We start from the raw sequence: 88,933 nt of genomic DNA, 5'->3' as shown, positions 1-88,933 counted from the left end.
GCCTTGCCGTTCGGCGAGATGTCGCAGGAGAACATCTCGCCATCATCCTTGATGGTGAGCTGGGCCGCAAAGGACCAGACGTCATAGGCCCGGCTCGCCTCATAGAGCGAATCCTTCCAGCACAGCCCGGCTTCGGCCGTGATCAGCCGGGCGAACTCGTCCTTGCGGTCGCGCAGCAGCTCGGCCGTCTTCTGCAGGATCTGCTGGCGCTCATAGCGGGTCAGCGTCGGCTTGAAGGCGCGCGCCTTGGCGAAGGCCTCGCGGACATGCTCGGGCCGGGCCGCCGGGACGAGGCCGACGACGGAATTGTCGTAGGGATTGCGGACCTCGACCATGTCGTCGGTCGAGACGAGCTTGCCGGCGATCCGCATCGTCTCGCGCCGCACGGGCGGATTCACATTCGCGTTCATCTCAGCTCACCAGGTTGAGGGCGACGTCGAAGACGTCGAAATTGCGGAGCGTGCGCCCCTCCGGCACGGAGATCGGCCGGTTGGCGATCATCGGCACGCGCTGCTCGGTGATGCCGCCATGCGAGCGCAGCGGTTCGGTCAGCCCCGAGAGGTCGTGCCGATCCGGCGAGGTGCCGATCACCTTCGAGCGCGTCGAGACCACGACCACGTCGCCGATCCGGTCCGCCGGCAGCTCGAAACGCTCGCAGGCCTCGGCCGAGGTGACCGCGAGCGCGATGCCGTCGATGCCGGAGATGCGGGCCGCAACCTCGGTCTGGTCGGCGCCCTCGGGCAGATAGACCGTGGCGAAGGAGCCGAGCGCGCCGTGATGGACGACGTAAGGATCGGTGATCGGCAGGATCACGCGCATCGTGCCCTTGCCATACCATTCGTCCATCAGTGTTTGCAGATAGACTACGTCCGGCTCGCCATTGGGCAGATGCTTGTCGTTCATGCCGTGGTCGGCGGTGATGACGAGCGTGCAGCCGAGCGCATCGAGCCTGCCGACATAGCTGTCGAACATGGCGTAGAACGCGTCCGCCATTTCAGAGCCCGGCGCCGCCTTGTGCTGCACATAGTCGGTCGTCGAGAGATACATCAGGTCCGGCTTGAAGCTCTCCAGCAGCTTGACGCCGGCGGCGAAGACGAACTCGGAGAGATCGGCCGAATAGACTGAGGGGACCGGCATGCCGACGAAGCCGAGCACCCCGTCGATGCCGTTCTCCGCCGTGTTGGCCTTGTCGGCCTTTTCCGAGGAGAAGGCGATCGCCGTGCCGCTGGTGAAATCGAGCCCCTTGCCGAGCAGGGTCCGCAGCTTGTCCTTGGCCGTCACCATCGCGACCTTGAAGCCGGCCTTCTGGAACTCCGCCAGGATGGTCGGCGCCCGCAGGAAGCGGGCATCGTTCATCATCACCTCTTCCTTGGCCTCGCGGTCGTAGAAGAAGTTGCCGGCAATGCCATGGACCGCCGGCGGGCGGCCGGTGATGATCGAGAGATTGTTCGGGTTGGTGAAGCTCGGGATCACTGAATAGGCATGCGTGCTGGTGCCGGCCCGCATGATCCGGTCGAGGTTCGGGGTCAGACCCTTGGCGCTGGCGGCCTCGATATAGGCCGGCTCCGAGCCGTCCATGCAGATCACGACCGTTGCACGCTGCGGCCGGGCATAGGCCCGCCCGTTCGCCACGACATCCGATCCAACCTTTGAATGCATGTTCATCATCTGCTCCTTCACGCCGCCGACTTCAGGCCGACGCCCATCTCGGCAAGCACGTCCGAGACCGTGGCGACGAAGGCCTTCATGTCCTGCGCGCCCAGCGCGCCGATGCAGCCGATGCGGAAGCTGTCGGCGACGGTCAGCTTGCCCGGATAGATCACGTAGCCGGCGTCCTTCAGCGTGTCGTAGAAGCGCTGGAAGACGAAGTTCTTGTCCTGCGGCATGTGGAAGGTGACGATGATCGGCGCCTGGTGGTGGGCCGGCAGCAGCGTCCGGAAGCCGAGTTCCTGCATGCCCTCGATCAGGATGCGCGCATTGTCGGCATAGCGCTCGCCACGTCCGGCGACGCCGCCTTCCGTCCAGAATTCCTGCAGGGCGGCATGGAACGCGACGATGACATGGATCGGCGGGGTGAAGCGGTATTGCCCGGTGCGCTCGAAGGCGGCGTGCTGATCGTGGAGGTCGAGCACGAGCGTGGTGGCATTGCCCTTGGTCTCCGCCAGGGCGCTGCGGCGGGCGATGACGAAGCCGAGGCCGGGCACCCCCTGGATGCACTTGTTCGAAGAGGCGGCGACAGCGTCGAAATAGACCTCGCGGCTGTCGAGCGCCAGCGCCCCGAAGGCGCTCATCGAGTCGATCAGCAGGCGCTTGCCATGGCGCTTGACCAGCGCAGCCACCGCCTCGATCGGGTTGCGGATGCCGCTCGTCGTTTCGCAATGGACCACGAAGACATGGCTGATCGCCGCATCGGCGACGAGCATCCGGTCGACCTCGGCAAGATCGGGCGGCATGTCCTCGGCCGTCTCGTGGGTGACGACATCGCGGCCGGCGATCTCGAGGATGCGCTTGGCGCGCTGGCCATAGGCGCCGTTGATCAGGACCAGCGCCTTGCCGCCGCGCGGCACGAAGCTCGTCAGCATGGCCTCGACCGCGAAAGTGCCCGAGCCCTGCATCGGCACGGTGACGAAGCTGCCCTCGCCATGGATGACCTTCGGCAGTTCCTCCATCACGGCCTTGTTGATGCCGACGAAGGTGGCGTCCCGGGAGCCCCAGTCATGAACCATGGCTTCCTTGATCGCCTTGCTGGTCGTCAGCGGTCCGGGCGTCAGGAGGAGGGGATCACCGGTCTCGGAAACGGCGGGGCGGCGGGCTTGGGCCATGTCGATCTCGCTTGTGTCGTTGCAGCCGATGGCGAAACGGTAGGGCGAGATTTGACATAGCTCCAATACATCCTATCCATGCGATCCATAGAAAGGACCTATGGCATGGCGATCAGCTATTCCGGCCTGTCGGCGTTCCACGCAGTGGCGGAGGCCGAGAGCTTCACCGGCGCGGCCAAGGCGCGCCATGTCAGCCAGCCGACGCTCTCGGCGCAGGTCCGCTCGCTCGAGGACGCCTATGGCGTGCGCCTGTTCGATCGGGCCGGCCGAAAGACCAAGCTCACCCCGCTGGGCCAGAGCCTCTTCGCCATCACGGCCCGGCTGTTCTCGGCCCAGGACGAGGCGCAATCGCTGCTTGCCGGCAGCCGGACGCTGCAGCGTGGCCATCTGCGCATTGCCGCCGACAGCGCCACCCATGTCATGGCCGCGCTGGCACGGATGCGCGAAAGCTATCCCGGCCTGACATTCTCGCTGACGATCGGAAATTCCTCCGAAGTGGTCGACCAGATCATGGACTTCGCTGCCGATGTGGCGATCACCGCGCGGCAGAGCTCGGATCCGCGCCTCCACACGGTGAAGCTGCGCGCCGACCGGCTGGTCGCCTTCATCGCCAGCGAGCACCGCCTGGCGCAGCATGACAGCATCCCGATCGAGGCCTTCGCGGGCCAGGACATCGTCCTGAGAGAACGCGGCTCGATCACGCGCGAGACCTTCGAGGCTCGCCTGTCCGAGGCGGGAATCAAGCCGGCGAACCTGCTCGAGGTCCAGTCGCGCGAGGCGGTGCGGGAGGCCGTCGCCGCCGGCTTCGGCATCGGGGTGATCTTCGAGGCGGAGTTCCGGCCCGATCCCGCGCTGAAGCGGCTGGTCATCACCGGCGCCGATTTCGCGGTCGGCGAATATGCGGCCTGCCGGGCCGAGCGCCGGCGCATTCCGCTGGTGCGCGGCTTCTTCGAGACAGTCCAGGGCCTCGTCGAGGCGCAAGCCGCGATCGCGCGCTGAACTTTAGGCGAGCCGCATCAGCGCGAGCGCGGCGACGATGAAGCCGCAGGCGACCAGGCGCGAGGCCTGCAGCGGCTCCTTCAGCCAGACATAGGCAATCACGGCGGCAAACAGCACGGAGCTCTCGCGGACGGCCGCGACAAGCGGGATCGGTGCGACCGTCATCGCCCAGATCGCGATCCAGTAGGCGCCGAGCGACAGGATGCCTCCGGCCGTGCCCTGCAGCCAGAACGGCCGCATCGCGGTCAGCGCGTCCCGTCCACCGCGCAAGGCGATATAGGCGATCAGCGGCGTGCCATTGATCACGAACAGCGCCGCCGAATAGGCATGAGGGTCCCCGGCGGCCCGTGCGCCGAGCCCGTCGACCAGGGTGTAGCCGCTGATCATGACGGCGGTCAGCGCTGCAAATCCGAGCGCGCCGGGATCGAAGGCAGCGCCGCGCCGGCGCCCGAGGACCGAGACCAGCATGATGCCGGTGCCGAGCAGGCCGATGGCGGCGAACTGCGGCACGGCGAGGCGCTCGCCGAAGACGGCCAAGGCGATCGCCGCGGTCAGGAGCGGGGCTCCGCCGCGTGCAATCGGATAGATCTGGCTCATATCGGCGCGCCGATAGGCTCCGGACAGGCCGATATAGTAGCCGAGATGCAGGATCAGCGAGGCGAGGAGCCAGGGCCAGGCCTCAGGCTTCGGCCAGCCCGTGACCAGCAGGACGGGGAGGGCGATAAGCCCGGAGGCGAGCGAGATCATCGCCATGGCGTGGAGCGGTTCGAGCTTCACCTTCACGAAGGCGTTCCAGCCCGCATGCATCGCCGCTGCGGCGAGCACGGTGAGGAAGATCCCCAGGCTCACCGGCGCACGCTGCCTGTCGCCAGGGCATGGGCCCAGTCGTCGCGCCCGTTCTGCCGGGCGCGTGCCGCGGCTGCGTCCCAGTCATAGGCGATGGCGTGATGCTCGACCGTGATCGTGTCCGCGATCGTCACCAGCGCGAAGCGGGCATGCGGGCTTCCGCTCTCGGAGACATGGGCAGGCGGCGTCTCGTCCTCATAGGCCGGGTTCCCGACACTGCCGGGGTTGACGACGACCATCCCATTGGACAACCGCAGGACCCGCGGCAGGTGGCTGTGCCCGCAGAGCAGGAGCGGCGCCGTTGTGCCGGCCAGCCGTGCCTCGACGGCGGCGGCCGTGTCGGGAACGAGGCGGCCAGCCGCGACGGCTTCCATCAGATAGGCTTCATCGTCGCCGGGCGAGGCATGGACGCATTGCGCGCCGGCGGCGAACTGCTCCTGCGGTAGCGTCGACAGCCAGGCGCGATCGGCCGCGTCGAGCCTCTCCCAGGCGAAGCGGTCGGAGCGACCGAGCCCGTCGGGCGAGGCTGCTCCCAGGGCGCGGTCATGGTTGCCGCGGACGTGCAGCATCTCCGCCGCCCTGAGACGCGCGACCGTTTCCGCCGGCCATAATGGGCCCGAGGCGCAGTCGCCGAGATTGACGATGATATCGGGCGCGGCGCGCTGAAGCTGGTCCAGCACCGCCTCGAGAGCCAGCAGATTGCCGTGTATGTCCGCGATGACGCCGATGCGCATGGCTCACTCCGTGGCCGTCGAACCCCGGAAGGCATCGAGGGTCGCGCCGCGCGCTTTACAGCATGCGGGACGCTTTGCCAGCGAAATGTTTTCGCGCGGATGCGGGTCACGAGACCCTGTTCAGGACGGTGGCCGCATCGGCTCGGCGCGCGCGCGGGCGCTAGCTGTCGAAGCTATGAAGGTTGTTCATCCGGGCCGGTGCTGAGAGGCTGGGGTTGCGAAGCTCCAACGCCTGCGCCGGAGGTGCCCGGATGAACGTCCATCAGAATGCCCGTTTGACGCCTTGCGGTCGAGCCCTGCTGGCAGAGCGGGTCGAAGGGGGCTGGTCCGTCAAGGCGGCGGCACTGGCGGCGGGCGTCTCGGGGCGCACGGCGCATACCTGGCTTCGCCGGCATCGGCAGGGCGGTGAGCACAGATTTCACGACCGCAGTTCAGCCCCGCATCACTGTCCGCATGCAACGCCTGTGCAGCGTGTTGCCGAGATCGAGGCGCTGAGGCGTCGCCGGCTGAGCGGCCCGCAGATTGCGGCTGCGCTCGGCATGCCGCGCTCAACCGTGGGAGCGATCCTGCGCCGTCTGGGATTGAAACGATTGTCGGCGCTGGAGCCGAAACCCGAGATCCTGCGCTACGAGCGCGCCGCGCCGGGCGAGCTGATCCACCTCGACATCAAGAGCCTGGGCCGGATCGACGGCGTCGGCCACCGCATCACCGGCAACCGCACCGGCCCAGGCCGCAATCGCGGCATCGGCTGGGACCATCTCCATGTCGCGATCGACGATGCCTCGCGGCTGGCCTTCGTCGAAGTTCTGCCAAGCCTCGGCCGGGACGACGCGACGGCCTTTCTCGAACGCGCGCTCGCCTGGTTCGGCCGTCTCGGCGTCACCGTCGAACGGGTGATGACCGATAACGGCTCGGCCTATCGCTCGAAGCTCTTCGCAGCCGCGCTCGCAAAGGCCGGCGCCCGCCATGTTCGCACCCGGCCCTACACCCCGCGAACCAACGGCAAGGCCGAGCGCTTCATCCAGACCAGCCTGCGCGAATGGGCTTATGCAAGACCCTATCAGAGCTCGGCAGAGCGCCACGCTGCCATCGGACCATGGGCCGACAACTACAACCTCTCCCGCCCTCACTCAGCCCTCGGCGGAAAGCCGCCATGGACAAGACTGAACAACCTTCTTGGAAACGACAGCTAGCCCTCCAGCGCCTCGATCATCTCGACCCGCGTCGCATGCCGGCCGCCTTCGAACTGGGCGGAGAGGAACGCATCCACGATATCGAGCGCGAGCCCTTCGCCCACCACGCGCACGCCGATCGACAGCATGTTGGCATCGTTGTGCTGGCGGATCATGCGGGCCGAGAACGTGTCGGCGCAGACGCCGCAACGGATGCCCTTGACCTTGTTCGCCGCCATCATGATGCCCTGGCCGGTGCCGCACAGGATGATGCCGAACCGGCAATCGCCGGAGGCGACGAGCCGCGCCGCCGCTTCGCCCTGCCTGGGATAGGGTGTGCTCTCCGGCGTCGTCGGTCCGATATCGACCGCGACCCAGCCATGCGTCGCGATATGAGCGGCGATGGCCTGCCGGAGCGGAATGGCGGCGTGGTCGCTGGAGAGGACGATGCGGTTGCTGGCTGTCATGGAGACGGTATAGGCGGCCTCCAGCGAACGCTTCAAGGCTCTCATGGCCAAGCAGGGTGCGACGCTCAATATCCGCGACAGCAAGCAGACGACCGCGCTGATCCACGCGGAGGCCGATGCCCTCAAGGTGGTCGCCGACACCGTCGGCCTGCGCCGGAACCAGCCTCGGAAACATCGATCGCAGCCGAACGATGACGACCGCTCCGATGCCTATGGCCGAGGGGATGGCATGATGGTTGACGGTATCGAGCCCGCGATCGTCACCAGCGCGAAGCGGGCATGCGGGCTTCCGCTCTCGGAGACATAAGGGCGAGCCGGAACAACCGGCTGCGCCCTTCGTTGATCAACAGGTGCAGCTTCGGAAGCGTTGATCGCTTCCTTTCACGGCGGCTGTCCGGCGACACGCGCGCGAGGCAGATGGCTTTGCGCTCTGCCGCAATCCAGCCGCGATTGGTTCACCCGCCATTCAACCGGGCGGCGCGAACCTGTCCTCAGCTTCGGGAGGAGGAGAGCCCGATAAAAGGAGATTCGATCATGATGTCCCTCAGGAAAACCGCCATCGTTGCGCTGGCTTCCGCGAGCGTGGTCACGGCGGGCTCGGCCGTGCCGGCCTTCGCTGGGCAAGCGCACCCGGTCGTGGATGCCTCGCGGCTCGACAAGGCAGCGGCGGAATATTCGCAATATCGTTATCGCGGCTATCGCGGTGGATATCGTGGCTACCGCGGCGGCTGGTATGGCGGTGGCCGTGGCGCAGCCGTGGCCGGCGCCGTTGGCCTCGGAATTCTGGGTGCCGCAGCGATCGCCGCGAACCGCCGCGCCTACGCTGACCCCTACTATTACGACAATGGCTACTATGCCGCGCCGGTCTATGGCGGGCCGGTCTATGCCGCGCCGGTCTACGGCAGGCGCTATTATGCCCCGGCGTACGACTACCGCGACTATCGCTGAACGCTCGTTTGCCTCTCCCGCGCGCTCGTCCGGGCGCGCGGGGCGTCCCCCCAAATTTCGTTACGACAGCCGCGCTTCTCTGCCGCACATGGGGCGGGACATGACGCCACGTAGATGACTGCCTGCCGAGGCCGCTGCTGAGGGGCCGGCCTCGGCGTAGGCCAGCGTTTCGACATGGCCACGGGAAGAGCAATCAAGAACCAGAACCTTGGGCATGATGAACTGCTTGCGCGGTTGCCGGGGGCTTTTCGTCCTCTTTCAGCAGCTTATCTCTGGGCCAAGGGGGACGATGCCGGTCGGATTGATCGTGCGATGGCTCTCGTAATAGTGGCCTTTGATGTGCTGCATATTCACCGTCCCGGCAACGCCGGGCAGGTGGTAGATGTCACGGGCGTAACGCCAGAGGTTCGGGTAATCGACAATGCGGCGCAGGTTGCACTTGAAGTGTCCGACATAGACCGGATCGAACCGAATGAGCGTGGTGAACAGGCGGATATCTGCCTCGGTCAGGTCGTCTCCGAGCAGATAGCGCCGTGCCTTCAGCCGCTCCTCTAACCAGTCCAGTGTATCGAACAAGGGTCCGATCGCTTCTTCATAGGCCTCCTGGGTTGTCGCGAACCCGGCGCGATAGACACCATTGTTGACGGTGTCATAGACCCGCGCATTGATCGCATCGATCTCCTCGTGCAGGGGCGCGGGATAGTAGGCCCCGGACAATGCGCCGAGATGGTCGAACGCCGTTCCCAACATCCGAATGATCTCGGAAGACTCGTTGTTGACGATGGTGCCGGTCCGCTTGTCCCACAGGATAGGAACCGTGACCCGGCCGGTATAGTGGGGATCGGCAGCGGTGTAGACCTGATGCAGATACTGCGCGTGATTGACCGCGTCGGGAACGACCCCGGGGCCTGCCTGGAACGCCCAGCCGCTTTCGAGCATCAGCCAGTGCACGACCGAGATCGAAACAAGCTCTTCCAATCCCTTCAGGGCGCGCATGATCAGGGTCCGGTGTGCCCAAGGACACGCCAGGCTTACGTAGAGGTGATAGCGATCAGGCTCCGCGGCAAAACCACCAATGCCGCTTGGGCCAGCCGAGGCGTCAGGCGTCACCCAGTTGCGAAATGCGCTGTCCTTCCGGATAAAGCGGCCGCCGGTTGACGATGTGTCGTACCATTGGTCATGCCAGGCACCATCTATCAGCAAACCCATCTCGGAATTCCTTCAAGATTGGCGTGGCAGCAATGCCTGCGGGTTCACCCTTCATTGAAAGGTTCGCCGTTTCGCGCCGCCCATGGAAGTGAGGTGGAGACTATCCATAATCGGCTGGGTTGGCTGTTTTATCTTGGGCGCCTTCCACAGCGAATGGATCCTGCGTCCGGCCCTGACGAGGGCGGTGAATTTCGGTCGATGGCAGCCAAGCCATTCTGGCTATGGCAACAAACCCCCTGGGCAAGGAGAGGTGATCGGAGTTCATTCGCACACAGTAGACACCCGCGAGAAACATCTCTAGCATGGGAGGCAGTGCAGTAATTATTCTGCAATTTAATTGTAACTCGTAATATCTAATTTTGATTATAGATTTGATTTATAATTTATCTTGTCATTTACTTGTCGTTTTCCTGTCATTTAATTGGATTCTAAAAATTACCTTGAAGTAAGTGCCGCGATTGTCTCGTGTTGTCATTCTCTGACTCTAGAACAGAATTGCTCCAATTCTCCAAAGAGTGCCTGCCATGCGTATCCTCGAAATCGTCGACGGACAGCCTTCGGCTCCCCGCGATCAACCGCATGTTCCCCCGATGCAGGAACAGCGCCGCCACCAGGCATGAGCTCCATCCCCGGCGGCACCTTCCGCATGGGCTCGGACCGGCACTACCCCGAGGAGGCTCCAGCGCATCGCGTCACCGTCGACGGCTTCTGGATGGACCGGACCCCGGTGACCAACCGGCAGTTCAAGGAATTCGTCAGGGCAACGGGACACGTCACCTTTGCCGAAGTAGTGCCCGATCCCAAGGACTATCCCGGCACGCTGCCGCATATGCTCTATGCCGGCTCGCTGGTCTTTGCGCCGCCGACGAGGCCGGTCGACCTGCGCGACTGGAGCCAATGGTGGAACCTCACCAAGGGCGCGAACTGGCGTCGCCCCTACGGCCCCGGGAGCAATATCAACGCCCTCGACAACCATCCGGTCGTTCATGTGACGTTCGCCGATGCGCTCGCCTATGCGCGCTGGGCCGGCAAGGCCCTGCCGAGCGAGGCGGAATGGGAATTCGCAGCGCGGGGCGGGCTCGACGGCGCCGAATATGCCTGGGGGGAGGAGCTCACGCCCGGCAACCGGCATCTGGCGAACACCTGGCAGGGCAACTTCCCGCACGAGAACAGCAACCAGGACGGTTTCGAGCGCACCTCGCCGGTCACCGCCTTTCCGCCCAACGGCTATGGCCTCCACGACATGATCGGCAATGTCTGGGAATGGACTGAGGACTGGTACTCGGCGCGGCACGAGGCCGACGCGGCGAAAGCCTGCTGCATCCCGGTGAACCCGCGGGGCGGGCGGGAGGCGGCAAGCTATGATCCCGGACAACCGGAGATCAGGATTCCACGCAAGGTGATCAAGGGCGGCTCGCACCTATGCGCCCCCAACTATTGCCGCCGCTATCGCCCGGCCGCGCGCCATGCCGAGCCGGTCGACACCTCCACCAGCCATGTCGGTTTTCGATGCGTCTGGAGACCACCGTCCGATCCAAAGCAGCCTGAGGAGTGAGGTCATGCCTGATTGCCTGCAGCTTGATGAAAGAGACTGTTCCACGGCCAGGGCGCTGGAGCGGTTCGGAGCCTGGCGCGAGCGCTACAGCGCGGCGCTGTTCGGAGCGACCGCACTCACATCCTTCAGCGGGATGGCGGCGGCCCAGACGCAACCAGCTCCGGCGCCGGCGACGCAGCAGCGACCGAACATCATCATGATCGTGTCGGACGACACCGGCTATGGCGATCTTGGCCCCTATGGCGGCGGCATCGGCCGCGGCATGCCCACCCCCAACATCGACAAGCTGGCGGCGGAGGGAATGACGTTTTTCTCCTTCTACGCGCAGCCAAGCTGCACGCCCGGCCGCGCCGCCATGCAGACGGGCCGCATCCCGAACCGGAGCGGCATGACGACCGTGGCCTTCCAGGGCCAGGGCGGCGGCTTGCCGGCAGCCGAGTGGACGCTGGCCTCGGTGCTCAAGACAGGTGGCTACAAGACCTTTTTCACCGGCAAATGGCACCTGGGAGAGGCCGATTACGCACTGCCCAATGCCCAAGGCTACGACGAGATGAAATATTGCGGCCTCTATCATCTCAACGCCTACACCTACGCAGACCCGACCTGGTTCCCGGATATGTCACCCGAGCTTCGGGCGATGTTCCAGCGGGTAACGAAGGGAGCCCTGTCGGGCAATGCCGGGCAGCCGGCGCGCGAGGAGTTCAAGATCAACGGCCAATATGTCGACACGCCGGTGATCAATGGCGCCGAAGGCGTGGTCGGCATCCCGTTCTTCGACGGCTATGTCGAGAAGGCGGCGCTCGACTATCTCGACCGCAACGCGAATTCGCCCGAGCCGATCTTCATGAGCATCAACTTCATGAAGGTGCACCAGCCCAACATGCCGCATCCCGACTACATCCATAAGTCGATGTCGAAGAGTAAATATGCGGACTCCGTCGTCGAGCTCGACGCGCGGATCGGGCGGATCATGGACAAGGTGCGCAGTTCCGGCCGTGCCAACAACACGCTGGTCTTCTACACCACCGACAACGGCGCCTGGCAGGACGTCTATCCCGATGCCGGCTATACCCCGTTCCGCGGCACCAAGGGCACGGTTCGCGAAGGCGGCAACCGCGTTCCCGCCATCGCCTGGATGCCGGGCAAGATCGCACCCAACTCCAAGAACCACGAAGTGACCGGCGGTCTAGATCTGATGGCGACGTTCGCTTCGGTCGGCGGGGTGCGGTTGCCGACCCAGGATCGTGCCAACCAGCCGATCATCTTCGACAGCTACGACCTGTCGCCGGTGCTGTTCGGGACCGGCCCTTCGCCCCGCAACGAGTGGTTCTACTTCACCGAGAACGAGCTCTCTCCGGGTGCGGCACGCATCGGCAACTACAAGGCCGTCTTCAACCTGCGCGGCGACAACGGCGCCCCGACCGGCGGTCTGGCGGGTGGACAGCAATCTCGGCTGGAAGGGCGCCGAGAAATATGTCGCCACCGTCCCGCAGGTCTTCGACCTCTGGCAGGATCCCCAGGAGCGCTACGACATCTTCATGAACAACTATACCGAGCGCACCTGGACGATGGTGACGATCTCCGAGGCCATCAACAAGCTGATGAAGACCTATGTGCAGTATCCGCCCCGCAAGCTGCAGAGCGAGAGCTATACCGGGCCGATGACGCTGTCCGACTATCAGAAATTCCAGAGCGTCCGCGACATCCTGTCGAAGGAGGGTATCAGCATCCCGCTGCCGTCGGGCAACTGAACACGGCCCCAGGTCGGCTGGCCGGGCCAGACGAGGCCCGGCCGAAATCGTCGCAGCAATGCTCGATTCAGGGCTCGATTGAGCCGACCCTTTTGAATCCGCATGCCCCTCGATGACGATCGTGCCAGCGGGGACAGATACGACGAGACGAACGATCCGAGGCGTCCAATGGCTGAGAGTGTTCATCCCCTTGACGGGTCGCAACTGGCCCGGATCGAGCCCGGCGACCGCCTCGTGGTGCTAGCCCGGACGATACAAGCGGATCCCGGAGCGGAAGCCGAGCTCGAGGACCGCGTCGTCGACTGGGCGCGCTTTGGGGAAACGTGCCTCGGGCAGGCGCTGTATCGGCACCGCTCCGTGTTTCGGAACGCTTCGGAAGCGGCTGTCTGGAGCCATCTCGAACTGAGCTACTTCCAAGATATCGTTCCTGCCGACGCCATTCGCGAACTCGTGGTCAAGCAGCAACCGCCGCAGATCCAGGTGCTGCGCGCGGAGATTCTCCTGACCACCCCCGCGGCCTTCGTCCTGCCGCGAAACTGGCAGGGCTCAGCCGATCGGCCCGAGCGGCAGGTGTCGCTGGAATATATCGAGGTGGGCGCTCCCTCTCTCGGCCAATACCGTGAGATCATGCGGAACTATATCGGGCCGGCTGCTGCGAAGCTCGTCCAGGCGAACAGGATCGGGACGTTCCGGACCATGGAGACGGCGGCCGTGCTCTACCGTGATCCGGCGCTGCGGATCGACTGGAACCAGATTCATCTCTGCGAAGTGGAGGCCGACGGCTTCAACGGGTTCGGCCAGGAATTCGATGCCGCGCTCCGCGAGGTTTCGCCGGATGGCGGCTTTGCGGCCGTCTTCGCCGGCCTCGACCGCATGCGCACGATCCCTCGTTGGACCTTCAACGATCCCGTGGTCGAGGCTGACGCTGCGCTCGGACGGGTAGGCACGGCGGAACCATGAGCGGAGTCCGGCCCGGGACGTGCGCGTGCCGGCGCCGCCTCATCCCGCAAACCGCCGGCAAAGGGGGAGCCGTGGACGGTTGACCGTCAACGGCGGACGGAAACGAGGCCGGCGCGGCGGGGAAAAGGCAGGTCATCGACCGCGTCGCACCCGGAACACCTGACGAGGGCGCGTTTCGGGACGGGCTCTCAGACGTTGTCCAAACGCGCCTTGGCACCAAGGTAACCCCCGTCCTTGCCCTTGGCCCAGTCGAGGGCAGATGCTTCAGTCCACTTGCCATCGGCGAGCGGCATGTGACGCGTGACGTCAGGATGGTTCAGCAGAACCAGCCCGTCGGAGGTGGGGATGTCGGCAAAACAGTGGAGGGTGAAGGCCATAGCCTCCTCCCTATCACGATGGCCGGTCGAGGCGAGCACTGACTAGCCTGTCGAGACGGCCGTCGGGAATCCTGCAACGGCTCGAGACCGGGTCTTGAGCAGTTTGATCCGGAGCGACCGCTTCCGGGCGATGACTCGGAGTTACCTCTTGGCGCCTTGACGGGGAAGAGCCGGGCAATGGTGACCTTGAGGCTGCCCTTGTTGCCGTGGTAGGGGGGCTCGTCATGATGTTCGCCTCCACGTTCTTTCCCCTGATCTGAACGGCCTCAAGCCGTCCGGCGCCTTCGCGCCGATCAGATCAGATCAAAACGGCTTCGCTGATGCGGCAGCCGAGCGGAGAAACGTGCAATGCCCAATAATGCGCAGATTGGCCTGACATCCCGTCAGGTCCAGAGCTTCATCGACGACGGATTCGTCAAAATCGAGAACGCCTTCAGTGCCGACCTTGCAAGACAATGCCGGGATGAATTGTGGGCAGATATCGGCTTGTCGCCCAGCAAGCCGGAAGGCTGGACGCGACCGGTCATCCGGGTGAGCTCGAAATCCTCGCCTGCTTTCATCCAGGCGGCCAATACGCCGCCCCTGCACAAGGCCTTCGATCAACTCGTCGGCGCAGAGCGTTGGATCGCCCCCAGGGGGCTTGGGACCTTTCCGATCCGGTTCCCCTCGACGGAGGCGCCGGGGGACGACGGCTGGCATGTGGATGTGAGCTTTGGCCTGGACAATCCGGATTTCATGGAATGGCGAGCCAATGTAAGGAGCAGCGGACGAGCCCTGCTCATGCTCTTCCTGATATCGGATGTCGGGCCCGACGATGCTCCTACGAGAATTCGCCGGGGCTCGCATGCCATGATTGCGCGGGAGCTTCTGCCCTACGGCGAAGCGGGAGCCACACTCCGGCAGCTCTCCGCGAACGGCTACGCCTCGACTGCGGATTGTGTGGTCGAAATCGCAACCGGAACGGCGGGCACGGTCTATTTATGCCACCCGTTCCTGGTCCATGCAGCGCAACCCCATTGCGGCCAGCATCCGCGATTCATGGCGCAGCCGCCGCTGTTGCCACGGGGCGAGTTTGATCCGTCCTTGCCTCCCTCGCCAGTTCAGATCGCCATCCGTCAAGCCTGCGGGTTGACCTTCTGATCCCGGCGTCCGGGGCCATGCTGCGGCTCCGGGCGCCTAATCTGCCTTGGCAGCCTCCGGTGTTTCCCAAAGCGGACGCCCGTAGCGTCCGGCAAGCGTCGGGAGCGGATGTCACCCCGCCCGATTTCGGATGTCAGCGTCCGAGCAAGGCTCCAATATCCAATTGTGGTCGCCTGATCAGATCATCGGACCGGATATCGTATCCAGATCCGATGATCTAATCCTTTGTCTTTGCATCGGATTTCCCGGAAACCGCAATCCACTTTTCGGGCCGCTGCTCTAGCAGGCGCTCGGAATGTCGCAGCGGGGCGGAGGTTTCTGAGCGACAGGCCATTCGGCCGTTTCGCCGGAAGCCGGGAGCGGGCCGACGCGTTGCCGTCGGCCCGCAGATTCCATTGTCCACTGCTTCGGCATAACGAACTCGACGCGTCGGTTCAGGGCACGCCCTTCGGGATTATCCGCTCCGGTCTTAAGCGTATTGGGTTCGATCGGACGCGTATCGCCGAGCGCTTTGACCGAAAGCCGCGCTTTATCTGCTCCGTGTCTCACAAGCCATTGCGCGACGACCTGAGCCCGCCGAAGGGACAGTTCCTGATTATACCGAGCAGACCCTTTTGAATCCGTATGCCCCTCGATGACGATCGTGCCAGCGGGGACAGATGCGACGAGACGCGCGATATCGGTGAGTGTCGGTTCGGCAGCCGACCTGATGTCGGCCCTGTCGAAATCGAACAGGATATCGCCCGTCATCGACAGCCTGACGGTCGTCGCATCGTGTCGCACGGAAAGACCACCGTGCCGGGCGGCAAGTCCGCCGGCTTTCGCCGACAGATCAGATACCGCGCTGTTCAAGTCGGAGGGGAGTCCCTTCAGATCCAGAACCGTGGCCTTAAGATCCAGAACCGTGGCTTTGAGATCGCGTATTTCGCGATGGTGAGGTGGCTCTTGCGCAAACGAGCCACGTGTCGCTGCCAGAAACACGATGATCGCGATGCAGGAGTTGGTGATGCAGGACTTGGTAGCGCCGGCCATGGCTATCGGTCGGTGATTTTGATCGCGTCGAGCGTCTCGACACCCGGGATCGTCAGCGACACGTCCGTGACATCCTTCGGTGGAGCAGGGAACCTGCCATGCCATGAGCCGGCGATCGGAGAATCCTTGTTGGCCTTGATGACCAGGTTAGGATTTGTCAGCGGCTTGTCGTTGCTATCTGTCAGGAGCAGGTATTTCTTGTTGCCGGCAAGAACATAGAAGCTGTTTTCATAAGCATCCTTGCTGATCGAATCATAGAGTCGTTCCAGCTTGTTCGTGGCGATTGGCTTGAAGCGAAGCTTGATCGTAAGGACATCGCCGGCGCGGGTAGCTTCGACGACTTGGGCTTCGGCGGCCCCGCCATCGGTCAAGCCAGTGGCCAAGGGCGCGACAGAATTGGCCTCGGCTTGTGTTTGGGCAAATGCCGTTTGAACGAATCCAGCTGTTGCCAGGAAGGCACTAAAGGCACAGGCGGTCATGGTAATTCTTGTCACTTTTACCATGTCAATCCTCTTTACTTTCAAAATTGCAGGCAGGGCGTACGAATCGCACTACGAATCTCCATAGCCGGCTTGCGTGGAGGCAATGTGGCTGCCTCCAGGCATTTGCCCGACGATCGGATTGTTAATTTCAGAAAAATCATTGCAAATACAGTGGGTTAGTTAATCGACTTGATCCGGTTTCCTGTCCGGTGATCGAAGATTCCCATGACGCCCCCAGCTGGCGCTAAGCTTCCTTCCGAAGCAGCCGGCCGAGCCCAAAGCCTGGCTTGGGTGGGACGCTGCCGTTAAGGGGCAGAGCCGACGGTGCCGCGATGATCGAAGACGCGACATCCTCCACGCGCAAGGCGAGTTCGTCTCTTGCGCCATTCTGTCCGCGCAATCGCAACCGGTCGAGCAGCACGATCAAATGCAGCGGCAACGACCGGGCGACAGGACCGTTCACGCGGCAGGGAAGCCCGCCGTGGCCAGGATCGTGGCAAGGCTCGCCGTCATGCCCGATATGCTCGCTGTCTTTTCGACATCGATCCACTCGCCGAGGGAATGGGCCCTGCCGCCGGTGCCGCCCGAGCCGATCTTGATTGCCGGGATGCCGAGGCTCATCGGAATATTTGCGTCGGTGGAGGAGGCTTCGTGCCTGGGCGCAAAGCCATGGGCCCGAAGCGCTGCGGTCGCATATTGCACGATATCGGCGTCCACCGGCGTATTGCCTGCGGGGCGGTCGCCCAAGGCCTTGATTTCGACTGTGATCGCGCCCTCGCTGGTCGAGCGGGTCTCGTTCTCCTGGTCCACCGCCGCAGCCACGATCTCGCGGCAGCGCGCGTCCAGCCTGGCAAGCTCCTCGGCCGATTCCGAGCGCAGGTCGATATCGACCCAGGCCTCCTCGGGGATGGCGTTGACGGATGAGCCGCCGCCGACGATGGAGGCACAGAATGTGGTGCGGGGTGTCGCCGGCACCTGGATGCGGCCAAGCTCCACGATCGCCTGGGCCATGGCATACATCGGGTTGACGATGCCGAAGGCCTGGAAGCTGTGCCCGCCCGGCCCCTTGAACCTGACGGAATAGCGCTTCGAGCCGACGCCGCCGACGACGATCTTCTCCACCTGCGGACTGTCGACGGTGACGAAGGCTGCGATCTTGTCGCGATACCGGCCCTTGCTGAAGAGATGGCGGACGCCGCGCAGGTCGCCGAGCCCTTCCTCGCCGACATCGCCCACGAACAGGATATCATTGCGGGTCCGGACGCCGGCGGCGTCCATCGCGCGCACGAAGGCCAGGAGCACGGCAAGGCTGCGGGTGTCGTCGCCCACGCCCGGCGCATAGAGCTTCGTGCCCTCGCGGCGCACGGTGACATCGGTTCCCTCAGGGAAAACCGTATCGAGATGCGCGGCGACCACGATCAATCCGCCGTTGCCGGTGCCGCGCCGGAGGCCCATCACATTGCCGATCTCGTCCTGCTCGACATCCTCCAGGCCATGCGCCTGCAGCATCTCCAGATAGGCGGCGGCGCGCTTCTCCTCCTTGAAGGGGGGCGCGGGAATCTCGGTCAGCGTGATGATGTCGGCAATGGTGCGGTCATGCTCGGCCTCGAGCACCCTGACCGCCTCCTTGAAGGCCGGATGGTGGGTGATCGCGGCAATTTCAGAGGCGTGATCGCGCTGCACTGGCATTTCCTCATCATGCGGTCTTCATGACCTTCAGAACTGCGCCACGTCTGCCTTCAGCCTCGGTGCGGCGCAAGCGTTCTCCCCCGGGCGGCACGCGTGGCGCCATTGCGCCGGGCTCAAGGCGCGCACGGGCTTTTGACGGTCAGGCCGGCCGGGAAGGGCGCACGACCAACTCAGCCATCAAGCAGGCGCGCGAAAGAGCGGGCCTGCGGCAGCGCGATGGCATTGGCCTTGTCAGCCGGAGATTCGATGCCAAGACTGATCTGAATTGCTCTGACGGAGCTGTCCCATGTCACTCGTCTACAGGCCGGCCCGCGCGCAGGATTTGGCGACGGCTGATGCCCTCGTCGTTGCCAGCATCAATGATCTGACCACGCGCCATGGTTTCGGCCCGATGGCGACGTCGAGCGCTCCCAATTTTCAGCTGTTTTCACTCAAGGACGATCCCGACGGCCTATGGGTCGCGGAGGATAACGGTGAGCTTCTCGGTTTCGCCTGGAGTTGGGTATGCGGGAATGTCTGGTTTCTTGCCCAGCTATTCGTCGATCCGGGCCAGCAGGGACGTGGCATCGGCAATGAATTGATGAAGTTGACCCTGGAGCATGCCCGCAAATCGGCCGCGGCTCACAAGGTCCTGATCACCTTTACCTTCAACAGGGTCTCGCAGGGTCTCTACATCCGGCATGGCCTCTTTCCAAGGATGCCGATCTATTTTCTCAGTGCGGCGCGGGAACGGGTTATCGAGGGACTGCCGGAGCCTGCGTTGCAGAGCATCCCGATCGATGGCAACGCCGCGACCATGGAGAGACTGGCCGAGATCGATTCCCGCGCGATCGGCGTCCCGCGAGAGAAGCATCACCGCTACCTGCTCGATGACCCGGCCACCACGGGGGTCTTGCTCTGCGCCGGCAACGATTGTCTCGGCTACAGCTATGTCACGTCCAGCGGGCATATCGGACCTCTCGCCGTCAGGGAGGTCGACGACCTCGGCGATGTCTTTGCGGCGGCATTGAGGATAGCGGCCGACAGGCCCTGCGAGACCGTATCGGCGTTCCTGCCCGGCTCATGCGAAAGCGCGCTGAGCCTTGCCGTCAGTCAGGGCATGCGCATCACCTTTCCCATGCTGCTGATGGCGTCGCAGGGCTATGGAACCTGGACGCGATACCTGCCGCGCAATCCGGGCTTCATGTGATCATGAGCACCTGCTTCTGATGAAGGCGTTGGAACGGGCTGACTCAGCGGCCTTGGGGGCGTGGCACAATGCGCGTCCCGGTGCCTATGAACTATAGCGATCCGTCAAGCTGACGGCTGGACCGTTCGAAGACCGTGACCCCCGTCTGCGCGTCAACGCCTTCCAGGCTGACCTCATAGCCCCATAGCTCATGGACATGCCGCAGCGTCGCATCGCAGCCGGCGCGTTCCAGCAGGATGCCGTCATTGACCTTGTGCTGCAGGCGCAGATGCCGCTGGCCGAGCAGGTCCACATCCACGATCTGGATGTCCGCATGGCTCGCCCCGATGTCGTATTTCTGGGCCAGGGCCGTGCGTATGGACGCGTAGCCGCGCTCATTATGGATCGAAGCCACGCTGTAGAACGAGTCGTTCGCGGCGTCGGAAAGCAAGAACAGCCGCCACTTCCGGATCAGGGCCGGGCTGAGATACTGGCGAATGAAGGATTCGTCGCGGTGGTTGGCCCAGGCGTCCAGCAGGATCGTGCGCCAGTCTCCGGTTCCCGCGATCTCGGGAAACCAGTCGCGATCTTCCGCGGTCGGCTCGGTCACGACACGCTGGATGTCCTGCATCATGTCCAGCCCCAGGGCATAAGGGTTGATGCCGGAAAAGCGGGGATCGTCGAAGGCTGGCTGGAAGACGACGTTCGAGTGGTTGCGCAGGATTTCCAGCATGGCGCCCTCGCTGATCCGGCCGCGGTCGAACAGCGTATTCATGATCGTGTAATGCACGAAGGTTGCGCAGCCTTCGTTCATCACCTGCGTCTGCCGCTGGGGATAGAAATACTGCGCGATCACCCGGACGATCCTCAGGATCTCGCGCTGCCAGGGCTGGAGGATCAGGCTGTTCTTCTCCAGGAAATAGAGCAGGTTCTCCTCGGGGAGATTGAGCGCCCTTTTCCGTTCGGCGATCGAGGCCTCGCTCTCGTCGGGCTTGGCGTCGTCCACCAAGCGCGGGACCGTGCGCCATAGGTCGTTATAGGAACGCTCTTCGTATTCCAGCCGCTCGCGAAGCCCCTCGCGGTGCCTGTCGGATGAGAGCCGGGGAGGGCGGCGATAGCGGAACACGCCCTGTTCCATCAGTGCATGGGCGGCGTCGAGAATGGCCTCGACCGCCGCAACGCCATGCCTTTCCTCGCAGCGGGCGATGAAGCCCTTGGCGAAATCGAGATAGCCGAGGATCGCGCCGGCATCGGCCCATTGCTGGAACAGGTAGTTGTTCTTGAAGAAATGGTTGTGGCCAAGGGCAGCATGCGCGGTCACCAGGGCCTGCAGGGCCATGGTGTTCTCTTCCATCAGATAGACGATGCAGGGATTGGAGTTGATCACCACTTCATAGGCGAGGCCGCGACCGGCCTTGCGATAGAGCAGTTCCTGGCGGAGGAAGTGCTTGCCGAATGACCAGTGGCGATACATCAGCGGCATGCCGATGGATGAATAGGCATCGAGCATCTGCTCTGAGGAGATGATCTCCATCTGCACCGGGTAGACATCGAGCCGGAGCTCTTCCTTCGCAACCGCCTCGATGACGTCGTAGACATGCGACAAGGTCGCGAAGTTCCAGTCCGAGCCGGAGAACAGCAGATCGGATCGGGGCGTTTGCCTCGCCATCGGCGCTTCCCTCACTTGCGCAACTGCGCCGGTTGGCGGGTGAAGAGATGCCGGAAGACCGGGTAGATGTCGGCGGCCCGAGCGATGCGGCTCATGCCAAAATTCGGCCATCTCTCCTTGACCGTGAGATAGGCGCGCCAGAGCGGGGTGCCGTTGTCCGTGGAGCCGAAGATCTCGCTCTCGCGTTCGTCGATGATCTCGACATAGGCAAAATACTGGCACAGGCGCATGATCTCGCCATCCATCAGTTTGAGGCAGCGCCTGGAGTCGGTCGCGAGGTTGTCGCCGTCCGACGCCTGGGCGGCGTAGATGTTCCACTCCCGGCTGGGATAGCGCTGCGCGATGATGCGCTGCATCTCCTCCAGCGCCGTGGAAACCACGGTGCCGCCGCTCTGCATGCTGAAGAAGAAGGTGTCCTCGTCCACCTCCTGCGCCACGTGGGTATGGCGGATGAAGACGATGTCCGTGCGGTCGTAGCGCCGCTTCAGGAATAGATGCAGCAGGACGAAGAAGCGCTTGGCCAGGTCCTTCTCGCGTTCGCCCATCGAGCCTGAGACGTCCATCAGGCAGAACATCACCGCGTTCGCGTTGGGCCGAGGCTGCGCGTCGAAGCGATTGAAGCGGATATCGACCGGGTCGACGAAGGAAGTCACCCGGCGCCGGCGCTCCAGCCGGTCGAGTTCGGCGCGCAGGGCTGCGACGTCGGCGTCGGCGGCGCCTGGCTCGTCGGCCTCGATCCTGGCCAGTTCGCGCAGGATGGCCTCGACCTCCTCGCGCCTGGGCCGCTGGAGGGCGATGCGGCGGCCATGGCTGTTTCGCATGGTGCGCGCGATGTTGATGTTCGTCGGCGAGCCGCTCGCCGAGAAGCCGGCCCGCCGCGGCTTGAAGGCGACGATCTCCTTGAGATTGAGCTTGACCATGTCGGGAAGTGCGAGATCTTCGAAGAACAGATCGAGCACCTCCTCGCGCGACAGCACGAAGCGGAAATCGTCCTCGGAATCCTCCAGGCGGGGCGACGATCCCGATCCGCCGCCCCGGCCCGACTTCGGCATCCTGTCCCCCGGCGCGAAATGCCTGTTTCCGGGCAGGACATGCTGGCGCCGGCCGCTGTCCCCGGCATCGCGGAAGCGCGGCTCGCTCGTGCGCTTCGCCGGGAGCGAAACGGCGTGCGCCCCGTCTGCATCGGCGATCTTGCCGGCCCGGATCTGTTCCTGGACGCTGCGCTTCAGTTCCGCGCGGACGCGGTGCAGAAAGCGCTGGCGATTGCCCAGGCTCTTGTCCTTCGGGTTCAGGCGGCGGTCGATGAAAATCGGCATGGCACGCTCCGGCCGCGTTCAACCCGCCTTGTTCACACGCATGTACCAGTCCACCAGGCGCCGGACCTGGCGCTCGGTATAGCCACGCTCCACCATGCGCTGAACGAAGCCCTGGTGACGCTTCTCGGTCACGCTGTCCTGCTTCGAGCCGAAGCTGATGACGGGCAGCAGATCCTCGACCTGACCGAACATCCGCTTCTCGATCACCTGGCGCAGCTTCTCATAGCTGGTCCAGGACGGGTTGCGGCCATTGTTCCTGGACCGGGCGCGCAAGGTGAACTTCACGACCTCGTTGCGGAAGTCCTTGGGATTGGCGATGCCCGCCGGCTTTTCGATCTGCGACAATTCAGTGTCGAGGACCTGCCGGTTGAGCAGCTGGCCGGTATCGGGGTCCTTGTAGTCCTGATCCTCGACCCAGGCGTCGGCATAGGCGATGTAGCGGTCGAACAGGTTCTGGCCGTATTCGCCATAGGATTCCAGATAGGCTTTCTGGATCTCGTGGCCGATGAACTCGGCATAGCGCGTCGCGAGCTCCGACTTGATGAAGTCGAGATAGGCCGCTTCCGTCTCCTTGGGGAATTGCTCGCGCTTGATCGCGCCTTCCAGGATGTACATCAGGTGCACCGGGTCGGCGGCCAGTTCCCTGGTGTCGTAGTTGAAAGTCTGCGAGAGAATCTTGAAGGCAAAGCGCGTGCTGACGCCGGTCATGCCCTCGTCGACCCCGGCGGCGTCGCGATACTCCTGGATGGCCTTCGCCTTTGGCTCCACTTCCTTGAGGTTCTCGCCGTCATAGACGCGCATCTTTGTATAGAGCGGCGAGTTCTCGAACTCGGCCAGCCGCGTCGAGACCGAGAAGCGGCTGAGGATATCGAGCACTTCCGGCGTGCAGGGGCTGCCGGCCAGTTCACTCTCGCGCAGCAGTTTCTCGTAGATCTGCCGCTCTTCGGTGACGCGCAGGCAATAGGGCACCTTGACCACCAGGATGCGGTCGAGGAACGCCTCGTTGTTCTTGTTGTTCTTGAACTGGAGCCATTCGGACTCGTTGGAGTGCGCCAGAACGATGCCCTGGTAGGGAAAGGCTCCGAAGTTCTCGGTGCCGTTGTAGCTGCCTTCCTGGGTCGCGGTCAGCAGGGGATGCAGCACCTTGATCGGCGCCTTGAACATCTCGACGAATTCGAGCAGGCCCTGCGTCGTCCGGTTCAGCCCGCCGCTGTAGGAATAGGCGTCCGGGTCCGACTGGCTGAAGTTTTCGAGCTGGCGGATGTCGACCTTGCCGACGAGCGTCGAGACATCCTGATTGTTCTCGTCGCCTGGTTCGCTTTTCGCGATGCCGACCTGCCGCAAGCGCGAGGGGTTCAGTTTGACGACGCTGAACCCAGAGATATCGCCCGAGAGCTCGTCGAGCCGCTTCGCCGCCCAGGGCGAGATCAGGCCGGTCAGTCGACGCCGCGCGATCCCGTACTTGTCCTCGAAGAGATCGCCCATCCGATCGGGACGGAACAGGCCCAGAGGCGATTCGAAGACCGGGCTGATCCGGTCCCCGACCTTGAGCGTGTAGAAGGGGCGCTCCTCCATCAGCTTCTTCAGCCGCTCGGCGAGGGAGGATTTGCCGCCGCCGACGGGGCCGAGCAGATAGAGGATCTGCTTGCGCTCCTCCAGGCCCTGCGATGCGTAGCGGAAATAGCCGGCGATCCTCTCGATCGTATCCTCCATGCCGAAGAAATCGGTAAAGGACGGGTAGAGCTTGACCGTCCGGTTGGAGAATATCCGGCCGAGGCGCTCGTCCTGGCTCGTATCGAAAAGCTTTGGCGCGCCGATCGCGTCGACCATCCGCTCAGGGGCGGAGGCATACATCGATTTGTCTTCGCGGCAGGCCAGCAGGTATTCCCGCAGGCTCATCTCCTCCTGCGAAAAGCTTCGATAATCCTCTGAAAATAAACGGAATACATCGCCGTCTCTCTCGATCATGGCAACCATCCCACGTCGTCGGAGGTTGTCGACGACAGCCCCCGGACATTCAACCGATGACGGTCTCGCAAGTTCCTGCCCCATGGCACTTTGATGCCAGGCGGAGGGCCTCGAACGGCGAGCGCGCCGCGCGGCCTGGTGCGGGTCGAGACCTCGGTCCTTTCGTTCATCCGCCTGTTCTTCGGGCATCTCCCATGACGCCGAAGCCAACAGGCTCCAGTATGCGGGCGCAGTGCGTCCTGGTCAGCCCTCGCGCGCGAAATAGTGCATGAACCGGATCGCCTCCGGCGTGCCCCAGTCCGCCGCGCCGGCGAGATGGCCGGCCGTCCTGCCCCTGGCATCGACGACATAGCTCATCGGCATCCCGTAGAGCTGGAAGGGCGTCTGCATCTGCGATTTCGGACCCGAGGCGACGCGGCCGTCGCGATCGATGAAGCTCGCAAAGCCGCCCAAGCCCAGGCGGTCGATGAGCCGTTGGGCCGCGGCCGCGTCGCGGTCGATCGAGACGGGGACGACGGCGAAGCCGAGATCGCGTCTCTGCTGCAGGCGATGCAGGATCGGCAGCTCGCGAAGACAGGGCGGGCACCAGCTCGCCCAGAAGGCCACGAGACAGGGACGGCCACGATAGCTGGCGAACGACCGGGTCCGGCCATTGAAATCCGTGAGCGAGATGGCCGAGACGTCCTCGCGCGGGTCGAGTTCGATGAATTGCCCGCCGGCTTCGGTCACGAAGGGCGGCGGAGCCGCCAGCGCCCGCGGCGGCAACAGCGAGATCGCCCCGGCCGAGCCGCCCAGCAGCAAGCTGCCCAGCAGGACCTGGCGGCGATGCAGGATCGGGCTCGCGGGCCTGCTGTCCTGCCGGATGTCGTCTTGCGTCATAGCGATGCCTTGCTCTCTTGCCTGCGAAGCCCGAGAGGAAACTGAGCTTAAGCCTGGCTTAAGGCGCCCGCCCGATGCAGCCGGAACCGGCCCTCGGATCGGCCGGCCTTATCGCGCGAGAGCAGGAGCGCAATCGGATGAATGCCGTCAGCATCGGTCCCTTCGTCTTCGCGCCGGACCGCTTCGCCGCGATCCTCGCGATCGCGACCCTGCTGATGGCAGCCGCGCTCCTGTCCAGGCGGTTTGACGCGCGTTTGAACGCATGGGCGTCGTCGGCGGTCCTTGCCGCGATCGTCGCTGCCCGCCTCGGCCATGTCGTCCTGCATTGGTCGAGCTTTGCGCAGGAGCCATGGCGCATGCTGGCGATCTGGCAAGGCGGATTCTCGATCCCCGCCGGGCTGCTCGGGATGGCGCTCGTAACCGCATTCTACGGTCGATCGGTTCGCTTCGCCGCCGGTGCAGCCGGGGCGGTGCTCGTCGCCGGCCTCGTCGGACTGGTGACGCTGGAGCTGACGAAGGCGACCTATGGCCAGCAGGCGCCGGCAACCCGCATGGCCACCCTGGACGGCGCCCTCCGCTCGATCGGCGATTTCGAGGGCAAGCCGCTCGTCGTCAATCTCTGGGCGACGTGGTGCCCACCCTGCCGCCGGGAGATGCCGATGCTGGCGCGCGAAGCGGCCGAGCGGGCGGATGTCGGCTTCCTCTTCGTGAACCAGGGCGAGAGCGCCGAGAAGATCCGGAGCTATCTCTTGGCCGACCGGCTGACGCTCGATCAGGTCCTGCTCGATGCCGCCATGGCCCTCTCGCGCCATTACGCGGCGCCTGGGCTGCCGGTGACGCTGTTCCTGCGCCGCGACGGCACGCTCGCCTCGCTCCATACGGGCGAGATTTCGCGGGAGGCCCTGGCAGCCGGTATCGACGGCATCATGGCGGAGACGCGCTGAGCGATCCCCCTGGCCGCCCTCTGTCCTGATTCAGGCTGGCACCAGCACCACCTTCGCAACCCTGGGGACGCGATCGTGCCGGGCGATCACGTCTGGTTCCGCGTCCCAGCGATGAGCGGGAACGCCTCAGGCAACCGGCCGGCAAAGCGTCACCGTGCCTGGAGTCTCCGGTAGCCCGCGATCAGGGCCGCGGCGGCGGCGTCGATCTCTGCGGCAGCGCTGAAGCGGCCAAGCGAGAGCCTGACGGCGCCGAGCGTCGGGGCGGGCCCGTCCTCGTCGGCCTCGATAGTCCGTCCCGCGCGAACGAGCAGGCACCGGCTCGTGGTGATCAGGTCGGCCGGGGAGGGAGCTTGCGGGCGGCCCGCGCCGGTGGTTTCCGCGCCCAAGATCATGGCCCCGGTCTCAGGGGGCGCCTGGGTCCGGGGACAATCTGCCAGCCTTCTGGCCAAGCCGCCAACAGGGAGACTCGACCCCATCACGACCTTCAAGCATCGATATGCGAGGTCCGCAAAAGGGTGGTTTGCTGACCTATCGCGTCGTCGAATTTAACGTCATGCGCCCAAGCTGCTTGCCGCCTGATAGCAGAGCGCTGCAACCCGGCTCGGTCGCCGGAAGGCGCTAGCGGCGAACGCCGACCCTGTTGACACCCCCGTTGCGATTTCCCGGACGAGGCGCGGTGACGGCTCCGACCCCGACGGGCCGAGCGACGAGGCGCACACCGGGCCGCGCGACGCATCCGGCGGGATAACCAATATAGCTACAATAAACGACGGCATTTGCGACTTCCGTTGTCGCGGCAAGACCGGTGAAGGCGATTCCGGCCGTCGCCGTAGCGAAGATTGCAAGTTTGATCTTTGTCATTTCAGGTCCCCTGGACTTTCAAGACAGCAAGCGCTCGTGATGTTGAACCCTGCCATTATCGAAGTGGTGCGAAAATTGTACCTAGGGACATCAAATGTGCCGCCCAGTTCGGCGCGCGAAGAGGGCGGGCGTTTGGAGCATTTGCGTGGGACGGAAAGTCAAAGGCGAGACGCAGTGTCAAACTGTTAGCGTAAATTCCGGTTCTTTCGGGGGGCTTTAAATTCGTTAAACGAGAGGATCGTCTTTGACGGTTAGCGCTACTATACATTGAGACGGGGGATCGAAAACTCGGAGATCATCAGAATTTGGCTTGTGATGCCTGCGTCTATCTGGGCATTATGAGTGTTCCAGAGCTGATGGGCGGGAGATTAACTCCATGAAACGCCAAGCGACATCCAGTTGTGTTTCTGATGCCGCGGCCTCCCAACCGGTGTCGGGGCCCTGCGAAGCTGATATCCGCGCCCAACTCCACCGCATTTTAGAAAGCTGCGATTTCAAGGCGCCCGATCGGGTACGCCGGTTTCTGTCCTACGTGGTTGAACAGACGCTCGCTGGGCGGGCAGACCGCATCAAAGCCTATTCGGTCGCTGTCGAAGTCTTCGGCCGGGATACGAGCATCGACGTTCTGAACGATCCGGTCGTTCGTATCGAGGCCGGGCGGCTCAGGCGCGCCTTGGAGCTTTACTATTTCCTTGAGGGCAAGACAGACCCCGTCCTGATCGAAATTCCCAAAGGAAGTTACGTACCGAGCTTCTCCTGGCGACTGGACGATCAGACACTTGCCCAGCCTCTCTCAGCCCCAACGCCGCAGCCGAGGGCGCAAACCCGCGCATCATTCTTCGATTGGCTCAGGCGCCCCTGGCTCGTCGGCTCGGCTACCGCACTGGTGTTCGGCACTCTCTTGGCATTCATCGGGATGATAGACCAATCGCGACCGGCTGCGTCATCGACAAGCCCCCTTGGTCCTTCGCTTCTCGTCAAGGCCTTCACCAACCTCTCCCCGACCGCAGAAGCCGGTGCTTTCGCGACCGGTCTTTCCGAAGAGGTGCTTTCACAACTCGCGACCTTTCGGGAGTTGACGGTCGTTCGAAGCGAGGCTTCCAATGCGTTGGCGTCGCGGCGGTCCGTGGCCCGGCGCCATTTCGACGCCCGGCACATCCTTGAAGGCATGATCCGTGCTGGCGAGGGCAAACTCAGGATTACCAGCCGCCTCGTCGACCGAGACACATCAGCCATTATCTGGTCCGCAATTTACGAGGCCGATCTGCGTTCCGGGAAACTCATCGACCTCGAAAGTGGCGTAGCGCAAAAGATCGCCGTCGCGGTCGCTCAGGCCATTCGCGCCCCATCACGCCCGGTGTCGAACGCACGCTAAGGGCGAGACTGTGCGCGAATTGCCCGGTATACGCGCTCGGCCCAACTTCCGCTTAAGCGCGCGATCCGGCCCCTCGATGAACCCGGCCTGACTTCTGCAAACCACTCATCCGGACGCTCCCAGGCGAGGGGAGGAGTGTCCGAGCTGGGTCGCAAGTGGATTCCCCGGACGCAGGCAGACTGTGCCAAGTTTGGCGGATACTGGCAGGCGTTGCCTTCACGGGGAGGGATGCGTCAGTCGGTCCGGCTGTCACACGCCAAGGATGCCGATGGTGCCGGGATCGGAAACGGCCTCGGCCATCGCGATCGCGTCGCTCTCGATCGAGACCGCGAGGCGGCAGTAATCATCGAAGCTGAACATCGCGCAGCGTTGGTCCTGGGACCGGTGGGTGATCACCTCCCAGATGACGTCGTACTCCTCGCAGACGCCGCGAAACCGGGGGGCTTGCATTCGCGCGAAGCGATTGCGGAACGCGGGGAGCCTAAGCATGAGGCGGGCAAGCCCGCGTTCTTGAGCCGACATGGAACGCCCTCGTGAACCCACCAGAAGACATAGGTAAGGGCTGAAAGCAGGAACGATGTCGAGTATCATCGTTTCCACTAGAAATACTAACGCGGAACGCCAACAGCCTCAAATGTACTTTGGAGTGCGATCGACGATTTGTGCGTGAGATGCGGGATCGTAGTTAAGGCTGATTTGTCGGGTTCGCAGAAAGTCGCCGCCGCCGGGGCTTCCAGGGCTTCCTTCAGATCGACGATTTGCGCCGGCTGCGCCTCGCAGGTCCCTGCGGACAGAGGGCAGGAACAGGCGATGCTCCAGTATTGGCGTCGACGTGACGACCGCTCCTGCGCAGGCCGATCGGGCAGCGACCCGACGGGCGAACCTGCGCCACAACTTGCGGTATCATGGCGCCTGACGAATCAGGCTTGGCCGCCCCGGCGATCGGTGGCTTGAGCCCTCCGGGCAAGCCGGAATTGGAATGGTCGATGACAAGCGTGCCCCCTGCCATCACCCCTGTTGCCGCCGATGATCGGCATATGTTCGATCTCGCGCCGGTCTCGCTCTGGCTGGAGGATTATAGCGGCATCCAGGCGCTGTTTGCGGAATGGCGCACGCAGGGCGTCGACGATCTGCGCGCCTTCCTCGAAGCCGATATTGGGCGGGTCAAGGCCTGCTCCAGCCGCATCCGCCTGCTCAAGGTCAACCAGCAGACCCTGACTCTGTTCGGCGCCGACGACACCGCGCACCTGATGGCCAATCTCGACCAGGTCTTCCGGGCCGACATGCTGAAGAGCCATGTCGACGAGCTGGTCCAGCTCTGGGAGGGCAAGCTCGATTTCAGCAGCCGCACCGTCAATTACACGCTGTCGGGCGGCCGCCTCGACGTCCAGATCAACGGGCGCATCCTGCCGGGACATGAGGCGAGCTGGGACCGGGTGCTGGTCGCCATCGACGACATCACCGAACGCGAGCAGGCCCGGCGCGAGCTGGTGGCGAGCGAGGCCTATGCGCGCGGCCTGTTCGACCATTCGCCGGTCTCGCTCTGGGTCGAGGATTTCCGCCATGTCAAAGCCCTGCTCGACGATCTGCGCGAGCAGGGCATCGAGGATCTGCGCGTCTTCACCGAGGTGCACCCCGAATTCATCGACCGCTGCATGCACGAGATCAGGGTGCTCGACGTCAACAGGCACACGCTCGAGCTCTTCGCGGCGCGCGACAAGGCGCATCTGCTCGACAATCTCGACGAGGCTTTTCGCGGCGAGATGCGCGTCCCCTTCCGCGAGCAGCTCATCGATCTCTGGAACGGCAAGATCTTCCAGCAGCGCGAGGTGGTGAACTACAAGCTCGACGGCACCTTGCTCTACCTGCACCTGCAGTTCTCGGTGCTGCCCGGCCATGAACAGAGCTGGTCGCTGGTCCAGGTCGCGCTGACCGACATCACGGCAAGGCGCAAGGCCGAGGCCTATCTCGAATTCCTCGGCAAGCACGACGTGCTGACCAAGCTCTACAACCGCAGCTTCTATGTCGACGAGCTCAACCGTCTCGAACGCAAGCGCACGCAGCGCGTCTCGCTGATGCTGGTCGATCTCAACGGCCTGAAACGCGTCAATGACGAGTGCGGCCATGGCGCTGGCGACGATCTGCTGCGCCGCGCCGGCGAGGTGCTCGCCAAGGCGGTGGACAAGCCGCTCTTCGCGGCACGGATCGGCGGCGACGAATTCGCCGTGGTGCTGCCGGGCGCCGGCACGGGCGAGGCGGGGCTGGTTCTGGCCAATGTCCAGCAGCTGATCGAGCTCAATAACCAGTTCCATGGCGACACGGCGCTCAGCCTTTCGCTCGGCATGGCCACCTCCGAGCCGGGCGAAACCATGGAGTCCCTGGTGAAACGGGCCGACCGGCTGATGTATGAGAACAAGCGCAGCTACTACGCCAGCAACGATCACGACCGTCGCCGGCCGGACACGCCCCCCGCGCCCTGAGCTGGGGGCTCCAAGCGCCGGGCAGGGGCGATTGCGAAGGCCACAACGACCGTGAAGGGGTGGAGGCTGCCGGCATGGCAGGACTGAGCCGGGCCGAAGCTGTGAAGCGCGGGCGCCGACCCTCAGGTTTTGATGCGCGAGGACAGGCCGACGACGACCACGACCGTGATCATCAGGCAGCTCACGACGATCAGGGCCGTGGACAGGGAGACGGCCGTCATCACCGCGCTGGCCAGGATGACGCCGGTTGCGTTCGCGGTGCGAAGCAGGGCGAAGACCTCGGGCCGCTTCTTCGGAGGGGCGAGCGCGTCGAGAGCAAGCGAGTAATAGGTGCCGAGCGGGGCCAGAACCATTCCGACGAGGACCGCGCCAAGGACCGTGACCGCCAGCGAGATCTGGAGCGCGACGAGGATGGAGCCGACCGTCATGATCGTCAGCTGGATCAGGACAGCCCTGCGCGTCTGCATGCGGTTGCGAATGCTGACCCAGACACCGCCCGCCACCGAAGCCAGGCAAAGTGGCACCGTGAACAGGATCGCGAGCGTCGGTTGGTAGCCGAAATGCAGGGCGAGAGCGACAGCGCCGATCTCGATCGCCGCCACGGTCGATCCACCTGCGGCGGCGCACATCAGCCAGAGCAGGATCGCCGGGCTCACCACGGACGCATCGGGATGATGCGCGTCCTCCACTGCGGCTGCGGCGGTCGTCGGCACCAGCAGGGCTGGAATCGCCCCGAGCGCCGCGACAACCAGCACGGCGAAGACCGGCGAGACGCCGCCCAGCCCGGAGGCGGCCACGGGAGCCAGGACGAACGTCACCTCGTTGAGGGTCGCCGAGATGCCGAGCGCTCGCGGCAATTTCGCAGCCGGCGCCAGCGCGTTGAGCACCGTGCGCAGATAGCCGAAGGCAGCGCCGTTCACCGCCCCTGCCAGGGCTGAGAATGCGACGAGCCAGCCGAACGCGGCCCCGTGGTGAGCCAGCACTGCGATGGAGGCCAGCGCAAGGGTCCGGAAGACCACCAGCAGCCGCAGGAACGTCGTCGGCGGGAAGCGTCTGCCGACCCGGGTGATCGGGATCGCACCGACCACTTGCGCGAGCGTCATCGCCAGGATCATCGCTGCGCCGCCGCTCGTGTCTCCCGTCAGAGCCAGGGCGACCAGCGCGAAGGCGACCGGCCCTGCGGCCTGCGGGACAGAGAGCGTCGCCGATGAGATGAACCACCGGACAAGCAGGGCAGTGCTTGATGTCCAAGGTCTGGGTTTAGTCACGCACGGGAACCAAAAAACGGGCCGGGCCGGCCCCGGAGATTTTAATCCCGCAACAGGACTGAGGACGTTCCCTCGCCGGCCTGCGTAGCAATATTCGGCATGCTGTCAATCGAGCGGGAAGAGCCCGGCAGCCCCGCCGCGTTGATGGCCGACCCGCCGTCGGTCACCATCGCTTCGCCCACCCGCCGCCGAAATCTTCTGGATCGTCAAGAACGGGGTTCGGATGACCGGCATGCCGTCCTTCGCGGACAGCCATGGCGACGACGACCTGCGGGCCGCCGTTGCCTTCGTGCAGACGCTGCCGGGCATGACGGAGGAGCAATATGCCGCCTATGAGAAGGCGCAGTGAAGTTCCACTGGAACGTGATGATCTCAGCCCAAGCAGCCGGGATGACTCAGATATTGGCACGAACGCGGGAGTCCGCGCCGATGACAAGGTCCAAGCTGATCGCCTCGCATCGAGATGGATGATGCGCTCAGTCTCTCCGGGCAGAGGGATGTGTGGCACGGCGGGCGAGCGCTGTGCTAAGTTTGGCCCGTCGCGTGCAAGCGAGATGAGGCGCCGGCTCGTCCGGTGGGATCGCGGTCATCCCGCGGATGCCGAGCCCCACAATTCGTCACGCCGACCTGATCATGAGGCGCACTCCCACGTTTGGTCGACGGGAGGACAGACCGATGCGACACACCCTGACCGACAAGGCGTTTGCGGCGGCCCTGGTCCTGGCCGCGACATCGCCAGCCTGGGCGCAGGATCAACGCCCCGGGTTCAGCCAATCCCTCACCTGCAGCTTCAGCCACGACCAGGGGGAAACGAGGATCACGCTGAGTGGCCGCTGCTCCGGCGCGCTTGACTTCAGCCTCTCCGTCCAGATCGAGCGCCGGGACGCGTCGCGGACGCGGGGGCAGAAGAGAACCTTCCGCGAGGGCACGGGGCCGATCACCGATTTGTAGGGCACCTGTCAGGGCCGAGGGGCGTGCCGCCGCCTGATCCGCGAAGGGACTGCGCGCGGGATTTGCTGCGCGCCAACTCAGGCCTGTGACCCCGCCTACTCGCTCACCAGCTTGCGCGATTTCAGCAGCGCCAGCAGGCCCTCGTCGCGGCGCGCTTCCAGCTCGGCGATCGAGCGGCCGGCGCTCTCCTCTGCGACCCCCTCGACGATCCGGCGCTGCACCTCTTCGCTTAAAGTCGGTTGGCCGAGCGATTCCCAGCGCCTGAGCTGGCTCGGCCCGAGATGGGCAAGATAGCCCTTGATGCCGCCGGCGCCGCCGCCGAGGTGATAGGTCATGTGCGGGCCCATCAGGGCCCAGCGCAGACCCGGCCCATGGCACAGGGCGGCATCGATATCGGCGACGCTGGCGACGCCCTGCTCGACCAGATGGACCGCCTCGCGATAGAGCGCCGACGCCAGCCGGTTGGCGATATGGCCCGGCATTTCCCGGTTCAGCACCACGGGCCTGCGCCCCAGCGCGCGATAGAAGGCGCTGGCGCGGGCAATGACGGCCTCATCCGCGCCGATGATCTCGACCAGGGGCACGAGATGGGGCGGGTTGAACGGATGGGCGACGATGATGCGCTCGGGCCGGAGGCACTCGGCGACGATGGCGCTGCGCAGCAGGGCCGAGGTGCTGCTGGCGATGATCGCATCCGGCGCCGTCTGGGCGTCGATCTGGCTCAGCAACTGCCGTTTCACGGCCTCGTTCTCCGGGCCGTTCTCCTGGATGAACTGCGCGCCTTCAAGCACCGCGCCGAGCCTGGTCGAAAAGCTGAGCGCCCCCGCCCCGTCAAGCCCCAGTTCGGTGAGCTGCGCCCGCGCCCGCGCGACGTAAGTGAAGAATTTCTCCTCGGCTGCGGGCGAGGGGTCGTAAGCCGCGACAGCGACGCCATGAGCACAGGCGAGCGCCGCCCAGCTCGCGCCGATCATGCCGGCGCCGACAATGGCGATGCGCTCGATGGGGTTTGTCATGATGCTCTCGCTCCCAAGGGCTGGCGTCGATGAGCGCAGGATCTCACCGGTGCCACCGCTCCGGCCTAGCGCAGCGCGGAGCCAAATTCCATCACTCCGGCTTCAGCCCGGTCGCCTTGATCAGGTCGCTCCATTTCGTCATTTCGCTGTCGATCAGCGCGGCCGCCTCGGCAGGCGTGCCGGGCTTGGGCGTCACGCCCTGCAGCTTCATCGCTTCCAGCGCCTTGGGGCTTTTCAGCGCCTTGACGATCTCGGCGTTGAGCTTGTCGATGATCGGCTGCGGCGTGCCGGCCGGGGCGAGCACCCCGAACCAGGAGCCGATCTCGAAATCGGGCAGCCCCTGCGCGATCGCCGTCGGATAATCCGGCATGAAGGGGGAGGGCTCGCGGCCGGTGGTCGCGATCGCCTTCAGCGAGCCCGCATTCACATGCTGGAGCACGGAGGGAATGGTGTCGAACATCACCTTGACCTGGCCGCCGATCATGTCGGTCATCGCCGGGCCGCTACCGCGATAGGGCACATGGCCGAGCTTCGTCCCGGCGCGCGCATTGAACATCTCGCCGGCCAGATGCTGCGGCGAGCCGTTGCCGGAGGAGGCGTAGTTGAAGTCCTCGGGCTTGGCCTTGGCGAGCGCGATCAGCTCGGGGATGGTCTTCGCCTGCACCGAGGGGTGGACGACGAGCGCCAGGCCGACCGTGCCGGCGATGGTGACCGGCGCGAAATCCTTCTTCAGGTCGAAGCCGGGCTTGGCCTGCAGCCCCATATTGATCGAGTGGCTGGTGAGCGCGCCCATCAGCAGCAGATAGCCATCGGGCTGGGAGCGGGCGACGGCAGCCGCGCCGACGCTGCCGGCCGCGCCGGCGCGGTTCTCGACGATGACGCGCTGGCCGATCGTCTGCGAGAGTTCCTCGGCGATGACGCGGCCGATGATATCGGTCGCCCCGCCCGGCGCATAGGGCACGAGCAGCGTGACCGGCCTTTGCGGATAGGCCTGCGCGCCTGCGGGACCGGCAAGGGCAAGTGACAGACCGGCAAGCGAGAGAGCGGCGAGCGTGCCGCCGAGAAAGGCGCGTTTCAGCATCGGGCAGTGTCCTCCGGGTTGGGCTGCGGGCCGGTTCGTCCGGCCCTGCATCACGTGTCTTGAGCCGCGTTGCGGCCGGTCAGCAGAAGTCGAAATCGCAGCCTTCGTCGGCCTGGAGGACGCTTTTCAGATAGAGCCCGCGATAGCCGCGCGAGGGCTCGCTGAGGTGGGCGGGCGCCTGCCATTGCGCCCTGCGGCGGTCGAGCTCGGCCGCCTCGACCAGCAATTCGATCTGGCGGGCGGGCACGTCGAGCCTGATCAGGTCGCCATCGCGGACCAGCCCGAGCGGGCCGCCCACCGCCGATTCAGGCGTGATGTGCAGGACGATCGTGCCGAAGGCGGTGCCGCTCATGCGGGCGTCCGAAATCCTGACCATGTCCTTGACGCCGGCCTGGGCGAGCTTCTTCGGGATCGGCAGATAGCCGGCCTCCGGCATGCCGGGCGCGCCCTTGGGCCCGGCATTGCGCAGGACGAGCACGTCATCGGCGGTCACGTCGAGCGCGGGATTGTCCATGCGCGTCACCATGTCCTCGACGGAGTCGAAGACGAGGGCCCGGCCGGTGTGCTGGAGCAGGGCAGGAGAGGCGGCCGAATGCTTGATCACCGCGCCGCCCGGCGCCAAGTTGCCGCGCAGCACGGCCATGCCGCCGGTCTGCTTCAGCGGGTTTGCGGCGCTGCGGATGATCGTCTGGTTCGGCACCTCCTCGGCGGCCTCCGCGATCTCGCCGATGGTCTGGCCGCTGATCGTGATGGCGTCGAGCGCCAGATGCGCGCGCAGCTCCTTCATCAGCTTCGGCACGCCGCCGGCCCAGTGGAAATGCTCCATGTAATGATCGCCCGACGGCTTCAGATCGATCAGCACCGGCACGGCGCGGCCGATCGCGTCGAACTCCTCGAGATCGATGCTCAAGCCTGCGCGCCGCGCGATGGCCGCGAGATGGACGAGCCCGTTGGTCGAGYCGCCGATCGCCTGCAGCACCACCATGGCGTTGCGGAAGGCGGTCTCGGTCAGCAATTCGCTCGGCCGCAATCCACGTGAGCTCTCGCCCCCCTTGGCCAGCGCAACAGCCTGCTTGCCGCTGGCTTCGGCGGCGCGGATGCGGTCGGCATGGGTTGCCGGAATCGTGCCGGTGCCGGGCAGCGCGATGCCGAGCGCCTCGACGAGGCAGCCCATGGTGCTGGCCGTGCCCATGACCATGCAGGTGCCTTGCGTCGGTGCGAGCCTGCCGCTCAAGACCTCGATCTCGGCCTCGTCGATCGTGCCGGCCCGGTGCTGGCCCCAGAGCCTGCGGCAATCCGTGCAGGCGCCGAGGATCTCGCCCTTGTGGTGGCCGACCAGCATCGGGCCGGTGATGAGCTGGATCGCGGGGATATCGGCCGAGACCGCGCCCATCAGCTGCGCCGGCACGGTCTTGTCGCAGCCGCCGATCAGCACGACCGAATCCATCGGCTGGGCGCGGATCATCTCCTCGGTGTCGATCGCCATCAGGTTGCGCAGGAACATCGAGGTCGGGTTCGAGAACGACTCGTGGATCGAGACCGTCGGGAACTCCATCGGCAGGCCCCCGGCGAGCATGACGCCGCGCTTCACCGCCTCGATCAGGCGCGGCACATTGCCGTGGCAGGGGTTGAAGTCGCTGAAGGTGTTGGTGATGCCGATGATCGGCCGGTCGAGCGCATCGTCGGAAAAGCCGGCCGCCTTGATGAACGCCTTGCGCAGGAACAGCGAAAAGCCGGGATCGCCATAGCTGGCGAGATTGCGGCGCATGCCGCGCGGGGCCGGTTTGGCGGAGGCAGTGTTGTCATCGGTGCTCGTCATGACATGATGAGGCGTTGCCGTTGGCAGGATTGTCAACAATTATGTTGGAACTGGAATAAGCCGCATGTCCGTCCTCGCGCTGAAGCCTGCCACCGCCGACCGCACCCGCATGGTGGCCGATGCCCTCGAGGAGGAGATCGTGCTTGGCTGGCTCCTGCCGCGCGAGCGCCTGATCGAGGAGGACATCGCCGCTCGGCTCGAGGTGAAGCGCCATGTCGTGCGCGAGGCGCTGGCCGAGCTGGAGCGGGTCGGGCTGGTCGAGCGCGTGCCGAACAAGGGCGCAGCCGTCAGGCTGCTGGAGCCGCAAGAGGTGCGCCAGATCTATTCGGTGCGCGAGGCGCTGGAGACCTTGGCGGCTGAGCAGATTCCGCTGCCGGCGGGCTCCGAGATCGTCTCACGGCTGAAAGCCATTCAGGAGGTCCATGCGGCCGCGGTCACTGACGCCGACGCGCGCGCGGCCTTCCGCGCCAATATGGCGTTTCACGAGGCGCTCTTTGCCGCATGCGGCAATCCGCATCTCGTCGAGCTGATCCAGATGATGGCGCAGAAGGTTCATGGCGCCCGTTCGATCACGGCGGCCAGCCCCTCGCATCTGGCGCTGGCCTGCGCCGAGCATTGGGCGATGATCGCCGCGCTCGAGGCCGGCGACCGGGCGAGGCTGGTCCAGCTCTGCCGCGACCATCTCCGCCCCTCGCGCGACGCCTATATCGCCGCCGTGGAGCAGAGGCAGGGCCGCGATCAGGCGCGATAGGGGGGCTTTGGCCGGGGGGCGGGTGACAATGTCCGGAACTGCCTTTTCTGACGTTGGGTACGTCCGCTTTTCGGCCATTCAATTTGGCGAAGACGAGGCTGATCTTCAGCACTGGAGGTCACTATGATCATGAGCCGGGAGGTGTTGCGGACTCGGGCCCCGCTCGCGTCCATAGACGAGCCGCGAAAATTCGTCGATCTACGTGGGGGATCGGTTCAAGCGGACAACATCAGGGCCAGCGGTCATATCGTGCCGCGCAAGCAGGCCGGAGACATGACAATGCCCTTCGTCACACACGAGCCGGACACCGAAGTGCTCTGCAAGACCACCGGGCCCTACGCGCCCGAGAACGATCATGGGCTTGCCTTCGATGATCCGGCCCTCGGCATCGCCGAGGCTCTGCCCCTGTCCTCGCTGCCCCTCTCCGAAAGGGATCGCAAGCATCCGCGGCTCGCCGAGATGCTGCGGTTTTTCGACTGATGGGTCTGCGCATCGTCGTCACCGGTTGGACCGGCCAGGTCGTCCGCGCCATGCTGGAGCGCGTGCCGGCCGGTGTTGAAGTCGTCGCGCTCCGCCGCCCGGATCTGGATCTCGCCATCCCCAAAATGATCGCGCCAGCACTGCGCGCGGCCAGGCCCCATGTCATCGTCAATGCGGCGGCCTATACGGCGGTGGACCAGGCTGAGAGCGAGCCCGGCCTCGCCATGCGCGTCAACGGCGAGGCGGCCGGTGAAGCGGCGCGCGCGGCTGCCGCACTTGGCGTCCCCGTAATCCAGATTTCGACCGACTACGTCTTCGACGGGGCGCTCGACCGGCCCTATCGCGAGGACGATGCGACCGGGCCGATCTCAGCCTATGGTGCCAGCAAGCTGGCCGGCGAGCGGGCGGTCGCGGCCGCCTCGGACAACCACGCGATCCTGCGTACGGCCTGGATCTACAGCCCCTTCGGCAAGAATTTCGTCAAGACCATGCTGCGCCTGGCCGAAACAAGCGACGAGGTCGGCGTGGTCGCGGACCAGCATGGCTGCCCGACCAGCGCGCTCGACATCGCCGACGCCGTCCTGGCGGTGGCGCGCAATCTGGTCGCCCGCCCCCAGGACGAGACACTGCGCGGCATCTTTCACATGAGTGCTGCGGGGGAAGCGGTCTGGGCCGATGTCGCCGAGGCGATCTTCGCAGACCGGGAGCGGCTCGGCGGCAAGCCGGTCGCGGTCAAGCGCATCGCCACGACGGATTACCCGACGCCAGCGCGGAGGCCGGCCAATTCACGGCTCGACTGCGGCAAGCTCGCCGCGCGGCACGGCGTTACGCTTCCCGCATGGCGCGGCTCGCTGGCGACCTGCGTCGAGCGTCTCCTCAAGGATCAGGGATAGACCACGTCCAACTGCGGCGGATGAGCCTCACGCACCATGGCGATCTCCGCCGTGACGCGGAAGAAGCGGGCGATCTCGCAGATATCGCCGTGCTCGGCCGGGGCGTCTTCCCTGACGGGATCGAACGATTGCCGACGCGATTGGCGCCAAATGGCAAGACCCGGCGACCGGGCAATGCGCGAAATGATCCCGATAGGTTTCGTCTGCTGATCGGACAGCGATCGATCGGATGAAGGCTTCGACTGTCAGGCCGTGCCGACAGGTTAAAGCCCCGCCCGAGATACGCCCGGTGTCCGGTTGGCTGACGGCCGGAGGATCGATGGAGCGCGATATGGCTGAGATCGCGATGGTCGCCATGGGATCGGTTGTCTATTCGTTGACCTGCTGGGTCGCCCTAGCGCCCCGTCGCAGATGAGCGGTCGGGGCTTCTGGCTGGACCGGTTCTTGTGGCGCAAGGCCCCGATGTCCGGTAAACGAAGGCGAACAGGCGGGCTCACCCACCCATCTCGGGGACATGAAGGGGCTTGGGCACCAGTTTGATGCCGTTCTCCGCCAGCACGATCCGCACCTTGGACAGGATAGCCTTGCGGATCTGGAATTGACGCCCGGCCCGGGCCTTGTATTTGGCGCGGATCACCAGAGTGCCTTCCTCGAGGGCTGCAATGCCCTGGCTCTTGAACGGCTCAAGCAGATCGGCGTTCAGCTCCGGATCCGCTTCGATCTCCTGCCCGATCTTCTTGAACAGTTTCCGCACGGCTTCGACATCGGTGTCCAAGGCAACTCGGAACATCATCTTCTCGATGACCCATTCGCGGCTGAAATTCTGGATCTTCCCGATCTGCCCGAAAGGAATGGTCGCAACCGGACCACGCGGGTGCCTCAGGGAGACCGATCGCAACGAAATTCTCTCGACAGTGCCCTTGGCTCCCGAGGTCTCGATATATTCGCCCAGGCGGAAGGCATCATCGACGAGGAAGAACAGACCGGCCACCACATCCTTGACCAGTGTCTGGGAGCCCAGCCCGATCGCCAGGCCGAAGATCGAGAGGCCGGTGATCAGCGGCCAGACATTGATGCCGAGCATCACCAGGACGGTCAGAGCCCCCAGCGTCAGAAGCGCGGCCTTGGTGAGGCCCACGAGCAATGGGCCGACAGTGGTCAGCCGCGTGCCGATCATGGCGGCGGGGACCTGCGGATCGCCCGGCGTTTGAGGTCTGATGCGCGCGGCCATGATGGCCACCCAGTTCCAGCAGAAGGCAATGACCAGCACGAGCATCAGGATCTCGCCGGCTTTCAGCAGGACGGTGCCCCGCGGAATACCGACGACATCCAGGATCGGCAGGAGCCAGAGCGTGGCCAAGACCGCGAGAATCGATGCGGCGACCACGATGCGGAAGGTGCGCCACAGCGCGCCCGTCAGTTCTCCGCCCTGCGAGCGAACCGCCTGCCAGCCGCGTCTTTCGATGGCGACGTCGAGATGAGGACCAGCGAGAACCAGAAGAAGCGAAAGCAGCAACAATCCGCCCCGCGTCGGCCTTCCGATCGTCAGGTCCAGCTGGATGAAGAGGAAGGCGGCGATGACGACCGCCACCACCAGCCCGGGCCAGAGTGCAGCCAGCTTCCGGCGGAGCGATCCTGCCCGGCTGCCGAATGACAGAACCCTGGTCACCAGCCCGCGATGACGAAGATACGCGGCTGCGACCAGAATGGTGAACGGCAAGGACACCGCGAATGTCGCGAAGAGATCGCGTAGCGGATCGGCCGCATTCCATATGCGCAGACAGGCAAGGACCACCAGGCCGCCGGCCGCGATGCCAATGGCGACCGCGAGATCGCGTCGCCAAGGCCAGAAGATCGACCGGCGACCGGTGGCCAGCGGGAAACAGATCATTGTCGCCACGGCCGAGATCACGACGCAGTTGAGCAAGGCGCGGCGGAGCACCGTATCGGTGATAAGACCGAGGAGCAGGACCCAGGCCGCCAGCACCGCGAGCAAGGCGGCCGCGAACCAGGCGGCCCCGAACAGAAGCGGCCGGGCCTTCTCTTTGCCGATGATCGCGCTGGCAAAAGCTGCCGTTGCAACAGCGGCAATCAGGCAAACCGCTGCAATGCCGAGAGCCAGCAGCGCGGGACGATAGCCGGCGGCCTCCAGACCTTGGACGAAATCGTGCCACGCACCGCCGGACGAGAGCCAGCCTGACAGCCTCCTCGTCAGACCGTCCTCGATCAGCATGGAGAACCGATGGAGCATCCCGGATGCAACCTCGAGCTCGTCGGTCGTTGAAACAGCAGCCATGGTCTCAGTCTCGCGTGGAAGTCGACGACACCAGTCCGTCCAAGCCAGACAATTGTCCGGTACGGAGAACGTTCTGAACGCCTTGCAAGGGAGGGACGCCCCGATACTGCCGGGATAGGGCTGCGGCCTTCGCGGCGCAATCCGGCATAGGGCTTGCCCCCCTGGCCTGGCGCGGGGGCCACCTGCTGTCGATCCTGAGAACCGTCGCGCAGGAGACTGTGTCGGCAGACTGCGGAAAGGCGAGATCGCGCGCCGTTGCGCCTGACATTGCTGCTTGTCCCCTGCCGTGCCGGCTCCTGCGTGAGCGCTCCGGCTCGCTGCAGCACGCAATCGCGGACGAATCGGCCCGCGAGTCCCGCGGCGGGCATTTCGTGCGTGGACAGCCTGCCCGTCTTGCCATTTCGCGCCAATCGCGACCGATCGAACACGGCAGCAAACCGGCCCATCTGGCGCAGGCCTGCGCCGGGCAGGGGGCGATGATCGCAGCGTTCGAGGCCGGCGACCGGGCAGGGCTGGTCGAGCTCTGCCGCGACCAGCCCGGCCCCTCGCGCGACGCCTCTATCGCCGCAGTCGAGCCACGGCAGGGCCGCGATCAGGCGCGATAGGGGGCTCGACCAGGAGAAGCGTCGGCGCGAAACCCCTAGACGGCAAAGCGCTCGCTGCCCTGATGCCATTCGTGCGGTTCCGCTGGCTTGACGGAGCCTCCAAGAAGACAGCCGACCGGCCTGTCATCGGCAAATCCCAGGCGCACGCCGATCTCGGACAGGGAACCCATGGCCCGCCCTTGAAGAATGGTGATGCGCTGGCTGTCGCGACCCACCAGCCCGTTCCTGAGCAAGCCGAAGGCCAGGGCCGCAGCCGCGATGCCGGTTGCTGCATCCTCGGGATAGCCTGAGGATTTCGGGAATTGCCGCGCCTCGAAACGCCGCGCGCCCCGATCCTCGATCGCGTAGGGATACAGGCCCGTGGAGCCGATGCGCCCGCAGCAGTCTTCCGTCCGCCTCATGTTCGACGAGAGGCCATTCAGAAGCGCGGTGCTTTTCATGGGGATGAGCGTCTTGACGCGCGATGTCACCGCATTCTGGATGGGAAGGTCGAGGAGATCACGGCGCGAGAGGTTGAGGGTCGCCAGAACCTCCTCCTCCTCGGCCGCTGTCAGGTCGACGACCTTGCCGGCCGGCTGGCTGATCTCGACCGACGGGTCATCGGGATCCGTCAGATCGACATAGCCGGTCACCGGTCCGCTGCGCGTTTCGATGCGCAGCTGATCGGCCCGGAGCCTGCCAGCCATGGCCAGGCACCACAGCGCACCGATCGTGGCGTGCCCGCACATTTCCATCTCGTGGCGCGGCACCCAGAAGCGGAAGGCATAATCGAAATCGGCACTGGACCCCGGCAGGACGAAGCCGGATTCGTGGCCGAAGCGCTGGGCCTCCGCCTGCATTCCTGCTTCCGGCCATCCCGACGCGTCGATCGCGATCGGGCAAGGATTCCCGCCGCTTCCCCTATGGGTGAAGACGTTGACAAGCCTGATGTCGTTCATCGTCGCAGCCTCGCTCACGTCATGGACGGCGCGATGGCGTCGACGACGGCAGCCCCGAAGCCGATCGGCATCGTCCTCGTCAGATCCGAACGGATGACGAAGCCATTTGGTTGAGCGCCCTGCATCGCATGTCCTCGCCTGGCTCTTGAAGCATCCCGCCAGGATAAGGGGCGGGGCGGCCCCTTGCGCGACCGAGCGGGCCTCAAGATTTGTCGGATCGGGCCAGGTCCCGCCGCGCGGTCGTCGGTGTCAGCCCGGTCAGGCGCTTCATCGCCCGCGCCAGGGCGGAGCCGGATTCGAAGCCGACGCGCCAGGCGATCTCGCCAATCGGAAGCGTGGTCGCGACCAGCAACTCCTGCGCCTGCCTGATCCGCACATGGTCCTGGAAGGCGGCGATCGAGAAGCCTGTCTTGCCGCGGAACAAGCGGGTTGCATGGCGTCTGGACAAGCCGAACCTGTCGGCGATGAGGTCGAGCGGCAGGTCCTGGCTGGCGTTCTGGCTGATGAACGACCTGATCTCCGAAACGAGCATCTCGCCATGACCCTCAGGGCGCGCGCCGGACAGTTCATCGCTTCGCTCGATCTGCGCGAGGCAATTGATCAGCAATGCCGCAGCGAGGTGGCTGCGCGTGACCTGCGCAACGGCGTCGTCGGCCTGTCCACTCTGGCACAGCCCGCGAAGCGACCGGATCTCGGACGTCATTGGGAAAAAGCCTGTTCGTCCGAGCTTGCTGCGCACACGATGCAATGAGCCGATGCGGGCCTCGATCTTCGCCAGTTGTCCATCTGCAGCGTAGATCGCCACATGGCGATGGATCGGTCGGGCTGCCGAGGTCTGGTGCGCGAGACCCTGTGGAACCACCGCGAAACGGTCCTCGCTCAGCCAGGCGCCGGATTGTCTGGTCTCGTCGCGGAAATCGACCGCTCCGACATGCGGCAGGAATATCATCAGGCAGTCGTGCCAATGCCACGGCATGCGGTATTCGGAGCCGCCGCCCATCAGCGTCAATTGCTCATCGCCGTCGGCAAGCAGCGCGCCTACCGCGGAGCTGTCCCGAAGCTGTTGGATCGACCGGAGCATGTTGGCATGCCTAGCATCAGAAGCGAGATCGGAAAATGATTGGCTCCTGCACTCGCGTCCGGCAAGCACCGGCGGTCTCTGCGCGCGAGCCCGACAGGATTATCCCCCAGGGGGCGTCAGGGTTTGGAGACGATCCGCCTTGCCACTCGATTTCGAAGGCGATGACCCGCAGCGAAGAATCCATCAAGGACCGCGCGAAACGCGATGGCAGCGTGATCTCCGCGCCGGCATCCGCCATTGGCGCTGAAGAGAGGCGCCGAAAGCGGGAACGGACAAAGGCAAGCATCGCGAATTTCGGAGCGCACAAGCAAACCTCGATCAGTCTGCAACAATTGCCGATTCTTCTGAGTAAAATTCGGCCATTCTGCCGTTCGCCTTGTAGTAGCCTCTCGAAGGCTGTGGCTGTCGATATCCGGCGATTGCGGATGACGGCGGCCTTCAGCCGCCTCTATGGCGCGAATGCAATCTCGGGAGAAGGCTGTGCAGAATACCGATAAGATTTGGACGATCGTCGATTCAAAGCAGGCGGACTACATCGAGTTGAGCGACCGCGTCTTTGAAATGCCCGAACTCAACTACCGCGAGGTTAAGTCGGCTGCGGCCCACGCCGAGCAGCTTCGGCGCGAGGGATTTCGCGTGGAGACGAGCATCGCCGGATTGCCGACCGCCGTCATGGGCGAGGCGGGAGAGGACGGCCCGGTGATCGCTATCCTCGGCGAGTACGACGCGCTGCCTGAGCTCTCGCAAGCCCCCGGCATGTCCGAGCATCAACCGCTTCCGAACCAGCCGGCCGGCCATGGCTGCGGCCATAACCTGCTGGGGGCCGGCGCCATGCTGGCGGCCGCGGCGGTCAAGGATTTCCTCGCGGAGCGTGGGCTCAAGGGCCGCGTCCGCTACTATGGTTGCCCGGCGGAAGAAGGTGGGGCAGGCAAGGCGTTCATGGTCAAGGAGGGCGCCTTCAAGGACGTCGACATCGCGATTTCCTGGCATCCCGCGGATTTTGCGGCGGTGACGGCAGCCATATCCCTGGCCAACACGACGATCGACTTCGAGTTTTCCGGGCGCGCCAGCCATGCCGCCGCTTCTCCGCATCTCGGCCGTTCAGCGCTCGACGCCGCCGAGTTGATGAATGTCGGCGTCAACTACATGCGCGAGCACATGCCGAGCGATGCGCGCATCCACTACGCGTATCTCGAAGCAGGCGGCATCGCGCCGAACGTTGTCCAAGCCAAGGCCAAGCTCCGATATGTCGTGCGGGCGACGATGGTCTCCCAGGTCCATGAACTCCTCGCCCGGGTCCGGAAAATCGCCGAAGGAGCGGCACTGATGACGGAGACCACGGTCACCAGCGAAGTCGTCAGCGCGATGAGCAGCTTGCTGGCGAACACGCCCCTGGAGGATGCCATGCAGCGCAATTTCGATCGGCTTGGCCCGCCTCCGTTCGATGCAGACGACGTCGCCTTCGCCAGGCGCATGCAGAAGAGCGTGACGCCCGCGCATATCGAAAGCGCATTTCGCCGCTCGGGATTGCCGGTGACGGATTTTCCCCTGTGCAACGCGATCGCACCCAAGGAGGTGCCGGGGCCGCGTATGATGGGCTCGACCGATGTCGGTGATGTCTCCTGGGCCGTGCCGACGGTACAGGCGCGGGGCGCGACATATACGATCGGCACGCCGGGGCATTCCTGGCAGTTGACGGCCCATGGTCAATCGCCGCTGGCGCACAAGGGCATGGTTCACGTTGCGAAGGTCATGGCGGGCGTAGCCGCGGACGTGCTCGTCGAACCGGGATTGCTGGAAAAGGCCAAGGCCGACTTCGAGGAGCGCCTGGTCCGGACGCCCTATAAGGCGCTCCTGCCAGACGACGCCAAGCCACCTTTCCACATGTTCTGACGAATGGAGGGCCATGGCCCGGCCGACGAATGGTCGGGCCATGGCCGCGAGCTCGCGCTCGCTCACCGAGCCTCCCAAGCCCCACAATCGCCTGTGCCGCGACGGCATTCTGGGGGGCGCTTGCGGACCGCGCGCGACTATCTCGCGCAGGCCCTATTTGGAGATAAGACTATGTTCACTCACGTCATGATCGGCAGCAACGACCTGGAGCGGGCCAGAGATTTCTACGACGCCACATTCGCCGCGTTGGGAGGCGAGCCTGGCGAGATAGATGCCAGAGGCAGGCTGATCTATGCCCACAAGGGCGGTCGGCTGATGATCACGAAGCCGATCGACGGCAATCCAGCGACCGCGGCCAACGGTGGGACTATCGGTATCGCCGCTGCAAGCCGCGACCATGTTCTCGCGTGGCATAAGGCCGGCACCACGCATGGTGGGACGGCGATCGAGAGCCCACCCAGCGAGCGCCCGAACGGAGCCTTCGTCGCCTACCTTCGCGATCCGGACGGAAATAAGCTCACCGCGCGCTCTCAGCCGACGAAGTAACACAACCGGCAACAGCCGCTCCCAAGATCATCCCGCCTTTCGGGAGATCCGCCGGCAAGCGGACGGTCCAATCTCGGCCTCTCCTTTCGGGGCAATCGGCCCGACAGGAAGCGTACCTCCCCGCAGTCCCAGATGGGTCGCGAACGGAATTCAGGCGAGACGATTGGCAATCTCTGCTTCCAGGCCACCAGCCAGAGTCTGCTCCTGGCGCAGCCTCGGAGCGGCTCTGTGACAACTACGGGCTCAGCTCTGGGCCGAACGACCGAACCTCAGAGCCCGAACAGCCTCTCGAAGAAATTCTTCTGGCGCCTGGTGCGTTGCCGGGGCTGGCCCTTGCCGCTTTCATTGGCGTAGCGCGGATCCTGTCCGGCGCCGGCCACGCCCGCCAGGCCGACCGGCTTCTGGTCCTTGAGGGCGATCTTCATGAAATTGTGCCAGATATCGGTCGGGAGGTTGCCGCCGGATACGCCCTTGGTGGGTGTGCTGTCGTCGTTGCCGAGCCAGACGCCGGCAACCAGATTGCCGGTGAAGCCCACGAACCAGGCGTCCTTGTAGTCGTTGGTGGTGCCGCTCTTGCCGGCCATGGGCCAGCCGGGCATCCGCGCCCTTTGGGCCGTACCGATGACGAAGACGTTGTGCAGCATCGCGTTCATCATCGCATCGGTGGCGGGATCGATGACCCGGCCCGCATCGTCCGGCGCCGGGCGGTTGAAGATTGGCCTGCCATCCGCAGCCTTCACCTCGGTGATCACGTAGGGCACGACCCCGACGCCCCCGTTGGCGAAGCTGGCATAGGCGCCGACGAGCTCGAGCGGCGTGACTTCGGAGGTTCCGAGCGCGATCGTGGGGTCGGCCTGGAGCGGCGAGGCGATGCCCAGGCGCTGCGCCGTTTGCACGACAGCCTGAGGACCGACCTCCATGGTGAGCTTCACCGCCACCGTGTTGAGGGAGAGGGCGAGAGCATTGCGCAGCGTGATCGGCCCGCGATAGCCGCGGTCATAGTTCTCGGGCTTCCAGCCGTTGATGTTGACCGGCGAATCCGAGCGCACGGTGTCGGGGCGAAGCCCCCGCTCGAGCGCCGTCAGATAGACGAAGGGCTTGAAGGCCGAGCCCGGCTGGCGGCGGGCGGAGGTCGCCCGGTTGAACTGGCTCGTCTCGTAGTTGCGGCCACCCACCAGCGCTGTCACGGCCCCGTCCGGCCGCATCGCCACGAAGGCGCCCTGGCTCACATTGAATTTCTGGCCCTTGGCGTCGAGTTCGTCCACGAGCACCCGCTCGGCCGCCGCCTGCAGGGCTGGCTCGAGGGTGGTCGAGACCACGATGTCGGAATCGATGGCGCCGACGGTGTCGTCGAGCGCTTCCATCACGTAGTCGGCGGCATAATTGGCGGAGCCGGCCGCCTTGGGACGCACGATCTGCGCCGGTGCGCCAAGAGCCGTGCTGGCCATGTCGGGGGTGATGAAGCCGAGCTCCTTCATCGCCGCGATGACGCGTTCGGCGCGGGCCTGTGCGGCTTCCCGGTTGCGGCTGGGGGCCAGGCGCGAGGGGGACTGGACGAGGCCGGCCAGCAGGGCGGCTTCCGACAGCGACAGGTTGCGGGCCGACTTGCCGAAATAGCGCTGCGCCGCGGCCTCGACACCATAGGCACCGGCGCCGAAATAGACCCGGTTGAGATAGAGTTCGAGAATCTGGTCCTTGCTGTAGCTGCGCTCCAGCCAGAGCGACAGGATCGCTTCCTGGATCTTGCGCGAGACCGTGCGCTCCTGGGTCAGGAACAGGTTCTTGGCGAGCTGCTGGGTCAGCGTCGAGCCGCCCTGGAGGCCTCCGTCATGGGCCAGATTGCGGTAGGCTGCGCGGACGATGCCCATCAGGTCGATGCCCCAATGGTCGTAGAAGCGCCGGTCCTCGATGGCGACGAAAGCCTTGGGCAGGGAGGGCGGCAGCTCCCGCAGCGAGACCTCGCGGCCGCCCGTCTCGCCGCGATTGGCGAGAGGCGAGCCGTCGCTCGCCAGGATGGCGATGTTCGGGGGCCTTTTCGGCACCGTGAGCTGGCTGAGCGGAGGCAGCTGCGCGGCGTAGTAGGCGACGCCGCCGCCCAGGCCGACGAGGCCCCCCAGGCAGAGCAGGAGCCCGGCATAGGCCAGCTTTCTCAGGACCGAGCCGCCGCCCGCGCGTCGGGCCTTCCCGGGCTGGCTGGACGCGTCATCGCTGGTCTGAGAGGCCGGCCCGCGCGCCGTGGTCTCGCCCTCCCGATCCTCGGAGGAGGGGCGAAAATCCAGCTCATGCGCGTCCGTCGCCAGCGCGTCGACAAGCGGCTCGCGCCGGTCACATCCGTTCGCCACCTGTGGTCAGCCCCCAATCCGTGCAGCCGGTGCAATCGGGCGCTTCTGACATCGGGTCTTGGCGCAACTAAGACCAGCAGACAAAGTGCTCTGTCGCCATCTCCATGCCAGCGCGATGTCGCCGGGCCAGCACCCGCCCGGAGATCGAGAACCTAGTCGTCCCATCTGATCGCCGCGCGTCCGCTGGTGATGTCCCTGACCAGTTTGGAGACCAGATCGGCCTCCAGCTTTGGAACCGACACCGACAGCACTGCGCCGGTATCCGTGAAGACCTGATCGCGCAGCTGCACCCCCGGCAGATCACCAAGCCGCGCCTGGACGCGCGCCAGATCGCCGAACGCGCAGGTGATCGTCACTGATGCCGCCTCGACCAGCGCCACCGTCTCGGCCGCGCGCAAGCAGAGGGCGGCCGTGCCGCCATAGGCGCGGATCAAGCCGCCGCTGCCGAGCAGGACCCCGCCGAACCAGCGCGTCACGACGACGGCGACGCCGTCCAGCGCTTGCCCGTCGATGGCCGCGAGTATCGGCTTTCCCGCTGTGCCGCTCGGTTCTCCGTCATCGTTGAAGCGATAGCCTTGTCCGCAACGCCAGGCCCAGCAATTGTGATTGGCCGCCGGGTCCGAGTGGGCAGCGATGAACTCCTTGGCTGCCGCCTCATCCGCAACGGGAGCGGCGGTCGCAATGAAGCGGCTCTTCTTGATCTCCTGCCGGAATGAGTTGAGCCCAAGGAGTGTGAAGCGGTTTTCCATGCGCTCATGTACCGGCTCAGGAGCACCCTGGGCAAAGCCAATGACAGATCTCCGCCTGGGCGCGACCGGGACTGGTGCGTCACCCATGGCAGCAAGGCCGACCGCGCGTTAGACTGAAGCCGGCCCATCGATCGGGCTGGCCGAGGCCGGTGCGAAGCTTCGGACCGGGGGCGCGGACAACGTCTCTGCCGCCGGCGCAAAGGAGTGTGGGGCCTGATGGACCGCTTCGATGCGATGCAGGTTTTTCTGGCGGTCGTCGATGCCGGCAGCCTGTCTGCGGGAAGCCGCAAGCTGAACGCGCCGCTGCCGAGCGTCAGCCGGAAAGTCGCGGAGCTCGAGCGCCATCTCGGTACGCGCCTGCTCGTCCGGACCAGTCGGAATGTCCAGCTCACCGATGCGGGGCGCGACTATGTCGATGCGGCACGCCAGATCATCGCACAGTCCGTCCACGTCTCCGCCTTAACCCCGAGGAGAACCGCCATGCCTGGTCCGCACCCGTTGATCGGCCGCAGGAGCTTCATCGCATCAACCGTCGTGGGAACGATCGGCGCGATGCTTCCCGCCGTGAACGCGATAGCAGCGCCGTCTCCCTCGCGCTCGCCGCAGGAGACTGAGGCCGCAGACCCGAAGGCGAGCGGCGACCGTTCGATCCGGCCATTCCGCTACCACGCGACCGACGAAGAACTCGCCGAGCTGAAGCGCCGCATCAAGGCGACGAAATGGCCCGAGCGCGAGAACGACCCGACCCAGGGCGTCAGCCTCTCGACCATCGAGAAGCTCGCCGCGTATTGGGCGGACCAGCATGACTGGCGAGACGTCGAAGCACGGATCAACAGCTACCCGAACTTCGTCACGACGATCGACGGGGTGGATATTCACTTCATCCAGGTGAAGTCGAAACACCCGAACGCGCTGCCGGTGATCGTCACGCATGGTTGGCCCGGGTCGATCATCGAGCAGTTGAAGATCATCGACCCGCTCACTGATCCGACCGCTTTTGGCGGCACTGCAGCCGATGCCTTCGATGTCGTGATCCCGTCGCTGCCGGGCTATGGCTTTTCCGGCAAGCCGGCCGTCAACGGCTGGGATCCGCAGCATGTCGCACGCGCCTGGGCGGTGTTGATGCAGCGGCTCGACTACACGCGCTATGTCGCGCAAGGCGGCGATTGGGGCAATGCGGTCACCGAGCAGATGGCGCTGCAGCGCCCGGCCGGGCTGGCCGGGATCCACACCAACATGCCGGCGACCGTTCCCGCCGAGATCGCCCCGCTGCTTCCCAACGGCCCCGAGCCCGCGGGCCTGGATGCCGAGGAAAAGCATGCCTGGGACCAGCTCGTCGATTTCTATGCGAACGGGCTCGGCTACGCGCAGGAAATGGCGGGCCGGCCGCAGACTCTCTACGCGCTGGCGGATTCGCCGGTGGGGCTGGCAGCCTGGATCATCGACCACGACATCCGCAGCTACAACCTCATCGCGCGCGTCTTCGATGGCGCGAAGGAGGGCCTGACCCGGGACGATATCCTCGACAACATCACGCTGTACTGGCTGACGAACACGGCGGTCTCATCGGCGCGGCTTTACCGGGAAAGCAAGCTCGCGTTCTTCGCGCCCAAGGGGGTGCCGCTGCCGACCGGTGTCAGCGCATTCCACGACGAGATCTACCAGGCGCCGGAAAGCTGGACGCGCAAGGCCTATCCGAACCTGGTCTTCTACAGGCGCCACGACACGGGCACGCATTTCGCGGCCTGGGAGCAGCCGCAAGCCCTGACGGACGATCTGCGCGCGACATTCCGCTCGCTGCATTGAGGCGTCGCACAAAGTGCACGGTTCCGGCCGCGGGCTTCTGCCGAGCCTGCGGCCGGAACGCATCCCCAGAACTGGCATCGCCCCCACGGCGGAATCCAGGCCAAGACACCCATCAGCAGACTCGCTCTCGACGAGGACAACCTGTTGACGCTCCACAGCTAGATCATCGGACCGGACACGATTTCCGGTCCGATGATCCAGCCCTTCGGCGAAGAGCGGTTGCACCTTGAGACGGCGAGGGGGCTCGTCGACGCGCCGTTGGGTCAGGCGCCGCCATGCGTCCGGATCGCGTCCGCCAGCCGGGTCGCGCTGAGCGAGAGCGGCCGGGATTTGACCCAGAGCAAGCCGATCCGGCGCTCGATGCTGGGCGCCGTGATCGGCACCATGGCCAGGTCCGTGCTCCGGAACATCGCAAAGGTCATCGATGGCAGCGCGGTGATGCCGAGGCCGGCCGCCGCGAGGGCTGCCGCAGAGGGGATCTGGTCGACTTCGTATCTCGGCTCGATCGACAGGTTGCCGTGGACGAACCCGGCATCGGTGAGCCTGCGCACCGACGAAGCCGGCGAGATCGCGATGAAGTCATGGCCGGCGAGGTCCGCCCAGGTCACGCTCTCGCGCGTGGCGAGGCTGTGCTGGCGGTGACAGACCAGGTGCATGCGGTCCGACGTCACCGGATCGAAGGCGAAGGCGCCGAGCGAGGCCGGGTGGCCGACGATCGCGAGGTCCACGATACCGTCCTCCAGCAGCTCCGTCGCCCGGTCCTGGGGCGCGTCGCGGATCTGGACATCGATACCGGGGAAGCTGCTGCGAAAGGCGCGGATCGCCGGGGGTAGCAGCGTGCAGACCACGGATGGAAGTGCGGCGATCGAGACCCGGCCGTGCACGCCTTCGTTCCGGCTGGCGATCGCCTCGAAGGTCTGGTGCAGACTGCGCACGGCATCGCGCGCGCTGGCGACGACGTGCCGCCCTTCATAGGTCAGCGTCAGCGCGCGCGTCGTCCGGTGCACCAGCCGATAGCCGAGCTCGGCCTCGATGCGCTTCAGCGTCTCGCTGACGGAGGGCTGCGTGATGCCCAGGCGCTCGGCCGCGGCCGTGAGATTCAGCGTTTCGCCGATCGCGACCAGGATCTCCAACTGCCGGATTGTCAGATTCATGGCGCCTCGGTGGTCGATCGGCCGGGCCGGCGGTCTGTCGCCTCCCGTGCAGCTCAGTCATAGGCTCATCCTATGGAATAATGAATTCCCATTATTTGACTTTCTGAATGCGTCGCCACCAATGCATCAGGCGCGGCCATGGGCCGGGCTGGCGGCAACGGATGGGTTCGGCATGGCGACACAGGTTCGGATCGGTGCTGCGGCGGGCTTTGCCGGCGACCGATCGGATTCGGCCGGGCCGGTGATCGAAGCCTTGGCGCAGCATGACGGGCCCCGTTTCCTGATCTTCGAGACACTGGCCGAACGCACGCTGGCGCTCGCGCAGATCGACCGGATCGCCAATCCTGCCCGCGGCGAGGTGCCCGCGCTCGAGCGCCTGCTGCGCCCGGCTCTCGGGGACGCCGCCCGGCACGGCATCAGGATCATCGGCAATTTCGGCGCGGCCAATCCGCGGGCCGCTGCCGCGAAAATCCGCAGCTGGGCCGCAGAGGCCGGATATCCCCGCCTGAAGATCGCGGTGGTCGAGGGCGATGACCTTCTCGGCCTGATGAGCCCGGCCGAATTCGCCGCCTGCGAGAGCGATGGCACGATCCTGGCGCGGGCGCCCGAGATCATCGCCGCCAACGCTTATCTTGGCGCGGGCCCGATCGCCGAGGCCCTGTCGCGCGGCGCCGACATCGTCGTGACCGGGCGCGTCGCCGATCCCGCTTTGGTGCTGGGGCCGCTGATCCACAGCTTCGGCTGGGCCTGGGACGATTGGGACCGGCTTGCCGCCGGCATCCTGGCGGGACATCTGCTCGAATGCGGTTCGCAGGTCACGGGCGGTTATTTCGCCGATCCGGGCATCAAGGACGTGCCGGGCATGGACCGGATCGGCTATCCCATTGCCGAGGTCGAGGCCGATGGCAGCTTCGTCGTGACCAAGCCCGACGACACCGGCGGGCTGGTCGACCGGCGCACCGTGACCGAACAGATCCTCTATGAGATCCACGATCCGGCCGCCTATCTGACGCCCGATGTCGTGCTCGACCTGACTGAGGTGGAGATCGAGCAGGTCGGCCCCGACCGGGTGCGCGTCAGCGGCGCCAGGGGCCACCCTTTGCCGCCCACCCTGAAAGCGACGATCTGCGTCGATGGCGGCCATCTCGCCGAGGCCGAAATCTCCTATGCCGGCCCCAATGCCGGGGCGCGGGCAAAACTCGCAATCGAGACCGTGCAGCTTCGGATGCGCCGCTTCCATCCTGCTCTCGCCATTCGTGTCGATCTGATCGGCGCCGTCAGCGTCTTCGGCGACAGCGCGGGCTCCGGCATTTCCGACCTCGTCTGGGACAGGCTGCCGGCCGATCTGCGCATCCGCTTCGCGGCCGAGACCGATGATCGTGCCGCCGCCGAGTGCCTGCTGGACGAGGTCGAGGCGCTGTACTGCGCCGGGCCGGCGGGCGGGGGCGGGGTGCGCAAGCGCCTGACGCCGCGGCTGCGCAGCGCGTCCTGCCTGGTCGCGCGCGACAGGGTCACGCCCCGCGTCACCTTCATGGAGGAGGCGGCATGATGGAACTGATCCGCACGCCGCTCCATGCGCTTGCCCATGCCCGCTCCGGCGACAAGGGCAACCGCCTGAATATCGCGGTGGTCTGCCGCCACCCGGCGCTCTTCCCGGTGCTGGCCGCAGAGCTCACGGCCGATCTCGTGGCGGAGATCTTTCGGGCGAGGGTGCCCTCCCGGGTCGTGCGCTACGAACTGCCCCGGCTGGCTGCCTTCAATTTCGTCCTCGACGATGTTCTGGACGGCGGCGTCAATGCCAGCCTGGGCCTCGACGGCCATGGCAAGACCCTGTCCTTCCTGCTGCTCGCGGCCTCCGTCCCGGTCCCCAAGGCCGTGCTGAACGCTGTCGCCGACGAGACCCCGATCCTCGCTTCGACCCGCCATCCCCAAACTCCTGGAGGCCCGCGATGAGCGCCCAGCCCGTCGTCGATCATCTGCTCGCCCGGCACGATGCCGTGCTGGACCGGCTGAAGGCCTTCCTGAGGCTGCCGAGCGTCAGCACCGATCCGGCCTATGCGCAGGGCATGCAGGACACACGGACGTTCCTGCTCGATTGGTTGAAGGAGATCGGGCTGTCGGATGTCCAGCTGCTCGATGGCGGCGGCCAGCCGGCGGTCTACGGCACCTGGCTCGGCGCGCCCGGCGCCCCGACGATCATCATCTACGGCCATTACGACGTGCAGCCGCCCGATCCGCTGGCGCTCTGGAAGACACCGCCCTTCGAGCCGACGACCCGTGACGGCAGACTCTATGCGCGCGGCGCGTCGGATGTGAAGGGCTCGACCACGATCGCCATCGAGACGGTCGCGGCCTTCCTGGCGGTCAAGGGCCGCTGCCCGGTCAATATCAAGCTCTTCATCGAAGGCGAGGAGGAGACCGGCAGCCCGAGCCTGCATGCCATCGTCGCGCGCTATGGCCCGCTGCTCAAGGCCGACGCCATGATCTCCGCCGATGGCGGCCGCGCCAGCCCGACCGTGCCGACGATCAATGTCGGGGCGCGCGGGCTGACCAAGCTCGAACTCGTGGTCCGCACCGCCGACAAGGAGCTGCATTCCGGCCGCTATGGCGGCGCGGTCCGCAACGCCCTGCACGAGCTCGCCGCGATCATCGCGACGCTCCATGACAGGAATGGCGCGATCGCCATCCCGGCGCTGATGGAGGCCGTGCGCCCGCTCAGTGAGCGGGACCGGCAGGACACCGCCGCCCTGCCTTTCGACGAGGCGGCCTTTGTCGGCGATATCGGCGGCATCGCGGCCGGCGAGCCGGGCTACAGCATCCGCGAGAGACTGACGCTGCGCCCCGCCATCGACGTCAACGGCATGTGGGGCGGCTATACCGGCTCCGGCAGCAAGACGGTGATCCCCGACGAGGCGCGCGCGAAGATCACCATCCGTCTCGCCCCGGGGCAGGACCCCGACCAGGCGGCGCAGGCGCTCAAGGGACATATCCTGGCGATGGCGCGGCCCGGCGTCGCGGTCAGCTTCGAGGCGATAGGCGGCGGCTCGCCGGCCTCGACGCTCGCTGCCGACCACCCCCTGGTCCAGGCCGCCACGCGCGTCCTGAGGACGACATCGCAACAGGAGCCGGTCCATGTCCGGCTCGGCGCGACGGTGCCGATCACCGCGATCTTCAAGGAGACGCTCGGTCTCGACACCTTGATGTTCGGCTTCAACCTGCCCGACGAGGACGTGCACGCGCCCAACGAGTTCTTCCATCTGGCGTCGATCCCGCTCGGCCTGCAGGCCTGGCCGATGCTGCTGGAGGAGCTCGGGCGTTTTCCCGCGGCAGCTTTTGGCGGGAAGGGCTGAGCCGATGGCCGGGATGATCGTCGCGGCCCAGCCCGAGGCCGTCGAGGCCGGAGCGCTGGTTCTCAGGCGCGGCGGCAACGCCGTCGATGCCGCGATCGCCTGCGCCTTCGTGCAATCCGTCGTCGATCCGCAGATGACCGGCATCGCCGGCTATGGCTCGATGCAGATCTACATGCCCGGCCGCAATGCCCATGACGTGCTGGAATTCTATGCCCGCAGCCCGGCGGCGACCCGTGCCGACATGTGGCAGGACGCGATCATCGGCGAGGCGCCGGACGGCTTCTCCTTCGTGGTCAAGGGCCATGTCAACGAGATCGGCTATCAGGCCGTCGGCTCGCCGGGCAACCTGAAGGGATACACCACGGCGCTGGCCGAATACGGCACCATGGATCTCGCCGATATCATGCAGCCGGCGATCGACTACGCGCGGGGCGGCTTCAGGATCCGGCCCTACATGCATTACTACATGGCACTGAACCAGTCGGAGCAGGGGCGGGTGCCCAATGAGGACCTGCTCCGCTTCAGCGCGACCGGCCGGGAGCTGTATTTCCGGGCCGATGGCAGCCTGAAGCGCCCCGGCGACACCGTCGCCAATCCCGATCTCGCCCGCACCCTGGAGCGGATCGCGGCAGCCGGCCCCGAGATCTTCTATCGCGGCGAGATCGCCGAGCAGATCGCCGCCGACATGAAGGCGAATGGCGGCCTGCTCGCCTATGAGGACCTGGCGAACTACCAGCTGCGGCGGTCGAAGCCGGTCTGGGGCAGCTATCGCGGCCACCGCGTCGCCAGCGTCCAGCCGCCCGGCGGCGGCGTCTCGCTGATCCAGCTGCTGCATGTCCTCGAGAACTTCCCGCTCGGCGAACTCGAGCATAATGGCGGCGAGCATCTGCGCATCCTGACCGAGGCGCTGATGCGGGTGACGGCCGACAAGGACGCGCATATCGGCGACCCCGATTTCGTCGAGGTGCCGACCGACCGGCTGCTGGCGAAGGACTATGCCGCGACGCTGGCGCAGAGCATCCGCCGGGGCGAGCGCGGCGCCATCGAGCGCTTGAAGCTGAAGCCCGAGGCCAACGACACCACGCAGGTCTGCGTCGTCGACGGCGAGGGCAACGCGGTGACGCTCACCCACACGCTCAATATCCCCAGCGGCGTCATCAGCGATGGGCTGGGCTTCATGTATAACGGGCTGATGAGCGCCTTCGATCCGCGGCCCGGCCGGCCGGGCTCGCTGGCGCCTAACAAGGGCCGCACCAGCTCGCAGATGCCGAGCATCGTCTTCAAGGATGACAGGCCCTTCATCGTCATCGGCGCGCCAGGCGGCACCGCGATCCTGCCGGCGATGGCGCAGGGCATCAGCAACATCATCGATTTCGGCATGCCGGTCTTCGATGCGGTCGCGGCGCCACGGATCAGCGTGACCAGCAACAGCATCGATATCTCGAACCGGATCCCACGCTATGTCGCCGCGGAGTTGGAGCGCCAGGGCTATCGCGTCGCGCGCTCCTACCAGGGCTTCGCCTTCGCGGCGCTGCATGCGGTGCTCGCCGATGCCGGCCGCCTATCGGCCGGCGCCGACCCGCAGCGCGACGGCATGTGGCTGAGCGGCTGAGCCGGAATGAAGCGGCCAACAGACCTAATTCCAGTCATTCGATCATGAGGACCCCGATGAGCGCATCACTCAAAACCTGGCTTGCGGCGACGCTGCTGACGACGGGGCTCGGCCTCGCTCCTGCACAGGCGGCCCCGCTGCGGATCGCGATCGGCGGCGCCTTCACCTCGATCGACCCGCATTTCTACAATGCCACGCCCAATCATTCCGTCGCGATGCATGTCTTCGACCGCCTGGTCGACCGCGCGCCCGATGTCAGCCTGAAGCCCGGTCTCGCCCTGAGCTGGACGCCGGTCTCCGACACCGTCTGGGAGTTCAAGCTGCGCCCCGGCGTGACCTGGCATGACGGCAAGCCCTTCACCGCCGACGATGTCGCCTTCACCTATCAGCGCGCCCGCAACGTCCCCAACAGTCCCGGTGGCTTCGGCGGCTTCCTGCGCGCCGTGAAGACGGTCGAGGTCGTCGACCCGCTGACGCTGCGCATCGACACCGGCGAGCCGGCCCCCAACCTGCCGCGCGAGCTGGCCTTCGTGCCGATCATCTCGCGCCATGTCGGCGAGAGCGCCACGACCGAGGACTACAATTCCGGCAAGGCCGCCATCGGCACCGGCCCCTATAAATTCGTCAGCCAGACCCCGGGCGACCGGGTCGAGCTCGTCCGCAACGACGCCTGGTGGGGGCCAAAGCAGGACTGGGACAAGGTCACGCTGCGGATGATCACCAATTCCGGTGCACGTGTCGCCGCGGTCCTGGCGGGCGATGTCGACATCATCGACACGCCGCCCGTCGGCGATCTCGAGAAGCTGAAGGCGGATCCGCGCGTCACCGTCGCCACGACGGAAGGGCTGCGCGTCATCTATCTCGCGCTGAATTCGCTCGAGCCGGGTGCCGCCACCATCACCGACAATGACGGCAAGCCGCTGCCGAAGAACCCGCTGCTCGATCTCAAGGTGCGCCAGGCGCTGTCCATCGCGATCAACCGCGACGGCCTCGCCGACCGGATCATGCAGAAGACGGCCCGGCCGACCGGCCAGTGGCTGCCGGCCGGCACCTATTCCTATGCCAAGAGCGTCACGGTTCCCGCCAATGACCCCAACAAGGCCAAGGCGCTGCTGAAGGAGGCGGGCTTCCCGGACGGGTTCAAGATCACGCTCTTCACGCCCAATGACCGCTACCCGAACGATGCGGCGACCGCCCAGGCGGTCGCCCAGATGTGGACGCGGATCGGCGTCAAGACCGCGGTCGAGACGCTGCCCTGGAGCGCCTATGCGACGCGCGGCGGCAAGCAGGAATTCGGTGCCGGGCTCTGGGGCTGGGGCAGCCCGACGGGCGAGGCCGGCTATCTGCTCTCGAATGTGCTCGCCAGCAACAATCCCTCCAAGGGCCTCGGCGTCTTCAATTACGGGCGCTATGCAAATCCGGCGCTCGATACCCAGATCGTCCAGGCGCTGGCGACGATCGACGACGGCAAGCGGGAGCAACTGCTCGTCGGCGCGGTCGAGACCGCGGCGCGCGAGGTGCCGATCATCCCGCTCTTCATCCTCGACAACGCCTGGGTCACCCGCAAGGGCATCGTCATCGACCCGCGCCGCGACGAACGCACGCTGGCGGTGGATGCCCGCAGCGCCAGGTAACACGAGTATCGACAACGCGACGGACCGGTCCGGTCCGTCGCCCGGGGACATGAGATGATTGCCTGGTTCGCCCAACGACTTCTGCAGGCTTTCGCGGTCGTGCTCGCCATGACGGTGATCGTCTTCGTCGGCGTCAACGTGATCGGCGATCCGGTTGCCGTTCTGGTTCCGCCCGATGCCGACCAGGCGGAACGCCTGCGCGTGGTCGCGGCCTTCGGGCTCGACCGGCCGCTCTGGCAGCAATATCTCTCGTTCCTCGGCGGCGCGGTCAGGGGCGATCTCGGGCGCAGCTTCGTCTTCAACGAGCCGGCGCTGCGGGTCATCCTCCAGCGCATGCCCGCAACGCTCGAGCTGGCGCTCGCCGCCATGCTGCTCTCGGTGGTGATCGGCATTCCGCTCGGCCTCTATGCCGGCGTCCGGCCGAACTCGCCGGTGGCGAAGACGATGATGGCCGGCTCGATCCTGGGTTTTTCGCTGCCCAGCTTCTGGGTCGGGCTGCTGCTGATCATGGTCTTTGCGGTGCAACTGAGCTGGCTGCCGGCCGGCGGCCGCGGGCCGACGCGCGAATTGCTCGGCCTGCAATGGTCGTTCCTGACCCTGGAGGGCCTGCGCCATCTCATTCTGCCGGCCTTGAACCTCGCCTTGTTCAAGATCTCGCTGGTGATGCGGCTGGTGCGGGCCGAGACCCGCGAGATCGTTCCGCAGGACTATATCCGCACCGCTCGCGCCAAGGGCCTTGGCGAGGGCGCGATCCTGCGGGTCCATCTCCTCAAGAACATCCTGATCCCCGTCGTCACCATCGTCGGGCTGGAATTCGGCTCGGTGATCGCCTTCTCGGTGGTGACGGAGACGATCTTCGCCTGGCCGGGCATGGGCAAGCTGATCATCGACAGCATCAACCTGCTCGATCGCCCGATGATCGTCGCCTATCTCATGGTGATCGTCGTGCTGTTCGTCGTCATCAATCTCGTGGTCGACCTGATCTACACGGCTCTCGACCCGCGCGTCCGGCTCGAGAACTGAGCGACCGGGCCTTGCAGGTGAACACCATGCCAACCTCCTCGCGTTCCGCCGCCCCGGAAGCGGCCGCTCCGGAAGCGGCGCCCGCGACGCGGCGCACGCCGCTGCAGCGCTTCCTGCGGGCCTTTGCCGCCTCGCGCCTGGCCGTGCTCGGCCTCATTCTGCTCTGCGCGATCATCACGCTCGCGCTCCTGGCGCCGTGGATCGCGCCACAGAACCCCTATGACCTGATGCAGCTCGACATCATGGACGGCCAGTTGCCGCCCGGATCGGTCTCGGCCACGGGCATGACCTACTGGCTCGGCACCGACGATCAGGGCCGCGACATGCTGTCGGGCATTCTCTACGGCCTGCGCATCTCCTTGCTGGTCGGGCTGACATCGGCGCTGGCGGCAGCCGCCATCGGCACGACGCTCGGGCTCATCGCAGCCTATGCGGGCGGCCGCACCGGCACCGCGATCATGCGCATCGTCGACCTGCAGCTCTCTTTCCCGACCATCCTGGTCGCGCTGATGATCCTGGCCTTTCTCGGCAAGGGCGTCGTCAACGTTATTCTCGCGCTCGTCATCGTCGAATGGGCCGCCTATGCCCGCATCGCCCGCGCCAGCGCGATGGTGCAGCGGCGCAAGGAATATATCGAGGCGGCAATCTGCCAGGGCGCGTCATCGCTGCGCATCCTGTTTCGCCATTTGCTGCCGAACTGCCTGCCGCCCCTGATGGTGATCGCCACCGTCCAGATCGCGCGCGCCATCGCGCTGGAGGCGACCCTGTCCTTCCTCGGGCTGGGCGTGCCGATCACCGAGCCAAGCCTCGGCCTGCTGATCTCCAATGGCTATCAGCACATGCTATCGGGAAAGTTCTGGATCAGCTTCTATCCCGGCGTGGCGCTCCTGATCACGGTGGTCGCGATCAACCTGATCGGCGATCAGCTCAGGGACGTCCTCAATCCGCGCGCGCAGGCCTGAGAGCAGAACCCGGGCATGGCGCGACGACGAAGGGGAAGACGACCGCTCCCTGTCAACGTCGCCCCCGAACGATCCCGCTCCCCTGAATGCGCCTGGGGCCGAAATCCTGCGCTTCGAACACATGGCGAAAGGGCAGGATGCCCATGTCCTGACCAACGCCACGGTATGGAATCTGACCGGCAATTCAAACCTCACAAACCTGATCAATGACGCAAGCCTGGTCGCCTTTTCGGCGCCCGCCGGCGATCCGGGGGGGCTGGCCAGTTACAAGGCGCTGACAGCGGTCAACTATACCGGCGTGGGCGGCAGGCTGGGCCTCAACACCTTCCTTGGAAACGACAATTCGCCGTCGGACCGGCTGGTTATCAACGGGGGCAGCGCGACGGGCCTCTCCTCGCTCCAGATCGCCAACACGACAGGCCACGGAGACCTGACCGTGGGCAACGGCATCCTTGTGGTCGATGCGATCAATGGCGCCACGACGGCGGTCGGCGCCTTCGCACTGGCTGGCCCTGTGGTTGCCGGTCCCTATGAGTACTCGCTATATCGGTCCAGCCGTGATGCGTCGGGGTTGGAGAGCTGGTATCTGCGTTCGGACCTGGCTCCAGTGCCGCCTGCGCCTCCCGGCCCCGGGCCGTCGCCGGCACCGCCCTCGACCGGCATCCCGGATTTTCGCCGCGAGACCTCGCTCTATGCGGCGCTGCCGGCTATGCAGCTGATCTATGGCCGCACCCTGATCGACAGTCTGCATGAGCGCGTCGGCGAGCTTGCGCCCCTCGAGGCGCCCGAAGTCACGGAGGAGCGGACGATCGGGTGCGCGAACCCCGAGAAGAACTACCGCTGCACCACGACCGTGCGGCTGCCGGCCGGCACAGCCGCCCCCGGGCACTCCTATGCCTCGGCCGGCTGGGCCCGGATCATCGGCACACATGGCAACCAGGATGGCGGCCCCTGGGGCATCTACCGTAACGGCCCGAACTACGACTATGACCTCTATGCTTTCCAGGCCGGTCTCGACCTCTATCGCAGCCAGAACTCCGACGGCTCACGCGATCATGCCGGGATCTATGCCGCGATCGGCCGGATCGAGGGCGACGTCACCCATTTCAACGGCATCAAGGCCGGCCACAACACCATCGATGCCTATTCGCTTGGCGGATACTGGACGCATTTCGGGCCGTCGGGCTGGTATCTCGACGGCGTCGTCCAGGGCACCTGGTATGATGCCAAGGCCGATTCCAGGCGCGGCTTCACCCTCAACCGCGACGCGTTCGGCTTTGCCGCCTCGCTCGAAGGCGGCTATCCGCTCCAGCTCGGCTACGGCGTCGTCTTCGAGCCGCAGGCGCAAATCATCTACCAGACGCTCTCGAACGGCTCGGCAGCCCTGGTGCGCTTCTCCGACGCGGACTCACTCGCCGGCCGGATCGGCGCTCGCCTTGCGCGGAGCTGGACGCTGTACGAGGCCACGCTCGGCGCCAGACCGCGGATGCTGACTGCCTGGCTGAAGGCCAGCCTCTGGAACGAATTCATGGGCAATCCCAAGACCGCGTTCTTCTCGGCCACCGGCTTTATCCCGTTCCGGGCCGATCTCGGCGGCAACTGGGCCGAGTTCAAGGTCGGCGCCGACGCACAGCTGACCAGGAACATCACCCTCTACGCCAGCGCGGGCTACTCGGTCGGCCTCGATGGCCGCTCGCATACCTATGACGGCCAGCTCGGTGTCAAGGTGACATGGTAAGCTCGGCGTTTCGTCCTGACTTGGATCGATATTGGCTTGGACCAATCCTGGCCTGACGATCAATCCTGGCCGGGGAGGATCGTTCGCGAAATCCCGGCCACGGCTTGCTCTGCGCCTGTCGCGGATGCGGCAGCGCTGGAAGTCGAGCTGAACGGCCGGCTCGAAGGCGCGTATGGCGACCTTGCCGCGCCCGTTGTCGGCAATGCGGCCTGGCCACCCGGCTCTTGGCCCTGTTCGGCGACGAGATCGCGCTTGGCGTCCGCGCCTCGATGATGACGGAGCGCCTCGCGCCGTTGCTCGATCCCGTCGTCAGCGTCGGGTGCGGCCGATCTCGACCGGGAGCGCGTCAGGGCGCCGTCGCTGATTGAGTCCCCGCTGTCCCGGGGGTACATTGGGCGACATGACCGACGACTTCCCTGACATTCTCCGTTCACCGCTCTGCCAGACTGTCACTCGCGATGGCGTGACGGTGCAGGTCGAGATCTACCGTCTCGCGGACAGCGAGGGCTGGACGCTCGAGCTTGTCGATGAAGATGGAGGGTCGACCGTCTGGGAAGAGACGTTCGCCAGCGACGCTGCGGCCTTGGCTGAGTTCAATGAAGGGCTGGAGGAACTCGGACTCGCTGGTTTGATCGACCCGGAAGGGGACGAAGAAGCGACGGTGCACTAGGGTCGAAACTCCGGCACGGCGACCGGCTTTCGCGGGACGCTGCGTGGCCCCGGGCGATGAAGATGCGCGTCCGGGCGAGGTCCATGTTCCGGATCCATCGCGAGCGACACCAGTCCATTGGCACGGGCGAAGAGCCGCATGTTGCATGGCGCCGCCATGGCGGTCGTTGGACAGCCGCGCCGTGTTGACGGCCGAAGCGCGGTCGGGCACCTTCGCTCCGTTCATCTGGCGTTAACGTTCTGTTAACGTATTCAGGGTCCCTTCCAGGGATGACGGTCCGCCGCCTGCGGCAGCCCGGAGCCCGTAATCAGGAGGTTGCCGCATGAAGCGCGCCGTGATCGCTGCAAATGCTGTCCGTCCCGTCGGCAATGTTGGCCGTCCCATCGGCAAGAGCCGCTCCGGCCGCAAGGCGATCCCGCTTCTGATTTCACTGGCTGCGCCGGCGCTGGGCGCCTGCAGCATGTCGCCTGTCGAGACCGCTTCGACGGCGGCGCCGGCGACAAAGGATCCCCGTGAGGCGCGCAAGCGCGCGGTTACCCTGGCCAAGGCCGATCCGCGCGAGAAGGAATGCCTCGTCCGCGCGATGTATTTCGAATCGAACCGGTCGAGCGATGCGGGTCTGCTCAGCGTCGGCACGGTGGTGATGAACCGGGTGGAATCGCCGCGTTACCCTGAGACGATCTGCGGCGTCGTCGGCGCGCCGCGCCAGTTCGCCGCCGGCGTGCTGACCCGCCCGATGGCGGCACGCGACCTGCCGAGGGTCGAGGCCATCGCGGAAGACATCCTCAACGGAAAGCGCCACGAGCCTGTCGGAGCGGCCAAGCATTTCCACATGGCCGGCATGCGCTTTTCCTATCCCAACATGCATTACGTGACCTTGGCAGGCGGGAACGCCTTCTATGTGAAGGGCGAGCGGCCCGAGCGGCGCCGCATCGAGGAGCCGAACTATCAGCTGGCTGCGCTCAACTTGCCGGCGGCTCCCGCCACCACATCGACCGTGCAGACCTCGTTTGCCGCCGCGCCGCTGGCATTCGCCCCGGAGGCTCCCGCGCCGGCCGTTTCTGCGCCGGCAAGCCCGACCTTGACGCTCGTCAGCACGATGCGGCTGCCGCCCAGCCGGCCCTATGATCTCGATATGCCCAAGAAGACCCTGCGCGCCCTCAGCGCGCCGCCGGCGAGCGGCGTCCGCGTGGCTGCGCTGCCGCCCGAGACCCGCGGCCTTCGCGGCGGCCTGTCGCTGGACTGACCGCGAGCGGCCGCCTGCGTCTGGGCAGGGCGATCGACCGCCAGTCTTGCCTCCCCACAAGCTGGGGAGCGCTGCTGCCGCAGCCATGCGCGAAGCGTGCGATCGAGGCCGACAACGTCTCGGCGACGGCCGCAAGGATCAGCTCATTCAGGACGGGGCCGCGGCGGCTCGCGGGTCAGCAGGCCGCAGAGCCTCGCGAGCGTCGCGCGCATGTCGGCTCGGGGCACGACGATATCGACCATGCCGTGCTCCTTGAGATATTCGGCCTTCTGGAAGCCCTCCGGCAGCTTTTGACGGATCGTCTGCTCGATGACGCGCGGTCCGGCGAAGCCGATGAGGGCACCAGGCTCCGCGATATGCACATCACCCAGCATGGCATAGGACGCCGTGATGCCGCCCGTCGTCGGGTCCGTCAGCACGACGAGATACGGCAATTTCGCCTTGGCCAGACGCCGTCGGGCCACGGTCGTGCGCGGCATCTGCATCAATGCCAGCATCCCTTCCTGCATGCGCATCCCGCCGCCGCTCGCGAACAGGATCAAGGGCGTGCGGTGCGAGATGGCGGCTTCTACAGCGGTGATGATGGCTTCCCCGGCTGCCATGCCAGGCGCGCCGCCCATGAAATGGAAGTCCTGGACCGCCACCGTGACGGGCATGCCCTCTAGCCTGCCGCGGACCACCTTGACCGCGTCCTGCAGCCCGGTCTTCGCTCTGGCCTCCTTGAGGCGGTCGATATAGCGCTTCGTGTCGCGGAAGCGCAGCGGATCGACCGGCCCTTCCGGCACGGGCACATCCTCCTGGGAGCCCGGATCGAGTGTGATCGCCAGGCGTTGCGCTGCCGTGATGCGCAAATGGTGACCCGAGCCCGGAATCACCCATAAATTGGCCTCGACATCCCGGTGGAAGACAAGCTGGCCGGTGACCGGGCACTTGATCCAGAGCTTTTCGGAGGTTTCCCTCCGCAAAAGAGTGCTGATCTTTGGCCGCACCACCGCGGTAATCCAATTCGTCGGTGATTCCCGCATGGGCGTTCGCAAGCTCCGTTGCGTCGGTCGGACATTAGATGCGCTCGAACGGAATGCCGTGCAACCGGCCTGCGCTGCTGCCTTCGCGGCGATCTGGTGCTCAGTCCTGAAGCACTGCCCGGTTCCCGGCGGCGATCGAAAGCCGGCTTGCGCCTGGGCGCAAAGCGGCAGGCGCTATTCGATCCCGCGCCGTTCAGGTAGCATGGACATGCCGCAGGAGAGTGGCCGCCCGGCGGCGAAGCACCGGCCGGTCCGCATCCCGCGCCGGAGGGTGCCATGCGATTCATCGCGGGTTTCGTCACAGCCTTCATCGTCCTGGCCATCGCCGGCCTCGCCCTGGTCTTCAGCGGCCTCGTCAATATCGCCGCCCGCGAGCCGCACAGCGCCCCGGTATTCGTCCTCCTGCAGACCGCCATGCGCCAGTCGGTCGCCCGCCAGGCGGCCACGGTGCCGGCGCCCGCACCGTCCACGGACATTTCCCGGGGTTTCCGTCTCTACAACGAGACCTGCGTCTACTGTCATGGCGCCCCGGGGAAGGACCCGACCGATATCGGCAAGGGCCTCAATCCGGAGCCGCCCTTCCTGCCGGATACGATCCAGCACTGGAGCGCCGCCGAGATCTTCTGGATCGTCAAGAACGGGGTGCGGATGACCGGCATGCCGTCCTTCGCGGACACCCATAGCGATGACGACCTGCGGGCCGTCGTCGCCTTCGTGCAGAAGCTGCCGACCATGACCGAAGAGCAATATGCTGCCTATGAGAAGGCGCAGTGAGCGCCGGGCTCCATGGCGGCCGGCACCGGCTCGGGCCAATTCGAGGAGGACCATCATGCGAACCGCAACGTGCCTGCTGGCTGCGCTGTCACTGTCGACCCTGCTGATCGGCCCGGGCGCCTGGGCGGCCGGTTTCGAGTGCGGGGGGCGGCCGACCGCCGATACGCCGGCCGGCGTCAAGGACATCACGGCGCTGCTGCCGGTCTCCGATCCGCTCGACCATCCCGCCTCGCTCAATGCCGCCGTCGACACATTGCGCAGCCAGGGCCTGAGCAAGACCCTGATCATCGACAATCTGATCGGCGCCTATTGCGCCCTGCTGGCCAAGGACACGGCGCTGGCCGACGCGCAGAAGACCGCCCGGCTGCGGAGTTTCAGCCTGCAGGCGACACGGGCGGTCTACGCTATCGAGATCGCGGACCGCATCATTCTCGACGTGCCGCTGATGCCCGACGTCGTCGACGCGGTCAGCGCCAGGGCGCGGGCGGCGGGGCTGACCCCGCAGGACTGGATTGCGCAGGCGATAGCCAAAGCACTGGCCGCGCAACCGTGAACGGCCGGGCTGCCGGGGAGCGGGCGCAGGACGGGCGAACGATTGGCAGCCTGACCTGAACGCCACGGTGTCGCGTCGACGAAGCGTCTGCAAGGGGGGGCCGTTATCAGCATTTTTCAGAGACCGACTGAGGTCCGTCCCAACCAGACCCGGACGTTGCCTTGACCGGTCGCCTGCGGCCGCTTGCGGTCGAGAGCCGAGCTCAGGCGGTCCGCTCAGGCAAGAGGTCCCGTCGGGCAAGAGGCCCTGTCAGGCAAGCGGTCCTGTCAGGCAGCTCCAGTCGGGAATGCTCGCCTGCGGGCCTCCGGCCACGGTCGAATTCGCCGGCTTGGGGCTGGCTTCGGAGCTTGTGTGATCAAGCGCATGCAAGCGGGCGCGGGAAGGGGAGATGATCCGAGGGAACCCCCGGAAGGCTTGGTCGGATGTCCCTTCACACCGCGTTTGCCCCTCAATCCATCACCCGGGACGTCAGGGTTTCGATCCTTGCACGCGTTCCCGTGCTGATCGCCGCAGGCGCCCTGATCGGAGCCATCATCCTCATGGCCTCGGCCATGCTGCGCCTCCTGCCGGATGGCTTCGCTGTCTCGCTCCATGGCCTGTCGGCGGCATTGCTGCTGGCCTGCGCAGCTCTGGCCTTCGAGCACAGCGCGAAGGATGCAGGTCGGATGATCCGCGATACATCAGCCTTCATCCGCAGGATGCGCCTGATCTGCCTGTCGGCAGCCTTCGCACTCGGCTTCCTGATCCCGGTGTTGATCAGTGTGATTCCGCGGCCCTGACCCAAAAGGCATCGCGTCCCCAAAGTGGGAGTTGATACAGCCAGCTAGAAGGTGCCGGGGAGTTCATCGGCTGTGCCTCCGGAAACGTCCGCGATCCGTTGAGAATTTCGGCTCGCGGTCGATAGAGCCGAACCATGTCCCCGTTGTTCAGTTCCTAATTCGTAGTCCCATCAATTCTGGTCGGGGCCACGGTGGGCCATGGTCCGCTTATGCCGCGATCGGGACCCGTTCCTTGGCAAGGGCGAAGAGCGGCAAGCCCCTGGAGCGGCGAGACCGGCGCTCGCCGGCTCAAAAGCTCCGCTATTCCCCGCTCGAGGTCCGCATCTGTGATGCGTTCCGGATGCCGGCCCGGGCTGGCGGGGTCGGACCGGCTGAAGGCTGGCATTCGAAGGCCTCCGAGGGAGGACGCCGCGGCCCCGGGGCGGTGCCCTGTCGATCATCGGCCCGTCGCTCTGATGCGGTGATCGAGCGATCCCATGACCGTGTCGTAGAGCGCATTCCCGATGAGCGCATCTTCATGGCCGGCATCGACATTGGGGTTGTCATTGACCTCGAGCACGAGGGGCCGCTCTCCACACTCCTTGACGTCAACGCCATAAAAGCCGTCGCCGACCGTGTCGGCGGCAGCCAGCGCAGCTGCCAGCACGGATTTGGGCGTTTCGGAGATGGCGACGGCCTCGGTCAAGCCTTCCCGATAGTCCCGTGAGCCCGCGTTCTGCACAACCTGCCAATGGCCCGGCACCATGTGATACCGGCAGGCGAAGAGCGGCCGGCGATCGAGCACCCCGATGCGCCAATCGAAGCGGGTCGGGATGTACTCCTGAGCGACCAGGACGGGGGAGCGATCGAACCATTGCAGGCAGCGCACCCGAAATTCGGCCTCGCCTTCCACCTTGCAGACGCCTCTGGAAAACGAGCTGTCCGGGAGCTTGACGACACAGGGCAGGCCGAGCAGCGGGATCGCATCGCCGATGTTCCCGCGGTGCAGGAGCAACGTCTTCGGCGTCGGCACCCGGTGGCGTTCGAAGAGACGGACCTGGGACACCTTGTCGGCGCAGATCCGCATCGAGATCGGGTCATCGATCGAGGCCAGGCCGAGTTCGGCCGCACGCAGCGCGAACTGGTGGGTGTAATCGTCCAGGCGCGTGTGATCCCGGATAAAAACGCCGTCGAACTCAGCCAGCCGATCGAGGTCGGCTTCTGCGACGATCGTAACATCCAGATCCAGCTTGCGTGCGCTGGCGAGAAACTGATCCATTGCAGCGCGATTGGACGGGGCGAGCGTCCGGCCGGGAGTCCAGAGGACGGGAAGCGCAGGTCGAGCCTTCCGCGCCGGGAGCGCGCGTGACGCTGCAGGGTCGCCTTGTGGAGCTGTCATCCTGCGCGACCCGGCGAGCTCCGCGTGCCCGATGAAGACCGGGCGTAGCTGCTGAACGTAACGATTCCCTGAATGCGAGGGATGGGTTCAGCCCTTTTCCGGGGTGTTGCCTCGCCGGGCGCCCCCTTCGATCGGAGGGGATCGCCTTTTCAGCAGCCCTCAGCACCTGCCTTTGAAACGACACCCGCACAGGTCACGCTCGCCCGGCGGTTCTTCGTTTCAGAAGGCGCCATCGCATGGTTCTGTCAGAGGTTCCCGCCGAGCCGTCCAAGAGGCGGACGCCCCCGGCGCCGATTCCGGGCGATCGCCAGCTCGGCCGTCTGGAGCTGCTGCTGCGCCTGCGCCGCAACCCGCTGACGATCTGGCGCCAGCAGCATTTCGAGGACCCGATCGTCGCCGGCAAGAGTGTGCTCGGCTATGGCGTCGTCATCTCCGACCCTGCTGCGATCCGGCACGTGCTCGTCGAGAACAACGCGAATTATCCGAAGGACGCGCTTCAGAAGACCATTCTCGCGCCCGGCCTGGGGCAGGGACTGTTGACGGTCGAGGGCGACGCCTGGAAGCGGGCCCGCCGCACGCTGGCCCCGCTGTTCACGCCGAGGCGGGTCGAAGCGCTTGCCGCGAGGATGCTGCCCCCGATCGCCAGTCAGGTGGCGCGGATGGCGCAGCGACGCGCCGGCAGGATCGTCGACATCGGCGAGGACATGACGCGGCTGACCTATGACGTGCTGGCCGAAACGTTGTTCTCGAACGCGATCGCGGGCGGCGCCGTGGCCTTCGGGCAGGCATTGACCCGCTATTTCGCGACGCAGGGGCGCATCGATCCGCTCGATATCCTGGGCGCACCGGCCTGGATCCCGCGGATCGGCCGCATTCGCGCGCGGTCCGCCATCGATTTCTTCGAGCGGCAGATCGAGGCGATCGTGACCGACCGGCAAACGCTGCGCCTGTCTCAACCGCCAAGCGCCGATCCGCATGCCCGCGATCTGCTGGATGCCCTGCTCGATGCGCGTGATCCCGAAACCGGCACGGGCCTCACCGACGCAGAGGTCGGCGCCAATATCGTGACCTTCATCGGCGCTGGCCACGAGACGACGGCCAATGCCCTGACATGGTCGCTCTACCTCGTCGCGATGGCCGACGATGTCAGGGAGCGCCTCGAGGCCGAGGCCGATGCGGTGGCGGCCGACCCTGTCGCCGCAGTGCTCGCTGGCGATCGCCTGACCATGACGCGCGCGGTGATCGAGGAGGCCATGCGACTCTACCCGCCCGTGCCCTCGCTGTCGCGCGTCGCGATAGCCGAGGATGAGGTCGGGGGCGTCGCGATCCCCAAGGGCGCGCTCGTGATCATCTCGCCCTATGTGCTGCATCGGCATCGCTCCCTCTGGACCGCGCCGACGCAGTTCTGGCCGGAGCGCTTCTTGCCTGGAGCGCGCGAGACGATCGATCGCTATGGCTATCTGCCGTTCGGCGCCGGACCGCGGATCTGCATCGGCCAGCATTTCGCGATGATCGAGGCCGTGCTGAGCCTGACCCAGCTGATCGGCGCCTTCCGGTTCGAATACGCCGGAAGCGATCCGCCGGTCCCGCAGCAGCGGATCACGCTGCGGCCGCAGGGCGGCATGCCGATGAAGCTCCGGGCCCGTCGTTAGAGTGCCGTCCGCAAGCGTTGCGATCGATCGCCCCGGCCAGGGGGCTTTCTCCTCCCGAGCCTGAAGAGCCTGCCTTGCGCTGACCCAGCGTTCGTGGGGCGGGGCGGGAACAACGCTTCGCAATGTCCTAACGCAATCTACATCTCTCATCGCTAGCAAATCCCGGTCTCGCACAGGCGGTTCAGCCTTGCGGCGTCTGGCTGGGGGAAGCGGATCATGCATGCCATCGTCGGGCGCGGTGCCGGAAAGCTCGTGGGCGCCGTGGAGCCCTCGCTCCTGCGCGACGAACTGCTCGGCGAGATCTTCGAGGCATCCGTCCGGCGGACGCCTGAGCATACAGCCATCATCTTCGCAGCCGAGCGCGTCACCTATGCCGAGCTCGACGCCCGCGCCGACAAGGTGGCGCGCGCGCTGCGGGCGCGCGGCGTCGGGGCAGGGGCCTTTGTCGGCCTGTGGATGTCGCGCTCGCTCGACCTGCATGTCGCGCTGCTCGGCATCCTCAAGGCCGGTGCGGCCTATATCCCCTTCGACGCCGACGCCCCGCCCGAGCGCATCGGTGAATGCCTCGCCGATTGCGAGGCCCGTATCATCGTCATCGACGACGTCACCGGCGCGAAACTCGACCGGGAGCTGCCCGCCGAGGCCGTGCGCTGCCCCGACCTGATCGCCGCCGGCACGGACGCTCCGCCGGTCGATCCGCGCAGTGAGGGCGTGACGCCGGCGAGCCCGGCCTATGCGATCTACACCTCGGGCTCGACCGGCAAGCCCAAGGGCATCGTCATCGCGCACAGCAACATCTGCCACTATCTGCGCTCGTCGAACCACGTCTATGGCATGGCGGCTGACGACGTCTCCTTCCAGGGCGCCTCCGTCGCCTTCGATCTCTCGCTGGAGGAGATCTTCGTCCCCTATCTCGTCGGTGCGACGCTCTGGGTCGCCTCGGCGCAGGTGCTGGGCGAGGTCGAGCGCCTGCCGGCCTTGATGACCGAGGCCGGCATCACCGCGCTCGTCACCGTGCCGACGCTGCTCGCGATGATGCCGCAGGACATCCCGAGCCTGCGCATCATCATCCTCGGCGGCGAGGCCTGCCCGCCGGCTGTTCGCCAACGCTGGTGCCGCCCGGGCCGCAAGGTCTTCAACTCCTACGGGCCGACCGAGGCCACCGTCGTCGCCACCGTCGACGAGGTCACGCCGGACGAGGCGGTGACGATCGGCCTGCCGATCCCGAACTACACCTGCTATGTCGTCGACGAACAGATGGCGATCGTCGGCCCCGGCACCGAGGGCGAGCTCCTGATCGGCGGCCCCGGCGTCGCCGCGGGCTATCTCGGCCGTCCCGAGCTCACCGCCGAGAAGTTCATCGCCAATCCCTTCGGCGGCGACGGCACCGACCCGGTGCTCTACCGCTCGGGCGATGCGGTCAGCATTTCGGAGAAGGGCAAGATCCTCTTCCACGGCCGCATCGACGATCAAGTCAAGCTGCGCGGCTTCCGGCTCGAGCTCGGCGAGATCGAGGCCAGGCTCTGCGACCTGCCCGGCATCGCGCAGGCGACCGTGGTGCTGCGTCGCGACGACGACATCGACCGGCTCGTCGCCTTCGTGGTGACGGACACGGCGACCGCCTTCGACCGTGCAGCGGTGCGCGCCGCCCTGAAGGAGACCCTGCCGCCCTATATGCTGCCCTCGCATTTCGAGGAGATGGCGAGCCTGCCGCGCCTGACCTCGGGCAAGGCCGACCGCAAGGCGCTGAAGGCGGCGCCGCTGACGATGGTGGCCTCCGCCGAGGAACAGGAGGAGCCGCGGAGCGCGACCGAAGCCGCGCTGCTCGACGCCGCCCGGCCGCTCTTCCCGGGCCAGACGATCGGGTTCGAGGCCGATTTCTTCGCCGATCTCGGCGGCCATTCGCTGCTGGCGGCCACCTTCCTTGCCGGCGTGCGTGCCAATCCCGCTTTGCCGAGCATCACGCTGGAGGACGTCTACAGCCTGCGCACCCTGCGCGCGATCGCCGCCCGGCTCGACGAGCGCAGGCAGGCCAATATCGGCCGGCCGCCGGCGCGCGATCTCACCTTCACGCCGCCGCCGCTGCGGCGCCGGCTGTTCTGCGGGCTGGCGCAGCTCGCCTGCATGCCGGTGCTGCTGCTGGCGCTGACCGGCCCCTGGCTGACGATCTATGTCATCTACGAGCTGATCACGGTCGACGGGCGCGTCGAGCTGCGCGAGATCCTGATGATGATGGGCATCTATGCGCTCGTCACGCTCTCGGTGATGATCGCCGGCATCCTCGGCAAGCGCCTGGTGCTCTGGCGCACGACGCCCGGCTGCTATCCGCTCTGGGGCGTCTATTTCTTCCGCTGGTGGCTCGCCCGCCAGTTCACCGGGATGGTCCATCTCAACCTGATGCAGGGCACGCCGCTGGCCAGGGTCGCCATGCGTCTGCTTGGCGCCCGGGTCGGCAAGGGCGTCTTCGTCAGCGGCTTCGAGGCCGGCGCGATCGACCTCGTCGAGATCGGGGACGACGTCACGCTCGGCGGCAAGCTCAGCCTCGCCAATGCCGAGGTGATCGGCAACGAGCTGGTGATCGGCACGATCACGATCGGCAAGGACGCCTATATCGGCACCTCCTGCGCCATCGGCCATGACACGGTGATCAGGGAGGGCGCCGAGCTCGCCGATCTGACCGCGCTCGCCGCAGGCAGCCGCGTCGGCGCCTTCGAGCACTGGGACGGTTCGCCCGGCCATCGCACCGGCAAGGTCGATCCCGCGTCCTGGCCCCAGCACGCCCAGCAGCCCTCGGTGCCGGTCAGGGCGCTGCAGAGCGTCTTCTTCGGCGCCATGCTTCTGGTGATGCCGGCGCTGGCGCTGCTGCCGATCTTCCCGGCCTTCTTCATTCTCGACCGTTTCGACGGGCCGCTGCAGGAGCTGGTCGGCATCGACTATCGCTGGGTCCTGCCGGTCCTCGCCTGGCCGACCGCGATGGTGCTGATGTTCGCCACCGTCCTGCTCGTCACCGCGATCCGCTGGCTCGTGATGCCGCGCTCGGTCGAGGGCACGCATGCCATCGCCTCCGGCTACGGCCTGCGCAAATGGACCGTGGGCCTGGCCTCGGATGTGATGCTCCAGAGCCTGTCCTCGCTGTTCTCCACGGTCTACATGCGGCTCTGGTACCGCATGATGGGCGCCAAGATCGGCAAGGACACCGAGATCGCCACCAATTTCGGCGGCCGCTTCGACATGATCGAGATCGGCGCGCATTGCTTCGTCGCCGACGAGGTCGTGCTCGGCGACGAGGATGTCCGCCGCGGCTGGATGACCGCAAAGCCCGTGCGCACAGGCGACCGGGTCTTCATCGGCAATGACGCGGTGGTGCCGCCCGGCGCCTTCCTGCCGACGGGCTCGCTGCTCGGCATCAAGTCGAAGCCGCCCGCCGACGTGGCGATGCAGCCCGGCGAGACCCGCTTCGGCAGTCCGCCGATCCTGCTTCCCTCGCGCCAGCGCTTCGACGATGCCGACATCGCCAAGACCTTCCGGCCTCCGCTCTGGCGCCGCATCCTGCGCGCCGTCCTCGAGCTGTTCAGCGCCTCGATGCCGACGATGATGTTCATCACGCTCGGCACGATCACGGCGGAACTCTTCCTCTTCCCCGCCCTCGAAAGTGCCGAAGGCTGGAGCGAGTTCGCTCCGGTCTTCGTCGCCTGCGCGGTCGGCACCTCGATTGCGCTGGCGACGGCGGTGCTGCTGATGAAATGGCTGGTGATGGGCGTCTACCGGCCCGGCAATCGCGGCCTCTGGTCCTGGTGGGCGCTGCGCACCGAGGCGATGACGACGCTCTACTGGGGCACCGCCGGTGCGATCCTGCTCAATGCGCTGCGCGGCACGCCGATGCTGCCCTGGGTGCTGCGCCTCTTCGGCGTGAAGCTCGGCCAGGGCGTCTATCTCGACTCGACCGACATCACCGAGTTCGACTGCGTCAGCATCGGCGACTATGCCGCGATCAACGCGACCGCCAACCTCCAGACCCATCTCTTCGAGGACCGGGTGATGAAGGTCGGCCGCATCGAGATCGGCCGCGGCTGCGTGCTTGGCGGGCTGACCACGGTGCTCTACGACACCAACGTCGCCGACCACGCCCGGCTCGGCCTGCTCACCATCGTCATGAAGGGCGAGACGATCCCGGCGCAAACCGAATGGGCCGGCGCGCCTGCCGCGCCGGCCTGAGGCGGCCTCGTCCGGCGGAGCGCCCAAGCCTTCGGGCGATGCGCGCGCTCATGCACGGGACCGATCGGGTGGATCGCTGACGTTCGCTCCAATTCCAGAGGTTCAAGCCTCGCCCGAGACCCGGCATTCGCTATCGGGCCATGCAGACCTCCAGCAGAACGATTGCCGCCACCCTCAATCCATCGTCATTCCGCTGCTATTTTGCGGCCGGTATAGAGAACATTTCAGGTATTGTTCCGCCGGAACGGATCGTCTTGATCCAGTCCTCCTCCTTCAGCAGATGCGCCCGCGCGGCGGCCAGGACCTCCGCAGCGCGCTCCAGCGGTACGACAACAACGCCGTCGTCATTGCCGAGGACGATATCGCCCGATCGAACCGGCACGCCCGCGACCGCGACGGTGCCATCGATCGTTCCGCCAAATCCGTGATGCGGTCCCCTCGGCACGATGGCGCGGCAGAACATGGCGAAGCCGGCCTTGCGCAGATCGGAGACGTCCCGCACCGCCCCGTCGATGACCGCCCCGCCGATCCGCCGCTGAACGGCCTCTTCCGTCATGACCCCGCCCCAGACGGCCGTGTCTTCGACGCCGCCCGCATCGACGACGATGATCTCCCCCGGTCTCGCCGCCGCGATCAGCGAGCAGATCGGCCCGCAATCGCCGACCATCGTCGTTACGGTGCGGGCCTGGCCGCAGAGGATCGTGTCGGCAGCGATCGGCTTGATCGCCGCCTTCATCACCTGCGTGCGGTTCATGCAGTCGGAGGCTACGGCCGGCGGGATTGCCCGCCAGGCCTGGAGTTCTTCGGCGCTGAGCGCCCTGAAGTCGGTTTCGCTCTGCTGAAAGGCCATTGTCTTGTTCCCGTGTGCGAGAGGTATTTGCCGGCCGTCAGTTCGCCTTGGCGTCCCAACCGGGATTGACGTTGTTCCGCAGCCGTCCCTCGAACAGGAATTCGAGCAGGATCTCGGCGGAGAAGGTGCGCATGTCGAGATAGCCGGCCTCCGAGTAGAAGGCGGCGTGCGGCGTCACGACGAGGCGCCCGGCGAGCCAGGAGGCGTTGCTGCGCCAGGCCTCGATCAGCGCCGGCGTCGGCACCGGCGGTTCCTTGGGCAGCACGTCGAGGCCGGCGGCGGCGATGTGGCCGCTCTTGAGCGCGTCGTGGAGGGCATCGACATCGACGAGCCCGCCGCGGGCGATGTTGATGAAGATGCTGCCGGGTTTCATCGCGGCGAACTGGGCTGCCCCCATAAGATTGCGCGTGTCGTCGGAGAGCGGCACATGCAGGCTGACGACGTCGGCGCGGCGCAGAAGTTCCTCCTGCGTGCGGACGCGCTCGATGCCCAGGCCGAGATCATGTCCCTCCGGCTGGAAGGGATCGACATAGATGACCTTCATGTCGAAGGCTGCGGCGCGGCGGGCGACCGCCGTGCCGATGCGCCCCATGCCGATCGCGCCGAAGGTCGATCCGCGGATACGGCGCACCACCGGCACGTCCTCGGCGACGAAGCCGGCGACCGGATCGGCCTTCAGCCGCGCCTCATAGCTGCCGAGCCCCCGCACGAGATGCAGCAGCATCGCCAGCGCATGGTCGGCCACCTCGGTGGTGCCGTAGTTCGGAACGTTCGAGAGCGGGATGCCGCGCGCGCGGCAGGCGGCGCCGTCGACATTGTCGAAGCCGACACCTACCCGCACGATCAGCCTGCAGCGATCGAGCTTGGCGACCACGTCGGCCGTGATCTTCATGCGGTGCCAGACCAGCACCGCGTCACAACTGCGCCAGATTTCATCCGGAATCGCGTCCGGATCTGTCTCGTCGAAAACGATGTAGTCCAGCCTGTCGCCCGAGACGCCGCGCTCGACGTCGAGATCGCGCAGATGCGCGTCGGGAACCAATACCTTGAGGGCAGTCATCGCAATCAATCCTGGCCGCAGCGTTTCAGAGAACCTTGTCGAGAAAGTCTTTTAGGCGAGGGTCGGAGGGGGCCTTGAAGAGGGTCGCGGGCGGCGCGTGCTCGACGATGACGCCGCGATCGGTGAAGAACACCTCGTCGGCGACCTCCTGCGCGAAGCGCATCTCATGGGTCACCAGCACGCAGGTCATGCCCTCCCGCGCGAGATCGCGGATGACGCTCAGCACCTCGCTGACCATCTCGGGGTCGAGCGCGGCGGTGACCTCGTCGAAAAGGATGGCGCGGGGCTGCATGGCCAGCGCCCGCGCGATCGCGACACGCTGCTGCTGGCCGCCGGAAAGCTCACCCGGATAGGCGCCCTCCTTGCCGGTCAGCCGAACCTTGGCGAGCAGGGCGCGGGCGCGCTCCGTCACCTCCGCAGGTTTCTCGCCGAGCACCTGGATGGGCGCCATGGTGAGGTTCTGGAGTACCGTGCGATGGGGGAAGAGATTGTACTGCTGGAACACCATCGCGACCTGATGGCGCAGCGGGATGAATGCGCGGTCGGTCCGGAGTTTCTCCACCTGGAAATCGCCGACGCGGATGCTGCCGCTGTTGATCGGCGTCAACCCGTTGATGCAGCGCAGGATCGTCGATTTGCCGGAGCCCGAGGGGCCGATGATGCAGACAACGCGGCCATCGTTGACGGAGAGCGAGACGCCCTTGAGCACGGGGAAGGCGCCGAACGACTTGTGGACGTCGCGCAGTTCGATGAAGGTTTTCGGAATGGCGGTCGTCATGGTCACCTCGCTCGCACGCGCCGTTCGAGCCAGCGTGTCAGGATCGCGATCGGAAAGCTGAAGAGGAAGAAGAGCAGCAGCACGAAAATGTAGACGGCCGTGGCGATGTGATCGCCGTCGCTGCCGATGACCGTGCGCGCGACCGAAATCACGTCGGAGGTTCCGGTGACCACGACGAGGCTCGTGCCGATGAACAGCATCGCATAGATCGTCATCAGGTTCGGCGTCATCAGCGGCAGCGCCTGAGGCACCACGATATGCCGCAGGATCTGCAGCCGGCGATAGCCGAGCGAACGCGCCGATTCCCACTGCCCGCTGGCGATGGCCTCGACGCCGCCGCGAAACACCTCGGCGATGTTCGCAGTCACCGGCAGGGCGAGCCCGACGATCGATTTCACCATCGGCGACAGGAAGACCGTGGCGCCGAAGACCGTGATCTCGAAGGGCAGCAGGTAGAGCATCGCGTAGAGCACGACCAGCCAGGGCGAGTTGCGCAGCACGTTCATTACGAATTCGGAGGGAAGGCGGATGAGTTTGCCCTGGGAGATCAGTCCGATCCCGAGCACGGCGCCGACGGCTGCGGCGATCGCCATCGCCCAGAGGCTGATGAGGATGTTCGCCGCAAAGCCCCCGGTCGAGCCGCTGAAGTCGGCCGAGCCGGAGAGCAGCAGCGGCGTGCGCAGCCAGATCTTCGCGAGAATGGCCGGCGTTTCGGCGCCATACACGGCGAAGAGCAAGGCGGCGAGCACGGCCGGAACGCCGATGATGCCGAGCAGGAAGGCGCGCCATTCGCGGCTCATGACGCCTGGACTCCGTATCCGGGGATGCGGAAGACGTCGCCCAGCCGGCGCAGGATGATGACGGCGAGGCTCGCCAGGGCGACGTAGAGAATCCAGATCAGCAGCATGACCTCGAGATTCCTGAAGGTCTCGAGGGAGATCTGCGTCGCGCCGTACATGATGTCGGGAACCGCGACGAGCGCTGCCTGCGACGAGGTCTTGATCAGGCTGACGACATTGTTCGTCATGGCCGGCATCGACAGCCTGAAGCCAATCGGCAGCTCGACATGTCGAAAGGTCTGGAAGCGCGTATATCCGAGCGAACGCGCGCCTTCGACGGTCTGAGACGGCACGGCGAGCAGACCCGAGCGGATGATCTCGACCGCAATCGCGCCGTTGTAGAGACCCAGCGACAGCACCACGCAGGTGAAGCCCGAGAACAACGGCACGCTGCGGCCCGTCGTCGGATCTGTCAGCTTCAGCCCGACTTCGGAGAGCATGAAATAGAGGAAGAAGAGCTGCACCAGCGGCGGCGTGTTGCGGAACAGCTCGACCAGAACGGTCGTCAGCGTCTCCAGTACCGGCAGGCGGAAATGCAGGCAGAGCGCGCCCGCCACGCCGATCACCAGCATCAATGCGATGCCGAGCAGGCTCATCAGGATTGTCGTTCCCAGGCCGCGCAGCAGCCAGGTCTGGTAGAGGCCGTCGCTGAGCCAGCTGTAGTCGAGGCTCATGACAGAGGTCTCCGATCCCGCAGCAACTCGACCTCCGCCAGGCCACGCAGGTCATCGATGCCGAGTAGCGCCATGGCGATGTCGATCTCCTCTGCCAGCAAGGCGATGGCCTCGGCGGCGCCACGCTGGCCGCCGATGGCCGCCGCCATCAGCATCGGCCGTCCGACGAAGACGAAATCGGCGCCGAGCTTGAGCGCCTTCAGCACGTCGGCGCCACGCCGGATGCCACCGTCATGCATGACAGTCAGCCTCAGGCCGCGCTCGGCGATACGCTCCAGGGCGGCCAGCGAACTGGCGGCGCAGTCGACTTGCCGGCCGCCGTGATTGGAAACGATGATGCCGTCCACCCCGGCCTTCTCGGCCACGGCCGCGTCGCCGGCCGCCATGATGCCCTTGATGACCAGCTTGCCCTTCCAGCGTCGGCGCACCGCCTCGATATGCGGCCAGGACAGGGCATCGCGCCGGCCGATATCGCGGACCAGGTTCGCGGAAAAGACCGGGGGCCCCTGTTCGGCATCCATGTTCTCGAAGCGGAATTTCAGCGCGGCCAAGCGGTCGCGCAAGAGAACGCGCCGGAGCCAGCCCGGGCGCGACAGCCCCTGCCAGGCGAGGCCCAGGCTCGGCTTCACCGGTGAATGGAAGCCGTGCCGCGCGGCGCGCTCGTGCTTGGGGTGCACGGCGGTGTCAGCGGTGATCACCAGAGTGTCGAAGCCGGCCGCCTCGACGCGGTCGATCAGCCTCGCGATGCGGTCCGCTTCGCCTGGAATATAGGCCTGGAACCAGCTCGTCGCGCCGGCCGCCCGGACCTCTTCCATCGCTGTCAATGAAGCGCCGCTGAGGATGAAGGGGATGTCGGCATCGGCGGCGGCCCGCGCGAGCGCAATGTCGCCATCCGGGGCGATCAGCCGGCTGAGCCCCATCGGCGCGATTCCGAAGGGCAGGGGCCTTTCGACGCCGAACAGCGTTTTGGCGAGCGAGCGCCGCGAGACGTCGACGAGCACCTTGGGCAGGAAGGCGAGCTCGCCGAATGCACGAAGGTTGCGGGCGTGCGTCGCCTCGTCGTCGGAGGCGCCGGCGAGGTAGTGATAGAGCGCCGGCGGCAGCATGCGTCGCACGCCGGCATCCAGGCCGGCGAGGCCGGCGCTGCGATCGATGGCGCGGCGCCTGTTGCGAGGAGCGACCTTCAACGCATGCATGATGAGCCGAACCCCGCTCGCTCGCGCCTGACCCTCCGCGCTCGCGCTACTGCGCCTTCTTCGCATCGGCAGCGCGCTTCTGGACGTATTCGCTCTCGCCGAGATTGTACTTCTTCTCGCCCTCGACCATCAGCCCGCCGGCCTCGGCCTTGATGATGGCCGTGTCGACCGCCTTGAGGAATGCGGGCTCGTTCTTGCGCACGCCGCCGGCGATCGGGACGTATTCGAAGGTCTGCAGCGCGATCTTGTACTTGTCCTTCCAGCCGTCCTCCATGACCTTCATGTTCAGGTTCGGGCCGTCAAAGGCGATGGCGTCGCAGCGGCCGCCCTGGAAGGCGCTGAAGATTTCGGCGGTTCCGGTGAACAGCACCAGCTCGGCGCCCATCTTCTCGCTCAGCGTCCGGTTGTAGAGATTGCCCTGGCTGCCGCAGATCTTCTTGCCGCGAATGTCGTCCCAGCTCTTGTAGGTCGCTTCCTTCGGCGCCATCAGGACGATACCGGCCATGGAATAGTAGTGCTGCGTGAAGTCGATGACCTTGCCGCGATCCGCGGTGACGCCGAGCGTCGCGAAGATCACGTCGATGCGGCCGGCATTCAGAAACTCGATCCGGTTCGAGGCGACGACCGGGACGTATTCGATCGCAGTTTCCGAGCCCAGCAGGTCCTTGGCGACGGCCCGGGCGAGATCCACCTCGAAGCCGACATTCTGGGCCTTGGGGTCCAGATAACCGAAGGGGATGTAGTCGTTGCGGATGCCGACGATGAGCTTGCCGCGCTGCTTGACGCGGTCGAGTTGGTCGGCTTGCGCGGCGCCGAGCGAGGCGGCGAGGCCGAGCCCGATGAGCGATGCGCCGGTGAGGTAGCGTGCGCTGCGAACCGTGCCGGCCGAGACGGACATCATGGCGCGCAGGCGCCGCTGGGCGTTTTCGATGAACATGACGATCCCCGTTGTCCGAACGCTTGCCGGAATGTCCCTCGGACATCCTCGTGCGTCCTTGAGGGGATGATCATCTTGCGGAATATAATTTTCCAATAGAAAATTATCGCTGCAGAATAACTGGAGCTTATGCTGTCACATGAACGTCCGCCAGATCGAGGCCTTTCGTGCCGTCATGACCACGGGCAGTGTGACGCGCGCCGGCGAGAGGATGAGCATCTCGCAGCCGGCAGTCAGCCAGCTCATCGCCCTGTTCGAACGCCATTGCGGCTTTCGCCTCTTCGAGCGGCAGGGCAGCAAGCTGGCCCCGACGCGAGAGGCCCAGGCGCTGTTTGCTGAAGTGGAACGGATGTTCGTAGGCGTCGGTCAGATTGCCCGGGTCGCGACGGCGTTGCGCGACCAGTCCTGGGGGGCGCTCAGCATCGCCGCCTTTCCCGCCATCGCCCGTCGCGTCGTGCCCGACATTCTGTGGGGCTTCTGCAAGGACAGGCCCGACACGCGTTTTCGCATCGAAAGCATGCGTTCCCGTAGCCTGATCGACGCCGTCGCCACCCAGCATGTCGATGTTGGCTTTAGCTTTCTGCCGAGCGATCGGCCGGAAGTCGAAAGCACGCATCTTCACCGGCTGCGCGGGCTCTGCATCCTGCCCGCCGGCCATCGCCTGGCCACGCGCCGATCCATCGAGGCTCACGACCTGACGGACGAGGACTTCATCTCGCTCGGGCCGCAGGACCATTCGCGTTTCGTCATCGACAGGATCTTCGAGGAGCGAAAGATCCAGCGGCGCCTGCGCATCGAGGTCGGCCAGTCGGAGACTGCCTTTTCCTTCGTCGCGGCCGGCGCCGGTGTGGCGGTGGTCGATCCGATCAGCGCCTACAACAACACCAACCCCGCCGTCATCATCCGGCCGTTCTCGCCTGCGGTCGAGTTCGACATCTGGCTCATTCGCCCAAAGGCGGCGCGATCCTTCAACCTCGTCGACAGCTTCGTCGCGCATGCCCTGGCCGAGCTGGAACGCTTCGCCGACCACGTCGCGCACGGGCACGGCATGAGTGATGAAATGCCTGCACCTGCCGAGGCGCCGCGCGCATGAACATCCGCCAGATCGAGGCCTTCAAGGCGATCATGGAACTCGGCAGCTTCACTCGGGCGGGTGAGAGGCTCGGGCTGTCTCAGCCGGCCGTCAGCAAGCTCGTTCTGCTGCTCGAACGCAAATGCGGCTTCGGCCTGTTCCATCGTCAGAGGAACGGTGTCATCCCCACCGCTGAGGCGCAGATGCTGTATGCGGAGGTCGAACGCGTCTTCCTCGGCGTCGATTCGATCCAGGCGCGCGCCAGGGCGATCCAGCGGCTCGACTATGGCGAAATCCGGCTCGTGGCCTTTCCCTCGCTCGCCACCCGCATCCTTCCGCCGATCCTGGCCGAATTCCTGGAGGCGCGGCCTGGCCTGCGGATCGAGATGTCGAGCCGCAATTCCTGGCTGCTGATCGAGCGCATCGCCACGCAAGCCGTCGACGTCGGCTTCGGCATGTTCGCGGCTGACAGGCCGGGCGTGCGGTTCGAGAAGCTCTGCACCATGCGCGCCGTCTGCGCACTGCCGCCGGGCCACAGGCTGGCCGGACTGGATGTGGTCCATGCGACCGATCTCACCGGGGAACGCTTCGTCGGCATGGTCGAGGAGGATCGCGCGCAGTTGCAAGTCGACAAGGCCTTCGCCGAAACCGGAGCCCGGCCCAACGTCGTCCTGACGGCGCAACTCACCGAGGCCTGCTGCTCATTCGTCGCGGCCGGCGTCGGCGTGTCGGTCGTCGATCCGTTGAGCACCGAAGGTTTCGCAAGCGGCCAACTGGTCGTTCGCCCTTTCCGGCCCGCCGTGGATTACGACATCTGGGTCGCCCTGCCGAGCTTCCGCGATGCCGCGCTCGGCACGCGCGCTCTCGTCGAGCATGTCAGGACCGGCTTGACCCGTAAGCTCGCAATCATGGCGACAGCCATCGGGGAGCCTCCGATCTAGCATATCTTTTCGTTATGTCTGAGGCGGCAGAAGCGATTTGACCGCAGGCCTCGTGCGACCGCCTCTATCGTGGAAGGAACTTCTTCGCGAAAGAGAGGCAGGAATGCCGCCCATCACAGTCCTCACCCCCACCGGAACGCTAGGTTATGGCTTTGGCGAAGAAGCGCTCGCGCGCGGCATGTCGCTCAACCCAGCCGTGATCGCCGTCGATGCCGGGTCGACCGATCCGGGTCCGCATTATCTCGGCTCGGGCAAGCCCCTCGTCTCGGACGTCAGCATCAAGCGCGAGCTGACCGCCCTGATCCGTGCCGGGCGTGCGGCTGGCATACCGGTTATTGTCGGCAGCGTCGGCGGCGCGGGATCCGGCGTCCAGGTCGATCGCACGGCGGCTCTGGTCCGCGAGATCGCCAGCGAGAACGGGCTGCAGCTCAGGCTGGCCACCATCCGCTCGGATATCCCGATCGAGCGCGCGAAGCAGGCGGTGGCGGCGAACGAGGTGCTCGACTTCGAGGCCGGCTACCCCCTGACGCAGGGCGCGCTCGACGAAACGGTCACCCTGGTCGCGCAGATGGGGCATGAACCGATCTGTGAGGCGCTCGACGCAGGCGCCAACGTGATCATCGCCGGCCGCGCCTGCGACGACTCCGTCATCGCCGCCTATCCGATCTGGAAGGGGGCCGATCCGGCCCTGGCCATCCACATGGGCAAGATTCTTGAATGCGGCGCATTCTCTGCCGAGCCATTCGCCATGGATGTGATGCTCGGCACCGTGGACGAGGACGGCTTCGTGCTGGAGCCCGGCAGCATCAGGCGGCGGGCTTCCGTCAAATCCGTCTCCGCACATTCGCTCTACGAGCGCGAGAACCCGTTCAGGCAAGGCGGCCCGGGGCATGAGATCGACCTCACCGGTTGCTCCTTCGAGCAGCTCGGCGATAGGCAGGTGCGCGTCACCGGTGCCAGGCTGACCGAGACCGAGGACTACTATGTCAAGCTGGAGGGCGCGCGACTCGCCGGCTATCGCTCGATCGCGATCGCCGGTATTCGCTGTCCGACCACGATCGCGGCGCTCGACGGCATCCTGGACCAGCTCGAAGAGCGGGCACGCGACTATTTCGCGCCCGATCTTATTTCGGTGCAGTTCCATGTCTATGGCCGCGACGGCGTGATGAAGGAGCTGGAGCGGGAGCATTCGCCAGCGCGGGAAATCGGCCTCGTGATCGAGGTCACCGCCGCTTCGCAGGAACTTGCGCATGCCGCCTGCCACCAGATCAGCGGAGCCATGCTGCACCATCACTACGAGGGCATCATCAACCCCTCCGGAAACCTCGCCTTTCCCTATTCCCCGTCCGACCTCGATGTCGGCCCCGTCTACGAGTTCAGCGCCTATCACCTGATGAAGGTGGCTTCGCCGACCGAGCTTTTCCCAGTCACGCTGGAGGATTTGTGACATGGCCGCCCGTCCGCTCCGCGAGATCGCCGACATCGTTCGCAGCAAGAATGCCGGTCCCTACCGCATCACCTTCGACATCCTGTGCAGGGAGAAGGCGAACTACGAGACCATCCGGAATTCCGGCGCGATAACGCCGGAGACGGTCGCGAAAGCTTACAGTCTTGACCCCTCGGACATCTCATCCTTCTTCGAGATCGACATGGCCAACGCCATCAAGATCACGATCAGGCGCCCGCGCGCCCAGGGTTCCGCGGGCGAGGGCGACATGTATGGCTGTCAGCAGCACGTTCCGTTGATGAACATGCTCGTCCCAATAGGTTAGACCACGCTGCGCTTGAAAACCGCGATCCACTTTTCGGGCCGATGCTTTCGTGGAACGGCCAGGCCTCCTGGCGATGGTCGCGCTCATGCACAGGACCGAGTCCGCCGTCTCCGCCATCTCGCTCTGGCCCGCCCTCGAAAGCCCGGGCCGTCATCCCCGGGCCAGCCGCCGCCCTTCCTGACGGCGACGCCGGGACCGCTGCTCCCCTGCGGCGATATGAGCGTCGCGCGCGGGGGCCGAGAGGAGCGCGGCAGAGCTCGACCAGCTTCACCCGGTCGCCGGCCTTGATCGCTGTGATCAGCGCCCCATGCTCGGCGCGAGCCCTGCGCCGGATGCGCGGGGTTTGCTGCCGTGATCGAACGGGCGCCATGAACTTTCTGCGCCATCATCTGGATCGGCGCGACCAGATGCGCGTTGCCGCAACTGGTGAAGAAGACCCGGTCGCGATTGGCGCGAAATGGCAAGACGGGCAGGCGGCCCATGCACGAAATGCCGCGGCGGCAGTCCTGGCGGGGCGGATCACGGGTTTCCCCCGCCCCCTGGGCTGGCGATAAGCCGCAGCACGGACGCGGACCCATTCGGTCATGCCCCGATGAGCACATGAATCAGAGACGCCAATGAGGTGCCGTTCCATGCGAATGACGTCGATCTACAGCCTGAGTTTCCTGGTTCTCGCGCCATGCGCGGCGTATGCGCAGACGGTTCCGGTCAATGTCGACAACTTCAAGCGCGCCGAGACCGATTTCTATATGGCAAAAACGGCCGCTGACGGCGGCTTCGGCAAATTCGCCCATAGCAGGACGCCGACACCGATCGACAAGCAGCCCGTGGTCCGGATGAACCGGGATACGCTCTACTCCCAGGCGCTCTTCGACCTCGACGCCGGCCCTGTGACCATCACCCTTCCCGAAGCCGGGAAGCGCTTCATCTCGATGCAGGTCATCAGTGAAGACCATTACACCCCGATGGTGGTCTACAAGCCCGGCCGCACGACGCTGACCAAGGACAAGGTCGGCACCCGCTATGTGTTCGTTGCGGTCCGTATCCTTGTCGACCCCAACGACACCAAGGACCTCGCGCAGGTTCACGCGCTGCAGGATGCGCTTAAGGTTGAGCAGAAGTCGGCTGGCAAGTTCGAGGCCCCGAACTGGGACCTGGCTCAACAGAAGAAGATCCGTGACGCGCTCGAAGCGCTGTCGGCGGCATCCGGCAGCTTCACCAACGCCTTCGGCCCGAAGGGCAAGGTCGATCCGGTCAAGCACCTGATCGGCACGGCAGCCGGCTGGGGCGGCAACCCCGACAAGGACGCATCGTACCCCTCGTTCACCCCGGCCAAGAACGACGGCACAACGGTTTACAAGCTCAAGGTCAAGGATGTCCCTGTCGACTCGTTCTGGTCGATCAGCGTCTATAACGACAAGGGCTTCTTCCAGAAGAACGATTACGACGCCTATTCGGTCAACAGCATCACCGGCAAGAAGAGTGCCGATGGCGCGATCGACATCCAGTTCGGCGGCTGCGACGGAAAAATCGCGAATTGCCTGCCGATTACGCAGGGGTGGAATTACACGCTTCGGCTCTACCGTCCTCGGGCCGAGATCCTGAATGGCAAGTGGACGATGCCGGAGGCGCAGCCTGCATCGTAGACGGCATCAGCCCCGTTCGTCCGGCCGGCAAGCAGCGGTAACCTTCCACCCGCTCAAGCCGTTGGCCGCATGGTGAAACCGGGACGGCGGTCGTCCGCCGTTCCGGTCCTCCTCGGACGGAGACTGAAGCTTCGCAACCTCGGCGTCCTCGCTCCGGACCGGATGAACACCCTATCGAGAGCTCACATCGAGATCATCGGACCGGATATCGTATCCAGTCCGATGATCTAACCCTTTGTCTTTGCATCGGCTTTGCCCCGAAAGCCGCAATCCACTTTTCGGGGCGATGCTTTAGCCATCTGTGATTGCATCGGCTTTCCCGAAAACGGCAGTCCACCTTTCGGGCCGATGCCCTAGAACCGGACGTCGATCCTGCCCTTGAGGGCATGATCACGGGCATTCTCGCTGATCGCGGCGCTGTAGCTGACGCCGAGCGTGGTGGTCGCGGTGGCGCGCCAGGCGAGGCCGGCCTCGGCCACCAAGGCGTTGCGGGCAAGCGGGGCGGCAAAGGTCTGGAACGGCGTTGCTGCGCCGAGGAAGGCGAGCTTGGCTGCGGGCGTCGTGTCGCCAAAGGCATGGCGCCAGCCGAGCATGCCGCGGGCCAGCAGCGGCGTCGCGCCGAGCTGCATCTCGGCCCGCAGSCCGAGCGTCGAGAAGCCGAGGCGCTGATCMCGGCCGAGYACCTGCAGTGCGGTCGGGCCACCTGTCTCGGCGTCGCGGCTGGTGCGGACCGTGACGGCTGCGATCTGCGCGAAGGGCTCGAACGAGACCGGCCCGTAGGGCAGGGCGTAGCCGATCTCGGCGAAGGCCTGGGCGGTCGCGCTGCGGCCATCGAAGYGCAGCACATCGGAGATCCCGGGCAGTGTCACCCGGCGGGTCACGTCGAGATCRCTCCASGCATAGGCCGCGCCGGCCCGCAGCGAGACCGCCCCGAAACGCATGCCGCCATAGAGCGCGCCATGGGCGCTGCCCAGTTCTCCRCTCGAGCGGCGCCCRTCGACATCGAAATCGGTGYGCGTRTAGCCGCCGGCRAKGCCGARGCGCCAKTGCCCGGCRTCGCTCCAGGTCGAGTTGAGCTCGGCGCCGAACAGCATGCCACCGCCGCGCCGGTCGAGCGAAGCCGCGTTGCGGTCCCCGTCCGTGCGTCCCTGCGCTCCGATCGCCTCACCCCAAAGCGTGAAGCGTTCCATGGCGAGGCGCGGCGCCGGCAGAGTTGTGCCGGCTGATCTGCCGGGCGCGTCGGCGCTGAAGGCGCCGTTGACCGAGCCGCCGGACGAGCCGGCGGCCAGGGGCCAGCGCAGCCGGTTGAGGATGGATTCGCGAATGAGATGGCTGTCCTCGATCGCGACGCTGACTGCTTGCGCGTGGATCTCGCCCGAGAGCGCATCGAAGCCGGCGCGGGCGTCGGCGACACTTGCCGTGAGCAGCGCATCGTAGACACGATGGCCGGCGCCCAGCGCTTCGGCCGCTCCCGCGGCACCGGCCTGGTTACGGGTCAGGGCGACCTGCGGAAAGGCGATCGCGTTGCGATCGAGCGTCAGCGCCACGTCATTGGCGCCATAGGCGAGGCTCGGGGTCAGGAAGGCGAAGTTCGAGGTCACCGCGGCGAACTGGCCGATGACCCCGCCCTGCGCCGTCAGGATGGTGTAGCGCGTCGAGGCGCCATAGCCGCCTTGTTCCGCCAGGAGCTGCACCGTTCCCCCGGACACGGTCGCGGTCCCGGTGGCGGCGATCCTGTCGGACTGGCCGGCGGCRTTGACCTCGAGCTGATAGGTCGAGCCGGGGTTGAAGGAAATGTTGCCGGCRACGKTCARSGTGCCGATCGAATTGCCCGGYGCGACCGTGCCGGCATGGCCGACAATGACGCTCCCGACCGTGCCGGAACCGCCGAGCGCACCGCCGGCCAGGGTAATCGCGGAGCCCGTCAGCGAGCCGTTGACCGTGAGCAGACCCGACAGCACCGAGGTCGCCCCGGTATAGCTGCTGTTCCCCGTCAGAATGAGCCGGCCGGAACCCTGCTTGGTCAGCGTCCCCGTGCCCGAGATGTT

Annotated in this window: 79 protein-coding genes and 2 pseudogenes; 44 read left to right on the top strand and 37 right to left on the bottom strand. The window is 65.8% G+C overall.

Features of this window, described 5'->3' with window-relative positions:
- The 3 genes from AC1DW9_RS27205 to AC1DW9_RS27195 form a co-directional block, all read right to left on the bottom strand.
- Nucleotides 1-410: aldehyde dehydrogenase family protein (locus AC1DW9_RS27205; RefSeq protein ID WP_476776295.1), on the bottom strand; the 410-nt coding region annotated here is incomplete at its 3' end.
- A gap of 1 nt (nucleotide 411) precedes the next feature.
- Nucleotides 412-1,665 (bottom strand): phosphonoacetate hydrolase, encoded by a 1,254-nt coding sequence (phnA, locus tag AC1DW9_RS27200; protein WP_441508259.1) that lies wholly within the window; start codon nucleotides 1,663-1,665, stop codon nucleotides 412-414.
- 11 nt (nucleotides 1,666-1,676) lie between these two features.
- Nucleotides 1,677-2,822 carry a 2-aminoethylphosphonate--pyruvate transaminase gene (locus AC1DW9_RS27195; protein ID WP_441508260.1) on the bottom strand — a complete coding sequence of 382 codons (1,146 nt, stop codon included), beginning with the start codon at nucleotides 2,820-2,822 and terminating at the stop codon, nucleotides 1,677-1,679.
- A gap of 105 nt (nucleotides 2,823-2,927) precedes the next feature.
- Between AC1DW9_RS27195 and AC1DW9_RS27190 the strand changes: the two genes are divergently transcribed.
- Nucleotides 2,928-3,821, top strand: coding sequence for a LysR substrate-binding domain-containing protein (locus AC1DW9_RS27190; protein ID WP_441508261.1), 894 nt, complete (start codon nucleotides 2,928-2,930; stop codon nucleotides 3,819-3,821).
- A gap of 3 nt (nucleotides 3,822-3,824) precedes the next feature.
- On the opposite strand, the gene AC1DW9_RS27185 is transcribed toward AC1DW9_RS27190, so the two are convergent.
- Complete coding sequence (locus AC1DW9_RS27185) at nucleotides 3,825-4,670, bottom strand: EamA family transporter (RefSeq protein WP_476776294.1); 846 nt, start codon at nucleotides 4,668-4,670, stop codon at nucleotides 3,825-3,827.
- Nucleotides 4,667-5,401 carry a metallophosphoesterase family protein gene (locus tag AC1DW9_RS27180; protein WP_476776293.1) on the bottom strand — a complete coding sequence of 245 codons (735 nt, stop codon included), beginning with the start codon at nucleotides 5,399-5,401 and terminating at the stop codon, nucleotides 4,667-4,669. The genes AC1DW9_RS27185 and AC1DW9_RS27180 overlap by 4 nt, the downstream gene beginning before the upstream one ends.
- A gap of 251 nt (nucleotides 5,402-5,652) precedes the next feature.
- Here AC1DW9_RS27180 and AC1DW9_RS27175 point away from each other — a divergent pair, with 251 nt between their 5' ends.
- Nucleotides 5,653-6,594 (top strand): IS481 family transposase, encoded by a 942-nt coding sequence (locus AC1DW9_RS27175; RefSeq protein WP_476855236.1) that lies wholly within the window; start codon nucleotides 5,653-5,655, stop codon nucleotides 6,592-6,594.
- Here AC1DW9_RS27175 and rpiB read toward each other — a convergent pair.
- A complete protein-coding gene (gene rpiB, locus AC1DW9_RS27170) occupies nucleotides 6,591-7,040 on the bottom strand; it encodes a ribose 5-phosphate isomerase B (RefSeq protein ID WP_476776297.1) in 450 nt (149 codons plus the stop codon). The genes AC1DW9_RS27175 and rpiB overlap by 4 nt on opposite strands.
- A 43-nt stretch (nucleotides 7,041-7,083) precedes the next feature.
- On the opposite strand from rpiB, the gene AC1DW9_RS27165 reads away from it, so the two are divergent.
- Entirely contained in the window at nucleotides 7,084-7,347 is a 264-nt protein-coding gene (locus AC1DW9_RS27165; RefSeq protein WP_476776291.1) for a hypothetical protein, read from the top strand.
- Nucleotides 7,348-7,574: 227 nt separating this feature from the next.
- Entirely contained in the window at nucleotides 7,575-7,988 is a 414-nt protein-coding gene (locus tag AC1DW9_RS27160; protein WP_476776290.1) for a hypothetical protein, read from the top strand.
- Nucleotides 7,989-8,246: 258 nt separating this feature from the next.
- Here the strand turns inward: AC1DW9_RS27160 and AC1DW9_RS27155 are convergent, their stop codons facing one another.
- Nucleotides 8,247-9,197: a glutathione S-transferase family protein gene (locus AC1DW9_RS27155; RefSeq protein ID WP_476776289.1), complete on the bottom strand. Its 951-nt coding sequence runs from the start codon at nucleotides 9,195-9,197 to the stop codon at nucleotides 8,247-8,249.
- 616 nt (nucleotides 9,198-9,813) lie between these two features.
- Between AC1DW9_RS27155 and AC1DW9_RS27150 the strand changes: the two genes are divergently transcribed.
- The 3 genes and pseudogenes from AC1DW9_RS27150 to AC1DW9_RS27140 all read left to right on the top strand — a co-directional run bounded on the left by AC1DW9_RS27150 (nucleotide 9,814) and on the right by AC1DW9_RS27140 (nucleotide 13,463).
- The gene (locus tag AC1DW9_RS27150; protein ID WP_441508297.1) at nucleotides 9,814-10,752 is read left to right on the top strand and encodes a formylglycine-generating enzyme family protein; all 939 of its coding nucleotides are present in this window, start codon (nucleotides 9,814-9,816) and stop codon (nucleotides 10,750-10,752) included.
- A 133-nt stretch (nucleotides 10,753-10,885) separates the two neighbouring features.
- A pseudogene (locus AC1DW9_RS27145) lies at nucleotides 10,886-12,503 on the top strand (arylsulfatase).
- Nucleotides 12,504-12,671: 168 nt separating this feature from the next.
- On the top strand, nucleotides 12,672-13,463 hold the full coding sequence (locus AC1DW9_RS27140; protein ID WP_441508266.1) for a hypothetical protein: 792 nt from the start codon (nucleotides 12,672-12,674) through the stop codon (nucleotides 13,461-13,463).
- Between the two features lie 188 nt (nucleotides 13,464-13,651).
- Here AC1DW9_RS27140 and AC1DW9_RS27135 read toward each other — a convergent pair whose 3' ends face one another.
- A complete protein-coding gene (locus AC1DW9_RS27135) occupies nucleotides 13,652-13,840 on the bottom strand; it encodes a hypothetical protein (protein WP_441508267.1) in 189 nt (62 codons plus the stop codon).
- A 348-nt stretch (nucleotides 13,841-14,188) separates the two neighbouring features.
- Between AC1DW9_RS27135 and AC1DW9_RS27130 the strand changes: the two genes are divergently transcribed.
- Complete coding sequence (locus tag AC1DW9_RS27130; RefSeq protein ID WP_476776288.1) at nucleotides 14,189-14,980, top strand: phytanoyl-CoA dioxygenase family protein; 792 nt, start codon at nucleotides 14,189-14,191, stop codon at nucleotides 14,978-14,980.
- Between the two features lie 279 nt (nucleotides 14,981-15,259).
- Here AC1DW9_RS27130 and AC1DW9_RS27125 read toward each other — a convergent pair whose 3' ends face one another.
- The 3 genes from AC1DW9_RS27125 to AC1DW9_RS27115 all read right to left on the bottom strand — a co-directional run bounded on the left by AC1DW9_RS27125 (nucleotide 15,260) and on the right by AC1DW9_RS27115 (nucleotide 18,177).
- A complete protein-coding gene (locus tag AC1DW9_RS27125; protein WP_476776287.1) occupies nucleotides 15,260-16,012 on the bottom strand; it encodes an OmpA family protein in 753 nt (250 codons plus the stop codon).
- Nucleotides 16,013-16,014: 2 nt separating this feature from the next.
- Nucleotides 16,015-16,515 (bottom strand): hypothetical protein, encoded by a 501-nt coding sequence (locus tag AC1DW9_RS27120; RefSeq protein WP_441508270.1) that lies wholly within the window; start codon nucleotides 16,513-16,515, stop codon nucleotides 16,015-16,017.
- 438 nt (nucleotides 16,516-16,953) lie between these two features.
- The gene (locus AC1DW9_RS27115; RefSeq protein ID WP_476776286.1) at nucleotides 16,954-18,177 is read right to left on the bottom strand and encodes a M20/M25/M40 family metallo-hydrolase; all 1,224 of its coding nucleotides are present in this window, start codon (nucleotides 18,175-18,177) and stop codon (nucleotides 16,954-16,956) included.
- Between the two features lie 292 nt (nucleotides 18,178-18,469).
- Between AC1DW9_RS27115 and AC1DW9_RS27110 the strand changes: the two genes are divergently transcribed.
- Complete coding sequence (locus AC1DW9_RS27110) at nucleotides 18,470-19,372, top strand: GNAT family N-acetyltransferase (protein WP_476776285.1); 903 nt, start codon at nucleotides 18,470-18,472, stop codon at nucleotides 19,370-19,372.
- 91 nt (nucleotides 19,373-19,463) lie between these two features.
- Here AC1DW9_RS27110 and AC1DW9_RS27105 read toward each other — a convergent pair whose 3' ends face one another.
- The 4 genes from AC1DW9_RS27105 to AC1DW9_RS27090 all read right to left on the bottom strand — a co-directional run bounded on the left by AC1DW9_RS27105 (nucleotide 19,464) and on the right by AC1DW9_RS27090 (nucleotide 25,183).
- Complete coding sequence (locus tag AC1DW9_RS27105) at nucleotides 19,464-21,020, bottom strand: SpoVR family protein (RefSeq protein ID WP_476776284.1); 1,557 nt, start codon at nucleotides 21,018-21,020, stop codon at nucleotides 19,464-19,466.
- A gap of 11 nt (nucleotides 21,021-21,031) precedes the next feature.
- The gene (locus AC1DW9_RS27100; RefSeq protein WP_476776283.1) at nucleotides 21,032-22,336 is read right to left on the bottom strand and encodes a YeaH/YhbH family protein; all 1,305 of its coding nucleotides are present in this window, start codon (nucleotides 22,334-22,336) and stop codon (nucleotides 21,032-21,034) included.
- A gap of 18 nt (nucleotides 22,337-22,354) precedes the next feature.
- A complete protein-coding gene (locus tag AC1DW9_RS27095) occupies nucleotides 22,355-24,304 on the bottom strand; it encodes a PrkA family serine protein kinase (protein ID WP_441493691.1) in 1,950 nt (649 codons plus the stop codon).
- Between the two features lie 243 nt (nucleotides 24,305-24,547).
- A complete protein-coding gene (locus AC1DW9_RS27090; protein WP_441480056.1) occupies nucleotides 24,548-25,183 on the bottom strand; it encodes a TlpA disulfide reductase family protein in 636 nt (211 codons plus the stop codon).
- A gap of 137 nt (nucleotides 25,184-25,320) precedes the next feature.
- On the opposite strand from AC1DW9_RS27090, the gene AC1DW9_RS27085 reads away from it, so the two are divergent.
- Nucleotides 25,321-26,127 carry a TlpA family protein disulfide reductase gene (locus tag AC1DW9_RS27085; protein WP_476776282.1) on the top strand — a complete coding sequence of 269 codons (807 nt, stop codon included), beginning with the start codon at nucleotides 25,321-25,323 and terminating at the stop codon, nucleotides 26,125-26,127.
- 149 nt (nucleotides 26,128-26,276) lie between these two features.
- On the opposite strand, the gene AC1DW9_RS27080 is transcribed toward AC1DW9_RS27085, so the two are convergent.
- Nucleotides 26,277-26,519 (bottom strand): hypothetical protein, encoded by a 243-nt coding sequence (locus AC1DW9_RS27080; protein ID WP_441508278.1) that lies wholly within the window; start codon nucleotides 26,517-26,519, stop codon nucleotides 26,277-26,279.
- Between the two features lie 845 nt (nucleotides 26,520-27,364).
- On the opposite strand from AC1DW9_RS27080, the gene AC1DW9_RS27075 reads away from it, so the two are divergent.
- Nucleotides 27,365-28,363 carry a hypothetical protein gene (locus tag AC1DW9_RS27075; protein ID WP_476776281.1) on the top strand — a complete coding sequence of 333 codons (999 nt, stop codon included), beginning with the start codon at nucleotides 27,365-27,367 and terminating at the stop codon, nucleotides 28,361-28,363.
- 249 nt (nucleotides 28,364-28,612) lie between these two features.
- Here AC1DW9_RS27075 and AC1DW9_RS27070 read toward each other — a convergent pair whose 3' ends face one another.
- The gene (locus tag AC1DW9_RS27070; RefSeq protein WP_476770280.1) at nucleotides 28,613-28,885 is read right to left on the bottom strand and encodes a hypothetical protein; all 273 of its coding nucleotides are present in this window, start codon (nucleotides 28,883-28,885) and stop codon (nucleotides 28,613-28,615) included.
- Between the two features lie 464 nt (nucleotides 28,886-29,349).
- Between AC1DW9_RS27070 and AC1DW9_RS27065 the strand changes: the two genes are divergently transcribed.
- A complete protein-coding gene (locus tag AC1DW9_RS27065; protein ID WP_476776280.1) occupies nucleotides 29,350-30,843 on the top strand; it encodes a sensor domain-containing diguanylate cyclase in 1,494 nt (497 codons plus the stop codon).
- A 122-nt stretch (nucleotides 30,844-30,965) separates the two neighbouring features.
- Here AC1DW9_RS27065 and AC1DW9_RS27060 read toward each other — a convergent pair whose 3' ends face one another.
- Nucleotides 30,966-32,111, bottom strand: a complete 1,146-nt coding sequence (locus AC1DW9_RS27060; protein WP_476770282.1) for an MFS transporter — start codon at nucleotides 32,109-32,111, stop codon at nucleotides 30,966-30,968.
- A 193-nt stretch (nucleotides 32,112-32,304) separates the two neighbouring features.
- Between AC1DW9_RS27060 and AC1DW9_RS27055 the strand changes: the two genes are divergently transcribed.
- Both AC1DW9_RS27055 and AC1DW9_RS27050 read left to right on the top strand, forming a co-directional pair.
- Nucleotides 32,305-32,460, top strand: a complete 156-nt coding sequence (locus AC1DW9_RS27055; RefSeq protein WP_441493704.1) for a c-type cytochrome — start codon at nucleotides 32,305-32,307, stop codon at nucleotides 32,458-32,460.
- 326 nt (nucleotides 32,461-32,786) lie between these two features.
- Nucleotides 32,787-33,062, top strand: a complete 276-nt coding sequence (locus AC1DW9_RS27050; RefSeq protein WP_476776279.1) for a hypothetical protein — start codon at nucleotides 32,787-32,789, stop codon at nucleotides 33,060-33,062.
- 95 nt (nucleotides 33,063-33,157) lie between these two features.
- Here AC1DW9_RS27050 and AC1DW9_RS27045 read toward each other — a convergent pair whose 3' ends face one another.
- From AC1DW9_RS27045 to AC1DW9_RS27035, 3 genes are all read right to left on the bottom strand, one after another.
- Nucleotides 33,158-34,075 (bottom strand): 3-hydroxyacyl-CoA dehydrogenase NAD-binding domain-containing protein, encoded by a 918-nt coding sequence (locus AC1DW9_RS27045; RefSeq protein WP_476776278.1) that lies wholly within the window; start codon nucleotides 34,073-34,075, stop codon nucleotides 33,158-33,160.
- A 91-nt stretch (nucleotides 34,076-34,166) separates the two neighbouring features.
- On the bottom strand, nucleotides 34,167-35,156 hold the full coding sequence (locus AC1DW9_RS27040) for a Bug family tripartite tricarboxylate transporter substrate binding protein (protein WP_476776277.1): 990 nt from the start codon (nucleotides 35,154-35,156) through the stop codon (nucleotides 34,167-34,169).
- A 79-nt stretch (nucleotides 35,157-35,235) separates the two neighbouring features.
- Nucleotides 35,236-36,975 carry an IlvD/Edd family dehydratase gene (locus AC1DW9_RS27035; RefSeq protein WP_476855235.1) on the bottom strand — a complete coding sequence of 580 codons (1,740 nt, stop codon included), beginning with the start codon at nucleotides 36,973-36,975 and terminating at the stop codon, nucleotides 35,236-35,238.
- A 64-nt stretch (nucleotides 36,976-37,039) separates the two neighbouring features.
- Between AC1DW9_RS27035 and AC1DW9_RS27030 the strand changes: the two genes are divergently transcribed.
- From AC1DW9_RS27030 to rfbD, 3 genes are all read left to right on the top strand, one after another.
- Nucleotides 37,040-37,726 (top strand): GntR family transcriptional regulator, encoded by a 687-nt coding sequence (locus AC1DW9_RS27030; RefSeq protein ID WP_476776275.1) that lies wholly within the window; start codon nucleotides 37,040-37,042, stop codon nucleotides 37,724-37,726.
- Nucleotides 37,727-37,855: 129 nt separating this feature from the next.
- Nucleotides 37,856-38,206: a dTDP-4-dehydrorhamnose 3,5-epimerase family protein gene (locus tag AC1DW9_RS27025; RefSeq protein ID WP_476776274.1), complete on the top strand. Its 351-nt coding sequence runs from the start codon at nucleotides 37,856-37,858 to the stop codon at nucleotides 38,204-38,206.
- Nucleotides 38,206-39,099, top strand: coding sequence for a dTDP-4-dehydrorhamnose reductase (gene rfbD, locus AC1DW9_RS27020; RefSeq protein ID WP_476776273.1), 894 nt, complete (start codon nucleotides 38,206-38,208; stop codon nucleotides 39,097-39,099). Before AC1DW9_RS27025 ends, rfbD begins: the two co-directional genes overlap by 1 nt.
- A gap of 493 nt (nucleotides 39,100-39,592) precedes the next feature.
- Here rfbD and AC1DW9_RS27015 read toward each other — a convergent pair whose 3' ends face one another.
- Nucleotides 39,593-41,395, bottom strand: a complete 1,803-nt coding sequence (locus AC1DW9_RS27015) for a mechanosensitive ion channel family protein (protein WP_476776272.1) — start codon at nucleotides 41,393-41,395, stop codon at nucleotides 39,593-39,595.
- A gap of 371 nt (nucleotides 41,396-41,766) precedes the next feature.
- Between AC1DW9_RS27015 and AC1DW9_RS27010 the strand changes: the two genes are divergently transcribed.
- Nucleotides 41,767-42,000, top strand: a complete 234-nt coding sequence (locus AC1DW9_RS27010; RefSeq protein WP_441493829.1) for a hypothetical protein — start codon at nucleotides 41,767-41,769, stop codon at nucleotides 41,998-42,000.
- A 35-nt stretch (nucleotides 42,001-42,035) separates the two neighbouring features.
- Here AC1DW9_RS27010 and AC1DW9_RS27005 read toward each other — a convergent pair whose 3' ends face one another.
- Together AC1DW9_RS27005 and AC1DW9_RS27000 are read right to left on the bottom strand one after the other, a co-directional pair.
- On the bottom strand, nucleotides 42,036-42,938 hold the full coding sequence (locus AC1DW9_RS27005; protein ID WP_476776271.1) for a PhzF family phenazine biosynthesis protein: 903 nt from the start codon (nucleotides 42,936-42,938) through the stop codon (nucleotides 42,036-42,038).
- 202 nt (nucleotides 42,939-43,140) lie between these two features.
- The gene (locus AC1DW9_RS27000; RefSeq protein ID WP_441508290.1) at nucleotides 43,141-44,019 is read right to left on the bottom strand and encodes a helix-turn-helix domain-containing protein; all 879 of its coding nucleotides are present in this window, start codon (nucleotides 44,017-44,019) and stop codon (nucleotides 43,141-43,143) included.
- A 161-nt stretch (nucleotides 44,020-44,180) separates the two neighbouring features.
- Here AC1DW9_RS27000 and AC1DW9_RS26995 point away from each other — a divergent pair, with 161 nt between their 5' ends.
- From AC1DW9_RS26995 to AC1DW9_RS26985, 3 genes are all read left to right on the top strand, one after another.
- Complete coding sequence (locus AC1DW9_RS26995) at nucleotides 44,181-44,516, top strand: hypothetical protein (protein ID WP_441508291.1); 336 nt, start codon at nucleotides 44,181-44,183, stop codon at nucleotides 44,514-44,516.
- Nucleotides 44,500-45,912 carry a M20 family metallopeptidase gene (locus AC1DW9_RS26990; RefSeq protein WP_441493832.1) on the top strand — a complete coding sequence of 471 codons (1,413 nt, stop codon included), beginning with the start codon at nucleotides 44,500-44,502 and terminating at the stop codon, nucleotides 45,910-45,912. The genes AC1DW9_RS26995 and AC1DW9_RS26990 overlap by 17 nt, the downstream gene beginning before the upstream one ends.
- A gap of 171 nt (nucleotides 45,913-46,083) precedes the next feature.
- The gene (locus AC1DW9_RS26985) at nucleotides 46,084-46,458 is read left to right on the top strand and encodes a VOC family protein (RefSeq protein ID WP_441508292.1); all 375 of its coding nucleotides are present in this window, start codon (nucleotides 46,084-46,086) and stop codon (nucleotides 46,456-46,458) included.
- A 269-nt stretch (nucleotides 46,459-46,727) separates the two neighbouring features.
- Here the strand turns inward: AC1DW9_RS26985 and AC1DW9_RS26980 are convergent, their stop codons facing one another.
- Nucleotides 46,728-48,800 (bottom strand): transglycosylase domain-containing protein, encoded by a 2,073-nt coding sequence (locus AC1DW9_RS26980; protein WP_476776270.1) that lies wholly within the window; start codon nucleotides 48,798-48,800, stop codon nucleotides 46,728-46,730.
- Between the two features lie 152 nt (nucleotides 48,801-48,952).
- Nucleotides 48,953-49,549 carry an IMPACT family protein gene (locus AC1DW9_RS26975; RefSeq protein ID WP_476769306.1) on the bottom strand — a complete coding sequence of 199 codons (597 nt, stop codon included), beginning with the start codon at nucleotides 49,547-49,549 and terminating at the stop codon, nucleotides 48,953-48,955.
- A 216-nt stretch (nucleotides 49,550-49,765) separates the two neighbouring features.
- Here AC1DW9_RS26975 and AC1DW9_RS26970 point away from each other — a divergent pair, with 216 nt between their 5' ends.
- A complete protein-coding gene (locus AC1DW9_RS26970; protein WP_476776269.1) occupies nucleotides 49,766-51,355 on the top strand; it encodes an alpha/beta fold hydrolase in 1,590 nt (529 codons plus the stop codon).
- 60 nt (nucleotides 51,356-51,415) lie between these two features.
- Nucleotides 51,416-51,517 (top strand): annotated as a pseudogene (locus tag AC1DW9_RS26965) (IS481 family transposase); the annotation flags it as partial.
- 101 nt (nucleotides 51,518-51,618) lie between these two features.
- On the opposite strand, the gene AC1DW9_RS26960 reads toward AC1DW9_RS26965, so the two are convergent.
- Nucleotides 51,619-52,509 (bottom strand): LysR substrate-binding domain-containing protein, encoded by an 891-nt coding sequence (locus AC1DW9_RS26960; RefSeq protein WP_441493559.1) that lies wholly within the window; start codon nucleotides 52,507-52,509, stop codon nucleotides 51,619-51,621.
- Between the two features lie 172 nt (nucleotides 52,510-52,681).
- Here AC1DW9_RS26960 and AC1DW9_RS26955 point away from each other — a divergent pair, with 172 nt between their 5' ends.
- From AC1DW9_RS26955 to AC1DW9_RS26910, 10 genes are all read left to right on the top strand, one after another.
- Nucleotides 52,682-54,058, top strand: a complete 1,377-nt coding sequence (locus AC1DW9_RS26955) for an acyclic terpene utilization AtuA family protein (RefSeq protein WP_441493560.1) — start codon at nucleotides 52,682-52,684, stop codon at nucleotides 54,056-54,058.
- A complete protein-coding gene (locus AC1DW9_RS26950; protein ID WP_476855234.1) occupies nucleotides 54,055-54,462 on the top strand; it encodes an AtuA-related protein in 408 nt (135 codons plus the stop codon). The genes AC1DW9_RS26955 and AC1DW9_RS26950 overlap by 4 nt, the downstream gene beginning before the upstream one ends.
- The gene (locus AC1DW9_RS26945) at nucleotides 54,459-55,859 is read left to right on the top strand and encodes a dipeptidase (RefSeq protein WP_441508676.1); all 1,401 of its coding nucleotides are present in this window, start codon (nucleotides 54,459-54,461) and stop codon (nucleotides 55,857-55,859) included. The genes AC1DW9_RS26950 and AC1DW9_RS26945 overlap by 4 nt, the downstream gene beginning before the upstream one ends.
- Nucleotides 55,860-55,863: 4 nt before the next feature.
- Nucleotides 55,864-57,471 (top strand): gamma-glutamyltransferase, encoded by a 1,608-nt coding sequence (gene ggt / locus AC1DW9_RS26940; RefSeq protein ID WP_476776267.1) that lies wholly within the window; start codon nucleotides 55,864-55,866, stop codon nucleotides 57,469-57,471.
- A 56-nt stretch (nucleotides 57,472-57,527) separates the two neighbouring features.
- Complete coding sequence (locus AC1DW9_RS26935) at nucleotides 57,528-59,105, top strand: ABC transporter substrate-binding protein (RefSeq protein ID WP_476769312.1); 1,578 nt, start codon at nucleotides 57,528-57,530, stop codon at nucleotides 59,103-59,105.
- 54 nt (nucleotides 59,106-59,159) lie between these two features.
- On the top strand, nucleotides 59,160-60,128 hold the full coding sequence (locus AC1DW9_RS26930) for an ABC transporter permease (RefSeq protein ID WP_476776265.1): 969 nt from the start codon (nucleotides 59,160-59,162) through the stop codon (nucleotides 60,126-60,128).
- A 26-nt stretch (nucleotides 60,129-60,154) separates the two neighbouring features.
- On the top strand, nucleotides 60,155-61,090 hold the full coding sequence (locus tag AC1DW9_RS26925; RefSeq protein ID WP_476776264.1) for an ABC transporter permease: 936 nt from the start codon (nucleotides 60,155-60,157) through the stop codon (nucleotides 61,088-61,090).
- A 121-nt stretch (nucleotides 61,091-61,211) separates the two neighbouring features.
- Nucleotides 61,212-62,828, top strand: a complete 1,617-nt coding sequence (locus AC1DW9_RS26920) for an autotransporter family protein (protein ID WP_476776263.1) — start codon at nucleotides 61,212-61,214, stop codon at nucleotides 62,826-62,828.
- A 400-nt stretch (nucleotides 62,829-63,228) separates the two neighbouring features.
- Nucleotides 63,229-63,498, top strand: a complete 270-nt coding sequence (locus AC1DW9_RS26915; protein WP_441493575.1) for a hypothetical protein — start codon at nucleotides 63,229-63,231, stop codon at nucleotides 63,496-63,498.
- A 322-nt stretch (nucleotides 63,499-63,820) separates the two neighbouring features.
- The gene (locus AC1DW9_RS26910) at nucleotides 63,821-64,744 is read left to right on the top strand and encodes a cell wall hydrolase (protein ID WP_476776262.1); all 924 of its coding nucleotides are present in this window, start codon (nucleotides 63,821-63,823) and stop codon (nucleotides 64,742-64,744) included.
- Nucleotides 64,745-64,887: 143 nt separating this feature from the next.
- Here AC1DW9_RS26910 and accD read toward each other — a convergent pair whose 3' ends face one another.
- Nucleotides 64,888-65,769, bottom strand: coding sequence for an acetyl-CoA carboxylase, carboxyltransferase subunit beta (gene accD / locus AC1DW9_RS26905; protein ID WP_441508671.1), 882 nt, complete (start codon nucleotides 65,767-65,769; stop codon nucleotides 64,888-64,890).
- A 276-nt stretch (nucleotides 65,770-66,045) separates the two neighbouring features.
- Between accD and AC1DW9_RS26900 the strand changes: the two genes are divergently transcribed.
- The 3 genes from AC1DW9_RS26900 (at nucleotide 66,046) to AC1DW9_RS26890 (ending at nucleotide 67,875) form a co-directional block, all read left to right on the top strand.
- On the top strand, nucleotides 66,046-66,543 hold the full coding sequence (locus tag AC1DW9_RS26900; RefSeq protein ID WP_476776261.1) for a c-type cytochrome: 498 nt from the start codon (nucleotides 66,046-66,048) through the stop codon (nucleotides 66,541-66,543).
- A 55-nt stretch (nucleotides 66,544-66,598) separates the two neighbouring features.
- Nucleotides 66,599-67,096, top strand: coding sequence for a hypothetical protein (locus AC1DW9_RS26895; protein ID WP_441493579.1), 498 nt, complete (start codon nucleotides 66,599-66,601; stop codon nucleotides 67,094-67,096).
- Between the two features lie 422 nt (nucleotides 67,097-67,518).
- Nucleotides 67,519-67,875 carry a hypothetical protein gene (locus tag AC1DW9_RS26890; protein WP_476776260.1) on the top strand — a complete coding sequence of 119 codons (357 nt, stop codon included), beginning with the start codon at nucleotides 67,519-67,521 and terminating at the stop codon, nucleotides 67,873-67,875.
- Between the two features lie 436 nt (nucleotides 67,876-68,311).
- Here the strand turns inward: AC1DW9_RS26890 and AC1DW9_RS26885 are convergent, their stop codons facing one another.
- The gene (locus tag AC1DW9_RS26885; RefSeq protein WP_476776259.1) at nucleotides 68,312-69,133 is read right to left on the bottom strand and encodes an ATP-grasp domain-containing protein; all 822 of its coding nucleotides are present in this window, start codon (nucleotides 69,131-69,133) and stop codon (nucleotides 68,312-68,314) included.
- Between the two features lie 356 nt (nucleotides 69,134-69,489).
- Between AC1DW9_RS26885 and AC1DW9_RS26880 the strand changes: the two genes are divergently transcribed.
- Nucleotides 69,490-70,905: a cytochrome P450 gene (locus tag AC1DW9_RS26880; RefSeq protein ID WP_476776258.1), complete on the top strand. Its 1,416-nt coding sequence runs from the start codon at nucleotides 69,490-69,492 to the stop codon at nucleotides 70,903-70,905.
- Nucleotides 70,906-71,121: 216 nt separating this feature from the next.
- Entirely contained in the window at nucleotides 71,122-75,120 is a 3,999-nt protein-coding gene (locus AC1DW9_RS26875; RefSeq protein ID WP_476776257.1) for a Pls/PosA family non-ribosomal peptide synthetase, read from the top strand.
- 196 nt (nucleotides 75,121-75,316) lie between these two features.
- Here AC1DW9_RS26875 and AC1DW9_RS26870 read toward each other — a convergent pair whose 3' ends face one another.
- From AC1DW9_RS26870 to AC1DW9_RS26840, 7 genes are read right to left on the bottom strand one after another with little or no spacing between them, the layout of a single operon-like run.
- The gene (locus AC1DW9_RS26870) at nucleotides 75,317-75,970 is read right to left on the bottom strand and encodes an RraA family protein (RefSeq protein WP_441508666.1); all 654 of its coding nucleotides are present in this window, start codon (nucleotides 75,968-75,970) and stop codon (nucleotides 75,317-75,319) included.
- A gap of 37 nt (nucleotides 75,971-76,007) precedes the next feature.
- Nucleotides 76,008-77,030, bottom strand: a complete 1,023-nt coding sequence (locus AC1DW9_RS26865; RefSeq protein ID WP_476776256.1) for a C-terminal binding protein — start codon at nucleotides 77,028-77,030, stop codon at nucleotides 76,008-76,010.
- 25 nt (nucleotides 77,031-77,055) lie between these two features.
- Nucleotides 77,056-77,808: an amino acid ABC transporter ATP-binding protein gene (locus tag AC1DW9_RS26860; RefSeq protein WP_441493585.1), complete on the bottom strand. Its 753-nt coding sequence runs from the start codon at nucleotides 77,806-77,808 to the stop codon at nucleotides 77,056-77,058.
- Between the two features lie 2 nt (nucleotides 77,809-77,810).
- On the bottom strand, nucleotides 77,811-78,608 hold the full coding sequence (locus tag AC1DW9_RS26855; protein ID WP_476776255.1) for an ABC transporter permease subunit: 798 nt from the start codon (nucleotides 78,606-78,608) through the stop codon (nucleotides 77,811-77,813).
- Nucleotides 78,605-79,321 (bottom strand): amino acid ABC transporter permease, encoded by a 717-nt coding sequence (locus AC1DW9_RS26850; RefSeq protein WP_476776254.1) that lies wholly within the window; start codon nucleotides 79,319-79,321, stop codon nucleotides 78,605-78,607. Before AC1DW9_RS26850 ends, AC1DW9_RS26855 begins: the two co-directional genes overlap by 4 nt.
- Nucleotides 79,318-80,517, bottom strand: a complete 1,200-nt coding sequence (locus AC1DW9_RS26845; RefSeq protein WP_476776253.1) for an alpha-hydroxy acid oxidase — start codon at nucleotides 80,515-80,517, stop codon at nucleotides 79,318-79,320. The genes AC1DW9_RS26850 and AC1DW9_RS26845 overlap by 4 nt, the downstream gene beginning before the upstream one ends.
- 46 nt (nucleotides 80,518-80,563) lie before the next feature.
- Complete coding sequence (locus AC1DW9_RS26840) at nucleotides 80,564-81,454, bottom strand: transporter substrate-binding domain-containing protein (protein ID WP_441493589.1); 891 nt, start codon at nucleotides 81,452-81,454, stop codon at nucleotides 80,564-80,566.
- 139 nt (nucleotides 81,455-81,593) lie between these two features.
- On the opposite strand from AC1DW9_RS26840, the gene AC1DW9_RS26835 reads away from it, so the two are divergent.
- The 6 genes from AC1DW9_RS26835 (at nucleotide 81,594) to AC1DW9_RS26810 (ending at nucleotide 86,885) form a co-directional block, all read left to right on the top strand.
- Nucleotides 81,594-82,547, top strand: coding sequence for a LysR substrate-binding domain-containing protein (locus AC1DW9_RS26835; RefSeq protein ID WP_476770720.1), 954 nt, complete (start codon nucleotides 81,594-81,596; stop codon nucleotides 82,545-82,547).
- A complete protein-coding gene (locus AC1DW9_RS26830; RefSeq protein ID WP_476776252.1) occupies nucleotides 82,544-83,467 on the top strand; it encodes a LysR family transcriptional regulator in 924 nt (307 codons plus the stop codon). The genes AC1DW9_RS26835 and AC1DW9_RS26830 overlap by 4 nt, the downstream gene beginning before the upstream one ends.
- Before the next feature lie 103 nt (nucleotides 83,468-83,570).
- Nucleotides 83,571-84,914 (top strand): acyclic terpene utilization AtuA family protein, encoded by a 1,344-nt coding sequence (locus AC1DW9_RS26825; RefSeq protein WP_476776251.1) that lies wholly within the window; start codon nucleotides 83,571-83,573, stop codon nucleotides 84,912-84,914.
- 1 nt (nucleotide 84,915) lies between these two features.
- On the top strand, nucleotides 84,916-85,239 hold the full coding sequence (locus AC1DW9_RS26820; RefSeq protein WP_441493593.1) for a DUF4387 domain-containing protein: 324 nt from the start codon (nucleotides 84,916-84,918) through the stop codon (nucleotides 85,237-85,239).
- 368 nt (nucleotides 85,240-85,607) lie between these two features.
- Nucleotides 85,608-85,793 carry a hypothetical protein gene (locus AC1DW9_RS26815; protein ID WP_441493594.1) on the top strand — a complete coding sequence of 62 codons (186 nt, stop codon included), beginning with the start codon at nucleotides 85,608-85,610 and terminating at the stop codon, nucleotides 85,791-85,793.
- 84 nt (nucleotides 85,794-85,877) lie between these two features.
- A complete protein-coding gene (locus AC1DW9_RS26810; RefSeq protein WP_441493596.1) occupies nucleotides 85,878-86,885 on the top strand; it encodes a DUF1254 domain-containing protein in 1,008 nt (335 codons plus the stop codon).
- Nucleotides 86,886-87,238: 353 nt separating this feature from the next.
- Here AC1DW9_RS26810 and AC1DW9_RS26805 read toward each other — a convergent pair.
- The coding region (locus AC1DW9_RS26805) for an autotransporter family protein (protein ID WP_476855233.1) at nucleotides 87,239-88,933 on the bottom strand (1,695 nt) is incomplete at its 5' end.

The organism is Allobosea sp. P4_E12, assembly GCF_056401655.1.
The sequence above is the reverse complement of the archived record's forward strand: the minus strand, read 5'-3'. Positions and strand labels throughout refer to the sequence as shown.

Bases quoted from the DNA above. Each gene is read 5' to 3' on its own strand.
- phnA (WP_441508259.1), bottom strand. From the start codon at position 1,665: ATGAACATGCATTCAAAGGTTGGATCGGATGTCGTGGCGAACGGGCGG.
- AC1DW9_RS27195 (WP_441508260.1), bottom strand. From the start codon at position 2,822: ATGGCCCAAGCCCGCCGCCCCGCCGTTTCCGAGACCGGTGATCCCCTC.
- AC1DW9_RS27190 (WP_441508261.1), top strand. From the start codon at position 2,928: ATGGCGATCAGCTATTCCGGCCTGTCGGCGTTCCACGCAGTGGCGGAG.
- AC1DW9_RS27180 (WP_476776293.1), bottom strand. From the start codon at position 5,401: ATGCGCATCGGCGTCATCGCGGACATACACGGCAATCTGCTGGCTCTC.
- AC1DW9_RS27175 (WP_476855236.1), top strand. From the start codon at position 5,653: ATGAACGTCCATCAGAATGCCCGTTTGACGCCTTGCGGTCGAGCCCTG.
- rpiB (WP_476776297.1), bottom strand. From the start codon at position 7,040: ATGACAGCCAGCAACCGCATCGTCCTCTCCAGCGACCACGCCGCCATT.
- AC1DW9_RS27165 (WP_476776291.1), top strand. From the start codon at position 7,084: ATGGCCAAGCAGGGTGCGACGCTCAATATCCGCGACAGCAAGCAGACG.
- AC1DW9_RS27160 (WP_476776290.1), top strand. From the start codon at position 7,575: ATGATGTCCCTCAGGAAAACCGCCATCGTTGCGCTGGCTTCCGCGAGC.
- AC1DW9_RS27155 (WP_476776289.1), bottom strand. From the start codon at position 9,197: ATGGGTTTGCTGATAGATGGTGCCTGGCATGACCAATGGTACGACACA.
- AC1DW9_RS27150 (WP_441508297.1), top strand. From the start codon at position 9,814: ATGAGCTCCATCCCCGGCGGCACCTTCCGCATGGGCTCGGACCGGCAC.
- AC1DW9_RS27140 (WP_441508266.1), top strand. From the start codon at position 12,672: ATGGCTGAGAGTGTTCATCCCCTTGACGGGTCGCAACTGGCCCGGATC.
- AC1DW9_RS27135 (WP_441508267.1), bottom strand. From the start codon at position 13,840: ATGGCCTTCACCCTCCACTGTTTTGCCGACATCCCCACCTCCGACGGG.
- AC1DW9_RS27130 (WP_476776288.1), top strand. From the start codon at position 14,189: ATGCCCAATAATGCGCAGATTGGCCTGACATCCCGTCAGGTCCAGAGC.
- AC1DW9_RS27125 (WP_476776287.1), bottom strand. From the start codon at position 16,012: ATGGCCGGCGCTACCAAGTCCTGCATCACCAACTCCTGCATCGCGATC.
- AC1DW9_RS27120 (WP_441508270.1), bottom strand. From the start codon at position 16,515: ATGGTAAAAGTGACAAGAATTACCATGACCGCCTGTGCCTTTAGTGCC.
- AC1DW9_RS27110 (WP_476776285.1), top strand. From the start codon at position 18,470: ATGTCACTCGTCTACAGGCCGGCCCGCGCGCAGGATTTGGCGACGGCT.
- AC1DW9_RS27105 (WP_476776284.1), bottom strand. From the start codon at position 21,020: ATGGCGAGGCAAACGCCCCGATCCGATCTGCTGTTCTCCGGCTCGGAC.
- AC1DW9_RS27100 (WP_476776283.1), bottom strand. From the start codon at position 22,336: ATGCCGATTTTCATCGACCGCCGCCTGAACCCGAAGGACAAGAGCCTG.
- AC1DW9_RS27095 (WP_441493691.1), bottom strand. From the start codon at position 24,304: ATGATCGAGAGAGACGGCGATGTATTCCGTTTATTTTCAGAGGATTAT.
- AC1DW9_RS27090 (WP_441480056.1), bottom strand. From the start codon at position 25,183: ATGACGCAAGACGACATCCGGCAGGACAGCAGGCCCGCGAGCCCGATC.
- AC1DW9_RS27085 (WP_476776282.1), top strand. From the start codon at position 25,321: ATGAATGCCGTCAGCATCGGTCCCTTCGTCTTCGCGCCGGACCGCTTC.
- AC1DW9_RS27080 (WP_441508278.1), bottom strand. From the start codon at position 26,519: ATGATCTTGGGCGCGGAAACCACCGGCGCGGGCCGCCCGCAAGCTCCC.
- AC1DW9_RS27075 (WP_476776281.1), top strand. From the start codon at position 27,365: ATGAAACGCCAAGCGACATCCAGTTGTGTTTCTGATGCCGCGGCCTCC.
- AC1DW9_RS27070 (WP_476770280.1), bottom strand. From the start codon at position 28,885: ATGTCGGCTCAAGAACGCGGGCTTGCCCGCCTCATGCTTAGGCTCCCC.
- AC1DW9_RS27065 (WP_476776280.1), top strand. From the start codon at position 29,350: ATGACAAGCGTGCCCCCTGCCATCACCCCTGTTGCCGCCGATGATCGG.
- AC1DW9_RS27050 (WP_476776279.1), top strand. From the start codon at position 32,787: ATGCGACACACCCTGACCGACAAGGCGTTTGCGGCGGCCCTGGTCCTG.
- AC1DW9_RS27045 (WP_476776278.1), bottom strand. From the start codon at position 34,075: ATGACAAACCCCATCGAGCGCATCGCCATTGTCGGCGCCGGCATGATC.
- AC1DW9_RS27040 (WP_476776277.1), bottom strand. From the start codon at position 35,156: ATGCTGAAACGCGCCTTTCTCGGCGGCACGCTCGCCGCTCTCTCGCTT.
- AC1DW9_RS27030 (WP_476776275.1), top strand. From the start codon at position 37,040: ATGTCCGTCCTCGCGCTGAAGCCTGCCACCGCCGACCGCACCCGCATG.
- AC1DW9_RS27025 (WP_476776274.1), top strand. From the start codon at position 37,856: ATGAGCCGGGAGGTGTTGCGGACTCGGGCCCCGCTCGCGTCCATAGAC.
- rfbD (WP_476776273.1), top strand. From the start codon at position 38,206: ATGGGTCTGCGCATCGTCGTCACCGGTTGGACCGGCCAGGTCGTCCGC.
- AC1DW9_RS27015 (WP_476776272.1), bottom strand. From the start codon at position 41,395: ATGGCTGCTGTTTCAACGACCGACGAGCTCGAGGTTGCATCCGGGATG.
- AC1DW9_RS27005 (WP_476776271.1), bottom strand. From the start codon at position 42,938: ATGAACGACATCAGGCTTGTCAACGTCTTCACCCATAGGGGAAGCGGC.
- AC1DW9_RS27000 (WP_441508290.1), bottom strand. From the start codon at position 44,019: ATGCTCCGGTCGATCCAACAGCTTCGGGACAGCTCCGCGGTAGGCGCG.
- AC1DW9_RS26995 (WP_441508291.1), top strand. From the start codon at position 44,181: ATGACCCGCAGCGAAGAATCCATCAAGGACCGCGCGAAACGCGATGGC.
- AC1DW9_RS26985 (WP_441508292.1), top strand. From the start codon at position 46,084: ATGTTCACTCACGTCATGATCGGCAGCAACGACCTGGAGCGGGCCAGA.
- AC1DW9_RS26975 (WP_476769306.1), bottom strand. From the start codon at position 49,549: ATGGAAAACCGCTTCACACTCCTTGGGCTCAACTCATTCCGGCAGGAG.
- AC1DW9_RS26970 (WP_476776269.1), top strand. From the start codon at position 49,766: ATGGACCGCTTCGATGCGATGCAGGTTTTTCTGGCGGTCGTCGATGCC.
- AC1DW9_RS26960 (WP_441493559.1), bottom strand. From the start codon at position 52,509: ATGAATCTGACAATCCGGCAGTTGGAGATCCTGGTCGCGATCGGCGAA.
- AC1DW9_RS26955 (WP_441493560.1), top strand. From the start codon at position 52,682: ATGGCGACACAGGTTCGGATCGGTGCTGCGGCGGGCTTTGCCGGCGAC.
- AC1DW9_RS26950 (WP_476855234.1), top strand. From the start codon at position 54,055: ATGATGGAACTGATCCGCACGCCGCTCCATGCGCTTGCCCATGCCCGC.
- AC1DW9_RS26945 (WP_441508676.1), top strand. From the start codon at position 54,459: ATGAGCGCCCAGCCCGTCGTCGATCATCTGCTCGCCCGGCACGATGCC.
- ggt (WP_476776267.1), top strand. From the start codon at position 55,864: ATGGCCGGGATGATCGTCGCGGCCCAGCCCGAGGCCGTCGAGGCCGGA.
- AC1DW9_RS26935 (WP_476769312.1), top strand. From the start codon at position 57,528: ATGAGCGCATCACTCAAAACCTGGCTTGCGGCGACGCTGCTGACGACG.
- AC1DW9_RS26930 (WP_476776265.1), top strand. From the start codon at position 59,160: ATGATTGCCTGGTTCGCCCAACGACTTCTGCAGGCTTTCGCGGTCGTG.
- AC1DW9_RS26925 (WP_476776264.1), top strand. From the start codon at position 60,155: ATGCCAACCTCCTCGCGTTCCGCCGCCCCGGAAGCGGCCGCTCCGGAA.
- AC1DW9_RS26920 (WP_476776263.1), top strand. From the start codon at position 61,212: ATGGCGAAAGGGCAGGATGCCCATGTCCTGACCAACGCCACGGTATGG.
- AC1DW9_RS26915 (WP_441493575.1), top strand. From the start codon at position 63,229: ATGACCGACGACTTCCCTGACATTCTCCGTTCACCGCTCTGCCAGACT.
- AC1DW9_RS26910 (WP_476776262.1), top strand. From the start codon at position 63,821: ATGAAGCGCGCCGTGATCGCTGCAAATGCTGTCCGTCCCGTCGGCAAT.
- accD (WP_441508671.1), bottom strand. From the start codon at position 65,769: ATGCGGGAATCACCGACGAATTGGATTACCGCGGTGGTGCGGCCAAAG.
- AC1DW9_RS26900 (WP_476776261.1), top strand. From the start codon at position 66,046: ATGCGATTCATCGCGGGTTTCGTCACAGCCTTCATCGTCCTGGCCATC.
- AC1DW9_RS26895 (WP_441493579.1), top strand. From the start codon at position 66,599: ATGCGAACCGCAACGTGCCTGCTGGCTGCGCTGTCACTGTCGACCCTG.
- AC1DW9_RS26890 (WP_476776260.1), top strand. From the start codon at position 67,519: ATGTCCCTTCACACCGCGTTTGCCCCTCAATCCATCACCCGGGACGTC.
- AC1DW9_RS26885 (WP_476776259.1), bottom strand. From the start codon at position 69,133: ATGGATCAGTTTCTCGCCAGCGCACGCAAGCTGGATCTGGATGTTACG.
- AC1DW9_RS26880 (WP_476776258.1), top strand. From the start codon at position 69,490: ATGGTTCTGTCAGAGGTTCCCGCCGAGCCGTCCAAGAGGCGGACGCCC.
- AC1DW9_RS26875 (WP_476776257.1), top strand. From the start codon at position 71,122: ATGCATGCCATCGTCGGGCGCGGTGCCGGAAAGCTCGTGGGCGCCGTG.
- AC1DW9_RS26870 (WP_441508666.1), bottom strand. From the start codon at position 75,970: ATGGCCTTTCAGCAGAGCGAAACCGACTTCAGGGCGCTCAGCGCCGAA.
- AC1DW9_RS26865 (WP_476776256.1), bottom strand. From the start codon at position 77,030: ATGACTGCCCTCAAGGTATTGGTTCCCGACGCGCATCTGCGCGATCTC.
- AC1DW9_RS26860 (WP_441493585.1), bottom strand. From the start codon at position 77,808: ATGACGACCGCCATTCCGAAAACCTTCATCGAACTGCGCGACGTCCAC.
- AC1DW9_RS26855 (WP_476776255.1), bottom strand. From the start codon at position 78,608: ATGAGCCGCGAATGGCGCGCCTTCCTGCTCGGCATCATCGGCGTTCCG.
- AC1DW9_RS26850 (WP_476776254.1), bottom strand. From the start codon at position 79,321: ATGAGCCTCGACTACAGCTGGCTCAGCGACGGCCTCTACCAGACCTGG.
- AC1DW9_RS26845 (WP_476776253.1), bottom strand. From the start codon at position 80,517: ATGCATGCGTTGAAGGTCGCTCCTCGCAACAGGCGCCGCGCCATCGAT.
- AC1DW9_RS26840 (WP_441493589.1), bottom strand. From the start codon at position 81,454: ATGTTCATCGAAAACGCCCAGCGGCGCCTGCGCGCCATGATGTCCGTC.
- AC1DW9_RS26835 (WP_476770720.1), top strand. From the start codon at position 81,594: ATGAACGTCCGCCAGATCGAGGCCTTTCGTGCCGTCATGACCACGGGC.
- AC1DW9_RS26830 (WP_476776252.1), top strand. From the start codon at position 82,544: ATGAACATCCGCCAGATCGAGGCCTTCAAGGCGATCATGGAACTCGGC.
- AC1DW9_RS26825 (WP_476776251.1), top strand. From the start codon at position 83,571: ATGCCGCCCATCACAGTCCTCACCCCCACCGGAACGCTAGGTTATGGC.
- AC1DW9_RS26820 (WP_441493593.1), top strand. From the start codon at position 84,916: ATGGCCGCCCGTCCGCTCCGCGAGATCGCCGACATCGTTCGCAGCAAG.
- AC1DW9_RS26815 (WP_441493594.1), top strand. From the start codon at position 85,608: ATGAACTTTCTGCGCCATCATCTGGATCGGCGCGACCAGATGCGCGTT.
- AC1DW9_RS26810 (WP_441493596.1), top strand. From the start codon at position 85,878: ATGACGTCGATCTACAGCCTGAGTTTCCTGGTTCTCGCGCCATGCGCG.